Origin of the sequence: Flavobacterium amylolyticum, from assembly GCF_048284335.1 — a bacterium.
Classification (GTDB): Bacteria; Bacteroidota; Bacteroidia; order Flavobacteriales; family Flavobacteriaceae; genus Flavobacterium.
This window is the reverse complement of record NZ_JBLVPG010000003.1, coordinates 1-115,343: the sequence shown is the minus strand read 5'-3', so window position 1 is coordinate 115,343 and position 115,343 is coordinate 1. Positions and strand designations below refer to the sequence as shown.

At 33.8% G+C, this 115,343-nt stretch carries 108 protein-coding genes, 4 tRNA genes, 1 pseudogene and 1 riboswitch (1 of these 114 running past the window's edge); of the genes and pseudogenes, 57 read left to right on the top strand and 56 right to left on the bottom strand.

The window, feature by feature from the left end; all coding sequences use genetic code 11:
• Both ACNQF9_RS11390 and ACNQF9_RS11385 read right to left on the bottom strand, forming a co-directional pair.
• Positions 1-115: the 5' portion of a LamG-like jellyroll fold domain-containing protein gene (locus ACNQF9_RS11390; RefSeq protein WP_417990250.1), read on the bottom strand. 4,955 nt of this gene lie to the left of the window's left edge; the window shows 115 of its 5,070 coding nt (coding positions 1-115); its start codon is at positions 113-115; the stop codon falls past the left edge of the window.
• A 968-nt stretch (positions 116-1,083) separates the two neighbouring features.
• Positions 1,084-1,160: transfer RNA gene (locus tag ACNQF9_RS11385), tRNA-Met, on the bottom strand.
• 155 nt (positions 1,161-1,315) lie between these two features.
• Between ACNQF9_RS11385 and ACNQF9_RS11380 the strand changes: the two genes are divergently transcribed.
• Both ACNQF9_RS11380 and ACNQF9_RS11375 read left to right on the top strand, forming a co-directional pair.
• A complete protein-coding gene (locus ACNQF9_RS11380) occupies positions 1,316-1,708 on the top strand; it encodes an START-like domain-containing protein (RefSeq protein ID WP_417960645.1) in 393 nt (130 codons plus the stop codon).
• A gap of 53 nt (positions 1,709-1,761) precedes the next feature.
• Positions 1,762-2,601: an aminotransferase class IV gene (locus ACNQF9_RS11375; RefSeq protein ID WP_417990249.1), complete on the top strand. Its 840-nt coding sequence runs from the start codon at positions 1,762-1,764 to the stop codon at positions 2,599-2,601.
• Here the strand turns inward: ACNQF9_RS11375 and ACNQF9_RS11370 are convergent.
• The 5 genes from ACNQF9_RS11370 to ACNQF9_RS11350 form a co-directional block, all read right to left on the bottom strand.
• A complete protein-coding gene (locus tag ACNQF9_RS11370; protein ID WP_417960642.1) occupies positions 2,598-3,158 on the bottom strand; it encodes a YqgE/AlgH family protein in 561 nt (186 codons plus the stop codon). The genes ACNQF9_RS11375 and ACNQF9_RS11370 overlap by 4 nt on opposite strands.
• A 118-nt stretch (positions 3,159-3,276) precedes the next feature.
• Complete coding sequence (locus ACNQF9_RS11365) at positions 3,277-3,549, bottom strand: HU family DNA-binding protein (RefSeq protein WP_073017033.1); 273 nt, start codon at positions 3,547-3,549, stop codon at positions 3,277-3,279.
• A gap of 178 nt (positions 3,550-3,727) precedes the next feature.
• Positions 3,728-4,675, bottom strand: coding sequence for a methionyl-tRNA formyltransferase (gene fmt, locus ACNQF9_RS11360; RefSeq protein WP_417990248.1), 948 nt, complete (start codon positions 4,673-4,675; stop codon positions 3,728-3,730).
• Entirely contained in the window at positions 4,675-6,570 is a 1,896-nt protein-coding gene (locus tag ACNQF9_RS11355) for a RecQ family ATP-dependent DNA helicase (RefSeq protein ID WP_417990247.1), read from the bottom strand. Before ACNQF9_RS11355 ends, fmt begins: the two co-directional genes overlap by 1 nt.
• A 58-nt stretch (positions 6,571-6,628) precedes the next feature.
• Positions 6,629-7,168, bottom strand: coding sequence for an AAA family ATPase (locus ACNQF9_RS11350; protein ID WP_417990246.1), 540 nt, complete (start codon positions 7,166-7,168; stop codon positions 6,629-6,631).
• 147 nt (positions 7,169-7,315) lie between these two features.
• On the opposite strand from ACNQF9_RS11350, the gene ACNQF9_RS11345 reads away from it, so the two are divergent.
• The 4 genes from ACNQF9_RS11345 to ACNQF9_RS11330 all read left to right on the top strand — a co-directional run bounded on the left by ACNQF9_RS11345 (position 7,316) and on the right by ACNQF9_RS11330 (position 10,805).
• Positions 7,316-7,600, top strand: a complete 285-nt coding sequence (locus ACNQF9_RS11345; protein WP_417960634.1) for a DUF493 family protein — start codon at positions 7,316-7,318, stop codon at positions 7,598-7,600.
• Positions 7,601-7,685: 85 nt separating this feature from the next.
• Positions 7,686-8,411: a DUF4290 domain-containing protein gene (locus ACNQF9_RS11340; RefSeq protein ID WP_417990245.1), complete on the top strand. Its 726-nt coding sequence runs from the start codon at positions 7,686-7,688 to the stop codon at positions 8,409-8,411.
• 100 nt (positions 8,412-8,511) lie between these two features.
• Positions 8,512-9,822 (top strand): UDP-N-acetylglucosamine 1-carboxyvinyltransferase, encoded by a 1,311-nt coding sequence (murA, locus tag ACNQF9_RS11335; RefSeq protein WP_417960630.1) that lies wholly within the window; start codon positions 8,512-8,514, stop codon positions 9,820-9,822.
• A 113-nt stretch (positions 9,823-9,935) separates the two neighbouring features.
• Positions 9,936-10,805, top strand: coding sequence for a cation diffusion facilitator family transporter (locus ACNQF9_RS11330; RefSeq protein WP_417960628.1), 870 nt, complete (start codon positions 9,936-9,938; stop codon positions 10,803-10,805).
• An 87-nt stretch (positions 10,806-10,892) separates the two neighbouring features.
• Here the strand turns inward: ACNQF9_RS11330 and ACNQF9_RS11325 are convergent, their stop codons facing one another.
• From ACNQF9_RS11325 to ACNQF9_RS11315, 3 genes are all read right to left on the bottom strand, one after another.
• A complete protein-coding gene (locus tag ACNQF9_RS11325) occupies positions 10,893-13,379 on the bottom strand; it encodes a DUF5686 and carboxypeptidase regulatory-like domain-containing protein (protein ID WP_417990244.1) in 2,487 nt (828 codons plus the stop codon).
• A 94-nt stretch (positions 13,380-13,473) separates the two neighbouring features.
• Complete coding sequence (locus ACNQF9_RS11320) at positions 13,474-13,887, bottom strand: type II 3-dehydroquinate dehydratase (protein ID WP_417960624.1); 414 nt, start codon at positions 13,885-13,887, stop codon at positions 13,474-13,476.
• 76 nt (positions 13,888-13,963) lie between these two features.
• Positions 13,964-14,527 (bottom strand): porin family protein, encoded by a 564-nt coding sequence (locus ACNQF9_RS11315; protein ID WP_417960622.1) that lies wholly within the window; start codon positions 14,525-14,527, stop codon positions 13,964-13,966.
• A gap of 467 nt (positions 14,528-14,994) precedes the next feature.
• On the opposite strand from ACNQF9_RS11315, the gene ACNQF9_RS11310 reads away from it, so the two are divergent.
• Both ACNQF9_RS11310 and xerD read left to right on the top strand, forming a co-directional pair.
• Positions 14,995-15,594 (top strand): hypothetical protein, encoded by a 600-nt coding sequence (locus ACNQF9_RS11310; protein ID WP_417960620.1) that lies wholly within the window; start codon positions 14,995-14,997, stop codon positions 15,592-15,594.
• 76 nt (positions 15,595-15,670) lie between these two features.
• A complete protein-coding gene (xerD, locus tag ACNQF9_RS11305) occupies positions 15,671-16,579 on the top strand; it encodes a site-specific tyrosine recombinase XerD (RefSeq protein WP_417960618.1) in 909 nt (302 codons plus the stop codon).
• Between the two features lie 84 nt (positions 16,580-16,663).
• On the opposite strand, the gene rny is transcribed toward xerD, so the two are convergent.
• The 3 genes from rny to ACNQF9_RS11290 all read right to left on the bottom strand — a co-directional run bounded on the left by rny (position 16,664) and on the right by ACNQF9_RS11290 (position 19,029).
• Positions 16,664-18,229, bottom strand: coding sequence for a ribonuclease Y (gene rny, locus ACNQF9_RS11300; RefSeq protein WP_417960616.1), 1,566 nt, complete (start codon positions 18,227-18,229; stop codon positions 16,664-16,666).
• A 208-nt stretch (positions 18,230-18,437) separates the two neighbouring features.
• Entirely contained in the window at positions 18,438-18,731 is a 294-nt protein-coding gene (locus tag ACNQF9_RS11295; protein WP_417960614.1) for a cell division protein ZapA, read from the bottom strand.
• A 7-nt stretch (positions 18,732-18,738) separates the two neighbouring features.
• Positions 18,739-19,029, bottom strand: a complete 291-nt coding sequence (locus tag ACNQF9_RS11290; protein ID WP_417960612.1) for a hypothetical protein — start codon at positions 19,027-19,029, stop codon at positions 18,739-18,741.
• 174 nt (positions 19,030-19,203) lie between these two features.
• Here ACNQF9_RS11290 and ACNQF9_RS11285 point away from each other — a divergent pair, with 174 nt between their 5' ends.
• The 3 genes from ACNQF9_RS11285 to ACNQF9_RS11275 all read left to right on the top strand — a co-directional run bounded on the left by ACNQF9_RS11285 (position 19,204) and on the right by ACNQF9_RS11275 (position 24,220).
• The gene (locus ACNQF9_RS11285; protein WP_417990243.1) at positions 19,204-20,901 is read left to right on the top strand and encodes a M23 family metallopeptidase; all 1,698 of its coding nucleotides are present in this window, start codon (positions 19,204-19,206) and stop codon (positions 20,899-20,901) included.
• A 6-nt stretch (positions 20,902-20,907) separates the two neighbouring features.
• Positions 20,908-23,376 carry a TonB-dependent receptor gene (locus ACNQF9_RS11280; RefSeq protein WP_417990242.1) on the top strand — a complete coding sequence of 823 codons (2,469 nt, stop codon included), beginning with the start codon at positions 20,908-20,910 and terminating at the stop codon, positions 23,374-23,376.
• A 121-nt stretch (positions 23,377-23,497) separates the two neighbouring features.
• Positions 23,498-24,220, top strand: coding sequence for a hypothetical protein (locus ACNQF9_RS11275; RefSeq protein ID WP_417960606.1), 723 nt, complete (start codon positions 23,498-23,500; stop codon positions 24,218-24,220).
• Positions 24,221-24,231: 11 nt separating this feature from the next.
• Here the strand turns inward: ACNQF9_RS11275 and ACNQF9_RS11270 are convergent, their stop codons facing one another.
• The 5 genes from ACNQF9_RS11270 to ACNQF9_RS11250 all read right to left on the bottom strand — a co-directional run bounded on the left by ACNQF9_RS11270 (position 24,232) and on the right by ACNQF9_RS11250 (position 30,255).
• Positions 24,232-24,933 (bottom strand): hypothetical protein, encoded by a 702-nt coding sequence (locus ACNQF9_RS11270; protein ID WP_417990241.1) that lies wholly within the window; start codon positions 24,931-24,933, stop codon positions 24,232-24,234.
• A 76-nt stretch (positions 24,934-25,009) separates the two neighbouring features.
• Entirely contained in the window at positions 25,010-26,839 is a 1,830-nt protein-coding gene (locus tag ACNQF9_RS11265; RefSeq protein WP_417960603.1) for an ABC transporter ATP-binding protein, read from the bottom strand.
• Positions 26,839-28,566: a phospho-sugar mutase gene (locus ACNQF9_RS11260; protein ID WP_417960601.1), complete on the bottom strand. Its 1,728-nt coding sequence runs from the start codon at positions 28,564-28,566 to the stop codon at positions 26,839-26,841. Before ACNQF9_RS11260 ends, ACNQF9_RS11265 begins: the two co-directional genes overlap by 1 nt.
• Before the next feature lie 192 nt (positions 28,567-28,758).
• Complete coding sequence (locus ACNQF9_RS11255; protein ID WP_417960599.1) at positions 28,759-29,718, bottom strand: glycosyltransferase family 2 protein; 960 nt, start codon at positions 29,716-29,718, stop codon at positions 28,759-28,761.
• 6 nt (positions 29,719-29,724) lie between these two features.
• Positions 29,725-30,255 (bottom strand): DUF4199 domain-containing protein, encoded by a 531-nt coding sequence (locus ACNQF9_RS11250; RefSeq protein WP_417960597.1) that lies wholly within the window; start codon positions 30,253-30,255, stop codon positions 29,725-29,727.
• Positions 30,256-30,496: 241 nt separating this feature from the next.
• On the opposite strand from ACNQF9_RS11250, the gene ACNQF9_RS11245 reads away from it, so the two are divergent.
• Complete coding sequence (locus ACNQF9_RS11245) at positions 30,497-30,748, top strand: type B 50S ribosomal protein L31 (protein WP_066077760.1); 252 nt, start codon at positions 30,497-30,499, stop codon at positions 30,746-30,748.
• A gap of 155 nt (positions 30,749-30,903) precedes the next feature.
• Positions 30,904-32,079, top strand: a complete 1,176-nt coding sequence (locus tag ACNQF9_RS11240; RefSeq protein WP_417960595.1) for a GlmU family protein — start codon at positions 30,904-30,906, stop codon at positions 32,077-32,079.
• A gap of 73 nt (positions 32,080-32,152) precedes the next feature.
• On the opposite strand, the gene ACNQF9_RS11235 is transcribed toward ACNQF9_RS11240, so the two are convergent.
• Positions 32,153-32,686 (bottom strand): murein L,D-transpeptidase catalytic domain family protein, encoded by a 534-nt coding sequence (locus tag ACNQF9_RS11235; protein WP_417960593.1) that lies wholly within the window; start codon positions 32,684-32,686, stop codon positions 32,153-32,155.
• 383 nt (positions 32,687-33,069) lie between these two features.
• Between ACNQF9_RS11235 and ACNQF9_RS11230 the strand changes: the two genes are divergently transcribed.
• Positions 33,070-34,704 (top strand): ABC-F family ATP-binding cassette domain-containing protein, encoded by a 1,635-nt coding sequence (locus tag ACNQF9_RS11230; RefSeq protein ID WP_417960591.1) that lies wholly within the window; start codon positions 33,070-33,072, stop codon positions 34,702-34,704.
• 62 nt (positions 34,705-34,766) lie between these two features.
• Here the strand turns inward: ACNQF9_RS11230 and ACNQF9_RS11225 are convergent, their stop codons facing one another.
• Positions 34,767-35,051 carry a GNAT family N-acetyltransferase gene (locus ACNQF9_RS11225; protein ID WP_417961233.1) on the bottom strand — a complete coding sequence of 95 codons (285 nt, stop codon included), beginning with the start codon at positions 35,049-35,051 and terminating at the stop codon, positions 34,767-34,769.
• Between the two features lie 841 nt (positions 35,052-35,892).
• On the opposite strand from ACNQF9_RS11225, the gene ACNQF9_RS11220 reads away from it, so the two are divergent.
• Together ACNQF9_RS11220 and ACNQF9_RS11215 are read left to right on the top strand one after the other, a co-directional pair.
• The gene (locus ACNQF9_RS11220) at positions 35,893-36,576 is read left to right on the top strand and encodes an alpha/beta fold hydrolase (RefSeq protein WP_417960589.1); all 684 of its coding nucleotides are present in this window, start codon (positions 35,893-35,895) and stop codon (positions 36,574-36,576) included.
• 22 nt (positions 36,577-36,598) lie between these two features.
• The gene (locus ACNQF9_RS11215; protein ID WP_417960587.1) at positions 36,599-37,492 is read left to right on the top strand and encodes a lytic transglycosylase domain-containing protein; all 894 of its coding nucleotides are present in this window, start codon (positions 36,599-36,601) and stop codon (positions 37,490-37,492) included.
• Positions 37,493-37,690: 198 nt separating this feature from the next.
• Here the strand turns inward: ACNQF9_RS11215 and ACNQF9_RS11210 are convergent, their stop codons facing one another.
• Positions 37,691-38,206 (bottom strand): DUF2892 domain-containing protein, encoded by a 516-nt coding sequence (locus tag ACNQF9_RS11210; protein WP_417960585.1) that lies wholly within the window; start codon positions 38,204-38,206, stop codon positions 37,691-37,693.
• Positions 38,207-38,370: 164 nt separating this feature from the next.
• On the opposite strand from ACNQF9_RS11210, the gene rpmH reads away from it, so the two are divergent.
• On the top strand, positions 38,371-38,532 hold the full coding sequence (gene rpmH, locus ACNQF9_RS11205; RefSeq protein ID WP_007136275.1) for a 50S ribosomal protein L34: 162 nt from the start codon (positions 38,371-38,373) through the stop codon (positions 38,530-38,532).
• A gap of 153 nt (positions 38,533-38,685) precedes the next feature.
• The gene (carB, locus tag ACNQF9_RS11200) at positions 38,686-41,538 is read left to right on the top strand and encodes a carbamoyl-phosphate synthase large subunit (RefSeq protein WP_417960583.1); all 2,853 of its coding nucleotides are present in this window, start codon (positions 38,686-38,688) and stop codon (positions 41,536-41,538) included.
• A 467-nt stretch (positions 41,539-42,005) separates the two neighbouring features.
• On the opposite strand, the gene ACNQF9_RS11195 is transcribed toward carB, so the two are convergent.
• Both ACNQF9_RS11195 and ACNQF9_RS11190 read right to left on the bottom strand, forming a co-directional pair.
• Positions 42,006-43,172 (bottom strand): ATP-grasp domain-containing protein, encoded by a 1,167-nt coding sequence (locus ACNQF9_RS11195; RefSeq protein ID WP_417960581.1) that lies wholly within the window; start codon positions 43,170-43,172, stop codon positions 42,006-42,008.
• A gap of 15 nt (positions 43,173-43,187) precedes the next feature.
• Complete coding sequence (locus tag ACNQF9_RS11190) at positions 43,188-44,645, bottom strand: M28 family peptidase (protein WP_417960579.1); 1,458 nt, start codon at positions 44,643-44,645, stop codon at positions 43,188-43,190.
• A 418-nt stretch (positions 44,646-45,063) separates the two neighbouring features.
• On the opposite strand from ACNQF9_RS11190, the pseudogene ACNQF9_RS11185 reads away from it, so the two are divergent.
• The 5 genes and pseudogenes from ACNQF9_RS11185 to ACNQF9_RS11165 all read left to right on the top strand — a co-directional run.
• A pseudogene (locus tag ACNQF9_RS11185) lies at positions 45,064-45,639 on the top strand (ATP-binding protein); the annotation flags it as partial.
• Between the two features lie 299 nt (positions 45,640-45,938).
• On the top strand, positions 45,939-47,309 hold the full coding sequence (locus tag ACNQF9_RS11180) for a DNA recombination protein RmuC (protein ID WP_417960577.1): 1,371 nt from the start codon (positions 45,939-45,941) through the stop codon (positions 47,307-47,309).
• Between the two features lie 7 nt (positions 47,310-47,316).
• Positions 47,317-47,682: a 6-phosphogluconate dehydrogenase gene (locus ACNQF9_RS11175; protein WP_417960575.1), complete on the top strand. Its 366-nt coding sequence runs from the start codon at positions 47,317-47,319 to the stop codon at positions 47,680-47,682.
• Complete coding sequence (locus ACNQF9_RS11170; RefSeq protein ID WP_417960573.1) at positions 47,683-48,228, top strand: acyl-CoA thioesterase; 546 nt, start codon at positions 47,683-47,685, stop codon at positions 48,226-48,228.
• A gap of 188 nt (positions 48,229-48,416) precedes the next feature.
• Positions 48,417-48,956 carry a YceI family protein gene (locus ACNQF9_RS11165; RefSeq protein WP_417990240.1) on the top strand — a complete coding sequence of 180 codons (540 nt, stop codon included), beginning with the start codon at positions 48,417-48,419 and terminating at the stop codon, positions 48,954-48,956.
• 2 nt (positions 48,957-48,958) lie between these two features.
• On the opposite strand, the gene ACNQF9_RS11160 is transcribed toward ACNQF9_RS11165, so the two are convergent.
• On the bottom strand, positions 48,959-49,873 hold the full coding sequence (locus tag ACNQF9_RS11160; protein ID WP_417990239.1) for a TIGR01777 family oxidoreductase: 915 nt from the start codon (positions 49,871-49,873) through the stop codon (positions 48,959-48,961).
• Positions 49,874-49,990: 117 nt separating this feature from the next.
• On the opposite strand from ACNQF9_RS11160, the gene ACNQF9_RS11155 reads away from it, so the two are divergent.
• The 9 genes from ACNQF9_RS11155 (at position 49,991) to ACNQF9_RS11115 (ending at position 58,122) form a co-directional block, all read left to right on the top strand.
• Positions 49,991-50,650, top strand: a complete 660-nt coding sequence (locus ACNQF9_RS11155) for a TetR family transcriptional regulator C-terminal domain-containing protein (RefSeq protein WP_417960567.1) — start codon at positions 49,991-49,993, stop codon at positions 50,648-50,650.
• Positions 50,650-51,957 carry an ABC1 kinase family protein gene (locus ACNQF9_RS11150; protein ID WP_417960565.1) on the top strand — a complete coding sequence of 436 codons (1,308 nt, stop codon included), beginning with the start codon at positions 50,650-50,652 and terminating at the stop codon, positions 51,955-51,957. Before ACNQF9_RS11155 ends, ACNQF9_RS11150 begins: the two co-directional genes overlap by 1 nt.
• Positions 51,957-52,091, top strand: a complete 135-nt coding sequence (locus ACNQF9_RS11145; RefSeq protein ID WP_417960563.1) for a DUF2256 domain-containing protein — start codon at positions 51,957-51,959, stop codon at positions 52,089-52,091. The genes ACNQF9_RS11150 and ACNQF9_RS11145 overlap by 1 nt, the downstream gene beginning before the upstream one ends.
• On the top strand, positions 52,067-53,371 hold the full coding sequence (locus ACNQF9_RS11140; protein ID WP_417960561.1) for a DASH family cryptochrome: 1,305 nt from the start codon (positions 52,067-52,069) through the stop codon (positions 53,369-53,371). Before ACNQF9_RS11145 ends, ACNQF9_RS11140 begins: the two co-directional genes overlap by 25 nt.
• A 7-nt stretch (positions 53,372-53,378) precedes the next feature.
• A complete protein-coding gene (locus ACNQF9_RS11135) occupies positions 53,379-54,863 on the top strand; it encodes a cryptochrome/deoxyribodipyrimidine photo-lyase family protein (RefSeq protein ID WP_417960559.1) in 1,485 nt (494 codons plus the stop codon).
• Between the two features lie 53 nt (positions 54,864-54,916).
• Positions 54,917-55,201 (top strand): TIGR03643 family protein, encoded by a 285-nt coding sequence (locus ACNQF9_RS11130; protein WP_417960557.1) that lies wholly within the window; start codon positions 54,917-54,919, stop codon positions 55,199-55,201.
• A 44-nt stretch (positions 55,202-55,245) separates the two neighbouring features.
• Entirely contained in the window at positions 55,246-55,929 is a 684-nt protein-coding gene (locus ACNQF9_RS11125; RefSeq protein ID WP_417990238.1) for an SDR family NAD(P)-dependent oxidoreductase, read from the top strand.
• 33 nt (positions 55,930-55,962) lie between these two features.
• Positions 55,963-56,574 carry a GTP cyclohydrolase I FolE gene (gene folE, locus ACNQF9_RS11120; RefSeq protein WP_417960553.1) on the top strand — a complete coding sequence of 204 codons (612 nt, stop codon included), beginning with the start codon at positions 55,963-55,965 and terminating at the stop codon, positions 56,572-56,574.
• Positions 56,575-56,703: 129 nt separating this feature from the next.
• Positions 56,704-58,122 carry an SDR family oxidoreductase gene (locus tag ACNQF9_RS11115; protein ID WP_417960551.1) on the top strand — a complete coding sequence of 473 codons (1,419 nt, stop codon included), beginning with the start codon at positions 56,704-56,706 and terminating at the stop codon, positions 58,120-58,122.
• Between the two features lie 266 nt (positions 58,123-58,388).
• On the opposite strand, the gene ACNQF9_RS11110 is transcribed toward ACNQF9_RS11115, so the two are convergent.
• The 7 genes from ACNQF9_RS11110 to ACNQF9_RS11080 form a co-directional block, all read right to left on the bottom strand.
• Positions 58,389-59,684: a cryptochrome/photolyase family protein gene (locus ACNQF9_RS11110; protein ID WP_417990237.1), complete on the bottom strand. Its 1,296-nt coding sequence runs from the start codon at positions 59,682-59,684 to the stop codon at positions 58,389-58,391.
• Entirely contained in the window at positions 59,684-60,145 is a 462-nt protein-coding gene (locus ACNQF9_RS11105; protein WP_417960547.1) for an SRPBCC family protein, read from the bottom strand. The genes ACNQF9_RS11110 and ACNQF9_RS11105 overlap by 1 nt, the downstream gene beginning before the upstream one ends.
• A gap of 152 nt (positions 60,146-60,297) precedes the next feature.
• Positions 60,298-60,738: a sterol desaturase family protein gene (locus ACNQF9_RS11100; RefSeq protein ID WP_417960545.1), complete on the bottom strand. Its 441-nt coding sequence runs from the start codon at positions 60,736-60,738 to the stop codon at positions 60,298-60,300.
• 44 nt (positions 60,739-60,782) lie between these two features.
• Positions 60,783-61,622 (bottom strand): phytoene/squalene synthase family protein, encoded by an 840-nt coding sequence (locus tag ACNQF9_RS11095; RefSeq protein ID WP_417960543.1) that lies wholly within the window; start codon positions 61,620-61,622, stop codon positions 60,783-60,785.
• Between the two features lie 2 nt (positions 61,623-61,624).
• Positions 61,625-63,100, bottom strand: coding sequence for a phytoene desaturase family protein (locus ACNQF9_RS11090; protein ID WP_417960541.1), 1,476 nt, complete (start codon positions 63,098-63,100; stop codon positions 61,625-61,627).
• Between the two features lie 38 nt (positions 63,101-63,138).
• Entirely contained in the window at positions 63,139-64,038 is a 900-nt protein-coding gene (locus ACNQF9_RS11085) for a MerR family transcriptional regulator (RefSeq protein ID WP_417960539.1), read from the bottom strand.
• A gap of 83 nt (positions 64,039-64,121) precedes the next feature.
• Positions 64,122-65,075, bottom strand: a complete 954-nt coding sequence (locus tag ACNQF9_RS11080) for an ion channel (RefSeq protein WP_417960537.1) — start codon at positions 65,073-65,075, stop codon at positions 64,122-64,124.
• 218 nt (positions 65,076-65,293) lie between these two features.
• Between ACNQF9_RS11080 and ACNQF9_RS11075 the strand changes: the two genes are divergently transcribed.
• Positions 65,294-65,929 carry a phosphoribosyltransferase gene (locus tag ACNQF9_RS11075; protein ID WP_417960535.1) on the top strand — a complete coding sequence of 212 codons (636 nt, stop codon included), beginning with the start codon at positions 65,294-65,296 and terminating at the stop codon, positions 65,927-65,929.
• Between the two features lie 358 nt (positions 65,930-66,287).
• Positions 66,288-67,181, top strand: coding sequence for a dienelactone hydrolase family protein (locus ACNQF9_RS11070; protein ID WP_417960533.1), 894 nt, complete (start codon positions 66,288-66,290; stop codon positions 67,179-67,181).
• A gap of 234 nt (positions 67,182-67,415) precedes the next feature.
• Here the strand turns inward: ACNQF9_RS11070 and ACNQF9_RS11065 are convergent, their stop codons facing one another.
• Positions 67,416-67,781, bottom strand: coding sequence for a hypothetical protein (locus ACNQF9_RS11065; protein WP_417990236.1), 366 nt, complete (start codon positions 67,779-67,781; stop codon positions 67,416-67,418).
• Positions 67,782-67,950: 169 nt separating this feature from the next.
• Here ACNQF9_RS11065 and ACNQF9_RS11060 point away from each other — a divergent pair, with 169 nt between their 5' ends.
• From ACNQF9_RS11060 to ACNQF9_RS11050, 3 genes are all read left to right on the top strand, one after another.
• Positions 67,951-68,526: a pseudouridine synthase gene (locus tag ACNQF9_RS11060; RefSeq protein ID WP_417960529.1), complete on the top strand. Its 576-nt coding sequence runs from the start codon at positions 67,951-67,953 to the stop codon at positions 68,524-68,526.
• A gap of 57 nt (positions 68,527-68,583) precedes the next feature.
• Positions 68,584-69,039, top strand: coding sequence for a tRNA (cytidine(34)-2'-O)-methyltransferase (locus ACNQF9_RS11055; protein ID WP_417960527.1), 456 nt, complete (start codon positions 68,584-68,586; stop codon positions 69,037-69,039).
• Between the two features lie 110 nt (positions 69,040-69,149).
• Entirely contained in the window at positions 69,150-70,757 is a 1,608-nt protein-coding gene (locus ACNQF9_RS11050; protein ID WP_417960525.1) for a class I SAM-dependent methyltransferase, read from the top strand.
• Positions 70,758-70,766: 9 nt separating this feature from the next.
• Here ACNQF9_RS11050 and ACNQF9_RS11045 read toward each other — a convergent pair whose 3' ends face one another.
• From ACNQF9_RS11045 to ACNQF9_RS11035, 3 genes are read right to left on the bottom strand one after another with little or no spacing between them, the layout of a single operon-like run.
• A complete protein-coding gene (locus tag ACNQF9_RS11045) occupies positions 70,767-71,549 on the bottom strand; it encodes an ABC transporter ATP-binding protein (protein ID WP_417960523.1) in 783 nt (260 codons plus the stop codon).
• Positions 71,549-72,580, bottom strand: coding sequence for a FecCD family ABC transporter permease (locus ACNQF9_RS11040; protein WP_417960521.1), 1,032 nt, complete (start codon positions 72,578-72,580; stop codon positions 71,549-71,551). The genes ACNQF9_RS11045 and ACNQF9_RS11040 overlap by 1 nt, the downstream gene beginning before the upstream one ends.
• A 1-nt stretch (position 72,581) precedes the next feature.
• Positions 72,582-73,724 carry an ABC transporter substrate-binding protein gene (locus ACNQF9_RS11035; protein ID WP_417990235.1) on the bottom strand — a complete coding sequence of 381 codons (1,143 nt, stop codon included), beginning with the start codon at positions 73,722-73,724 and terminating at the stop codon, positions 72,582-72,584.
• An 82-nt stretch (positions 73,725-73,806) separates the two neighbouring features.
• A riboswitch (cobalamin riboswitch) is annotated at positions 73,807-74,074 on the top strand.
• 101 nt (positions 74,075-74,175) lie between these two features.
• Between ACNQF9_RS11035 and ACNQF9_RS11030 the strand changes: the two genes are divergently transcribed.
• Positions 74,176-76,131 (top strand): TonB-dependent receptor plug domain-containing protein, encoded by a 1,956-nt coding sequence (locus ACNQF9_RS11030; protein ID WP_417960516.1) that lies wholly within the window; start codon positions 74,176-74,178, stop codon positions 76,129-76,131.
• A 73-nt stretch (positions 76,132-76,204) separates the two neighbouring features.
• On the opposite strand, the gene ACNQF9_RS11025 is transcribed toward ACNQF9_RS11030, so the two are convergent.
• Positions 76,205-77,656 (bottom strand): S41 family peptidase, encoded by a 1,452-nt coding sequence (locus tag ACNQF9_RS11025; RefSeq protein ID WP_417990234.1) that lies wholly within the window; start codon positions 77,654-77,656, stop codon positions 76,205-76,207.
• A 120-nt stretch (positions 77,657-77,776) separates the two neighbouring features.
• Here ACNQF9_RS11025 and ACNQF9_RS11020 point away from each other — a divergent pair, with 120 nt between their 5' ends.
• From ACNQF9_RS11020 to ACNQF9_RS11005, 4 genes are all read left to right on the top strand, one after another.
• Positions 77,777-78,286, top strand: a complete 510-nt coding sequence (locus ACNQF9_RS11020; protein WP_417990233.1) for an RNA polymerase sigma factor — start codon at positions 77,777-77,779, stop codon at positions 78,284-78,286.
• Positions 78,273-78,773 carry a hypothetical protein gene (locus tag ACNQF9_RS11015; protein ID WP_417990232.1) on the top strand — a complete coding sequence of 167 codons (501 nt, stop codon included), beginning with the start codon at positions 78,273-78,275 and terminating at the stop codon, positions 78,771-78,773. Before ACNQF9_RS11020 ends, ACNQF9_RS11015 begins: the two co-directional genes overlap by 14 nt.
• Before the next feature lie 70 nt (positions 78,774-78,843).
• Positions 78,844-79,446: a DUF4252 domain-containing protein gene (locus tag ACNQF9_RS11010; protein WP_417960509.1), complete on the top strand. Its 603-nt coding sequence runs from the start codon at positions 78,844-78,846 to the stop codon at positions 79,444-79,446.
• A 1-nt stretch (position 79,447) separates the two neighbouring features.
• Entirely contained in the window at positions 79,448-79,981 is a 534-nt protein-coding gene (locus ACNQF9_RS11005) for a DUF4252 domain-containing protein (RefSeq protein ID WP_417960507.1), read from the top strand.
• 88 nt (positions 79,982-80,069) lie between these two features.
• Here ACNQF9_RS11005 and ACNQF9_RS11000 read toward each other — a convergent pair whose 3' ends face one another.
• The gene (locus ACNQF9_RS11000) at positions 80,070-80,579 is read right to left on the bottom strand and encodes a tetratricopeptide repeat protein (RefSeq protein ID WP_417960505.1); all 510 of its coding nucleotides are present in this window, start codon (positions 80,577-80,579) and stop codon (positions 80,070-80,072) included.
• A gap of 857 nt (positions 80,580-81,436) precedes the next feature.
• Between ACNQF9_RS11000 and ACNQF9_RS10995 the strand changes: the two genes are divergently transcribed.
• The 4 genes from ACNQF9_RS10995 to ACNQF9_RS10980 all read left to right on the top strand — a co-directional run bounded on the left by ACNQF9_RS10995 (position 81,437) and on the right by ACNQF9_RS10980 (position 87,725).
• Positions 81,437-81,832, top strand: coding sequence for a hypothetical protein (locus ACNQF9_RS10995; RefSeq protein WP_417960503.1), 396 nt, complete (start codon positions 81,437-81,439; stop codon positions 81,830-81,832).
• A gap of 171 nt (positions 81,833-82,003) precedes the next feature.
• A complete protein-coding gene (locus tag ACNQF9_RS10990; RefSeq protein ID WP_417960501.1) occupies positions 82,004-83,086 on the top strand; it encodes an efflux RND transporter periplasmic adaptor subunit in 1,083 nt (360 codons plus the stop codon).
• A gap of 42 nt (positions 83,087-83,128) precedes the next feature.
• Entirely contained in the window at positions 83,129-86,299 is a 3,171-nt protein-coding gene (locus tag ACNQF9_RS10985; protein WP_417960499.1) for an efflux RND transporter permease subunit, read from the top strand.
• Complete coding sequence (locus tag ACNQF9_RS10980; protein WP_417990231.1) at positions 86,292-87,725, top strand: TolC family protein; 1,434 nt, start codon at positions 86,292-86,294, stop codon at positions 87,723-87,725. The genes ACNQF9_RS10985 and ACNQF9_RS10980 overlap by 8 nt, the downstream gene beginning before the upstream one ends.
• 221 nt (positions 87,726-87,946) lie before the next feature.
• Here the strand turns inward: ACNQF9_RS10980 and ACNQF9_RS10975 are convergent.
• From ACNQF9_RS10975 to ACNQF9_RS10965, 3 genes are all read right to left on the bottom strand, one after another.
• Positions 87,947-88,029, bottom strand: a tRNA-Leu gene (locus ACNQF9_RS10975).
• Positions 88,030-88,071: 42 nt separating this feature from the next.
• Positions 88,072-88,144: transfer RNA gene (locus ACNQF9_RS10970), tRNA-Lys, on the bottom strand.
• A gap of 37 nt (positions 88,145-88,181) precedes the next feature.
• A tRNA-Lys gene (locus tag ACNQF9_RS10965) sits at positions 88,182-88,254 on the bottom strand.
• Between the two features lie 127 nt (positions 88,255-88,381).
• Between ACNQF9_RS10965 and ACNQF9_RS10960 the strand changes: the two genes are divergently transcribed.
• Positions 88,382-88,900, top strand: a complete 519-nt coding sequence (locus ACNQF9_RS10960; protein WP_417960495.1) for a shikimate kinase — start codon at positions 88,382-88,384, stop codon at positions 88,898-88,900.
• Here the strand turns inward: ACNQF9_RS10960 and ACNQF9_RS10955 are convergent.
• The gene (locus ACNQF9_RS10955) at positions 88,892-89,392 is read right to left on the bottom strand and encodes a phosphoribosyltransferase domain-containing protein (protein WP_417990230.1); all 501 of its coding nucleotides are present in this window, start codon (positions 89,390-89,392) and stop codon (positions 88,892-88,894) included. The two genes, ACNQF9_RS10960 and ACNQF9_RS10955, sit on opposite strands and share 9 nt — an antisense overlap.
• Before the next feature lie 56 nt (positions 89,393-89,448).
• Entirely contained in the window at positions 89,449-89,838 is a 390-nt protein-coding gene (locus ACNQF9_RS10950; protein ID WP_417960491.1) for an RNA-binding S4 domain-containing protein, read from the bottom strand.
• 79 nt (positions 89,839-89,917) lie between these two features.
• Between ACNQF9_RS10950 and ACNQF9_RS10945 the strand changes: the two genes are divergently transcribed.
• Positions 89,918-90,898: an FKBP-type peptidyl-prolyl cis-trans isomerase gene (locus ACNQF9_RS10945; protein WP_417960489.1), complete on the top strand. Its 981-nt coding sequence runs from the start codon at positions 89,918-89,920 to the stop codon at positions 90,896-90,898.
• Between the two features lie 67 nt (positions 90,899-90,965).
• Here ACNQF9_RS10945 and ACNQF9_RS10940 read toward each other — a convergent pair whose 3' ends face one another.
• Both ACNQF9_RS10940 and ACNQF9_RS10935 read right to left on the bottom strand, forming a co-directional pair.
• The gene (locus ACNQF9_RS10940; RefSeq protein ID WP_417960487.1) at positions 90,966-91,919 is read right to left on the bottom strand and encodes a transketolase family protein; all 954 of its coding nucleotides are present in this window, start codon (positions 91,917-91,919) and stop codon (positions 90,966-90,968) included.
• 89 nt (positions 91,920-92,008) lie between these two features.
• On the bottom strand, positions 92,009-92,860 hold the full coding sequence (locus ACNQF9_RS10935) for a transketolase (protein ID WP_417960485.1): 852 nt from the start codon (positions 92,858-92,860) through the stop codon (positions 92,009-92,011).
• Positions 92,861-93,008: 148 nt separating this feature from the next.
• Here ACNQF9_RS10935 and ACNQF9_RS10930 point away from each other — a divergent pair, with 148 nt between their 5' ends.
• The 3 genes from ACNQF9_RS10930 to ACNQF9_RS10920 all read left to right on the top strand — a co-directional run bounded on the left by ACNQF9_RS10930 (position 93,009) and on the right by ACNQF9_RS10920 (position 95,310).
• A complete protein-coding gene (locus tag ACNQF9_RS10930) occupies positions 93,009-93,590 on the top strand; it encodes a Crp/Fnr family transcriptional regulator (RefSeq protein ID WP_417960483.1) in 582 nt (193 codons plus the stop codon).
• 92 nt (positions 93,591-93,682) lie between these two features.
• A complete protein-coding gene (locus ACNQF9_RS10925) occupies positions 93,683-94,186 on the top strand; it encodes a hypothetical protein (protein ID WP_417960481.1) in 504 nt (167 codons plus the stop codon).
• A gap of 29 nt (positions 94,187-94,215) precedes the next feature.
• Positions 94,216-95,310 (top strand): alkene reductase, encoded by a 1,095-nt coding sequence (locus tag ACNQF9_RS10920; protein WP_417960479.1) that lies wholly within the window; start codon positions 94,216-94,218, stop codon positions 95,308-95,310.
• 135 nt (positions 95,311-95,445) lie between these two features.
• Here ACNQF9_RS10920 and ACNQF9_RS10915 read toward each other — a convergent pair whose 3' ends face one another.
• From ACNQF9_RS10915 to ACNQF9_RS10900, 4 genes are all read right to left on the bottom strand, one after another.
• The gene (locus ACNQF9_RS10915; RefSeq protein WP_417990229.1) at positions 95,446-96,021 is read right to left on the bottom strand and encodes a YciE/YciF ferroxidase family protein; all 576 of its coding nucleotides are present in this window, start codon (positions 96,019-96,021) and stop codon (positions 95,446-95,448) included.
• A gap of 461 nt (positions 96,022-96,482) precedes the next feature.
• Positions 96,483-96,995 carry a MepB family protein gene (locus tag ACNQF9_RS10910; protein WP_417960475.1) on the bottom strand — a complete coding sequence of 171 codons (513 nt, stop codon included), beginning with the start codon at positions 96,993-96,995 and terminating at the stop codon, positions 96,483-96,485.
• Positions 96,996-97,533: 538 nt separating this feature from the next.
• Positions 97,534-98,298, bottom strand: a complete 765-nt coding sequence (locus tag ACNQF9_RS10905; protein ID WP_417960473.1) for a TIGR02757 family protein — start codon at positions 98,296-98,298, stop codon at positions 97,534-97,536.
• Positions 98,299-98,363: 65 nt separating this feature from the next.
• Positions 98,364-99,047 (bottom strand): ABC transporter ATP-binding protein, encoded by a 684-nt coding sequence (locus ACNQF9_RS10900; protein ID WP_417960471.1) that lies wholly within the window; start codon positions 99,045-99,047, stop codon positions 98,364-98,366.
• 244 nt (positions 99,048-99,291) lie between these two features.
• Between ACNQF9_RS10900 and msrA the strand changes: the two genes are divergently transcribed.
• Together msrA and ACNQF9_RS10890 are read left to right on the top strand one after the other, a co-directional pair.
• The gene (gene msrA / locus ACNQF9_RS10895; RefSeq protein WP_417961231.1) at positions 99,292-99,840 is read left to right on the top strand and encodes a peptide-methionine (S)-S-oxide reductase MsrA; all 549 of its coding nucleotides are present in this window, start codon (positions 99,292-99,294) and stop codon (positions 99,838-99,840) included.
• 41 nt (positions 99,841-99,881) lie between these two features.
• Positions 99,882-100,181: a hypothetical protein gene (locus tag ACNQF9_RS10890; RefSeq protein WP_417960469.1), complete on the top strand. Its 300-nt coding sequence runs from the start codon at positions 99,882-99,884 to the stop codon at positions 100,179-100,181.
• 533 nt (positions 100,182-100,714) lie between these two features.
• On the opposite strand, the gene ACNQF9_RS10885 is transcribed toward ACNQF9_RS10890, so the two are convergent.
• The 5 genes from ACNQF9_RS10885 to ACNQF9_RS10865 all read right to left on the bottom strand — a co-directional run bounded on the left by ACNQF9_RS10885 (position 100,715) and on the right by ACNQF9_RS10865 (position 106,986).
• Positions 100,715-102,439 (bottom strand): sodium:solute symporter family protein, encoded by a 1,725-nt coding sequence (locus ACNQF9_RS10885; protein WP_417960467.1) that lies wholly within the window; start codon positions 102,437-102,439, stop codon positions 100,715-100,717.
• A gap of 122 nt (positions 102,440-102,561) precedes the next feature.
• Positions 102,562-105,093, bottom strand: coding sequence for a PIG-L family deacetylase (locus ACNQF9_RS10880; protein ID WP_417990228.1), 2,532 nt, complete (start codon positions 105,091-105,093; stop codon positions 102,562-102,564).
• Positions 105,094-105,255: 162 nt separating this feature from the next.
• Entirely contained in the window at positions 105,256-105,810 is a 555-nt protein-coding gene (locus ACNQF9_RS10875; protein WP_417960463.1) for a hypothetical protein, read from the bottom strand.
• A 181-nt stretch (positions 105,811-105,991) separates the two neighbouring features.
• The gene (locus ACNQF9_RS10870; RefSeq protein WP_417960461.1) at positions 105,992-106,498 is read right to left on the bottom strand and encodes a hypothetical protein; all 507 of its coding nucleotides are present in this window, start codon (positions 106,496-106,498) and stop codon (positions 105,992-105,994) included.
• A 170-nt stretch (positions 106,499-106,668) separates the two neighbouring features.
• Positions 106,669-106,986 carry a hypothetical protein gene (locus ACNQF9_RS10865; protein WP_417960459.1) on the bottom strand — a complete coding sequence of 106 codons (318 nt, stop codon included), beginning with the start codon at positions 106,984-106,986 and terminating at the stop codon, positions 106,669-106,671.
• 310 nt (positions 106,987-107,296) lie between these two features.
• Between ACNQF9_RS10865 and ACNQF9_RS10860 the strand changes: the two genes are divergently transcribed.
• The 3 genes from ACNQF9_RS10860 (at position 107,297) to ACNQF9_RS10850 (ending at position 111,579) form a co-directional block, all read left to right on the top strand.
• Positions 107,297-108,112, top strand: coding sequence for a Cof-type HAD-IIB family hydrolase (locus ACNQF9_RS10860; protein WP_417960457.1), 816 nt, complete (start codon positions 107,297-107,299; stop codon positions 108,110-108,112).
• Positions 108,113-108,174: 62 nt separating this feature from the next.
• On the top strand, positions 108,175-110,523 hold the full coding sequence (locus tag ACNQF9_RS10855) for a S9 family peptidase (RefSeq protein ID WP_417990227.1): 2,349 nt from the start codon (positions 108,175-108,177) through the stop codon (positions 110,521-110,523).
• A 102-nt stretch (positions 110,524-110,625) separates the two neighbouring features.
• On the top strand, positions 110,626-111,579 hold the full coding sequence (locus ACNQF9_RS10850) for a phosphoribosylaminoimidazolesuccinocarboxamide synthase (protein WP_417990226.1): 954 nt from the start codon (positions 110,626-110,628) through the stop codon (positions 111,577-111,579).
• Between the two features lie 75 nt (positions 111,580-111,654).
• On the opposite strand, the gene ACNQF9_RS10845 is transcribed toward ACNQF9_RS10850, so the two are convergent.
• The 3 genes from ACNQF9_RS10845 to ACNQF9_RS10835 all read right to left on the bottom strand — a co-directional run bounded on the left by ACNQF9_RS10845 (position 111,655) and on the right by ACNQF9_RS10835 (position 113,959).
• Positions 111,655-112,194, bottom strand: coding sequence for an SRPBCC family protein (locus tag ACNQF9_RS10845; RefSeq protein WP_417990225.1), 540 nt, complete (start codon positions 112,192-112,194; stop codon positions 111,655-111,657).
• Between the two features lie 27 nt (positions 112,195-112,221).
• Positions 112,222-112,680 (bottom strand): DUF1801 domain-containing protein, encoded by a 459-nt coding sequence (locus tag ACNQF9_RS10840; RefSeq protein ID WP_417990224.1) that lies wholly within the window; start codon positions 112,678-112,680, stop codon positions 112,222-112,224.
• Positions 112,681-112,870: 190 nt separating this feature from the next.
• The gene (locus tag ACNQF9_RS10835; protein ID WP_417960447.1) at positions 112,871-113,959 is read right to left on the bottom strand and encodes a M42 family metallopeptidase; all 1,089 of its coding nucleotides are present in this window, start codon (positions 113,957-113,959) and stop codon (positions 112,871-112,873) included.
• A gap of 82 nt (positions 113,960-114,041) precedes the next feature.
• On the opposite strand from ACNQF9_RS10835, the gene ACNQF9_RS10830 reads away from it, so the two are divergent.
• Positions 114,042-114,719 carry a DUF4294 domain-containing protein gene (locus tag ACNQF9_RS10830; RefSeq protein WP_417990223.1) on the top strand — a complete coding sequence of 226 codons (678 nt, stop codon included), beginning with the start codon at positions 114,042-114,044 and terminating at the stop codon, positions 114,717-114,719.
• The last annotated feature ends 624 nt before the right edge of the window (positions 114,720-115,343 follow it).

Sequence of the window (115,343 nt, the reverse complement as noted above, 5' to 3'; positions counted from 1 at the left end):
AAGTTTCTACTTGTAAGGTTGTTATTCCTGCAGGAACAGTAAAAGTTGTTGTTCCAGGTGTTGTAAATGTTTGTGATTGTGAAAATCCTAAAAAAGGGATGAATATGAAAAACAATGTGCTACATAGCTTTTTAATTAGGAGAGTAGTTTTCTTCATAATTTATTCACTGTATATAATTATGGTTGGGATTTGTCTTTTAAAGTACGAAAGCATGTCAAAAAAATATTTTTCGTAGTTTAAATATATGTTTATTATTTTGATTTATCAGCTTAAGTGCATATAAAATAGATAAAATACATATATTTTTAAATAATGTAAGTTTTATTTTAATTTTTTTAAATAATTATTTATAGGAATCAGTTGTGCTAAATTAAATTATGATGAATATGTATTAATAGTTATTGCTATAATTGGATGGATTAAATACGTTAGATTTAAATTATTTTATACCATTGTAAAAGTGGTTTTTTGTATTTTTAATAAGTGGAACTATTTACTAGTAATACAGATAACTTTTTTTGGGATTAATATAGGAGATGTAATGGTCAGTCATATATACCTGTTTTTTATTAAAAAGAATATGTATTTAGTGCTTTTTTCTTATAAAAGGTGTAATCTTTACAAGAGATAGTCCTAAAAAATTAGTTCGAAAGGATTCTTTGGTTGAATTTTAAATTCAACACTTTTTTTGCTAAAAACTAAAAAAGCCTGAAATTGGATAGTGGGGAATTTTAATAAATATTCTGATAAAATGTATTTTTTTAATTTAGGTAAGACGAGGATAATGTTTGCGTTATAATAGATTTGATTTTTAATTTTTTGATTAAAAACTAAAGGAATGAAAATGCGATTTTCTCCTTGTTTAATAATGAAAACAGCATGTTTTTGTTATAAATGCATAACTGCGATCACTAGTATCTATTAGTTGTATTATATCAAATTTAGAAAGAGGCACTAAAAATTTCAATCTTTGGAACTTAATAAGGCATTCCTTTTGGTCACTACTAGGGTTGAAGTCTGAATAATTGGTCGAATTTTAAACATAAAAAAACCCTAACATATTGATGTTAGGGTTTTTGCTTTGGTAGCGAGACCGAGATTTGAACTCGGGACCTCAGGGTTATGAATCCTGCGCTCTAACCGACTGAGCTATCTCGCCATAAATAGGAATCTTTAACTATCCCTGAATGCGGGTGCAAATATAAAAATAATATTACAGCTTACAAGTATATTTTTAATAAAAAAAAATATTTTTAAAAACGCTTTTTTTTTGTAGTTATATTCTATATATTTCCGAAAAATTAAATGTAGCTCATGGATCAAAAAGTACGTTACGAAATCGAATTCCCTATCAATTCATCGCCTCAATTGTTGTATCAATATATATCGACTCCATCAGGTTTATCTGAGTGGTTTGCTGACAATGTAAATTCAAGAGGTGAATTTTTTACTTTTATTTGGAATGACTCCGAAGAAAAAGCTAGATTAGCTTCTAAGAAAACAGGAGAAAAAGTAAAATTTAAATGGGTAGATGGAAATAATAAAGATACGGAGTACTTTTTTGAATTGCATATTTTAGTCGATGAGCTTACCAAAGATGTCTCTTTAATGGTAGTCGATTTTGCAGATAAAGACGAGGTGGATGAAGCCACACTATTGTGGGAAAATCAAATTTCGGATCTGAAACATCTTATAGGTTCTGTGTAGAAAATCATATTTTATAACTTATATTTGCCCTGAATAAAATTTAGGGCTTTTTTATGATTAATTTTAATGGGACTATTGTGTCTGAGGATGGCAATATATTGTCACAAAACCGTGCTTTTTTGTTTGGTGATGGAGTTTTTGAAACAGTTAAAATAATAAACGATAAAATTCTTTTTCTGGAAGATCATTATTTTAGATTAATGTCTTCCATGCGCGTGGTAAGAATGGAAATACCCATGAATTTCACAATGGAATACCTGGAGGAACAAATACTTTCTTTAGTAACAAAAAAGGGAATATCTAATTCCTCTCGAGCCAGAATTACAGTGTATAGGAATGATGGAGGTTATTATTTACCACAAAAAAATACGGTATCTTTTTTGATTCATGCTGTAGCGCTTGAAAACTCCTTTTATTCCATCGAAAAAAAGGAGTATGAAGTAGATTTATATAAAGATTTTTATATTACTAAACAATTGCTTTCCTCCATCAAAACGACTAATAAAATCATTAATATAACAGGAAGTATTTTTGCAAGTGAAAACAGCTTAGACAATTGTTTATTGTTAAATGACAGTAAGAATGTGGTTGAAGCATTGCAAGGAAATATCTTTCTGGTTTTGGGAAATAAATTGATTACACCGCCAGTTTCTGAAGGATGTCTTAATGGGGTTATGAGGAAACAGATTTTAAATCTTGCTAAAAACATAGAAAATTTAGAAGTTGCTGAGGAAGTAATCTCTCCTTTTGAACTTCAAAAAGCAGATGAATTATTTGTAACAAATGTTATTAAAGGAATTCAGCCAATCACTCAATATCGCAAAAAAACATTCGCAACGAACATATCCTTACAACTGTTAGAGAAGCTCAATGAAATGATAAAGATTGCTTAGTTCAAGTATGGATTTTCTGGTGCATTTGACCAAATCAAGTATTCGCCACCTAATTCCATAATTTGTTCTTTCCAAAAATGAGTTGCTGATTTTCCTATTATTTTATTCTCATAGCTATTTGCAGTAATAATCCAAGAGTGGCTTTTCATTTCGCTTTCTAGTTGATTTTCATGCCAGCCAGTGTATCCCAAAAAGAATCGAATGTTGTCTTTGCTTATCTCTCCTTTATTAATGAGTTCTTTAGTAGATTCAAAATCACCACCCCAATAAATTCCATTCGATATCTCAATACTATTGGGAATCAGTTCTGGAATATTGTGAATAAAATATAGATTGTCTTGTTCTACTGGCCCTCCATTATAGATTTTAAACCGCGCATCAATATCAGGTATCAAATCGTGAATGGTATATTTCAAAGGTTTATTAATTATAAAACCAACGGATCCCTCTTCGGTATAGTCAGCTAGTAAAATTACCGATCTATTGAATGATAAATCCCCAATTATCGTAGGCTCTGCAATAAGCAAATATCCTTTTTTTAATTTATCTGTTATCATCGGATTAGAATTTTTAATAAATTTAAGTTTTTTATTATAATAGTCCCAAATAAAATCGTTGAAACACATAAAAAAACCTTCCAGTTGGAAGGTTTTGATTATATAAGGGGGACTAAAATTAGTTTACCGCTCCTTCTAATTCTGCACCTGCTTTAAATTTTACTACATTCTTAGCAGCGATTTGTATAGTCTTCCCAGTTTGAGGATTTCTACCGTCTCTAGCTGCTCTAGCAGAAACAGACCATGATCCGAAACCTACTAAAGATACTCTTCCACCTTTTTTCAAAGTACCTCCTACGTTTCCTAAAAATGACTCTAAAGCTAATTTTGCAGCAGCTTTTGTAATTCCTGCATCAGCAGCGATAGCATCGATTAATTCTGATTTGTTCATAATAAATAGTTATTAATTGTGGTTAAAATAAATTGTTAATACACAAATTTAGTAGGAAATACGTTCCTTGCAAGCGTTTTATGTTAATTTAGCTTGATTTGTTAATAACTTATTTTTTTTGTTGATAAATCAATAGTAATATCTGATTAAAGTTTATAAATACCCGTTTTTGTTGGTGTTAATAGGCTTTTGCCTCATTTGAAAAAGTAATTCCATTCAGTAATTCAGGCGTGCTCATTTTCTTTTTGCCGGGAAACTGTAATTGGAGTATTTGAATAAATCCATTTTTTACAGCAATCTTCATTTCTTTTTTGGTACAAATCAAACTGCCGATTGTGTAATTATGCTCTTCAGAAAGGGTCTTGGATTCATATATTTTCACATTCCATTCTTCGTTTTTGTCTGCAAAAAAGCACCAAGCAGCAGGGTAAGGACTTAAGCCTCGTATCAAATTGTTTATTGTCAAAGCTGATTTTGTCCAATCTATTTTGCAATTCTCTTTATTTAGCTTGTAGGCCGTTTTAATATCAGCATCATCTTCTTGAATAGTTGTTGTTACGTTTCCTTTTTCGATCTTCTCCAAAGTGTCAATAACGGTCTTACTTCCCAATTCCATTAAGCGATCGTGCAAGTGTCCTGCATTTTCGGTTTTATCAATTGGAATTTCGGAACTTAAAATCATGGCGCCGGTGTCAATTTTATCATCTAAAAAAAAAGTAGTTACTCCTGTTTTTGTTTCACCGTTTATGATGGCCCAATTTATAGGTGCCGCACCACGATAGTTTGGCAGTAAAGATGCATGAAGATTAAAAGTGCCTAAGGATGGCATTTCCCAAACTACTTTTGGTAGCATTCTAAAAGCAACAACAATTTGTAAAGTAGCATTCAAAGATTTTAATTCTGATAAAAAAGTCTCGTCTTTTAAATTTAAAGGCTGTAATAAAGTAAGATTATTAGTTAGTGCATATTCTTTTACTGCTGAGTATTTTAATTTTTGTCCACGACCTGCAGGTTTGTCTGCAGCGGTAATAACGCCTACAACTTCATAGTTGTTCTGGATTATAGTATTTAAAATTCCTACAGCAAATTCTGGAGTTCCCATAAAAACAATTCGTAATTTTTCCATTATGATTTTAAAGTATATTTATTATTTGGTTGTACCAAAATTGTATTGTTTTCTAATAAATCTTGAAGTACAAAGATAACATTGTCCTGACTATTTTTAGTTTTGGTTTGAATGTCTCTTGAGCTTAAATCTTCGGTTTGCAATAAAGCAATTATTTCTTCCGCAAGTAGGGCGATGTCTTTATTCTTAATTTTATTGGTAATGCAAAACGAACAAATACAACAGTCAACAGTCGTTTTTTCTCCAAAATAATTTAAAATCAATTTATTTTTGCAAACCTTTTTAGAATTGATGTAATGAATAACGGATTGTAATTGCGCTATTTTTAATTGATTTTGATTTTCTAAATGTTTTGAAACCCGATTAATGGTTCTTTCATCTTCTCGTACTTCATTGAATAATAAAGTGGCGTCATTATTTTTAGAATGGTATTCTATAATTTTTTTTTCTTTTAATTTATGTAAAACAGTCTGTATTTCGGTTTCCTTGTGATTTGATTTTTTAGCAATCAATTGTACGTTGAAAGCAGTTTGCATTTCATAAATTCCCGGATACGTGCGTAATATGGCTAAAATAATTTCCTCATCATTCGGATTTAAACTCATATACCGGAGTACTTCTTTGGAAGGTATAAGAAATTGTAAGGTGATTTTTTCTGAAAATTCTTGGGAAAGATTAATAATTCCTTGCCGATCCAAAAACTGCATGGCATTGTAGGTTTTTAAAGTGGGGAATTCATATTTTGAACAAAAACGGTGCAAATTGAATGTAAACTCTTCGTTGATACCTTCTCCGTAGGCAATTTGAAAATAATTGCATAACTTGATATACATTACATTTAGAAATTTTTTGTCAGGAAGGATATTTATAAATTGGTTTTCTACCTGAATCCTGTCGGAAGGGCTTGTAAGTACTATTGCAAAGGCTCTTTCTCCATTTCTTCCGGCACGTCCGGCTTCTTGATAATAGTTCTCCATGTTTTCGGGGAGTTGAATATGGATTACCGTTTTTACATTGGCTTTGTCAATTCCCATTCCAAAAGCATTAGTTGCCACAATAACTTGTACGTTCTCCTTCATCCAGGATTCCATGTTTTTATCTTTTTCTTTTGATGAAAGTCCGCCGTGATAATAGGTTGCTTTGTATCCCAACGAATTCAGTTGGGAAGATATATCTACACACGATTTTCTGTTGCGTACATAAATTATGGAGGGTTGCGGGTTTTTCTTCAAAATCTGTTCTATTCGGAAAAGTTTATCCTCGACTTCAAAAACCATGTACGCAATATTTTCTCTTGCAAATGATTTTTCGAAAACCTGTGGTTTATGCAATCCTAATTCACTGATAATATCCTTTCTGACTCTTGGAGTTGCCGTAGCTGTTAACGCTAAGAAAGGTACTTTTGGAAAATGTTTCTTTAATTCTGAAATTTTCAAATAAGCGGGACGAAAATCATGCCCCCATTGGGACACACAATGCGCTTCATCAATTGTGATTAAATTAATAGGGAGATTTTTTATTCGCTCTAAAATCCAATCGGATTGGAGTCGTTCTGGTGATAAATAAAGGAATTTATAATTTCCGAACTGGCAATTGTCCAGTAAATCAATCATTTCTTCGGATCTGATACCTCCCGTTAAGGCAATGGCTTTGATATTTCGCTTTTGCAAATTAGCGACTTGGTCTTTCATTAACGCTACCAAAGGGGAGATAACGAGGCAAATCCCTTCTTTCATCATGGCCGGAATCTGGAAACATACTGATTTTCCTCCACCCGTTGGCATTAACACAAAGGTATCTTGGTCACTTAAAACGGAGTTGATAATTTCGTTTTGTAGCGATCTGAATTTATCGTGTTGCCAATATTTTTGAAGAATAGCTACCGCTTCTTGCATAGATTTTAGATTTCATTTTGTAGATAACATCCCAAATCGTAAATCCTAAAGTTGCAATTTATTTAGAAATTTCATCTAAGATAAAAAGAATTCGGTTATCTAGTGTATCTTTAGGCACTTCGATGAGTTCGTAACCATAATTTTGATAGGTTTCGGTAAGGTGGTTGTAAATAAGTTTAGCTTGTTCAAAGTTTTCATAGCGTTCTTGATCACTTATGTATATTTCCTCCCATGGCGGAAGCAAGAAGATTTTTGAATATAAATGTTCGCGACAGGCTACATCAAAAGTGGCAGGATAACTATCACCAATGTAATGCATATAAGCCAAAACATCGGGAATTCCTCTGTCGATAAATACGACATCATGAGGTTCTTTTGAAGCGTTTTGAAATTGTTTTTTCCTCCCTTCCAGAAGTAATTCACTGAATAATAAGGGTTTTTCTAAAAACAATTGTTCTATTCCTTGTTTCTTTGCCTCTAATGTGACTTCCCGAGAAATTTCAGGATAGCAACAATATCCGCTAGCGATCAATCCGTCGATGATTGTTGTTTTACCTGTTCCTGGACCGCCAATGATAACTATAATTTCTTTCTGCACCTTTAAAAAATAAGGGGCAAATTTACTTAAACTTATTGGGATTTGAAAAAATGATTGCACTTAAAATAAGAATAGACAAAAAATCATAATTCAAAATTCATAATTTACGTTTGAAACCGTATATTTGCCCTTATTTTTAGATAGAAAATGGATAAGAAGACAGAAGAATTTTATGATAGATTAAAAGTTGAGTTGGATATGAGTAATACATGGCCAGCGGAATACTTATTTAAATTTATTGTACCATCAGAAAGTGATAATGTAGAACGTGTTGAGTTGGCTTTTGATTGCATGGGTGCGGTTATAAAAACTACTAAATCTAAGACAGGGAAGTTTACTAGTATATCTGTTGATGTAACCGTAAAAGATGCCCAAGAAATAGTAGATAAATACCTAGAAGTTTCTACCATAAAAGGGATTATTTCCCTTTAGATATAAAATAAAATTTTGAGGCAATAGGTTCGAATGGTTCAAATGTTCGAAAAAAGCCATAAAAATCAAAAAGATACATTCGAATATGAATTCAAAATATATTAAAGAAAACTCAAACGATGTGGTGCATCACTTGGAATATAATGCTGAGCGATCGCATTTAATAATTCCAGAATACGGGCGCCATTTGCAAAAATTAATAGATCAGGCAACTAAAATCGAAGATGATGTAGAACGCAATAAAGCTGCAAAATACATTATTCAGGTAATGGGGAGTTTGAATCCTCATTTGCGCGATGTTCCTGATTTTCAACATAAATTGTGGGATCAGCTTTTTATTATGTCTGATTTTAAATTAGTTGCTGATTCACCGTATCCTATTCCATCACGTGAAGTGCTGCAATTAAAACCGGATGTTTTAAAATACCCCCAAAACTTTCCGAAATACAGGTATTATGGCAATAACATAAAATACATGATTGATGTAGCCAATAAATGGGAAGATGGTGAGATGAAAAGTGCTTTGGTAAAAGTAATTGCCAATCACATGAAAAAATCCTATTTGAGTTGGAATAAAGATACTGTTAAGGATGATGTTATATTCGAACATTTATTTGAACTATCTGAAGGTAAATTAAACTTGATTCAAAGTACGGAAGAGTTATTAAATACCACTGATTTATTAAGAACCAATAAACGTGTTTCTAATAAAATTTTGCCGGTTGGTCAACCAAAAATTCTTAGCAATAAGAGTGCAAAAACTGGAAAACCAAACCCAATTCACAAAAACCAAAATAGAAAACCTTTGTAAGTAAGTTATAAAATAGGCATTTTAAGTTGTGGATTTTTCAATAGTAACTTTTAGCGCGTAACTTTTTAACTCAAAATTAAATAATTTATAACTGTAAAAAATGGGAATTTTCAAAATAGAAGGAGGCATTAGTCTAAAGGGAGAGATCACGCCACAAGGGGCTAAAAATGAAGCATTACAGATCTTATGTGCCGTTTTGTTAACTCCTGAAAAAGTGATTATCAATAATATTCCTGATATTATTGATATCAATAAACTAATTACGCTTTTAGGAAATTTAGGGGTGAAAATCCAAAAAACTGGATCAGGCTCTTATACTTTTCAAGCAGATGAAGTAAACATACAGTATCTGGAAACAGAAGCATTCAAGAAAGAAGGCGGTTCCCTGCGAGGTTCTATTATGATTGTTGGACCACTTTTGGCTCGATTTGGTAAAGGTTATATCCCAAAACCAGGGGGTGATAAGATAGGTCGCAGAAGATTAGATACCCATTTTGAGGGTTTTATAAATTTGGGAGCTAAGTTCCGTTACAACAGAGAAGATCATTTTTATGGTGTAGAAGCGCCTAAAGGATTAAAAGGAGCTGATATGTTACTGGATGAAGCATCCGTAACTGGAACGGCTAATATTGTTATGGCAGCGGTTTTAGCTAAAGGTAAAACAACAGTTTATAATGCTGCTTGCGAGCCTTACTTGCAACAATTGTGTAAGATGTTAAACTCGATGGGAGCAAAAATTACAGGGGTAGGATCTAATTTATTGACTATTGAAGGGGTTGAAAGTTTAGGCGGTTGTGAACATAAAATTCTTCCTGACATGATTGAAATTGGAAGTTGGATTGGTCTGGCTGCAATGACAAAATCAGAAATTACTATAAAAGATGTTAGCTGGGATAATCTGGGTGTTATTCCTAACACGTTTAGAAAATTAGGAATCACTTTAGAACGACGTGGTGATGATATCTACATTCCCGCTCATGTTGATGGGTATGAAGTAAAAACGGATATCGACGGTTCTATTTTAACGATTGCCGATGCGCCTTGGCCTGGATTCACTCCGGATTTATTGAGCATTGTTCTAGTGGTTGCTACACAAGCAAGAGGTGATGTTTTGATTCATCAAAAGATGTTTGAAAGTAGATTATTTTTTGTCGATAAATTGATTGACATGGGGGCTAAAATCATGCTTTGTGATCCACACCGAGCCGTTGTTATGGGACACGATTTCAAATCGCAACTCAAAGCAACAACAATGTCATCGCCAGATATTCGTGCAGGAATCTCTTTATTGATTGCGGCACTTTCTGCAAAAGGAACCAGTACCATTCAAAATATAGAACAAATTGATAGAGGATACGAGCGTATTGACGAACGATTGAGAGCTATTGGTGCCAATATTGTGCGCGCATAATTAACATAAATCATTAAAAATTTCGTTTAAGTAAGCCAGAAAGGATTTGAATCTAATATTCAATTCGGTTTACTTAAACGATTTTACTTTTATTTCACCTTTAAACAAAGCGCATGTCTAGCGAACAAACGGCAATCAAAGCAACTTATTTTAGTATTATTGGAAATACTTGTCTGGCAATTATCAAAGGTTTGGCAGGTTTTTTTGGAAATTCGTATGCCTTAATAGCAGATGCCATTGAATCTACTACAGATATTTTTGCTTCTTTTTTAGTGTTGTTTGGAATTAAATATTCCAACAGGCCAGCAGATAAAAATCACCCTTACGGACATGGTAGGGCGGAACCATTGATTACTTTTTTGGTTGTAGGCTTTTTAATTACTTCGGCTACGATCATTGCCTATGAAAGTGTTATTAATATTGGAACACCACATCAATTGCCAAAACCGTGGACTTTAATCGTTCTGGGTGCCATAATTATTTGGAAGGAATATTCTTTTCGATTGGTGATGAAAAGAAGTATTCAAACCAATAGTTCATCACTAAAAGCAGATGCTTGGCACCACCGTAGTGATGCAATAACCTCTGTTGCGGCATTTCTTGGGATTTCAATCGCTTTAGTTTTAGGAAATGGATATGAGTCGGCAGATGATTGGGCGGCACTTTTTGCGTCAGGTTTTATTCTGTACAATAGCTATCAAATATTCAGACCGGCGTTAGGGGAGATAATGGATGAACATTTATACGATGATTTGATAGACCAAATTAGATTGATCTCCCTTCAAGTTGACGGAATAATCGATACGGAAAAATGTTTCATCCGAAAAGCTGGTATGCAATATCACGTGGATTTACACGCTAGGGTGGATTCAAATATTACGGTAAAAGAAGGACACGATCTGGCACATAAATTGAAAGATACTTTGCGGGAGGAAATCCCCGAATTAGGACACGTGTTGATTCATGTAGAACCAAATGATTAATCAGGACTGTTCCATAAAAATTGAGAAAGGCACCGGAAATGTTTCCTGTGCCTTTTTTAATTTGGTTTTAAAATTTCAGTCGAAAATTTACTCTAATATATTTAAAAACTTTAGTCCAAAAATGACCCCGTCACCTTGAAACCCATTTTGGTAGGAACGAACATAATCAACACGGAGCATTTTAAATTTGCCAAAACCTAAATTGTCTAAACCCAAGGTAATTTCAGTATAGGGTTTGTTATTGGGTGTTGATAGTGCATGAGCACCTAAAATTAATGTTGATTTTAGTTTGTTCAACAAAGGGATCTTATTCATGATATACCCTTTGTCGTTATATTCGGTATGAGCCTCGAGATAACGGTCATTTGTACTGTTAGAATAGTACGGCAATAAGTTAAATACGTTCAAATAACGCGCTGTTTGTCCAATGTGCGTTTGATTGCCATTGAAATGTTTGTAATCCATAAATGCAATATTATCTGCATTGAGAAATTTTCCTGCTTTTAGGTTCAAACCTAAAACCCCTTTGTTTGCTAATGTTAGGTCATACGTTAATCGGGTGTTGAAATGGTCAAACTCATATTTCTGTTCATTGGCTGCAAATGCTTTCTCGTAGCCTAAATAAAGCGTGGGGTATTTTTCATTTCGGATGTTAAATTTTCCGTCAGGGCGGGAGGAATACTTGTTTCCAAAATTGATTTTTACATACAAATTAGCTTTCGTTAGATGGTGTTTTTCAAAAGCAGGTGTACTATAATCATCTGCTGCCAAAGGATTATTGGAGGTGTATACATCATTTTTGTTAAACAAAGAGAAATTAGTGTTGTTGAACAATGGTTTGCGTTGTTGGTATTCTATTTTTCCACCCAGATTTACTCCATTTGCAATATCTTGACTGTAGCCTATGGCTAACGATTCTAGATTATACAACTTCATAAAATTGTTCTTGAATGCCAGTGAACTTATTGTGTTTATAATTTTGCTTATGGGTTCGCTCGGATTAAATTGCTTGACGGAACTTCCGCCTGTAATATTTAAAGTGGCATAATCCTGATTGTTGAACCGATGGATAAATTGTCCGGAAACACGCAAACGGTCTTCAGCAAAACCATAATTTAGTTTGGCACTTAAGGAAGTGTATATTCCTTTGTTTTCCTGATTTTTCCAATTTGTAAATCTAAAACCAGAATCAAAATTATATCCTTGCACTGTATTAAAACTTAACGAACCAAGGTTTAGTAAACCTTCATAGCTGAGGCTGTATTTTTCTTTACTATTCTTGTAGGTGTAACCAGTTAATACTTTTAATGGTTTGAATTTGTTTCCTTTTGCATCTACTGAGTCCAAGTATTTTTCGGAATTTCGTACCTTGAAAATACTGTCTTTTCTAATGTAATCCGTGCTTTCTTCTATTGTTAACGGAATGGGCCTGTTGTTGTTCCAAAAAAGACTGTCTTTTTTATTGGCATTAATTTCGATACGCGTAATTTCATTGGTAAAAGTCTTGGGAGCAAAAGCATTTATAAATTCATAGTTGCTGTATACGTAATTGTATTTACCGGTAAATTGTATTCCAAAAGCACCTGCAGTGATTTCAAGACTCTGAGTATTCTTGGCCCAAATTTTATTACTGTTGTTATAGCTAAAGTTTTGTTGTAAGGTCATTACATCAACAAATTCCTCTTTCATTCGATACCCTTTTATATCCAAATTAACGGCATAAATGGCCCATGAATCTTCTACAATATAAATATACCCTTCAAAAACGGGTTCGCTATCGCGTTTTGGGATCACTTTTATTTTGTTAATCATATTTTTATTCTCGTCAAAAAATGTACTTTCTAAGGAGTAGTTGTAGTAATTGAAAGCGTTGTTTGCTACTGGGGAAATCATTGCTACACCAAAATCGATAGAGTTGTCATAGAAATCATAGAATGAAGATCTGGCCGTATTGTAGCTATAGCCATTATCCCTGCCACTTACTTTAGAGGCGGTAACTACCTCTTTTAAATTGTTGGGTTTTTCAAATGCTATTTTCGAAAAGGTTTCTGATAAAGAAATAATACCGGTTCCTGTAGAATCTAAAGAGCCATTGAGATCCCCAATTTTTTGGCCTAATATTTTTTTTGGTGCATTTTTTAGTTTAAAAATACCTCTTGAATAAAAATCAGCGTTGAATCGATTTGTTTTTTCGGTATTTTTTTTCCTGCTAGTAATAGCATTTTTTATAATTGCTACCGCTGGATTTATTTTTTTATTGATGATTACTTCATTCAATGAGTAACTTTCTTCAATCATTTTTATATTTAACAAATAGGGAAGTTTGTCAGTTTGTATTACTATTTTTTGGGTTTTAAACCCTAAAAACTGAAAGACAACCGTCGGTTTTTCTTTTTTCTTTAAAGTGAATTCATAATTTCCTTGTTCGTTTGAAGTGGTGCCATTATAAGAATCTTCTTGGAAGATAGTTACAAAGGGCAAGGCATTCCCTTTTTCGTCCGAAATGGTTCCTTTTAATTGTGCAGTACTGACAAGCGAGACCAATAAAAATAATAGTAAAAAGTGTTTTTCCATGAAAGTTTTTTCTTTCACAAAAATAAAAGAAGTTTAAAAAGACCGTATTAAATATTTGTTAAACATTTATAGGGATGAATATTATAGCTAAAAACTATAGAAAAGACTGTATTGCTAACTCGTAACTTTTTAATCCAAAGCCCAAAATAACACCTCTGGCATTTCCTGAAATATAAGATTGATGTCTAAAACTTTCACGAGAAAACGTATTCGAAATATGGACTTCAACCACTGGAGTGGTAACAGCTTTCACTGCATCTCCAATACCTATAGAAGTGTGTGTATATGCGCCAGCATTTATGATAATGCCATCGGATGAAAAACCAACTTCTTGAATTTTATCTATCAATTCACCCTCAATATTACTTTGAAAATAAGAAAATTTCACAAATGGGAATTTTAATTGTAAAGTACTATAATATTCTTCAAAAGTTTCGCTTCCATAAACCGCAGGTTCCCGTTTGCCTATAAGATTAAGGTTTGGGCCATTAATAATACTGATTTTCATAATTACTGTTTTTGTAAAAATAAAAAAACCGTTCCAATTTATAGAACGGTTTTGATAAATTTAATTTTTATTATTCTTAGAATGTGAATCCTGCTGAAATTTGTAGTACTGAATTTTTAACTTCGGCTTCTTTTGAAGCTTCAGTAAGTCCTAATACATAGCGACCTTGTAGAAAAATGTTTTTAGTGACATTTAGAGTTAATCCACCTGCTACTCCAAATTCAAACGTTTCTGCATTTTTAACATCAAATTCGTTTCTCTCACTCAATAAGAAAGATGCTTGTGGTCCAAGATCTAAACTAACGGTTTTGTTAAAATGTATTTTTGCTAAAACCGGAATGGATAAATATCCCAATTCATTTTTGAATTCTTCAAAAGCATTTTTATACGTTGCTCCTTGTGTCGAATATAATAATTCGGGTTGTATAGAAAAACCATCTGTTAATTTAAGTTCAGCCACTAAACCAGCATGATAACTGGTAATTGCATCCGTGTTATAATTGTCACTGTTCACGGTAATATTGCTTCCTGATTGATTTGCGTAATTTAAACCACCTTTAAAGCCAAACTTGACTAATTGTGCTTGCATATCTACTGATACGGCAAGTAGTACTACTGCTAATAGAATTATTCTTTTCATAATTTGTTTTTTTAATGTTAATTAGTATTAATTGAAATGGGACTTTTACTTAAAACTATTTTGTTAGATAATTATTGTTAAGCGTTTTCTTATTTTACATTTACCAAAAATTGGTCCAAAACAGTGCTAAATTAATATTTATTGTTCTTTTTTACAACATTTTAAGGTTTTAAGTATTTTTTCTAGGTGTAAGATAATGATGTACAGCAAGTTGATGTTTGTTGAATGCCGGGGCAGTTTATTGTTTTTTATAATAATATTAGAGTCTTTTATTTAAAAAATTATTTTTTAAATAAATAAACAACTTATTATTTTTCATATCAGTCAATTATCTTAATAAAAATAATTTAATTTTAATATTAGATCTTTCGGGATCGTTTAAAATGTTAATAACTTGTATCGGTAGGAATGGAATTATTTTAAAATTAGTATACTTTTATGAAGATATTAATTTGGAATCATAAAAAATGAAAAAACGTATTTTCTTAGTATTAATTGCTTTTGCTTGTTTTAGTAGCTATGCCCAAAAGGAGGGTGGTTTTAGAGTAGGTCTAGATTTAGGTGTGGTTCCTTCAAATGGCGGAGGAGGCTTACTCTTATCTTTAGAACCTAAATATAACATTAAAGACAATATGAATATAGGTTTAAGAATGGGTCTTGCAGCAATTGTGCGTGATGTCAAACAAAGCAATGGCCAGGTTGACAGTGCAAAACTTTCGGCAAACAGTTCTTTTGTTGGAACCTATGATTATTATTTCAGTACTTCAGGCAAGTCTTTTGTTCCTTATATCGGCGGGGGTGCTGGTTACTATGCGATTGGTAATGTTGAATTTGATGAATCTGATGTTAATTCCGGTACTCAATTGCAGCCAGAAACTAATGGTGTTTTTGGAGGTTTAGTTCGGGCAGGTTTTGAATGGGGGAAATTCCGAATGGGTTTAGAATATAATTTAATGCCTGATACCAGCTTACAAGATACTAATGGAGTTGATCAAGGAACTGTGGCGAATTCTTATTTAGGAATTCATTTAGGCTTTTATTTAGGTGGTGGAAAATGGAGAAAATAATTATTTTATAAAATAATAGTTTAAGACCACTCATTATAGTGGTTTTTTTATGCTTAAAAAGTGTTACTTTGTGGTTATGGATTGGATCTCATATATTAAAAAGTATCAATCGTATTTAAAAATAGAACGCGGTTTGTCTAAGAATACTATTGAAAATTACTCGTATGATATAGAACGGTTGTGTCTTTTTTTGGCAACAAATGGTATTGAAGTTTCGCCTATAGAAATTCAAGAAGAGACGTTGCAACAATTTATATACAGTGTTTCAAAAGAAGTAAATCCTCGCTCACAAGCCAGAATTATTTCAGGACTTAAAAGTTTTTTCACCTATTTGATATTTGAAGATTATCGAACGGACAATCCATTGGAGCTTATTGAAACTCCTAAAACTGGTCGAAAACTTCCCGATACTTTATCGGTTAAGGAGATTGACAATCTTATTGATGCGATTGACTTAACCACAAGTGAAGGGGAACGCAATCGGGCAATGCTCGAAACACTATATGGTTGTGGGCTTCGGGTTTCCGAATTAGTAACTTTAAAAATTTCTGATTTATTTTTTGAGGAGGGATTTATTAAAATTACAGGAAAAGGAAACAAACAACGTTTTGTACCCATAAGTGAATTTACTCAAAAATACATCCTGATTTATCGCAATACCATACGAACTCATCTGAGCATTCAAAAAGGTTATGAAGATACCTTGTTTTTAAACAGAAGGGGAAAAGAGTTGACTCGGGCAATGATTTTTACTATTATTAAAAACTTAGCGGTGAAAATTGAATTGAATAAAAATATCAGCCCACATACGTTGCGGCATTCATTCGCTACACATCTTCTTGAAAATGGGGCTGATTTACGTTCCATACAATTGATGCTAGGGCATGAATCAATTACTACAACAGAAATATATGTTCACCTGGATCGCAAATTTTTGACTCAGGTGATCAACACTTTTCATCCCAGAAAAAGTTTAGATGTTTAATAGTAAGATCTAATAAGAATAAAAAAAAGACGTATCGATTATTACATCAAGACGTCTTTTTTATTTTTTAGAAATTACGAAGTTTTATTTAGCAATATTTACAGCTCTTGTTTCACGAATTACAGTTACTTTAACTTGTCCTGGATAAGTCATCTCTGTTTGAATTTTTTGTGAAATATCAAAAGATAAGTTAGCTGCATTTTCATCTGAAACTTTCTCACTCTCCACAATTACACGAAGTTCTCTACCAGCTTGAATGGCATAGGCGTTTTTCACACCTGTGAATCCATATGCTACTTCTTCAAGATCTTTCAAACGTTGAATATATGAATCCAATACTTGTCTTCTTGCTCCTGGTCTTGCTCCTGAAATGGCATCACAAACTTGAATAATAGGGGATAATAATGATTTCATTTCAATCTCATCGTGATGCGCTCCAATAGCATTACACACTTCTTCTTTTTCACCGTATTTCTCGGCCCATTGCATTCCTAATAATGCGTGGGGCAAATCACTTTCGGCGTCTGGGACTTTACCAATATCGTGTAATAAACCAGCTCTTTTAGCTAGTTTTACGTTTAAGCCAAGTTCAGCAGCCATGATTCCACAAAGTTTGGAAACTTCACGGGAGTGTTGCAGCAAATTTTGTCCATATGAGGAACGGTATTTCATGCGTCCTACTACTTTAATCAATTCAGGATGTAACCCGTGAATTCCTAAATCGATAACAGTACGTTTACCCACTTCTATAATTTCATCATCAATTTGCTTAGCAGTTTTTGCCACTACTTCTTCAATACGAGCCGGGTGAATTCTTCCGTCAGTAACTAATTTATGTAATGCTAATCGTGCAATTTCTCTTCGGACAGGATCAAAACAAGAAAGAATAATAGCTTCCGGCGTATCATCTACAATGATTTCTACTCCAGTGGCTGCCTCTAATGCACGGATATTTCTACCTTCACGACCAATGATTCTACCTTTAACGTCATCTGATTCAATGTTAAACACCGAAACGCAATTTTCTACTGCTTCTTCAGTTCCAACTCTCTGAATAGTATTGATTATGATTTTTTTAGCCTCTTGTTGCGCTGTTAATTTAGCTTCTTCGATGGTGTCTTGTATGTGGGACATTGCTTTGCTTTTGGCTTCCGCTTTTAAACCTTCTACCAACTGATTTTTAGCTTCTTCTGCTGATAAACCAGAGATTACCTCTAATTGTTGCAATTGACTTTTGTGAAGCTTGTCAACTTCAGCTTGTTTTTTATCTAAATTCTCAATTTTAGTAGTAAATTCTACTGTTTTAGTTTCAAAATCATCATTTACTTTTTTAGCTTTTGATAATTCGTTTGAAATTTGAGATTCTTTATCACGTACTCTTTTTTCTATTTCAGCAACTTTTTTGTCACGAGATAAAATAACCTGTTCATGTTCTGATTTTAATTCAATAAATTTCTCTTTTGCTTGAAGAATTTTATCTTTCTTTATATTCTCGGCTTCCAAATTAGCATCTTTCAAAATCGACGCGGCCTCTTTTTTTGCATTTTTAATTAAATTGGAAATATTGCTTTTTTCTATCAGTTTTGCGATACCAAAACCCGCTACAATACCTATAATTCCTGAAATAATAATCGTTAATATGTTGTCCATGTTTGTTAAAATTTATATATAAAAAAGCCTACATTAGAGTGATTGAATAAACTCGAAAAGACAAGTTTTGAGCTAACTCACTGTTCAAGTTTCCTCGCCGAAGCGTGGCATGCTTTAGTAGTGATGATTTGCTCATTCTAAATTGTTAGTGTTGAGTTTACCAAATATGAACTAATGTAGGCAGTATCTTAGTTTTTGTAAAGAACGTTTATTTGTCGAGATATTGATCTAAAACCGCATTGATTTTTTTAATTCTTTCGATGGTTGCTTCTCCATCTATAGCATTATCAATTTGTTTTTGTTCTGTTTGTGAGGCAAATTGTAAGGCACACATTGCCAGTACGTCTTGTTTGTCACGAACTGCATAATTTTCCTCAAATTGCTTTATCATCGTATCAATTTTTTTTGAGGCGCTTCTTAACCCTTCTTCCTGAGAGAGATCAACCGTTAATGGATACACCCTGTCTGCTATTGATATTTTAATTTTAAGCTTTTCGTCCATATCTTTATTAATCTGATAGCTGAGCTATGCAATAATCGATTTCGCGAATTAATGAATTTATTTTAAGCTTTGTATCTCTTTTATTGTCGTCACTGCCTAGTAATGTATTTGCAATTTTGAGTGTATCATACTGCGTTTTCAGCGCTTCAATCTGTTGTGACTGAGTTTGTATAATTGACGCAGTTTTTGTTAATTCATCTTTTAAATCTTGATTATTTTTCTCTAAACTTTTCATTTTAATAAAAAGTTTTTCGACTTTATTTTCAAGAGTATCAATAATTTCTGCTATAACACTCATTATATATACAATTCATTACATAATCATACAAAGTTAGTATTCCTTTTTAATTTTGCAATATTTTATTATTTTTTTTGCATTAAATTAATTAAATAGCAGTTGTACAAATGGTTAAGAACGGCTTTCTATAGTGCTGTTTTGAATACTTTTTTTATCTTAGCAAAAATGTAAACAATGAAATCCTACCTATATTTATTATTTTTTTGCACCTCAGTTTTGGCCCAAGTTGAGTATCCAAAAGATTATTTTAGATCTCCGTTAGATATTCCAATACAATTGTCCGGGAATTTTGGAGAATTGCGGCCCAATCATTTCCACGCTGGTTTTGATTTGAGGACCCAACAAAAAGAGGGATTAAAAGTATTCGCTGTCGCAGATGGGTATGTTTCAAGAATAAAGATTTCTACTTTTGGTAACGGAAAAACAATCTACATCAATCATCCTAATGGATTTACTTCGGTATACGGTCATTTAAAATTAGCGAATGATGTTATAGAAAAATACATTAAGGCGATCCATTATAAAGAGCAATCATTTGAAATTGAAATGTTTTTAAAGCCAGATGAAATGGTCGTGAAAAAAGGGGAAGTAATTGCATTTTCTGGCAATACAGGCTCTTCCGAAGGGCCACACTTGCACTTTGAATTTAGGGATACTCAAACTGAGTTCGTGATCAACCCGATGCTTTTTGGATATAATAAATTTTTAAAAGACACAAAAAAACCAATTATTTCCAGTGTTTATGTATATCCCTTAGATTCAAAAACTACGGTCAACCATTCGAAACGACCTTTGGTATTGAATGTTTCCTTACAAAAAGACGGAACTTATCTTTCAGAGAAAGTAGTAGCCAATGGTGTAATAGGTTTTGGGATTTCGGCTTATGACATGGATGATGTTTCGTTTAATAATAACGGGATCTATAAAGTACAAACCTTTTATAATGGAAAGCCAAATTTCGGATACGAATTCAATACCTATTCATTTGACGACATGCGCTACATCAATGCGCTGATTGATTATTCGAGATATAAAAAAATGCAACAACGGGTTCAGAAACTTTTCATGAAAAACCCTTACAATTTGAGCTTTATTAAAGCTGATGAAAACAAAGGAGTTTTACCTGTATCTCCAAATGTAGCATTGTTGTATCGCATTGAGGTTTCAGATTTTTTTGGAAATAAAAAAATGATAACCATTCCTATTCAATATGATTTGTTACCCACAATTATAAGCCAGGAACCTGTTAAGTCAAATTATTTTGTTAATGCTAATAAAGACAGCAATTTTGCTTTAGCGAATATGTCAGTTTTCTTTCCTGCAGGAACTTTTTACGAAGATTTTGATTTGAATTTTGATGTAAAAAATGACACGCTCTTTCTACATGATGATACAGTTCCAGCACATACTAATTTCATTATCTCAATTGAAGATAGTACAGCTACGGAAGCTCAAAGAGAAAAAATGTTTATCGGTAGAATTGAAGGAAAAAAAATAAATTACAACTCAACGTATAGAAAAGACAATGTATTCAGTACGAAGGTTAAAATTTTAGGAAAATACGCTCTGATTTCAGACACTGTAGCTCCTAGAATAAGTATGGTGGTACCTGTTGAAGGAAAATGGTTAAGTGGGCAAAAGACAATTCAGCTTTCTGTATACGATGACTTGTCAGGAATCAAATCATACAACGGTTATTTGAATGGAAAATGGATTCTATTAGAATATGATAATAAAACCAGAAAACTAACTCATTATTTTAGTGATGGTATGGCAGCTGAAGGGCGCAATGATTTAAAAGTGGTTGTGATTGATAACGTAGGAAATTCAACTACCTTTAATACTCATTTTTTTAGAAATCAAAAAAAATAAAATCAGTTGAGTACTAATAAAATATTTTTTATTTTCTTTTTTTTCTTGGTGAACCTAAATTTATGGTCCCAAACCGCTAGAATAAGAGGAGTTGTTTTGGACAGGAATAATCAGCCAGTAGAAAACGTGAATGTTTCTTACCCAGGTTTTGGTACTCGCACCAATCAAAATGGTTTTTACGATATAAAAGTTCCTGTGAACCAAAAGGTAATACTCGTTTTTACACATGTAGCGTTGAAAAAAATAACGATAACTTTTACTTTGGGTTCTGATGAGCAAAAAGAGTTTAATCCTGTGATGAGTGATCAGGACGAACAGATGGGTGAAGTGATTGTGACCTCTAATAACAAAAAGCGTATTCAAGGTATAACTACAATTGAGCCGGAAGTTCTTCGAAAAATTCCCGGTGCAAATGCTGGTGTCGAAAATATTTTAAAAACCTTACCTGGAGTAAATTCGAATAATGAATTGAGTACACAATACGCAGTTCGAGGTGGGAATTATGATGAAAATTTGGTTTATGTGAATGAAATCGAAGTCTATCGTCCGTTTCTGATTCGGTCAGGACAACAAGAAGGATTGAGTTTTACCAATACGGATTTGGTTCAAAATGTAGATTTCTCGGCGGGAGGTTTTCAAGCTAAATTTGGTGATAAATTGTCATCGGTTTTAGATATTACCTATCGTAAGCCGATTAAATTTGGAGCTAGTATGGAAGCGAGTTTTCTTGGCGGAAGCCTCTCGCTTGATGTGGTTTCCAAGAATAAAAAATGGTCTGCTGTTACGGGAGTTCGATACCGAAACAACAGCCTTTTGGTAAAAAGCCAAGAGACACAAACGAATTTCACTCCATCCTTTGCCGATATTCAAACCAATATAAATTATCAGGCTTCAGCGAAATGGCAATGGAGTTTTTTGGGGAATATTTCTCAAAATAAATACCAATATCAGCCGTTATCACGGCAAACTAATTTTGGAACCATAGATAATCCTATGGCACTTACTGTTTTTTATGAAGGTCAGGAAAAGGATAAATACGATACGTATTTTGGCGCCTTAAAAACAACATTCAACGTTTCTGATACTTTTACTTTAAAATTTATCGGTTCAGTTTTTCATACTTTAGAGCAAGAGTATTTTGATATTTTCGCGCAATATCGTTTAGGCGAAGTCGATTCCAGTATTGGATCAGCAACTTTTGGGGAAGTGGCTTTCACAAGGGGTATTGGTTCTCAGCTCAATCATGCCAGAAATGATTTGGATGCCTTAATTGTAAATACGGAGATAAAAGGATTCCACGATTGGAAAGAAAATCAATTTGAATGGGGAATAAAATATACACGAGAATCCATCCGCGACAGAATAATAGAGTGGGAGGTAATTGATTCGGCTGGTTTTTCATTGAATCCACCAATTATTGATTTGCCTGAAAAGGATCAGCCGTATTTGCCTTATACTGGACCACTTGTTCCGTATCAAAATATCCGGGCGACTAATTTTAACTCCATAAATAGATTTTCAGGATACGGTCAATGGAGTTTGAAATCGAATATTGGTTCGAGTGAAGTTTGGTATAATGCCGGCGTGCGCTTGCACAATTGGGAAGTTATAGGGGCTACAATATCCGGAAAATCCCAAATTACTGTTAGTCCCAGAGCACAATTTGCCATAAAACCAAATTGGGAGAAAGATATGGTGTTTAGACTTTCGGGAGGATTGTACCATCAACCGCCATTTTATAGAGAATTGAGAGCTGCTGATGGAATGGTGCAACCCAATACCAAAGCGCAACAGTCTGTACATTTAGTTTTTGGGAATGATTATAGTTTTAAGATGTGGAAGCGTCCTTTTAAACTCGTATCAGAACTATATTATAAATCATTGACAGATGTAAATACGTATACCATTGACAATGTCCGCATACGTTACGCAGCTAACAATAATGCAACTGCGTATGCGCAAGGATTAGATGTTCGATTGAATGGGGAGTTTGTTCCGGGAACAGAATCGTGGTTTAGTTTTGGTTATTTGAAAACAGAGGAGAATAGTAATGATAAAGGGTATATTGCCAGACCTACGGATCAAAGATTAAAATTTGGGCTTTTGTTTCAAGATTACATGCCTACTATTCCTAGTATAAAATTGTATTTAAATTTAGTGTACAATACTGGATTGCCAGGAGGTTCGCCATCCTATGCAGATCCTTATTTTTACCAAAACCGCTTGAATGATTACCGCCGTGTAGATGTTGGTTTCTCCAAAGTTTTTATTGATAACACTGCAGTAAAAAAGAATATGGGTTGGTTCAAAGATTTTAAAGAGTTGGCCATAGGTTTGGAGATTTTTAATCTTTTTGACAATCAAAATGCCATCACCAATACCTGGGTTCGCGATGTATATTCGAAAAACCAATATGCGATTCCTAATTATATGACCACCAGAGTTTTTAATATAAAATTGACTGCGAAGTTGTAAATATTAAGAATCACTTAGGTTTAGCGTAAAGTTTAACCCAATTTTAATTCGTTAAATCAAGTATCGAATGCCGTTACCATTTTTAAAAATGATTACATTTGAATTTTAATAGTACAACAACATGAAAAAACTACATATCACAATAGTAGGAATCGCAGTTTTATTTTTAGCCAGTTGCAAAGAGGAAATCGAAAAACCAAAAGTGACTTATAATGGGGCTAATAGAGGTAAAGCAATTGCCATAACCGATTCTACCCAAATACAAATTGCCGATTTGCCACTTCAAATGGAAGGAACGGATTATTTGATTCATCCTGTTGCTGATTTAAGTATTCGTGAGAAAGGGATAAAATCGAGATATGGTTCTTCCAGCGTTAACGATTTGAGTTTTACAATATCGAATTATGGCGAATTTGAAATCACCGGTTTTTTGCAGAATTTGAAATTTCAAAAAGTTGATTCGGATTCCATCAGAAAATTGACAGACAAACCTGTTTTGATTCAAACTGCTACGTATTTGAAGTCAGTTGCTGATAGAACCAATAACCAAATTATGGTGTATACGATGGTTGATATGGATACTAATAAGGATGGAAAATTAGATACGAGTGATATAAAAGCGTTGTATTTAAGTGAAATTAGTGGCAAGAAGTTTACAAAGATGTCGTCAGATTTTCAGGAATTGATCGATTGGAAATTGATAGGTTCCAGAAATCGTTTGTACTTCAGAACCGTTGAGGACACTAATAAAAACGGTGAATTTGATAAAAAGGATGTGGTGAATTATTACTATATTGATTTGTCTAATAAAGAATGGAAAATAATTGGTTACGAGCCGGTTTAGAAGCAATTTTTCTAAATTAATATATCACTTTCTAAGTCGGATTTTTCAATCGTAAAATCAAAACCCAGTTGTTTCACTAATTGGATAACGAGATTTTTATACCAATTTTCGGATTTGGGATGAATGTATATTTTTTCAATCAATTGATTGATGTTTACATTAATTTTCAATCCTTCATTAATTTTGATGTCGCTTTCACCAATGTCTGATATGATGCGGACTTCACCTTCGTATTGAAAGCTTTTCCGTTTGAATAAAAAAGGAAAAAATAGATCATCAAACGGAATGTGTTCTTTTTTGTAATCGATGTAATTTACTTCTCCAATATATTGATTGAAACTGGTTTCAGGAATAAGCGATTCTTGCAAACGTCCAATAGTGGACTGAATAGCTAAACCCTCACTGTTTTGCGTAAAAATTTGCCACATTGCGAAGGATTCGTATTCATTGATATGCCAACTGCTGATGGCTACTTTTTCGCGATGTGTTTTATAGTAGTTTAAAAAGTCAGGATTGTCAATGGAGAGTTTTTTTATCTCTTCAAAAGTAGGTTCACTAAAGGTACCTTCATATTGATCTTCAAACTTATCAGATCGGGACATGAATAGCTTTTCTGACATCAACAAGTCCAGAAACTTAGACAAATCAAGATACTTCCAAACAACCGTGTTTGGGTCTTTTGGAAGTTTTATGTTGGGATTGTTGATGTACATTTATTTTAAGAATAAAATTATTTTAAGATTTTTGTTCCTCAAGAAAATATTCATTTAAAACTGCTATCGCAGGGTATCATTCAAAGGATTGCATGGTAACCAATTTATTGTAAGTGCCATTTAATGCAATTAGTTCGTCGTGCTTTCCTTGCTCCACTATCTTTCCTTTTTGCATCACCACAATCAAATCTGCTTTTTGAATTGTAGAAAGGCGGTGCGCAATGACAATTGAGGTTCTGTTTTGCATCATGTTTTCCAGCGCTACTTGCACGAACTTTTCGCTTTCGGTGTCCAATGCTGATGTAGCTTCATCAAGAATCATAATTGGAGGGTTTTTTAAAACGGCTCTTGCAATAGACAATCGTTGTTTTTGCCCACCAGAAAGTTTGTTTCCGCTGTCACCAATGTTCGTGTGAATTCCTAAGGGTAAATCTTTGACAAACTCATAGGCATTGGCAATTTTTAACGCTTCGATAATTTCTTCATCTGTAGCCTCTAATTTTCCCAATGCAACATTGGCTTTGATCGTGTCATTAAATAATATACTGTCTTGTGTAACTAGACCCATCAAGCCTCGAAGCGATTTCAAACTGAAATCTTTGATGTTCACTCCGTCAATGGTGATTTCGCCTTCGCTAGTGTCATAAAAACGGGTCAGCAAATTGGCGATGGTGCTTTTTCCGCTCCCGGATTGTCCAACAAGAGCCACCGTTTGTCCTTTTTTGACCACAAGCGTAAAGTCTTTCAAAACATTTTCTTTTTCGTATTTAAAGTTAATGTTTTTGAGGGTTATGTTCGAATCAAAAGTATTTTTTTCGAGCGCATTTTCTTTTGAAGTAATTTCATTTTCAACTTCTAAAACTTCAAAAACCCGTTCTGCGGCAGCTAAACCATTTTTCACGGCATAAGATGCTTTAGAAATGGCTTTGGCAGGAGTTAAAATATTGAATGCCAAGGTAAGAAAAACAATAAAAGCCGCGCCTTCAAGGGTTTTGTCAATTAATACTAAGTTTCCACCATACCATAATAACGCAGCTATTGTTGTGATTCCTAAAAACTCACTCAATGGTGTTGCCAAATTATTTTTATCGCCTATAGTATTTGATAAATGCAACAATCGGGTTACCGAATCGTTGAATCTGTTTTTAAAATTAGGTTCTGCATTATAGCTTTTAATCACTTTCAAACCGCCCAAACTTTCATCTACTATTGAAATCAGAAATCCACTTTCTTTTTGTGCCTGTAAGGATTGTGCTCTCAAGTTTTTAGCGATTTTTGAAATGATAAATCCCGAAATTGGAATAAAAACTAAAACAAAAAACGTTAGTTCTACGCTTATAAAAAACATGGTGACTATTGCAAATACGATCGTTAATGGTTCTTTTACGATCAGTTCCAGTATCGAAAAAAAGGAATTTTGAACTTCGTTGACATCACCAAGCATTCGCGCCATTATGTCCCCTTTTCTTTTCTCTGAATAGTAGGATATAGGTAATTCAATGATTTTATCATACATTGATTTTCGTAAATCGCGTAATACGCCATTTTTGAGGTGCATGATGTGATGGGAAGCAAGGTAATTGAATAAATTTTTGAATAAAAAAGTGATGATTACCAAAGAAACGACAAGTAAGAGGGCAAACTGAGGACTATTATCTTTTGTTAATTCGGTTATTTTAAAATACAAAAGATCAGTTCCATAATCTTTTATATTTCCAATTCCGGTATATATTGGCTCTTTTTCAATTGTTTTGACTTTACCAAAAAGTACTTGAAGTACCGGGAGCAGTGTCAACATAGAAATTGTGCTGAACAACGCATATAGAACGTTGTACACCACATTCCAGATGATATGAGTTTTGTACGGTTTAGTAAAAGGAATTAATTTTATTAAATTTCTGTCCATTAGTTCAATTGCATTGCAATAATAATATTTTTAATTTTTTCGTTTAACACGGTTTCCACTTCCTGAAAATCTTCTACAGCATTCAATTCAGTATTTACACTTATGTAAAATTTTATTTTTGGTTCCGTTCCGCTAGGTCTGGCACATATTTTTGATCCGTCTTCCGTATAATAAATCAATACGTTCGATTTTGGAATATTCATTTTAGTTTCCTCATCCGTAAGCAAATTTTTCGCTATCGATGATTGGTAATCTTCTAACATAATCACTCGTTGTCCGTTGATTTCTTTCATTGGATCCTCTCTCATGTCAATCATCATCTGATTGATTTCCTGTAAACCATCCATTCCTTTTTTAGTCAACGAAACTAAGTGTTCTTTGTAAAAACCGTTGTCAACATACAGTTGTAGTAATTCTTTGTAAACCGTACTTCCTTTGGCTTTGGCTTGTGCTGCAAGTTCGCAAATCAATAAAGTAGCAGCAACAGCATCTTTATCCCTTACGGCATCGCCTACCATATAACCAAAACTTTCTTCACCACCACCAATGAATTCCAACTCAGGAAAATCTTTAATCATTTTAGCAATCCATTTGAAACCAGTCAAACCCACTTTACATTCTACATCGTAGTTTGTCGCTAATTCCATCATCATAGGAGTAGAAACGATTGTAGAACCTACAAATTGTTTTCCGTTGATTTTTCCTGCTTTTTTCCATTGTTCCAATAAAAAGGCAGTCATCAAAATCATGGTTTGATTTCCGTTAAGCAACGTCATTTTGCCTTCGTTATCTCTAACAGCAACTCCCAAACGGTCACAGTCAGGATCAGTCCCAATAACAATATCCGAATTCATTTTGTCTGCCAAAGCCAAAGCCATTGTCAGTGCTTCGGGCTCCTCCGGATTTGGAGATTTAACGGTTGGGAAATCACCATTTGGCACTCTTTGTTCTTCAACAATATTCACGTTAGGATAGCCCGCTTGCGATAAGGTATCAGGAACTAAGGTTATGGAAGTCCCATGTAAAGAGGTGAAAACAATATTCAGATTTTTTTTGGCTTCTGCCGAAGTTCCAAAGCTCGCATTTTCGATAGTCGATTTGATAAAAGCTTCATCCACTTCGGTATCAATATAATGTATCAAGTCTTCATTGGCAGTAAACTTGATTTGATTGTAATTTAAATTCTCGATAACAGAGATAATTCCCTCATCTTCCGGTGGCACAATTTGTCCTCCATCTTGCCAGTACACTTTGTATCCGTTATATTCCGGTGGATTGTGAGAGGCAGTCAAAACTATTCCGCATTGACAACCTAAATGTTTCACCGCAAATGACAATTCTGGTGTAGGTCTCAATTCCGAAAATAAATACACTTCAATTCCGTTAGCCGAGAAAACATCCGCAACTAATTTGGCCAGCGTATTGCTATTATGACGACAATCGTAAGCAATAACCGCTTTCAAAGGCTGGTTAGGAAAAGCAGTATGCAAGTAATCCGAAAGTCCCTGTGTGCTTTTTCCAAGCGTATATTTATTGATGCGGTTGTTTCCTACTCCCATAACACCGCGCATTCCGCCGGTTCCAAATTCAAGATTTTTATAAAAGCTTTCTTCCAGTTCTTTAGGCGATGTAGTCATCAATTCTTTAATCGCTTCCTGCGTATCGGTGTCAAATGTTGGCGTAAGCCACTCATTTACTGCATCCAAAATATTTTGTTTGATGTCCATTCTACTTTTTTTTAGTTTCTAAATTCGTAATTAAAATTTAAACACAGTTTTTTATTTTTAGGAGCTATATCCTGCTATTCGCTGTATCTTTTTCTTTTTTTAAAGAAAAAAAAGAAAAAGGATGCCGCTGTTATCAGGGCTAGTAATTAGTTACACGAGAAAAATTGTCTTTTCATTTAGTTTTAGTTAAAACTATAAAAAATTAACCTCACTTGACACTTTATAGCGCTCTTCATTGTTTTTTGTTCGTAAAATTATTTCGCCAAGAAACCCTGCTAAAAATAATTGTGTTCCCAAAATCATTGTGGTAAGAGCAATGTAAAACCAAGGATTACTCGTAACCAGATTATAGCGCATGTCATTGTACATGTGGTATAGTTTAGAAATTCCAATGTATCCGGCAAGCATAAATCCGATGATAAACATCAACGATCCCATAGCACCAAATAAATGCATCGGTCTTTTTCCAAAACGGGAAAGAAACCAAATGGTAATTAAATCCAGAAAACCATTAATGAAACGTTCCATACCAAATTTGGTTTCACCATATTTTCGCGCTTGGTGCTGCACTACTTTTTCGCCGATTTTTCCAAAACCGGCATTTTTTGCCAAAACCGGAATGTATCGGTGCATTTCACCTGAAACTTCAATGTTTTTTACCACAATATTTTTGTAGGCTTTCAGTCCACAATTGAAATCATTCAATTCCACTCCCGAAGTTTTTCTGGCAGCCCAATTGAATAATTTAGACGGCAAGTTTTTTGCCACCACGGAATCGTAGCGTTTCTTTTTCCATCCGGAAACCAAATCATAGTTGCCAGTGGTAATCATGTCGTACAGTCCCGGGATTTCCTCTGGGCTGTCTTGCAAGTCGGCATCCATAGTGATAATAACATCGCCTTTCGCTTTTGCAAAACCAGCATGCAACGCTTGTGATTTTCCGAAATTTTTCATGAAACGAACGCCTTTTACATGGGTATTTTCATTAGCAAATCCTTCGATAATAGTCCAGGAATTATCGGTACTACCATCATCCAGAAAAATGATTTCGTACGTATAATTATGAGATTGCATCACTTTGAAGATCCAGTTGTATAGTTCATTAAGCGATTCCTCTTCATTAAGAAGCGGTATGAGTATTGATAAATTCATTACTATTTATTCTTGTGTAGATTTGCTTTTAAAGAATGCTGCTAAAATTAATCCGAAAATAGAACTGAAAACAATACTAAAGACAGAACCTTTAAGTAATTCTAGAGTAGAATAAGGATTGTTTTCTTTTAATTTGGCTATAGCTTCATTAATTGCTGATGCTGGTGTACCAAATTTTTGAAGCATGTTGACCGTATATTTAATCATTAATTCATTTAAAGTTTCTTTAGCAGAAGGGTCAATAAAGTTGAATAAAAGAACATTAAAAAAAGTAGAAATTAAAATACCGATAAGAGTAGCGATAAAATAGGTAGTAAAAGCATCTTTAAAAGTAAAAACATTTTGAAGGTCTTTTTTTGTTTTTGTCAGTAATACTATTCCTATTACCAAGTAAGTAACAATGCTCAAAGCTCCAATCCACCATGAAGTAAAGAGGTTTAAATCAATAGCATATATAGTTGCTGTAATTAATGCAGAAACAATTCCAATTATTACTCCAAAAGTAATTCCGTTTCTTTTAATGATTTCATTTACCATTGTTATAGTTTTTAGGATTAGACCACAAATATAACAATTCCCAATATATTCGTAGCTAAAAATTGCTTTTTACGATTATATAAAAAAAGTGTTGCAAAGATTTGATTATTGGAAAAAAATTGTAAATTTGCAAACTCAAAATAATATTGTAAAACAAAAAGTTATAATGCGTTTATACCTTTTCTGTTAGAAGAAAAGCTTCAAGACAAGTTATAATTAACAAATAAAAAAGATTAACAAGATGAAAAAAGGAATTCACCCAGAAAATTACAGATTAGTTGCATTTAAAGACATGTCAAATGACGAAGTTTTTATTACTAAATCTACTGCAGATACAAGAGAAACATTAACAGTTGACGGTGTTGAATACCCAGTTGTAAAAATGGAGATCTCTAGAACTTCTCACCCTTTTTACACAGGTAAATCTAAACTTATCGATACTGCAGGACGTATTGATAAATTCAAAACTAAGTACGCTAAACACGCTAAATAATAAAAGCTTGTTTTTAAATACAATTAAGCCTTCCTTTTGGGAGGCTTTTTTATTTTTATCTATTTGAAAACGTTGTAACTTTGGGGTTAAGAATATTAAATGGGAATTGTCATAATTAATTTTCGATGAACTAAATAACTAAATAAACAGTTTTTATGAATTACATACTTTTTGACGGACCTGCTAGAAATGCCTTATTGCCTTTTACTTTCACACGTCCAGTTGCAGATATTCTTATTGGTATCATGACGATTCGTCAAAAGTGGGAAATGCGTCTGGGCTCTACTACAACTACGTTGACAGAGGATTATTTATCAGAGAAATTTCCAATGGTAGAATTAGAGCAAAATGTAATGATAAACGCTTCCTTTCTTCCTAATGATTTATTAGTAGAGATGGTTGGCAATCTGGAACCCAATCAGGCTATTTTTAAAGGGGAGGAAGTGATTGCTTTCTATACTAATGAAGAGCAGGAAGAAGTAGATTTTGATACCTATGAAATTATTGAATATACTACTGATTGCTTAACAGTTCAAAACACTTGGGATATTTTTTCTAAAAATGATGCCGCTATTCGGGAAGATTTTGAATTCTTGACCGAAGACAGAACCTCACAACCAATTCCAAAAAGTGTTAATGTCATCGCACCCGAAAATATATTTATTGAAGAAGGTGCAAAGTTGGAGTTTGTTACTTTAAATGCTTCAATGGGGCCAATATATATAGGCAAGGATTCAGAAATTATGGAAGGTTCAGTCATTAGAGGTCCTTTTGCTTTGTGTGAAAATGCATCGGTAAAGATGGCATCAAAAATATATGGCGCCACAACAGTAGGGCCGCATTCTAGAGTTGGAGGCGAAGTTAATAACTCTGTATTATTTGGGTATTCTAATAAAGGGCATGATGGGTTTTTAGGAAATTCGGTACTTGGCGAATGGTGTAATATTGGAGCCGACAGTAATAATTCGAATCTAAAAAATAATTACGAAGAAGTAAAATTGTGGAGCTATGAAACCGAGGGATTTGCTAAAACCGGACTTCAGTTTTGCGGTTTAATGATGGGAGATCACAGCAAGTGCGGTATTAACACCATGTTCAATACGGGAACAGTAGTAGGAGTGAGTGCTAATATTTTTGGCAGCGGATTTCCCCGCAATTTTGTGCCTAGTTTTTCTTGGGGTGGTGCTTCTGGCTTTACTACCTACATCACCAAGAAAGCTTTTGAAACGGCAAGATTAGTAATGAGCCGTCGAAGCGTAGATTTCGATGAAAGAGAGGCTGCAATTCTTGAACACATTTTTGAGGAATCTAAAAAGTGGAGAAAAGAATAACACATCAATTTTCACATGATATAAAAGCCTCTTGTGGGGCTTTTTTGTTTTAAATACATTATTTTTTGGCTGTTTATTGATAAGCGTACACTAACGAGCCGTCTTTTATCAAATCAATTAGGGTGGTGGCATTGATATCTGGAACAGAAAAACAGCCCAAGCTAAATTTACTGTACATTCTTTTTGACGAATGGACTACGATGTTTCTTTTCAAAGCATTTGAGTTTTTATCGCTTTCCAACCCGTTTAGTTTTAAAGAATAACCCCAAGCGCCTTTGTAAGTTTGTAAAGTAACATAACAGCCTAGTGAGGTTGCGTTGCTTCCCACCGTATTGCTAAATGATTTAGGTGTTAGTCCGGTTCCTGATCCTGAGCCATGGTCGACATTGCTAATGAGCAAGACCTTGCTATTTTTTAAGTCGATGACATAAAGCCTTGCTTCCTCTATTGACTTAGAAAAATCAATTAGTGTAATAATATTTTTATTCTTGGCTTTAAAACCCCATTTAGTTTGTATTTCGGTTGCCTTTTTTACAATTTCGGCGTTGTCTTGAGCTGCTATGCAATTGAAAATGCATAGAAAAAGTAGCGTAATAATTTTTTTCATGAACTGATTTTTAAAATTTCCTTTAGGCCCAAACTTTAAGTTTATAGTTTTAATAGTGTTGTTTTACAATATGAATTTCCTGTTTTCATGGGGCTTAAACGCGGATTGATATCGGGTTCACGATTCAGGGGTTTGTTGTTTTTCTAAGATTTTTTTTATAAAGAAATAGATTTTTAAAATCACGTAAGTAACTGTTAATCAGATTACAAAACTATAAAAAATATTGACATTTTTCTAATAAATTTTTATTTTTTTAATTAAAATTGTTATATACTATTTCAATTGTTCAACTACTGAATTAAACTATATTTGCACTTTCAAAAAAAATGTTCGATTGCGAAATATAAAGTACAACTTTTGAACATTAACTTTAAACTAAAATAATGATTACAGTTAACGATATTTCTGTACAGTTTGGTGGTACGACACTTTTTAGCGATGTTTCTTTTGCTATAAACGAAAATGATAAAATTGCCTTGATGGGTAAAAATGGAGCAGGAAAATCGACACTGCTAAAAATTATAGCAGGGCAAAGCAAGCCTTCAACAGGTAATATTTCGGCACCAAAAGATGCTGTTGTAGCTTATTTGCCTCAGCATTTATTGACTACAGATGGCGCAACGGTGATGGAAGAAACCTCTAAAGCTTTTGGTGAAGTTTTTGGAATGAAAGCTGAAATCGATGAAATCAATGAGCAATTGACGATTCGTACTGATTATGAAAGCGATGCTTACATGAAACTAATTGAAAGAGTTTCTGACTTAAGTGAGAAATTCTATGCGATAGAAGAAGTAAATTATGAAGCCGAAGTCGAGAAAATCCTGATTGGTTTGGGATTTGTTCGCGAAGATTTTAGTCGTCAAACTTCAGAATTTTCGGGAGGCTGGAGAATGCGGATAGAATTAGCCAAAATTCTTTTGCAAAAACCAGACTTAATTTTACTGGATGAACCTACCAACCACATGGATATTGAAAGTATTCAGTGGCTAGAAGATTTCTTGATTAATTCTGCCAAAGCGGTTGTGGTGATTTCTCATGATAAAGCTTTCGTAGATAATATTACCAATCGTACGATAGAGGTAACAATGGGAAGAATTTATGACTACAAAGCCAAATATTCTCATTATCTGGAACTTAGGAAAGACAGAAGAATTCATCAGCAAAAAGCCTATGATGAGCAACAACGAATGATTGCCGATAACCGGACTTTTATCGATCGTTTTAAAGGAACATTTTCTAAAACGGATGCTGTTCAGTCTCGTGTTAAGATGTTAGAAAAGCTTGTTATTGTTCAGGTTGATGAGGTTGATACCTCGGCATTGAAGCTAAAATTTCCACCTGCCGCACGTTCGGGACAGTATCCGGTTATTGTTAAGGATTTATCAAAGTCGTATGGCGATCATGTGGTTTTTTCGAATGCGAATATGGTTATTGAAAGAGGTGAAAAAGTAGCTTTCGTGGGCAAAAATGGGGAAGGCAAATCGACAATGATTAAAGCCATTATGAAAGAAATTGAAATTAATGGTGGAAGTTTAGAAATTGGTCATAACGCACAAATTGGTTATTTTGCTCAAAATCAAGCTTCATTGTTGAACGAAAATGCTACAATTTTTGAAACTATTGATGATATTGCTGTAGGTGATGTTCGAACTAAAATTAAAGACATTTTAGGCGCTTTTATGTTTCAAGGTGATGACGTTACTAAAAAAGTAAAAGTGCTTTCAGGAGGTGAGAAAACGCGGTTGGCAATGATAAAATTATTGTTAGAACCAGTGAATTTATTGATTCTGGATGAGCCTTCAAATCACTTGGATATGAAAACCAAAGACATTATCAAAGATGCACTACGAGATTTTGATGGAACTTTAATCTTGGTTTCACACGATAGAGATTTCTTAGACGGATTAGCGACTAAGGTTTTTGAATTTGGGAACAAAAGAGTAGTAGAACACTTTGAAGATATTGCCGGTTTCTTAGCTCACAAAAAAATGGACAGTATGAAAGAAATAGAAAAATAATTCTTGGATTGTTTATAAAAACCAAAAAAGAGGCTGTATTTTAGAATACAGCCTCTTTTTAATTACAGTCTGATTCCCGGAGGAAGCAATTCTTTGTAAACAGGATTTTTTTTGAAAAACAGAACTATTTTAGGTAGAATTGGCACAACCTTAAATTTTCGTTCTATCGCAATTTCCATAATGTTTTTCAGAAAATTTGAAACGAATTCTTCATCTTCGAATGATTCAGGGACATTTATTTTTGTTAAAAATATTTTCTTCTCCTGAAACGAATATTCAACAGTAACTAATCCTTGATTGACAGTAGTCTCAAATTGTCTTGCAAAAGTATTGTCTTTGATTTCCATGGTCATCGCTGTATCCATAATAATTAATTCTTTTTGATTGGTATTTCTACCAAAAATATTTTTGATTTGGGAATAACATAAATTTTAAATGCATATAAAATATATTATTTCCATGGCATCTCTTGCCTTCAAAATGGAATAGTTACCCTCTATTTTCGCCGTTTATCAAAACGTTGAAACGCCGTTCTAGGAATTTTAATCTTCTATATCAAATGGATATTAGTATCGAATATTCCTAAATGAAAAAAGGGTTTCTGGTAGACCTAAACTAGGTTACTATCATTTTTATCATTTGACTAAGTAGTGTTTACAAAGGTATTGATTTGATTTTCAATATCAAACGATTTGTAGTCGTATCTTGGTGTTGTGTTTTGGGACTAAAGATGCAATCCTGCTTAAACTAGTTTTTGTTTTCCAAATAGGCATTCGCTTAGGAATGTTCCTCTCTAGGATTCTGTAAAGATTATTAGGACTTATTAAAATTAATTACGCTATCATTTTTCATACTTTTATAGTGCTTTAGATCTGTGCTTCATAAAGAATTTTTTGTATTAGTTTGTCTTTCAAAACCGGTTACCTCAGTTGTATTGTTGTCATTTTTAGTGTTTAGTATTCCAAATTTTAAACCGTCCGAATTCAAATACTTGCCGAAAGAAAAAGGGAAATTAGTTTAGGTCAATTAAATTTAGTAGAGCTCCTTTTGTATGATTCCAATAGTTGTGCAGTCATAAATTATTGGTAATATAAAGTGAGTAATTGAATGGTTTTCAATAAAAAAAATTATTTTTATAAAAAATTAGCCCTAAAGAGTGAAGTTTTGATGTAATTTTTTTAAATAGTTATGAGTAGAATTCCGGTTTATCTAATGCCAGGTTTGGCTTCAAGTAGTGCTATTTTTGAGCGGATTGTGCTCCCTGAAGCGGTGTTTCAAATTCATTTATTAGAATGGGAGATTCCACTGGATGATGAATCCTTGATGAATTATGCAGAGAGAATTTCATCCAAAATAAAGCATGAAAATCCAGTTTTGATTGGGGTTTCTTTTGGGGGAATCTTAGTCCAGGAAATGGCTAAATATGTGAAAGCACGAAAGGTCATTATTATTTCGAGTGTAAAATGCAATGCTGAATTTCCGCGAAGATTAAAAATTGCTAAAACCACCAAAGCGTATAAATTAATTCCCATGAGTTTGTTTGCAAATATTGAAAGCTTGGCTAAATTTTCTTTTGGAGAAAAAGTGAATCAGCGACTCAAGCTGTATGAAAAATTTCTTTCAGTAAGAGATATTCGCTATTTGAATTGGGCGGTTGAACAAGTCATTTTATGGGATAGAAATGTTATTGATGAAGAAGTAATTCACATTCATGGAGATGCAGACGATGTTTTTCCGATTAAATATATCAAGAATTCTATAGTTGTAAAAGGCGGGACGCACATTATGATTCTGAACAAATATAAATGGTTGAATGAAAACTTACCATCTCTAATATTAGGAGTAAAAAAAGAAGCCAAAGTGTTTTTGTAACTACGAAAAAAAATAAGAAAAGATGAAGCCTATTTATAAAGTTATTCTGATCCTTACTGTAATTTTTGCGAGTGGGATATTCATTTTTGCAACAACCAACGATGCGAAAGTAAAAGAAGCCAAAGAAGCAATTGTTTATAGTTTTCCTGTAAAATTGGATTTTGCAGGAGAAGCAACACCCTTAACGATATCAGATGTTAAAGAACGATTTGATCGGGAATTGCTGGTGAATGTGAATTTACACGCTTCCACTATTTTGGCTATAAAAAGAGCCAATCGTGCTTTTCCTGTCATTGAACCAATTTTGAAAAAGAATGGTATTCCGGATGATTTTAAATATCTGGCAGTTATAGAAAGTGGATTAGTCAATGTAGTTTCGCCAGCTGGAGCAAGAGGGATTTGGCAATTTATGCCAGAGACAGCAAAAGAACGCGGTATGGAAGTCGGTGAAAATGTGGATCAGCGCTATGATTTGGAGAAATCAACTCAAGCAGCTTGTAGTTATTTTTTGAGTGCTAAAGGGAAGTTTGGTAATTGGACTTTGGCAGCAGCCTCCTATAATGGAGGAATGACGGGTATAAACAAGCAAATTGGGATTCAAAAAGTATCTGATTATTATGATTTACTGCTTACTGAAGAAACGTCCCGTTATGTTTTTAGAATTTTGGCGTTGAAAGAAATTATGGAAAATCCTATAAAATATGGGTTTACAATACTTCCAGAAGATCGGTATGAAATTTTGCCTACTAGAAAAATCGAAATTGACAGTTCTATTACGGACTTGGCAGCATTTGCAAAAGGTCAGGGAATTAACTACAAGATTTTGAAAATACACAATCCTTGGCTCAGGGAAACAAAATTGCTGAATGATACTGGTAAAAAATACCAAATCGAAATTCCGTTAAAAGGATATTAACTGTTTTTTTTTGAACAATATAAGGGGTTTAAGAAAACATAAGTGACATAAAAACTAAAATCTGTAAGTGCTTAAATAAACTTATATTTTATACGGTTGTTAAAACAAAGGGGAGTCTGTTTGCACTTATAATAATTCATATTAAATAAAAAAGGGTCAAATGTGTATCATTTGACCCTTTTTTAATAGTAGAATAAATTATATTTTTTTCATTTGATCTTTCATCATCGTAATCTGATCTTTCAACATATTCTGTTTGTCTAATTTTTTGGCTTCATTCAATAGGGATGTAGCTTCTAATTTTCGGCGGCGAGTCATGGCAACTCCGGCTAAATTTAATTTTGCTACCGCTAAATCCATGTCCATTGATAATCCTAACTCAATTGCTTTTTTGAAATATTTTTCTGCTTGATTGATATTCGTTTGCGAAAGCATGATTCCGTGCAGGTAATTAAAATAGCCTTGTTGTTTTTGTATCAAAGCCGTTTCAGGGTTTTTAATATAAGCTAGCCATTTTTTAGCTCCTTCAAAATCTTGTTTTCGTAGTTTTAAGAAGGCCAATAAGATGAATTCGTTTTTGAAGTAAAGGAAAATAGGAATTGCACTTAATATAAGAAGGAAAATTCCGTTACCAATGTTGCTTTCTGTAAATTGCCAAATGCCAGTAACGATAATAAGTCCGGCGATAATAAGTTTAATATTTCTGTGAAACATAGTGTGTTTATTTTAAGATCACAAATATAGTAAAATGAATTGAAAATATTTTTACAAAACTACTTGTGAGAAAAAAAAGTCTTTGTATATTTGCACTCGGTTTTAGAATAACAGTTATTCAAAAATAGGAAGACATATAAATAAGATTTTAAAGATACAAAGCAATGAGCAAAAGAACGTTTCAACCATCGAAAAGAAAAAGAAGAAATAAGCACGGATTTATGGACAGAATGGCTTCTGCAAATGGAAGAAAAGTTCTTGCGCGTAGAAGAGCTAAAGGAAGACATAAATTGACTGTTTCTTGCGAACCAAGACACAAAAAATAATGTTTCTATAAACATAAATAAGGCGTTACTTTTTTTAGTATCGCCTTTTTTTATACCTATTCGTTAAAAAAAGAATAAGATTAAAGGTGAAGGGTTTAAAGTAGAATAACTTTGATCTTTGTAAAAAATAACTACACAACACAAATACATCCAATGCCAAAAGATACTTCCATAAAATCAGTTTTAATAATAGGTTCAGGTCCTATTGTTATTGGTCAGGCTTGCGAATTTGATTATGCAGGGTCACAATCTGCTCGATCTATTCGTGAAGAAGGAATTGAAGTGATTCTAATCAACTCGAATCCGGCAACGATTATGACCGACCCTACTATGGCCGATCATGTTTACTTGAAGCCACTGACTACAAAATCAATAATTGAAATCCTTAAAGCACATCCTCAAATTGATGCCGTTTTGCCTACAATGGGCGGGCAAACCGCTTTGAACTTGTGTTTGGAAGCTGATGAAAAAGGGATTTGGGCAGATTTTGGAGTTAAATTAATCGGTGTTGATGTAAACGCAATTAATATTACCGAAGACCGTGAGCAGTTCAAACAATTGCTTAAAAAAATTGGTGTACCATCTGCTCCTGCAGAAATATGTACTTCTTATCTTAGAGGAAAAGAAATTGCTCAGGAATTTGGTTTTCCTTTAGTAATCCGTCCCTCTTTTACTTTAGGTGGAACCGGAGCTGCTATCGTTTATAAAAAAGAAGATTTTGATGAACTTTTAACTAGAGGTTTAGAAGCATCACCCATTCACGAAGTCTTAATTGATAAAGCTTTGATGGGTTGGAAAGAATACGAATTGGAGCTTTTGAGAGATAAAAACGACAATGTGGTGATTATCTGTTCTATTGAAAATATGGATCCAATGGGAATACATACCGGAGATTCCATCACTGTTGCGCCTGCCATGACTTTGTCTGACACGACTTTTCAAAGAATGCGTGATTATGCCATCTTGATGATGCGTAGCATCGGAAATTTTGCTGGAGGTTGTAACGTGCAGTTTGCCGTTTCTCCTGACGATAGGGAAGACATTGTAGCGATTGAAATCAATCCTCGTGTGTCTCGTTCTTCGGCTTTAGCATCTAAAGCAACGGGGTATCCTATTGCAAAAATTGCTTCCAAACTGGCTTTGGGTTACAATTTAGATGAATTGCAAAACCAAATTACCAAATCGACTTCGGCTTTATTCGAACCAACTTTGGATTATGTAATTGTAAAAATTCCACGATGGAACTTTGATAAATTTGAAGGTGCAGACAGAACTTTGGGACTTCAAATGAAATCCGTTGGGGAAGTAATGGGAATTGGTCGTTCGTTCCAAGAAGCATTGCACAAAGCGACTCAATCATTAGAAATCAAAAGAAATGGTTTGGGTGCTGACGGAAAAGGATACACGAATTACGAACAAATTATCGAGAAACTGACTTTTGCGAGTTGGGATCGTGTTTTTGTGATTTATGATGCTATCGCGATGGGGATTCCGTTGAGCCGCATTCATGAAATCACTAAAATTGATATGTGGTTCTTGAAACAATACGAAGAACTGTATACGTTAGAAAAAGAAATCTCAAACTATAAAGTAGATTCTTTGCCAAGAGAGTTGTTGTTGGAAGCAAAGCAAAAAGGGTTCGCCGACAGACAAATTGCGCACATGGTAGGTTGCCTGGAAAGCCAGGTGCACACCTTGCGTACTACAATGAACATCAATCGTGTGTTTAAATTAGTAGATACTTGTGCGGCCGAATTCAAGGCGAAAACGCCTTACTATTACTCAACTTTTGAAGCCGAAATTGAAAAAGCAGATGGAACTCGTTACGTTGATAACGAAAGTGTTGTTACAGATAAAAAGAAAATAATCGTTCTTGGGTCAGGCCCAAATAGAATTGGACAAGGAATCGAATTTGATTATTCTTGTGTTCACGGTGTGCTTGCCGCCAAAGAATGTGGTTACGAAACGATTATGATCAACTGTAATCCAGAAACAGTTTCGACTGATTTTGATACAGCTGATAAATTGTATTTCGAACCGGTTTTTTGGGAACATATTTACGATATTATTCAACATGAGAAACCGGAAGGCGTTATCGTACAATTAGGTGGGCAAACGGCCTTGAAATTGGCCGAAAAACTGTCTAAATACGGTATTAAAATTATAGGAACTAGTTTTGATGCTTTGGATTTAGCCGAAGACAGAGGCCGTTTCTCTGAACTTTTAACCGATTTAAAAATTCCTTTCCCACAATTTGGTATTGCAGAAACGGCTGACGAAGCTTCGGCTTTAGCAGATGTTTTGGACTTCCCATTATTGATTCGTCCTTCGTACGTGTTGGGTGGTCAGGGAATGAAAATTGTAATCAACAAACAAGAATTAGAAGAACACGTGATCAATTTATTGAAAACGATTCCAGGAAATAAATTGCTTTTAGACCATTATTTGGATGGTGCGATAGAAGCGGAAGCCGATGCAATTTGTGACGGTGAAAATGTGTACATCATAGGAATTATGGAGCATATTGAGCCTTGCGGAGTGCATTCAGGAGATAGTAACGCTACTTTGCCACCATTTAATTTGGGTGAATTTGTGATGCAACAAATAAAAGACCATACCAAAAATATTGCGTTGGCTTTGAGAACGGTTGGTTTAATCAACATTCAGTTTGCGATCAAAGATGATATTGTGTACATCATTGAAGCGAATCCTAGGGCATCCAGAACAGTACCTTTTATTGCGAAAGCGTACGGAGAACCTTATGTGAACTATGCGACCAAAGTAATGTTAGGCCACAATAAAGTAACCGACTTTACTTTCAACCCACAGTTGAAAGGATACGCAATCAAACAACCGGTTTTCTCTTTCAGCAAATTCCATAATGTGAACAAAGCATTAGGACCAGAAATGAAATCAACAGGAGAGAGCATCTTGTTTATTGATGACTTGAAAGACGATCAATTCTACGAATTGTACTCTAGAAGAAAAATGTATTTGAGTAAATAGAAACTTGAATTTGTTATAGTGAAAAAGCCCCGATTGGGGCTTTTTTTGTGGAGTAATGTTTGATAATTAGTAATTTAGGATTACATGTGCACAGCGTTCCCGATGAACATATCGGAGAGCGGGGGCTTTTTTTGTGGGTAGATTCACTAATAAACACCTGTTTACTCAATAGCGCAGATTTGCAATCCGTCCCTGTAAATAATATCAAAATAATTTTAATAAAACCACCTCTAATTCACTCTCTAAACAAGCATAATTTCTCTATGAATCATTCTCTTTGTGGGAACGGATTGCAAATCCGCTATCGTTGTCCGAAAAATTAGATATCCGCGCGGTCAGGTTCGTGCGCTACCGGGGGAAAATATCTTATATATTATTTTCATGATGATTTTTTATAAAGTCAAATAAGGACATAGAGTTAATAAATGATGTAGCTAAAAAAAGTTATTTGAGCTTTAAAATTTTCCTTATTTTGATACTATATATTTTCTTAAATCAGAGGTTAGAATATCATTTAATTCCTTTTTATTACTGGCTGCACTTTCAATAAAAGCAAATCCAAATACAGGATATTTATTTATATCTAATTCTCTAATTACTATCGGTTTTTCAAAATCTTTAGCAAGATCTGAATAGTTAAATCCTAAAATATCCGAAGGGATTATTCCCGAATTATTATCCAAAACAATGACACTAAATGTTTTATTCTCTTTTCCTTTAAATATAGTATCCCAGTCTGGTTTTTTGTTTTCACAAAAGCATTTGTATTCATTAAATCCTAAAGTTACTCCTAGAAGGTCGGCCGTGGTGCAAAATCCACCAAAGCGTAAAGGGTTTACTTCGATGGGGATTATTTTCCCATTTTCATCTATGCGGACTTCTGCATGAGCCGGGAAATTTTTTAAATGTAACTCTTTACCAATTTTACTTAAAAAACATTCAAGATCAATTTTATACTTTTCAATGATTGCTTTGGATGTTGAATAAACCCGATCACTTGTATCTGTTCCGGATGAAAAGAGGTGGTGTAAAACGTTTAACACAACAGCATCTCCGTTATTGTCGTAATAATAATCGATTGCATATTCTTCTCCACGAATAAATTCTTCAATAATAAAATTACTTGTGTTTAATACATTTTCAGGAAATATACTTTTAAGTTTATCCGGTTGTAACTCACTTTTAGCTTTTATCCAGTCTTTCTCATTTTCTATTATATGAACTCCTATGCTAAAGAAACCAACAGCAGGTTTAATTACAAAAGGGAACCGAATTTCATCATCGGACAATCGTTGGATTTCTTCAATACTTATTTGCTTGAAATAAAAGTCGGGAAACAGCTCTTTTATAAGTTCTCTAAACTTTACTTTATTTTTTAAAACTTGTAATTGACTTGATAATTCACTTTCTCCATAGAATTGATCGATCCAAGCTAATGCGTTCTCTGAATTGCTGTAAAGAGAAATTTCTGGATTATTTTTTAGTAAAGCGATTGCTTCCTCTTCGGCTATCCATGCCAAAGAATCATCTTTTACCAATTCTTTTGCTACTTTGGTTGCAATTATTTTATAATTATTATCTTTTATTGTTTTGATAAGAAAATCGGAAACAAATGGCTTGTCTATTAAGAACATAATAGTTAGTTTTTTTTACTTTTTTATTTCAATAGTTAAAGCAGGACGTTTGGCACTTTCAGCAACTCTCCATCCGGTTTCATAGATCCACTTTGTCATCTTAGTCAGTTTTAGATAGTCAATTTTATCTGGGCTATCGAAGGGGGTATGGTAGTCAGGGTGTAATAAGGTGGTGAAAAATATTGCAGGAACATTAGCTTGAGCATAGGGAAGATGATCGCTTCGGAAGTACCAATTCTCTGGGTGATCTGCAGCATCCCAAGAAGTATCTACTTTGAAGTTAGCAATACTTTTATTAGCTGCTAAAGTGATAGCTACAAGGTCAGAAGAATTAAGATGAGGTTCTGTTACGCCCAATAGCGCCGCAGAATCAGATGCATTGCGTCCTATCATATCGCCATTTAAAACAGCAACTATGGAGGGCAGTTTAACGGTGGGATGGCTAACAAAATAGCGAGAACCCAATAAACCTCTTTCCTCGGATCCGTGCCACACAAATAAAGCCGATCGCTTAGCGGGTTGTGCACTCCATGCATTCCCTATTGCAAGCATCGCTACCGTTACTGATGCATTATCATCAGCACCGTTCCAGATAGGATCACCGTTAACAGCAGGTCCTACTCCGTCATGGTCCTGGTGACCGCTGAATAAAACATATTCCTCTTTCAGTTTAGGATCAGTTCCATCAACCTTTGCAACAATATTAACAGAAGGATAGTCAAAATTTTCTACCTTCAAATTAGTTTTTAAATAAGCGCCTTGTTTAGAAAATATATTCTGTAATTGTTTACTTGCCAATATAATTGGTACCGTAGCTGCAGTAGAGGATTCGCCACCTTCGATTTTATAACTTCCTTCTTGATAATGAAATCCCGTAAACGAAATAAGTGATTCTACCGTATCATCAGCAATAAAAATGATAGCTGTAACACCGCGGCTGAGGAGTTCTTTTCCCTGCTGGTTCATGGCAGAAGCGGTATAACGATATTGCCAGAGGCTCACCCAGTCTTGAATAATGGGGGTTGGAGGCATAATATTCATAGCTACAATTTTGCCTTTCAGATCGACAGTATTATCCGGTATTTTGTCCAACCAAACTACGGATCCTTCTAGGGTAGTGTCAACCAAATTAGTTGGCCAAATCTCTTTCCAAAGATCAAGTACTTTACCATTTACACTAACAGCACTACTATTGGCCACACGGCTGCGTTTCAGATTAAAGAATTGGAAGTAGGTTCCATCTTCACCTGCAGGTTTAAGGCCAGCTTCACGGGCCTTTTGAGCCACCCAAACAGAAGCTCGCATTTCGCCAAGTTCTCCTCCTCTTCGTCCCCGAAAGGCGTCACCCGCCAGTTCATATAAATCATCTTTTAGATCTTGCTGCTTAATTTTATCTAATTGTGGTGCTGTGCTTTGCGCAAAAAGCGAAGTGGAAATAAATAATATTAAAAGAAGAATTTGTTTGGATTTCATAAGGTTTATTTTTAAAAATTGAAAAGTTAAAAATCGTAAAGGATCTATAAGTATTTGCAGCCCGTCTGTAATCGCTATTGAATATCCCAATCTTTCCAAATATATAGATAATCTTTTATTACAAATCATCAAAATGACTTTTTATTTGCTGAATGCTTTTGGTACTTCATTGACTATGAGTTTTTCTACTATTGGGCTCTAATAATTTCCGAATATAACCTAAATCCGTTTCGTTTACTAAGAAATGTGTCGCATAGCGATTCTATTTGGGACTTTATTTTGTACCCTAGTTTCTTAACCGTTTATTAGGAGCATTAAGGTCATCGCTCATACCTAAACCTTCTTTTGTTAGTAATAAATATAGATTCCGATTTTTTTTTGCAATTACTGCCAACGTCAGTTCTCCCGAAGGATCGGGATTTTAGACCATTATTTAAATGGAGCAATTGAAGCCGAAGCGGATGCAATTTGCGACGGAGAAAATGTGTACATCATAGGGATTATGGAGCACATGGAACCATGAGGAGTACACTCTGGAGACAGTAACGCCACTTTGCCACCGTTTAACTTAGGCGAATTTGTAATGCAACGAATAAAAGACCTTACGAAAAATATTGCGTTGGCTTTGAGAACCGTTGGTTTAATCAACATTCAGTTTGCGATAAAAGACGATATCGTTTACATCATCGAAGCGAATCCCAGAGCATCCCGTAGGGTTCCATTTATTGCAAAAGCATATGGAGAACCTTATGTGAAATATGCGACCAAAGTAATGCTAGGTCACAATAAAGTAACCGACTTTACCTTCAACCCACAGCTAAAAGGATACGCTATTAAACAACCGGTTTTCTCTTTTAGTAAATTCCATAACGTGAATAAAGCATTAGGGCCAGAGATGAAATCAACCGGAGAAAGCATCTTGGTTATTGACGACTTAAAAGACGATCAATTCTACGAGTTGTACTCCAGAAGAAAAATGTATTTGAGTAAATAATGTCTTGACTTTATCATACAAAAAGCCCCAATCGGGGCTTTTTGTATGATAAAGTGTTTCGTTTTATTCAAAGTTATTTTTAGCCTCCAGTTTTACAGGCGTTGGGTATATTTTACGTTATTATTCGATGCTAGGTATAAAAATTGGATAGTGGCAATGAAAGAACATAATTATTTGAGTTCATTTATATTTTTAAATCTAGTGCTGATAAAGACTGTAGTTAGTGATACTATTTTTTGTTTCACAGGAGAAACTAGGAATCTTTTGTTTATTTTTACCAACTTACAAAAAGAAATTCTATGACAAATATACTTCCGTTTTTACTGATTTTCATTGTTGCGTTGGCTATTGGAATTTTCCTTGGTAAACTTATTTTCTCTGCTAGATTCCAGTCAGAAAAAATAAGTTTAGAAGAGAAATTGATTGCTTTCTCAAATCAATTTGATCAGCTAAAAGAGCAAATTAGTGTGGACAAAAGTATCGTTGAAAAACAAATACTCGTTTCTAATATGGAGAAAGAAACCATCCGTAACGAAAAAGACAGTCTAGCCATCCAGCTTTCTAAAAAAGAAGTCGATTTTGAGAATCTTTGGGAACGCAATAAAGAGCAAAAAGAGGAGGTAGAAAAATTACAAGAAAAATTCACAAAAGAATTCGAGAATCTCGCAAATAAAATTTTAGAAGAAAAGTCGAATAAATTTACGGAACAAAATAAGGAAAATATGAAGAACATTCTGTCGCCTTTGCAGGATAAAATTCAATTATTTGAAAAGAAAGTAGAAGATACCCATAAAGAAAGTATTGATTATCATGCTGCTTTACGGCAACAAATAGTAGGCCTACGGGAGATGAATATTCAAATGAGTAAAGAAACGATTAACCTGACGAAAGCTTTGAAAGGGGATAGTAAGATGCAGGGGAATTGGGGAGAATTAGTTTTGGAACGTGTTCTCGAAAAATCAGGATTAGAGAAAGGACGTGAATACGATGTGCAGCAGGCCTTTACTACTGAAGACGGAAATCGTGTTTTTCCTGATGTGGTTATTAATTTGCCTGATGGTAAAAAAATGATTGTCGATTCTAAAGTTTCTTTAACAGCTTATGAAAAGTACATCAATGAGGAAGACGATAGTTTAAAAAGCAGTTATTTGAAAGAACACGTAAGTTCTATTAAACGTCACGTAGAGCAATTAGGCAATAAAAATTATCATGATTTATATCAAATAGAAAGTCCGGATTTTGTGTTGCTTTTTATCCCAATAGAACCCGCATTTGCGATGGCGCTTAATGAAGATACCAGCCTTTATAACAAAGCATTCGAAAAGAATATTGTAATTGTTACTCCCGCTACACTATTGGCTACTTTACGCACAATAGATAGTATGTGGACGAATCAAAAACAGCAGGAAAATGCGTTAGAAATTGCAAGACAGGCAGGGGCTTTGTATGATAAATTTGAAGGATTTGTTGCCGATTTGATCAAAATTGGTAAGAAAATAGATGAAAGTAAAGTAGAGTATAGTGGCGCTATGAACAAGCTTGTAGAAGGAAAAGGAAATCTGATTGTAAGTGTCGAAAAATTGAAAAAAATGGGAGCAAAAGCCAAGAAAGCTCTTCCGGAAAGTATCTTGAATCGAGCAGAAAAAGATGAAAACCAGTTTTTAAATTAAATAAAAAATGAGAAAATTTTTAATAGGTGTTACGGTAATAATAGTATTGTCAGTTGTAGGTTATTTTACTTTTTTATACAATGCGACTTACAGTGAAGGAGTACGTTCAGGCGAATTGATAAAAGTGAGTAACAAAGGAGTTGCTTTCAAAACATGGGAAGGAGAAATTAGTCAGGGAATTTCTGGCGCACAAATTTTTGCTTTTTCAGTATTGGATAGCGAGGAGAAAGTTATCGCTGATCTTAAAGAAATGGAAGGACAGTATGTTCAGGTGAGTTATGTGGAACGTTATAGAACATTTCCATGGTGGGGCGATACACGCTATTTTATTACTAGTGTAAAAAAAGTAAATTCTCCTTTTAAAATAAAATAAATGAATAGAATCTTCAAAACAGTCGCTTCGTCAGATATCAGTATTTCAGAATTGATGTTGCCGTCTCATACAAATTTCAGTGGGAAGATTCACGGAGGTTATATTTTGTCTTTACTCGATCAGATAGCATTTGCCTGTGCCTCTAAATTTTCAGGGAATTATTGTGTAACCGCCTCTGTGGATACCGTAAACTTCCTGAAACCTATTGAAGTTGGTGAACTGGTAATAATGAAAGCAAGTGTCAATTATGTTGGTAAAAGCTCTATGATTATCGGGATTCGGGTTGAAGCGGAGAATATCCAAACGGGTAAAATAAAACATTGTAATTCTTCTTACTTTACCATGGTTGCTAAAGACGGTGCAGGAAAAAGTATGTTGGTTCCTGGATTGATTTTATCGAATAGTAATGATGTTCGTCGTTTTTGTAATTGCATCAAACAAATTGCCTTAAAAAAGGAAAAAGACCTCCATGAAGAAGAGTTCGATTATACTTCAAAAGAATCCTTAGAAAGTTTAAAAAAATACAATATCAAGTTGCAACTATAATGAGGATTAAGTAGTAGTAATGTACTTTCTCAAAAGCATCATCTAAGAAAATTCAGCAATGAATTTTTTTCGTTTTTTATGATAAAATAAAGATGAAAAATAACTAATTTCCTTATTTTTCAGGGGGATAATGCTTTTATTTCTTCACTTTTTTTTGTAACTTTAAGTAATTTAATTCATAAATCGTTATGAAAAAAATTGCTCAAATACTGCTTCTCATTATTGCAAATGCACTGTCAGCACAAGAAAAAATGGTATCTTATGTAGGAATTACAAATTTTGAGGCTTCCATACCTTTATTTGAAGAAGTGAAAGCAATAAATGAAAAAACAACCTGTATTTTGATAACTAAAACGGGTGAAATTGCTTGTTGGATAACCATCAAAGATTTTAAGTTTAAAAGAGATTTGATGCAAGATCATTTTAATAAAAACTATATGGAAAGCAATCGTTTCCCTAGAGCCATGTTTAAAGGTAAAATTGAAAAATTTGATTTAAAAAACCTTAATTTAGACGGAACCCAGTATCAAATTAATGGAAAAATAACCATACGGGGACGAACTAAAAAAATAGTGATCAATGGGAATCTTAAAAAAGTGAACACAGGAATTGAACTCTATTCCGCATTTCTTTTAAATACGGATGATTTTAATATTGAAATTCCTTTTATAGTACGTAGCAAAATATCAAAAGAAGTAAGCACTCAAATTATTTGTGTCTTACAATAATTCTATTTTGTTAAACAATCTTTCAGTGCGTCTTCTAGGTTTTTAAATTTAAATTTGAAACCGGCTTGTTCAATTTTATCAGAAGAAATTCTCCGACCTGTCAATACTATTTTTGCCATTTCCCCCATTGCGAACTGCAAGACAAATGTAGGGACATTAGGCAACCAAATTGAGTATCCGAAAAGACGCGCTAATGTTTTAGAAAAAATAGTATTTGTTGTACTGTCATTTACTGCTGCATTATAAGGGCCTACCATTTCAGCAGAAACAATGGCTTGAAGGTATATATTGCATAGATCTTCTACATGAATCCAAGGCATGTATTGCTTACCAGAGCCCAGTGCAGCGCCTAATCTATACTTAAACAAAGGAATCAGTTTCTTTAGAAAACCGTCATTTTTTCCTAGAACTAATCCTGTTCGGATTTTAACGGTGCGAATGTTTAAGTTTTCGATAAGATCCAAAGAGTTTTCCCACTTCTGACAGGTATATCCAAGGAAATCATTTGCAGGAGCCATATCCTCAGTACAAATTTCTGGACCATTGACAGCACCATATATACCTACAGCTGAGGCAGAAATAAAAGCATCAAGCTTTTTATGATGTTTTTTTAATATGGTGTATATAAGGTATGATGATTTTTCCCGACTGTCGATAATAGCTGCTTTTCGTTTAGCAGTCCATCTTTTTTCCGCAATATTCTCTCCTGCAAGATGAATTATATAATCTGCATTTAAAACGGCATCTTCCTCTATAGTCTGATTAGGCACATCCCACTTATAATAGAAAACGTCTTCTTTATTCTCTTTTTCACTTCTGCTCAAGATAGAAACTGAGTATCCTTTTGCAATCAATAAACGCATTAAATGTTTACCGATAAATCCAGATCCGCCGCTTATTAAAATATTTTTTTTCATAATAGTGTAAAGCTAATGATTTATGCTGACATAAAATTATATTAAATTTTGTTTAACTATATTAAAATATAGTTAAACATTCACTATCTTTATACCCTAATTTGAAACACATCAAAAATGGCTACTAAAAAAACAACAATAACAAAAGACAAAATAGTTTCGATGTATATGGATTATGTACTTGATCATAGTGAAAAACCAAAATCAGTATATCATTTTACCAAAATCAATAATTTTACAGAAACGGAATTTTATGCTTTTTTTGGAACAATTGAAAGCATTGAAAAAGAAATTTTTAAAATGTTTATTGAGAAAACCGTAGACTTATTAAATAAAAACAAAGAGTACGAGATGTATGATATGAAAAGTAAGATGTTAAGTTTTTACTTTACTTTCTTTGAAATATTGACTGCTAATAGGAGTTATGTGGTGCTTATCTTGAAAGAACATAACAATCAGTTGAAAAAATTAATGCAACTTTCTGGTCTGAGAAATAGTTTTAAAAATTTCTTGACAGAAATTATTTCAGATGATTTTAGAACGCAGCAAGAGAAGCTTCAAAATTTTCAAGAAAAAACCTTTCAAGAAGCGTCATGGATACAACTTTTATTGACCTTGAAATTCTGGTTGGATGATTCATCTCCTGCATTTGAGAAAACAGATATTTACATTGAAAAATCAGTAAAAGTAACTTTCGAATTAATGAATATCGCCCCAATTGACAGCTTAATCGACTTTGGAAAATTCATTTTCAAAGAAAAAATATACAACAAGTAATGAAAACCATAGACTACATTCCTACATCAAAAATTGAAAGAGCCACAAAACTAGTACAAACTGGGGCTAAAGTTGGCGTAAATTATCTCAAATATTATGGCGAAAAGATGGTTAATTATGATTTAACACGTGATAAATTGAATGAAGACAATGCTGAGGATATTTATGATGGATTGAAAAGTTTGAAAGGCAGTGCTTTAAAAGTAGCGCAGATGCTAAGTATGGATAAAAGCTTTTTGCCACAGGCGTATGTAGAAAAATTCTCATTGTCTCAGTTTTCTGTTCCACCACTTTCCGCACCATTAGTGTTAAAAACATTTAAAACAAATTTTGGGAAAACACCGTATGAGATTTTTGACGAATTCAATGCAACCTCGTTAAATGCGGCTAGCATTGGGCAAGTGCATGTTGCGATGAAAGATGGGAAAAAATTAGCAGTGAAAATTCAATATCCTGGAGTGGCAAATAGCATCTCATCTGATTTAGCCATGGTTAAACCTATTGCCATTAGAATGTTTAACCTGAAAGGAAAAGATTCTGATAAATATTTTAAAGAGGTAGAAGACAAGTTAATCGAGGAAACTAATTATTTATTGGAATTGAAACAAAGTCAAGAGGTAGTAGAATCATGCAAAAAAATTGAAAATCTACTTTTCCCCATTTACTATCCTAAATATTCTTCAGAGAAAATTATTACTATGGACTGGATGACGGGAATTCATCTCTCAGAGTTCACTAAGAAAAATAGAGATCAGGACGTTGCCAATAGTGTTGGTCAGGCTTTATGGGATTTCTATATGTATCAAATACATATTTTGAAAAAAGTACATGCTGATCCTCATCCCGGTAATTTCTTGGTTAACGATAAAAATCAGTTAGTAGCATTGGATTTTGGTTGTATGAAACAAATTCCTAATGATTTTTACACACCATATTTTGAATTAATTGATAAAAAAGTTATTAATGATCCCAAAATGTTTAATGCTAAACTATTTGAATTGGAAATTCTGAGAAATGACGATTCTAATGAAGAAATACTATATTTCACTGAGATGTTCCATGATTTGTTGTCCTTATTTACAAAACCTTTTCAAGAGGAAACCTTTGATTTTTCAGATGAAACTTTTTTTGAAAGTATTGCACAGTTAGGGGAACGTTTTTCAAAAGATACTAATCTCAGAAAAATGAATGGGAATCGAGGTTCTAAACATTTTATTTATATGAACAGAACTTTTTTTGGATTATATAATTTGATGTTCGATTTAAAAGCAAGTATACTCGTTAATCAATATGAGAAATACAACTAATGAAAAAACAAAACCTGCCCTCAAAAATGTGTTTGGTTTGCAACCGGCCATTTAGTTGGCGGAAAAAATGGGAAAAAGTTTGGGATGAAGTTAAATATTGTAGTGAAAAATGCAGAAGAAACAAAAAGGATTAGTTTGGTTTAGGAATGATTTGAGGGTCCATGATAACGCCTCATTAGCCAATGCTGTGTTTGAAAATGACAGCGTAATCGCTGTATATTGTTTTGATCCAAGACATTTTGAGCAAACCAATTTCGGTTTTAAAAAAACAGAAAAATTTCGGGCCAAATTTCTTATTGAATCAGTTACAGCTTTAAAAGAAAATCTAGAAAAATTGAATATTCCGTTTTTCGTTTATTACGGTAAACCAGAAGATTGTATTCCGGAAATAATTACTTCAAATGCTATTAATTCTGTGTACCTGCAAGAAGAATGGACCAGTGAAGAGCTAAAAGTATTTGAACGCACACAAGCAAAAGTTTCTCCTTTAATAGCTTTCAAGGCGAGTTACAACCAGTTCTTATTTCATCCTGAAGATATTCCATTTGCAATTGAATCAATTCCAAATGTTTTTACACAATTCAGGAATCAGTGTGAAAAATTGACGAAAGTCAGACCTGAATTTAAAGTTGAAGCGTTGTCTAAAGAAAATTGGTCACTAAATGGAACTGCAATTCCTACGATACAAACATTGGGATTTGTTGATTTTGAAATGGATTCGAGAACGGCTTTCCCTTTTCATGGCGGTGAAGATACCGCAATGCAAAGACTGTCACATTATTTTTGGGAAACCAAAAAATTGAGTGTCTATAAATTGACCCGTAACGGATTGATTGGAGCGGATTTTAGTTCGAAATTTTCTCCTTGGCTGGCAAACGGTTGTATATCGGCTAAAACAATTTATTGGGAAATTATTAAATATGAACAAGAAGTCGATAAAAATGATTCGACGTATTGGTTGGTTTTTGAATTAATTTGGAGGGATTATTTTAAATACGTTTCAATTAAAAATGGAAATTCTATTTTTAAGATAGGAGGAATTTTAGACAAGAAATACGATTGGAAAACTAACCAGTCAGCTATAAATAATTGGATAAAAGGGACTACAGAAGAACCTTTTGTTAATGCTAATATGGTAGAGCTGTTAGAAACGGGGTGGATGAGCAACAGGGGAAGACAAAATGTAGCCTCTTATTTTGCTAAAAATTTATTGTTAGACTGGCGCATAGGAGCAGCGTATTTTGAAGCGATGCTAGTTGATTATGATGTGCACAGTAATTATGGTAATTGGATGTATGTTTCGGGAGTTGGAAACGATCCAAGAGATCGAAAATTCAATATTAAGACACAAGCTGCTAATTACGATGGACATTCAAAGTTCCAGAAATTATGGTTGCAACAACAATTATTTTAAAAATTTGATGAATACAAATAAAAAACATATCAATATTGTTTGGTTTAAAAGAGACCTTCGTTTGCAAGATAACGAAGCAATTTTTAATGCCACAAAAACTGGCACACCTACACTATTGCTTTATGTATTCGAAAAATCGTTAGAGAACGATTCGCATTACAACAAAAGGCATTGGAACTTTATCAAGCAATCCCTTGTAGACATAAATAAACGATTAGAATACTCAAACACCCATGTTTTAAGTGTGTCGTCTGAAGTATTACAGGTATTCAATACGATTCAAGAAACCTATAAAATAGATTCTGTTTTTTCACATCAGGAAACTGGTTTAAAAATCACATACGAAAGAGATAAAACATTTAAAAGATTTTGCAAGAATAATCAAATTAATTGGGTTGAAAATATTAATAATGGTATTTTTAGAGCTCTAAGAAATAGAACAAGTTGGGTTTCTAATTGGGAAAAATACATGAATGAGCCACCATTTATTTTTGATTCCAAGCCAGAAAATTTTCTTGATATTCAAGCAATAACCGAACTCGAAAAAGTATTAGAAAAAACAAGTCTAGTAACTTTTCCTGATGCTGTTTTTCAAAAAGGCGGTATTACAATGGCGGGGAAGTATTTAGAATCCTTCTTTGAAGAGCGCTATCATAATTACAGTTCACATATTTCAAAACCATTATTGGCAAGAAGAAGTTGCAGTAGATTATCACCTTATATTGCTTGGGGAAATTTATCCTCCAGACAAGTTTTGCAAAAAGCGGCAACCTTTAGACTGACGTGTACCAATAAAAAACAAATAGATTCTTTTGTTTCCAGACTGACTTGGCAAGCTCACTTCATCCAAAAATTTGAAATGGAAGAAATTATGGAATTTGAAAGTGTGAATAAAGGGTTTCATTCTTTAAAAAAGAAAGTCAATGAAAATTATATCGAAGCATGGAAAACCGGACAAACGGGTTTTCCATTAATTGACGCTTCGATGCGTTGCTTGAACGAAACGGGCTATTTGAACTTTAGAATGCGGGCAATGTTAGTCTCGTTTTTTACACATAATTTATGGCAGCCATGGCAGGAAGCCACGCAACATTTATCACAAATGTTTTTGGATTTTGAACCTGGAATTCATTTTCCGCAATTGCAAATGCAGGCTGGTGAAACTGGAATTAATATGTTGCGTATTTATAATCCAATAAAAAACAGCTACGAACACGATCCGGAGGGTGAATTTATAAAAAAATGGGTGCCGGAATTGAGTGAATTACCAAGGGCATTTGTTCATGAACCATATAAAATGACGTATTTAGACCAGAAGTTTAATGATTTTGAAGTTGGAGTTAATTATCCAAAACCAATTATAAACATGGAACGAACACGAAAATTTGCAAGTGATTTTTTATGGAACATGAAAAAAAATCCGTTAGTAAAAGAGGAAAGTTCCCGCATCCTAAAGTTGCATACAATGGCTGATATTGGCGATAGCGAATAATGCTTCAATAATAATTTAAGAATCAATAGTAATTTCAATTAAAAATAAATTCCATGACTATAAAAACAGCGCTTACCGATATAGACAAAGATCGTATCATTGAAATGGCATGGGAGGACCGAACCACTTTTGATGCCATCTTATTGCAATTTGGATTAAAAGAACAAGAGGTGATTGACTTAATGCGCACCGAAATGAAACCCTCTAGTTTTAGAATGTGGCGTGAAAGAGTTCAGGGTCGAAAAACAAAGCATGAAAAATTAAGAGATTTTCGTGAAGGACGTTTTAAATGCACGATGCAAAGACAGATTAATAATAATAAGATTTCTAAGCGTTAAAAGCAGTACTGAGTGTATAGTCAACAGTTAAATAACATAATAAAATGAAAAACATAGTAATCATTGGTGGTAGCAAAGGAATTGGGAATGCCATTTTGGTGCAACAATTAGAAACAAATTTGGTGTACAACATTAGCAGAAATGCACCGGATAGTACACATCCCAATTTGAAACATTTTCCTATAGATGTTTTACAGGATACGCTCCCAGATATAGAGAATATAGATACGATAATTTACTGCCCCGGTTCCATCAATTTGAAACCAATTGGTAGCCTTAGCATTGATGATTTTAGAAATGATTTTGAAATTAATGTTATTGGCGCTGTAAAAGTTATCCAAAAGTATTTACCTGTTCTCAAGAAAGGCACAGATCCTTCAATAATTTTGTTTAGTACAGTGGCCGCAAAATTAGGCATGCCATTTCATGCAAGTATCGCTACAGCAAAAGCGGGTGTAGAAGGTCTTGTGAAATCTCTTGGGGCAGAATTAGCAGCTGTAATAAGAATAAATGCAATTGCCCCTACCATTACAGAAACAACCTTATCAGCCGGTATTTTGAGAAACGATAGAATGAAAGAAAATATGGTAGAGCGCCATCCAATGAAAGGGTATTTAAAGCCCGAAGAAGTGGCAAATATGACAAATTTCCTAATCTCAGAAAATGCCAAATCTATTTCAGGTCAGGTGTTCGAAATGGATTACGGAATAGTGACCTTTAAAATCTAATAAATAATATTTAAAACTGAAAGACAGCATATAATGATAAAAGAAATGAAAAGTTACGAGAAAATTGAACAATACGACACAGAAATAACAGCCTCTTTAGCGGATAATTATAAATCTATAATATACAATTTAGGTGAAGATGTAACCCGAGAAGGTCTGGAAAAAACACCGGAACGTGTAGCTAAGGCGATGCAATATTTGACCCATGGTTATGGATTAGATCCTTTGGAGATCCTTAAATCGGCAATGTTTACTGAGGATCACCAACAAATGATTGTTGTTAAAGATATTGAAGTGTACTCCATGTGTGAGCATCATATGTTGCCTTTTTTTGGAAAAGCGCATGTAGCTTACATTCCAAATGGCAAAATTGTAGGTTTAAGTAAAATTCCCAGGGTGGTGGATGCTTTTGCAAGAAGAATGCAAGTACAAGAACGGTTGACAGACCAAATTAAGAATTGCATTCAAGAAGCTCTTAACCCACTTGGTGTTGCTGTAGTAATTGAAGCACAGCATATGTGCATGCAAATGCGAGGCATTCAAAAACAAAATTCAGTTACTACGACATCCTCTTTTACGGGTGCTTTTGAGAAAGATAAAACAAGAAAAGAATTTATAAGTTTAGTGTCTAATAAATTGAGTTAATTTTAAACAATAATTAACTAAGAAAACATATTAAAAATGGCATAAGGGCGCAAAGACACAAAAAAATACTTTAGAAATTAAAGTTATAAATTCAGTGCCTTTGCGCTTTTAAACAAAAAAAAATAAACGATGAAAATTCTCTTAACAGGTGCAACAGGTTATATCGGAAAGCGACTTTTACCCATGCTGGTACAACAAGGACACGATGTGATTTGCTGCGTGAGAGATAAAAACAGGTTTTATTGTCCTGTAGAATTTCAAAAAAATGTGACTGTCATAGAAGTTGATTTTCTGAAACAAGAAACAGTAACAGTTATTCCAAATGAAATTGATGCGGCTTATTACTTAATGCATTCCATGTCAGGATCTTCAGATAATTTTGATGAGTTAGAAAGCCTCTCTGCACGTAATTTCGTACAGCGATTAAATGAAACGAAAGCGAAACAAGTCATTTATTTAAGTGGAATTGTAAATGATAAATCCTTATCGAAGCATTTATCTTCCAGAAAAAAAGTAGAAGAAATTTTAAACACAGGGACTTTTGCCACAACCACCCTCAGAGCAGGAATTATTGTTGGATCCGGGAGTGCTTCATTTGAAATCATTCGGGATTTAGTCAATAAACTTCCGATTATGATTGCTCCTAAATGGCTCAATACTAAGTGCCAACCAATTGCGATTCCAGATGTACTCGATTTTCTATCCAAATCATTATTAAATCCGGTTACTTACAATCAGAGTTTTGATATTGGTGGTCCTGATATTTTAACGTACAAGGAAATGCTTTTGGGTTATGCAGCAGCTAAGAATTTAAAAAGATGGATTTTTACGGTTCCCATAATGACTCCAAAATTATCGTCGTATTGGCTGTATTTTGTCACTTCAACATCATATAAACTCGCCTCAGCATTGGTTAGTAGCATGAAAGTTGAAGTAGTTTGCAAAAATCATAAAATCAATGAATTATTGCAACTGCAACCCATGACTTATAAGCAAGCGCTTTCCAGAGCTCTGATAAAAGTAGACGAAGACAAAGTAGCTTCTAGCTGGAAAGATTCCTTAATCAGTGGGCGTTTTAATAGCAATATGTCAGAGTATTTAAAAGTTCCTAAAAAAGATTGTTACATCGATAGACGAAAAATGGAAATCATAGACCGTGATTTTACAATTAGTAGAATTTGGTCCATTGGTGGAGATACGGGTTGGTATTATGGGGATTGGTTATGGGATTTACGCGGTTTTATCGACAAATTATACGGTGGTGTAGGTTCTAGAAGAGGAAGAACTAACCGACACGATATTCATTCTGGAGATGCGTTGGATTTTTGGCGTGTTTTGCATGCCAATAAAGAAGAGGGGAAACTAATTTTATTTGCCGAAATGAAGCTGCCAGGGGAGGCATGGTTAGAATTTAAAATTATCAACAATACTCTTTATCAATCTGCGACATTCAGACCTAGAGGTTTTTTAGGTAAATTATATTGGTATTCTGTTTTACCTTTTCATGGTTTTATTTTTGAGGGAATGCTGAAGAAATTGATTAAATAATTGTTGTTATTTTTAAATTGTTTTAATCAATTTAATTTGGTTGTAGTTTTGATTACTAAATTTTTACAGAATAAAATTTTTACTCATTTGAAATAAAAAACAGATGCGTTTTAAATTAGATTGGTACATTTAATTTAAATTTTTTGGGTTTATTTACTTTAAAATCTCAGAAGTTGCTTCTAAATTAAGGCCTGTTTTTAGGATAATATGAATTAAATTCCCCACTTAAATGAGCTTACATTTCTTAGATGTTGATTTTTTTAAGATTATTTCAAAATCCCCGCTTTGTATGTAGCAATTGCCCTATCTCGAGCCATAGCATGTTCCACCATAGGTTTTCCATATCCTAGATCAAATTCTTTGATCCATTTGCGGATATAAAGTGCTTTTTCGTCGAATTTTTTTTGTTGAATCTCCGGATTGAAAACGCGAAAATAAGGAGCTGCATCGCAACCGGTTCCTGCTGCCCATTGCCAATTCCCTACATTAGCAGACAATTCATAATCCAATAATTTTTCTGCAAAATAGGCTTCACCCCACTGCCATTGAATCAATAAATGTTTGCATAAAAAGCTCGCCACTACCATTCGGACCCTGTTGTGCATGTATCCAGTTTCGTTCAATTGTCGCATTCCGGCGTCAACCATGGGATAACCGGTAGTTCCAGAGCACCATCGTTTAAAATCATCTTCATTATTGCGCCACTCAATTCCGTCATACGCCGATTTGAAGTTTTGGGTAACGACTTTTGGGAAACTAAATAAAATTTGCATGAAGAATTCTCTCCAAATTAATTCACTCAAAAAGACATCGTTTTTATGAAATGCCCAATTCACCAGTTTTCGAATACTAACGGTTCCAAAACGCAAATGTGGTGAAAGATAGGAGGTTTTGTCCAAAGCCGGAAAATCTCTTATCTCTTGGTAATTTGGAATAAATTTTAAATTATGAGATTTTACTTTTATACTGCTTTGCTCGAAACCGATTTCTTTCAAAGATGGAAAAACAAAGTCACTTTTATAAAAATTAGAAAAGAAATTAGTAGCATCGTATTCTTGAACGGGTTGTAATGACTTATATTTTTCTAACCATTTGTTTTTAAACGGTGTATATACGGTGTAAGACAATCCATCCACTTTTGTAATTTCTTTTTCTTCAAAAATAACTTGGTCTTTGAAAGAATAGGAAATAGTGGTATTAGCTTCTAAAAGCTCACAAATAACAGTGTCACGTGCGATAGCATAGGGCTCGTAATCTTTGTTGAAGAAGGCTTCCTTGATGTCAAACTCTTGTATCAGCGCGGTCCAAACATCCACGGTTTTTCCTTTTTTGACTAAGACGGAACTACCAATTTCCTGTAATTGTGTATTTATTTTTGATAAGGATTCGTGGATAAATCCAACCCGAGCATCATTTTTGACTAAATTGTCTAAAATCGAGTCATCAAAAATGAACAATGGAATCACCGGATATTTAGATTGTAAAGCATGAAATAATCCAATATTATCTTCTAAACGCAAATCACGCCTGAACCAAAAAAAAGATACTTGTTGTTTATTCATTATTTTGCATTAAACATTTCGTCAACTTTAACGACACGGTAGGAAAAAATGGATTTTAATTTATTTTTAACCACTAGTGTATTCATGATTCGCCCTAAAAAACCAAGTGGTAATCCATAATGAACAATATCAGTCATTTTTGTGCCATCTTCTGTAGCCTCAAAAAAATGTTTATGGTGCCAAAAACTATAGGGTCCAAAACGCTGCTCGTCTATAAAATAACTATTTTCTTTAACAAACGTGATTTCAGTCATCCAAGATAAATTTAAACCAAAAAGAGGTGTCACTTTATATTGAATTATTTGTCCGGCATACATTGATTTATTATCAAAATCGGTGATTTGAAAACCCATCCCTTCGGGTGTGATTTTTTGAAGGTTTTTTGGATTCGAAAAGAAAGCCCAGCATTGTTCTACAGTTGCATTGACATGTTGGATGGTTTCTTGTTTGTAAATTTTCATAGTAGTGTATTGAGAGAATATTCTTGTAGAGTAATTTAGCTTACTGGATAAATAATACTGGAACTCTTTTTAAATCTTGCTTTTTGGCTAGGTATAAAAACCTAATATATAGCCCGACCCACTATTTGTGTGAGTCACACCTAAATTAAACGTTATATTTTATAATACTTGAAAGGAACAAATAACATCCCAAAACATTCTCCGTGTTCTTTTCCTAAATGTTTATGGTGTACTTTGTGTGCTTTACGAAGTCCTATTAAATATTTGTTTTGGGTATTTTTGAACCATTTGAAACGTTGGTGTATTAAAACATCGTGAATCATAAAATAACACATGCCGTAAAACATAATTCCAAGTCCTAAGAAAAATTTATAATTTAAACCTCCTTGAACTCCAAAGTAAAATAAAGCAATACTTGGAATAGCGAAAATCACGAAAAATATATCATTCCGTTCAAAAACATTCGCATATTTTGGTTGGTGGTGATCCGCATGAAAATACCACATTGAACCGTGCATGACGAATTTATGGGTACACCAAGTCACACATTCCATTATTAAAAAAGTACCTAAAAAAATCAAAAAAAATATCATTTTATTCTATATTTAATTAAAAAATCCTTCAAAACTAGCTATAATTAAACCAACTTTAATTTATACGACACAAAAGATTTTGCCAATAATCCGGCTTTTGTATAGTTAGAGACTCGAATTCGGGCGTTCCCAATTTCAGCACAAGGAGTATTTTCTAACTTTTTTAGTAATTTCTTATAATACACAAAAGCAGTATATACTCCAAATTTTGCTTCAATAGGTAACTTTATAATTCCTTGATAGGCTATTCTAAAATCTTCTTCAATTTCATTAATTATTGCCGTCTTTGCATTTTCATCGAAGGAATTCAAATCTACTCCAGGGAAATAGTTACGATTTAATACTAAATTGTCGTCTTTGAGATCGCGAAGAAAATTTACTTTTTGAAAAGCTGATCCCAACCGCATGGCTTCCTCTTTGAGCTGGTCGTATCTTTTAATATCACCATTTACAAAAACCTTTAGACACATTAATCCCACTACATCTGCTGAACCATAAATGTAAGCGTCATAGTCCTCTTTACTATCATAATCAGATTTGATTAAATCTAATTTCATACTCCTTAAAAAAGCCTGAATCAGTTCATCAGAGATATTATATTTCTTCACCGTTTGCTGGAAAGAGTTTAAGATAGGGTTTAAACTTATGCCTCTTTCAATCGCCTTGTAATATTCCTCTTCAAATTCGATTATTAAATCTTCCTTATCGAACCCATGGAAGGTGTCTACGATTTCATCCGCAAAACGAACAAATCCATAAATACTGTAGATGGCATTTCTTATACTGGGCGATAGCATGTATACAGCCATAGAAAAAGAAGTACTGTAGTTTTTAGTAACTAATTTGCTACATTTAAAAGATACATCGTCAAATAATTGCTTCATAATTATTGTTCTGAAAATTGTTTATTAATTAACTCCGATACTAATTTTCCAGAAATTAATGCTGGTGGAACTCCAGGTCCCGGAACAGTCAATTGTCCTGTAAAATACAAGTTCTTGACTTTCTTACTCTTCAACTTTGGTCTCAAGAAAGCGGTTTGTAATATGGTATTAGCCATACCATAAGCATTTCCTTTGTACGAATTATATTCTGAGACAAAATCATTTTTACAAAATGATTGTTTAAATATAATATTATTTTTAATGCTTTGGTTTGTTAATTTCTCAAAACGATTCATTATTTTTTCAAAATATTCTTCTCTTAGGGCATCAGTATCAGTAATTCCAGGAGCCAATGGCACTAAGAAAAAACCAGATTCCATTCCTTCAGGAGCTGCAGTTTTATCAGTAATCGAGGGGAAATTTGCATAAAACAAAGGCTCGTTGGGCCACTTAGGCTCATCGTAAATATCTTTTGCATGTTGATTAAAATCTACATCGAAAAAAAGCGCATGATGTGAAATATTATCAATTTTCTTATTAAAGCCAACATAAAATAATAATGAGGATGGAGCAAAAACTCTGCTTTCCCAATATTTTTCAGAATAGGCTCGATGTTCTTGATCTAATAATGTTTCTGTGTGATGGTAATCTGCACCACTCAGAATCAAGTCCGAAATAACAACCTCACCATTTACCTCAATCCCTCTAGCCGTATTATTTTCAACTATAATTTTATTAATGTTTGAATTTGTATGAAATTTAACTCCCAGTTCTTTGGCTAAATTTTCCATTGCTCGTACCACATCGAACATTCCTGTTTTTGGGTGCCAAGTTCCAAGTCCAAAATCGGCGTAATTCATAAAACTATAAAACGAAGGTGTATCGGATGGTTTAGCTCCAAGAAATAAAACTGGAAATTCCAGAATTTGGATTAACCTCTCATTTTTAAATTTCTTACGAACATCTTTACTAATGTTGCTAAAAAATTGACCTATTTTCAAAGTAGTTTCAACTGTGATAAGTTCCAAAGGAGAAACGCCAGGTCGGTACACTAAATCTTTAATGGCTATATCATAATTACTTTTAGCTTCAGCCATAAATTCATTCAGGATTTGTCCACTTCCCTTTTCAATAGCCTCAAAAGCAAGTGTAATATCCGTTAAATTATCGGCTATAGTAATAAAATCATCTATTCCATAATACACTCTGTAAGCAGGAGATAGTTTTATCAATTCATAATAATCGGTTGTTTTTTTACCAAAATCAGCAAAAAAACGATCGAATACATCTGGCATCCAATACCAACTTGGACCCATATCAAAAGTAAAGCCGTCTCTTTTTAATTGTCTTGCTCTTCCACCGATTGTTGCATTTTTTTCATAGACGGTCACGTCATGTCCGCTTTGTGCTAAATAGCAAGATGCTGCTAAGGCGGAAAATCCAGAGCCTATGATGGTGACTTTTTTATTTTTTTTCATTTGTTTAGCAAATATACAAAATGTTTAAACAGATTACGCTAAATTTCATCTACTAATTCAGAAATGGAATTGAAAATTGATATTTTGTCAGAAAGTCCTTCTTTGTTAATAAACTCAACCATTCGTCCAATATACCATAACTTTGTAGTTTCATCGATCAATTCATCACTCATTTTTTGGATGTAACCATCTAGAATGTCTCTTTCTGGTTGCACAGTTAGATAGGATACAAAAATAATAGAATCGAAATGCTTTTTTAAATCCTTAAGGTTATCAATTGGCATACTTTCGCCTAAATAAATGGTTTTGTAGCCATGTAATAAAATCTCATAATTTAAATACATCAATCCTAATTCATGAATCTCATTCATAGGAAGAGAGAGTACGAAAACTTTATCTACTTTAGTTTGCTTTAAAACTTGTAGTTTTTCGGTATTTATCAATAATTTTTGCTTTATTAAATAACTAATAAAGTGCTCGTGGGCTGGAGTAATTGTGTCCGATTGCCATAACAAGCCCAATTCATTCATCAATGGGATAAAAACTTGATGGAATATTTCTTTAAAAGATTTCTCAGCTATTAACCAATTATAAGTATTAAAAAATAGCTCTTGATCAAAATTCATCATTGCCATTTTAAGCTCACTTATTGCGTGACTTTTAGCTGTTTTGCTTGAAATTATTTCTCGGACTAAAGACGGAATTTTTTCTTGTGGATAAGTTGCTATTTTTGAAATTTTATAGCCGTAATCATGTAACAATGTTATATTTAACAGCTTTTGAAGACTTACTAAATCATACAATCTAATATTAGTATCAGTACGCATGGGTTCTAGAATGTTGTATCTTTTCTCCCAAATCCGTATGGTATGCGCTTTTATTCCTGAAAGATTTTCAAGATCTTTTATGCTGAACACGTTTTTAATATTGTTTATCATTTATTAAAATTTAATAAACAAATGTAAAATAAATTTAATTAAAAAACCCTTTAAAAGTTTCAAATAGTTTACAAATCATTTTTTTAGTCTAAAGTGACATTGTTAAAGGTATTTAATTTATCCAAATTGAGTATCGTTTTTGAATTATCAGTACTTCTAGCGTACATGGGTTCAAATTTTGCACCATAAATTACCTCATCAAAAGTATACGAAGTACGAATTGCAACTGTATTACTAAACATATCATCAAAAGTTTTTACAAAGACTAAGATTTCACCATGAATCGTTTCAAAATCTTTTTTGGTTAAGTTATAAAGAGGGCTAACTTCTGTTATGGGATGTACTAAAGTCCAACTTAGGGTAAGAGCATTTATTCGCGCTAATTCTAATTCTAACGAATAAAACTTATTAGTTTTTGTACCGTTTTCTTCCACACTCATTCCTAAAGTCATTATGGCTTCAGCATCCGTAAAATTAGTGTTCTTAAATGGCGTAATTCGAATCATTAAACCCGTGATTTCTCCATAAGGTGAAATCAATGCATTGTGAGAAAACTTTAAGAAGGCCGTTGGTTTACTAAATCTACCAAAAAACAAACCTGTTGCAATTGCAAAACTCAATAATCCAAATAAGGCTTCAGCAGCAGAAACCATGCTGGCTAGAAACCCTGAAGGGCTTATGTGTCCATAGCCTACAGTAGTAAATGTTTGAGCACTAAAAAAATAAGCCTGACCAAACTTTACTAAATTAGATCCAGAAGGATGTATACCATCTAAATGCTCAATTCCTATACTGTAATAAATGGAAGCAAAAACAAAATTAATTCCAATATAAAAGGATAAAATAATAAGCATAAATTTCCAAGCAGGCATATCAATCATTGTATGATACCAACTAATCCTATGCAAAACATGCATTCCTTTTTTCTCTACATTTGCCGTTCCATTTTTATTCACAAAACGACCACCATAACTATTCGGGTTTGTTCCAAAACCAGTATTAGTATCTGTCTTTGCTCTCGAATTTATATTTTTCATTCCGGTTATTGCTATCAATTAATTATCTAGTAAAAATAACAAAAACCTTTAATAAAAAAGAAGTGATTTTACTGTTCATTTTTTTTAAAAATTAGACAAAACTAATTGCATACGTTTATGCTTTATTCGTAAATTTTTTGTTTAAAATCCATCTATACATAAATTTTAAAGTGCTATAAATCAGTATATTTGCAAAATATTATATGCAAAAGATGAGTATGCATCACGAAATATTTAAAGATAGAATAGAGGCAGGTTTATTACTATCCGAAAAATTAAAAAAATATCAGGGTACAAATAGCGTTATTCTCGCGGTTCCTCGTGGTGGTGTTCCTTTGGGATATATAATTGCAAATACCTTACGACTTCCTCTGGATATTGTACTTGCCAAAAAAATAGGACATCCTAATAACAAAGAATTTGCTATCGGAGCTATCTCCGTAGATTCTATGATTATTGACGAGTATCCTGATGTTCCTAAAGAGTACGTAAATAATGAAATCATTAGAATAAGAAAATTACTCCAAGAGCAATACGAACGGTATAGGGGGAACCGAAAACGAATTGCTATTGAGAATAAATGTATAATTCTAGTTGATGATGGTATTGCTACCGGTAATACCTTGCTCGCTAGTATAATAATGCTAAGAAAAAAAAATCCCGCAAAAATAATCGTTGCTGTACCGGTTTTGCCTTATGATGTGGTATCTGTGATTGAGAAAAATGCTGATGAATGTATCTATTTGATAGCGTCTAAATATTTTAAAGGGGTTGGTAGTTTTTATAAAGAATTCAATCAGGTGAGTGACGATGAAGTAATTCAGATGCTGAGCCTTTCTAATGGAATTGAATAATATTGGAGTATAATTTTGGCCTAATAAAAATTAAATTTTACAAAATCGCGATAGGGATTCTTTGATTATTATCCCAAAAGATAATACGACAGAGCAATTTTTTCGAGAGAAGGGTTAAACTAACGGATGAATTTGGAGTAAATTGTATTTTAATTCCAATGTCATTGAAGAAAAAAAATCAATACACCTCGAAGTCTTATTATTGATACTTTTTTAAGGGGTTATAAAGAGCTGTTTTTTTAAGATAGCAATTATATTATATTTTGTTTGGTGAAGCCTAAGTGTTGCGAAAATTGGATTACTGTTAATGCAAAAACAATAGTTTTTTTGCATAAATTAGTTGAATCAAATAAACGCTATGAAAAAAATAACCAAAGAAGACATCAGTCAGGAAGTGTTTGACTTGTATGATGATTATGCCCATAACAAAATTGAAAGAAGACAATTCGTCGAGAAACTATCGTTGTTTGCGGTAGGAGCGCTTACGCTTCCTTCGTTGCTCAGCTTTATGACACCAAACTATATAGATTCTATTTTAATAAAATTGGATGATCCAAGGTTGAGATCAGAGTTTATTACCTACAATTCTCCTAAAGGTGGTGGAATAATTAAAGGACTGTTATCCCTACCTACTAGTACCAAAAAAAAATTACCCGGAATTATTGTTGTGCATGAAAATCGCGGGCTGAATCCTTATATTGAAGATGTAGGACGAAGAGCGGCTGTAGAGGGATTCATCACTCTGGCTCCAGATGCGCTATCTCCTCTGGGTGGTTATCCAGGGAATGATGATGCTGGTAGAGAATTACAAAAAAAGCGTACTCGTGAAGAAATGCTAGAAGATTTTATTGCAGCCTATAAATTCCTTAAATCCCATAAAAATTGTAATGGACATATTGGTGTTGTAGGATTTTGTTTCGGTGGTTGGATTGCTAATTTGATGGCAGTCAGAATTCCAGATTTATGCGCAGCAGTTCCTTATTACGGGGGACAACCTACTGCTGCTGAAGCTGAAAAAATAAAGACTCCCATTCTGGCGCATTATGCTGGTTTAGATACGCGAGTTAATGAAGGATGGCCAGCTTTTGAAGCTGTGCTTAAGAAAAACAAAGTTGAACATACCGCTTATTTCTATCAGGGAGTTAATCATGGTTTTCACAATAATACAACTCCCAGATACGATGAAAAAGCCGCTACATTATCATGGTCTAGGACGATTGATTTTTTCAAAGAGAACTTAAAAAAGAAATAGTTTAAATTCTAATAGTAAAAAAGTCTACTTAAAGATTTTTTAGAAATCAAATATTAATTGTCCTAAAGAAAATATTTTATAATTAAAAAAGTTTACAGAACTATTTATTATTTTTTAAATTAGTTTTTTACTGATAAATTCAAAATATCAGTTATTAAAATTTAGAGATGAGGAATGTTAATCTTCCAATAAGACTTTTTTTCTTATTGGAAGATTGAAAATTAAAATTGATACTTAGTCATCTAGTGTTATATTCCCTCTGTTTTTTTTGTTGTCTGGGTGTTCATTAGGGTAACGGTTGGGAATTATATCCGAGTTGTGGTCTTTATTTTCAATCATTTTTTTTGCTTGCTCTTCGGGGATCTTCGCAGTTTCAGAACTTAATTTTTCAGCAATACTACCTTCGTTTTGTTCTAAAGTTCCGTCAATATTTCGTGCCCTTTTGACAATTTTTTGATTTCCATCGCTATCAGTTTCTATTTCTGATTTTAAATGCGGTACTTCGGGATTTGCATTTTTAGCTAGGTTTTCGCCGCTAAATCCCTCGTTTATATTTTGCTTATTGTTTGTCTTTTTTGAACCTAAATTGTTGCTTTCCATATCCTTAAATTTTAATTGAAAAATGGTAATTTATTTAAAATTACATCATTTTAGCAAATTATCAGAAGTATTTAACATAGCTTTTGGATTATGCCGATAAATGTTAGAGACAACTATTTTAAATGCAGCTAAAACAAAGGTATCTTTGCTTAAACTATAATATTATTCAATGTCTCATTCACACTTTATCATTCATAAGCCTTACGGGTATCTGAGTCAGTTTATTTATGAATTGAAAAGAAAAAAGAAACTGCTGGGGGAATTGTATAATTTTCCTAAAGGAACAATGGCAATAGGCCGTCTTGACGAGGATTCTGAAGGGTTATTGTTCTTAACCACAGACGGAATGATGAGCGAAATTATTAGAAGTAAGAAAATAGATAAGGAATACTATGTTCAAGTTGATGGGATGATTAATCAGAAAGCAATTGAAGAATTGCAAGAAGGGGTTGAAATAGGTTTTAACGGGACTAAATACAGAACAAAGCCCTGTAAAGCTTCATTGCTTGATGAAATTCCTGCTTTTGGAATTAGAGGAAAAAAAATAAGGGATGAACGGCACGGACCAACTTCTTGGGCATCAATAACGGTTAATGAAGGGAAGTTTCGCCAAGTAAGGAAAATGACGGCAGCTGTTGGTTTTCCTACTCTACGCTTGGTTCGTGTTCGTATAGGGAATATAAATCTGAATGATTTGCAAGCTGGAGAGGTCAAAAAAGTAGAAAATTTTCACATAGAAGTTTAAATGGTTGGAGGTGATTTTTCAATCTTTTAATTTTTCAATCATTTAATAAAATATAAAATGTTGAACATTGTTTTAGTAGAACCTGAGATTCCAAATAATACCGGAAATATAGGTCGATTGTGCGTAGGTACGGAGAGTAGGCTGCATTTAATCCATCCCTTTGGGTTTGTTATTAATGATAAAAATCTAAAACGTTCTGGTTTGGACTATTGGGTGCATCTTGATGTGACAGAATATCAAAATATAGCTGAATGGAAAGCACAAATTCCAGATTTATCCCGGGTTTTCTTGATGAGTTCCAATGCTGAAAAATCATATTTGGAGAATGATTTTCAAGATGGTGACTGGTTGGTTTTTGGAAAAGAGAGTAAAGGTTTGAGTCAAGCTGTTTTAAAGGAATTTCCCAATCATCTGACAATTCCAATGTCATCGCTAATTAGAAGTTATAATATTGCAAATTCGGTGGCTTTTGTCATTGGCGAAGCAAAGAGGCAAATAACAAGTAAAAGGTAAATTGTGAATTTTATATTCTTAAACGCAACCTTTTTTATGGTTGAAATTTCATATATTTGAGAAGGTAATTCCAGATTTAATTGAATTTTTCCTTTTTTAAAACGTATTCTATGATTGATAAAGTTCTCCTTAGAAGTACCATTTTCAAACATTTAGATGGTTTAGTTACAGCACCTGTAGCGCATGAATTGTATAAAAAGGGAATACTGTCTTATATTCTTGACCGGAAGGAGGCGACACTTGCCGAACTTAGCTCATATTTCGAAGCGAATGAAGGGTATCTCAACGTGGGTTTACGTGTTTTGTGTTCCCAAGGATTCATGGATTATGATATTAATAGCAGTACTGATCAAATAAAATTTAGCATCAACAATAAAAGTGCTGCTGCTTTCTCACTGTTTCATTTGTATACAGATGTGGTTGATTTATTGCATTTTTCGATGCAATTTCACCCTCGCTTGTTCGAGGATGCTCCTTTTGAACGCTTGCGAATTATTTTTGAAAAATACAAGGAAAATTACGAAATTTCTTTTTCTGATGATCCGTTGGTGAATTCTATTCAGCATCAGATTTTAACGCATATTGAAGGATGTTTGGTAGGTCCTACCTTAGTTCGTCTTGGTATGAGTGGCATGTTTCATAAATACTTTATGGAGATTTCCTTCCGTCCAGAAGAATTTCATAAGTCCCCTGAAAAATTCAAAATAATTCTAGATTTCTTTGTTCATTTAGGATGGTTTACTCAAAAAAAAGGAAATTATCAGTTTACTGAAATTGGTTTATTTTTTGCCAAAAGGGCTACAGCTTATGGCGTGACAGTTTCTTATTTGCCTACTTTTAGTAAAATGGAAGAGCTGCTTTTTGGCAATCCAAACATACTTAGAATCGTAGCGGAGGGAGAAGATGAAATTCATGTAGACCGGGAAATGAATGTTTGGGGCAGCGGAGGCGCACATGACACGTATTTTAAAATTGTGGATGAGATTATTATTAAATTATTTAATTTACCCATAGAAGATCAGCCCAAAGGAATCTTAGATATGGGTTGTGGCAATGGAGCATTTATTGAACATATTTATAATGTAATTGAGAGACAAACTTTGCGAGGAAAAATGCTGGATGACCATCCTTTATTCCTTGTTGGTGCCGATTATAATCAAGCGGCGTTAAAAGTAACCCGGGCTAATTTAATCAAAGCAGATATTTGGGCCAAAGTAATTTGGGGCGATATAGGTCAGCCGGATTTGTTGGCAGATGATTTACTGGAAAATTATAATATTAATTTGAAAGATTTACTCAATGTAAGAACCTTTCTAGACCACAACCGCATTTGGGAAATGCCTAAACAGGTAACCAAAACGAGAGTCAGTCATTCTACAGGAGCATTTTCACACAGGGGAGAGCGAATCAATAATAATTTGGTTGAGGATAATTTATTAGAACATTTTAAAAAATGGTCTCCGTATGTTCGTAAATTTGGGTTGTTAATAATTGAATTGCACACCATTGCTCCAAGCCTGACTGCCGCTAATCTAGGTAGAACTGCCGCAACAGCTTATGATGCCACACATGGTTTTTCAGATCAATATATAGTAGAAATTTCTGTTTTGCATAAAGTAGCTGCAGAAGCAGGGCTGTACGCTGATGCTAATTTTTTTAGAAGATTTCCGGATGCTGCTTTTGCAACAGTTAGTATTAATTTGTTGAAGGGCGTTTAAAAACAGTATTTAAATAATTGTAAACTTTCCTTTTTCTGCATCGAAAACAATATGCTCGTCTTTGAATAAGGTATTGAAACTTCCCTTTGAAATGAAATGACATGGTTGATCTTGTTGAACAGTATCGGGTGTCATTATAATCATTTCGTCACTCAATTGTATGGCCATATCAATATCATGGGTAGAAAATAAAATGCATTTTCCTGTTTCGTGTGTCAGTTTTTTTAGTAATTTAAAAAGGGATACTTTGTGCAGTAGGTCAAGATGGGTAGTGGGTTCATCTAATATAATTAAAGGCGTATCTTGTGCTAAAGCACGGGCTACAAGAACTTTTTGCAATTGTCCGTCACTGATTTCATAATGTTTTTTAGCGGCTAAGTGACTAATTTGAGTGAGTTGCATTGCTTCATTTATTTTTACAATATCTATATCTGTAAGTTTTCCGATCCAATTGGTATAAGGTTGTCTGCCCAGCGCGATGAGTTCAAAAACAGTCAGATTGCTGGGCGGTAATTTTTCGGTTAAAACAACACTTAAGTTTTGTGCTAATGTCAAAGCGTTTAATTCGTGAATGTTTTTTCCATTCAGAAAAACAGTTCCAGAGATTGTTTTTTGGATACCAGTTATTGTCCGGAGAAGTGTTGATTTTCCAATTCCATTTGCACCTATAACCGCTATCAATTTTCCTCTTTCTAAAGATAAATCAATTCCCGAAGAAACAATAGTGCTTCCTTTTTTATCAGTATAACCGATGCTGATTTGTGTAGCCTGTAAGATGATCTTATTTTCCATTATCCCATCATTTTACGTTTCCTAATTAATAGCCAAATGACAATAGGCGCGCCAAAAATGGAGGTCACCGCATTTATCGGTAATGTGATATCACTCCCAGGAACTTGTGAAATGCTATCGCATACCAACATTATTATAGCACCAAAAAGGATGGTACTCCAAAACAAAATACTGTGATTACTAGTTTGAAAAACCAATTTTGCGATATGTGGTACAGCTAATCCTACAAAAGCAATGGGACCAGCAAATGCAGTGATACTACCTGCTAAAATACTAGTGGCAAAAATGATGATCAGTCTCGTTTTTTTATAATCTAGCCCCAGGCTTTTGGCATAATTTTCTCCTAGAAGCAACGAATTTAATGGCTTAATACTGAACAGGCTTAACAATAAACCAATCGTTACGCAAAGGGATAAAAGGGTAAGGGAAGTCCATGATAAATCACCAAGATTTCCCAAGGACCAAAAAGTGAATTTCTGCAATTGTTCAGCGGTACTAAAATACGTAAGCGTTCCAACAATGGCACTCGTTAAGCTACCAAACATTAGTCCAACAATTAAAATAGCCATAGTGTCACGCAAGCGATGAGAAACGGCCAGAACGGCTAGTAAAACTAAAAAACTACCCAAGCTTGATGCCAAAATAATTCCATAAGAAGAAAGTAAAATGGTCGCAATAAACGGAGGTAGAAAAGCAGCGCCTAAAATAACCATTGCTACTCCTAAGCTCGCACCTGAACTTAATCCCAGAACATAAGGCCCTGCCAATGGATTTCGAAATAAGGTTTGCATTAATAATCCGCTGATTGACAGGCCTATTCCAACAAGTATCGCAGCAATAGCTTTGGGTAAGCGGTAATTGATAATGATATATTGCCAGGTTTCTTTGCTGGCATTTCCTCCTAAAAGGCTATTGAAAACATCTTTTAAAGGAATAGAAACCGATCCCAAACTGATGTTAACTAAAAACAAGAAAACAACTCCGATGGTTAGGAATATAAAAAGAACAGTATTTCGGTTGGTATCAGTCAATTTATTCTAATTTCTGAAAGAAAAAAAGTTTGTGATTGGGTAATAATTCGGGATGGAAAATTTTAATTAAATCTTTCAATACCCAGTCGGGGCGGGTGGGAGACCATTCAAAATATAAAATACCCCCTTTAGCACCTTTATTTATTCCGTACGAATATACTTTTTTATTTTTAAACGAAGTAAATTCACTGTAATGGGGATTGCTGTCGCTCATTTGTTTTAATGAAGAAAAATCGCCAGGAGCAATCCAATAGTCAGCATTTTGTGCTTTTTCTAAAATGGTTTCAAAGGGTAATGGTAAACTACCCGTTCCTTTAGTTTGCGCCCATAAATAATTTGATTGTGCATCCTTTAGAAATAGAGAAGCCCAACTCTCGCCTTGTGGTACGTACCATTGATCCTGAAACATAGCACCGCTAAGTACAGTAGGTTTTGAAACTGCCTTTTTAACTAAGACCAATGTGTTTTTATATTCTGTTTCTATTTTGGAAAAAACGGAATTTGCTTTAGTATTTAAACCATACAAAACGCCAAAAAATTTAATCCATTCCGCTTTTCCTAACGGTGATTGTTCGGTCCAATCCCCATTTATCATAACCTTTAAACCACTTTTTTGGAGGTTGTCTAAAGTGGGATTGCTGTTGTTTAAACCAAAACTAACAATTAAATCTGGAGCCATGTCTACAAGGACTTCGGTGTTTAATGTCTCGTTAGTGCCTACTTCTCTTACTTTTTCTATGTCAATTCGTTTGCGTGTTTTCTCTGAAGAAATATAATCAGTATTAGGAAATCCAACCAGCGTATTTTCTACGCCTAGCATTTCTAGTGCTGGAATATGGGTGGTTGAGGTTACAACTATTGATTTTAAAGGAATTGGAATTACTGTAAATCGTTTTAAACTGTCCGGAATAATACCATTTTTTTCTTGTAAAATATAAGTGAAATTTTCTTTGGCTTCAGGCCAAGGGTTAGTGATTTTCACGATTGCATAGCCCTTGTATCTGTAAATTTCTAATCCTTTAGCATATTGAATTTCATTCCTAATAGTTACGATTGCAGTATTAGAAGCATTGTTGTTTTGTTTACATCCGCTAAAGGAAATGACAAATAGAAAAAGCGTGAAATTTAAAAAAAATGATTTCATAAAAGTATTTTCAAGAGCTACAAAGGTATATTTAATCCTTTTTAAAAATCAAATTTTATTTTTTATTCCAATCATAAAGTTATATTTGCACCCGTATTGAGGTTGCTGTTTTGTTTTTTCAGAATAGCATTAAAAGGGAATCAGGTGAAAGATTATAGATTTGACGATTAAAGTTTTAGGAGTTGAATCCTAAAGCATGAATTTTAAATCATGAATTAAAATCCTGTGCTGTACCCGCAACTGTAAGCTATAAAGCTTGTTGTTATCTACAAACCACTGTTCGCTTTAAAGAATGGGAAGGTAAACAACAAGACGCAAGCCAGGAGACCTGCCTAGTACATCGAGTATCAAACTTTCGGGAAAAAAGGTTTGGGTATGGGTAATTCTATGCTTTTCTCCCACTTTTTAGTCATGTAACAGTAAAAAATACCTGTTGCGAAATGTTAATTAAATGAACAAAAAAATCGTTCGTATTAGTGCGTTGTGCGTACTAATGTCAACCTGTGCTTTTGCGCAACAAAATGAAGTTATCTCCACGCAAGATGAGTTGAGCGAAGTGGTAGTTTCAGACTCGAAATTTGCTTTAGCGAAAGAAAAATCTGGAAAAGTAATCACTAAAATTACAGCTGAAGATTTAAAAAACAAAGCAGGGCAAAGCATTGCAACCATCCTGAGTACCGTTGCAGGTCTAGAAATTAATGGGAACCAGAGTGCAGCCGGTAAAAATTTAGGATACTACATTCGTGGAGGGAAAAACAATCAAGTTCTTATTCTTATCGATGGAATTCCAGTGAATGATGCTTCAGGAATTAGTTTTGAGTATGATTTGCGTTTGCTTCCAGTGGAGCAGGTAGAAAGTATTGAGATTATGAAAGGAGCTGCCAGTACTCTTTATGGGTCTGGAGCGGCTACAGGTGTCATAAATATTACTTTGAAAAAATCGGGTAAGAAAGCAATTGAGGGAAATGCGTATGTAAATATCGGGACTAATAATACTGCGACGACCAACAAAACTACCGCTCAAAATTTTAATCAAGGTTTTTCAGTAAACGGAAATGCAAATAAAGTGAATTATTTTGCGTCTTTAAACAGTACCGAAGTTAGCGGAATTTCTCAGATTGCCCCTGTCAATCCAAAAGATAATTATGAAGAAGATCGTTTTTCTAGGATCAATTATTTGGCTAAACTAGGGTACAAAGCAACGGATAAATTGACCTTGGATTTCTTTGGGAATTATGATAAAATCAGTTTAGATTATGATGCTTCTTTTGATAATACCGGTACAAATGATACCAATTTAAATTCTACAGACTCAGAGCAATTTCGTTTTGGTTTTCTGCCAAAATATAAATATAATAAGGGAGAATTTGTTATGAATGCCAGTTTTAACAAAATTGTCCGTACCTATAATGATTTTGATTTTTACGCTAACAAAGCTGGATTTTCTCAGTACGAGTCCCGAAGTGTCAACGTGGATGCCTTCAATAAATACGAAGTTGCAGATTCTTTTTTCTTTGTTGCTGGGGCACAATACCAGTTCCATGACATGAATAGCGAAACGCCTTACGGAGGAATTATGAAGGAAGCTACTAAATTTAATATGATTGATCCTTATGTGACGGGAGTTTTTACCTCCGATTTTGGGTTGAATTTGAATGCTGGGGCACGTTTGAATATTCACAGTCAATATGGTAACCAATTGGTTTATAATGTAAATCCATCGTATGATTTCCAATCGATTCCATTGAAAATTTTAGCTTCTTATAGTACAGCGTTTGTTACGCCAAGTTTGTATCAATTGTATTCAGAATATGGAAATGGGGATTTGACACCGGAGAAAAATAGTACGATAGAAGCCGGTTTTGAAACACAGTTATTTGATAAAAGAATTAAACTGAATGCAGTAGGCTTTTATCGGGAACAAACCAATTTTATAGGATTCTATTTTGATCCAATAACTTTTGATTCTAATTATATCAATATAGATGGTATGAATAAGGCAAAAGGAGTAGAAACAGAAGTCTCTTTTGCCTTGAGCAAAAATATTAATTGGAATTCAAATTATACTTTTACACAAGTAGATCAAGCACTGGATCGATTGATTCCAAAACATAAAGTGAATTCAGCTGTTGATTTTCAAATCAATGACAGGTTGTTTTTTAATGTAAATTATCAATATGTGCATAGTAGAAACGATGCTTTTTTTGATGGAAATACGTTCACTACAAAGAAGATCGTTTTAGGTTCTTATCAACTTGTAAACTCATCTGTTCGTTACGAATTGATAAAAAACAGACTGTCTCTTTTTGGGGCGGTAAGTAATATTTTGAACGCTGATTTTGTTGAAAATGTTGGGTACAGTACTTTGGGGAGAAATTTTAAATTAGGAATGAATATTAAATTATAACGAGTCTCATTACATAAAGCAAAAAAAGGAAGCCTCACTAAGAGACTTCCTTTTTTTTTACACTACAATTGTTTTATTCTAAAGCTTTCAAAAGCCCTTCTGGAGCTTTTTCAAGATACATTTGATTTTGGATTCCTTTGATTGATTTTGCATCTTTAAAAAATTCAAAATCTTTTCCTTGACTTTGTTTCAACACTCTGGAGGTTCCGGTTATTTTTCCAATTGCAGTACTCAATAAAGGTTCAGTAGTATCGCCAAGAATTCCAAGGGTACTCAACGTTTCTTTTAACAAAAAGTCAGGTTGTAATCCACCGAAATAATCACCAAAACCAACTGAGTTGACAATTTTTAATACAATAGGTTGCATGGCATATCTGTGATTTGGGTTTCTGTTCTCAGATCCAAAACTAGGAGAGTCATAAAGGGTAACAGAACCTACATTTTTCCCCACGGTTACATCACCAATTTGTACCACGTTAATGTGTGGTTCTAATCCATTAATTACCAGTTCGCTTGCCGATGCGGAGCTTGCGGTAGTCAAAATGTAAACTTTGCTCATATTCAAACTATTAATAGATGTAGTTCCAATTTTGTCAGTGAAATAATTAAATAAAGCGGCAGGATTCTCAGCTTCGAAATACGCATTAATCTTAGCATTCCATTGTTGTTTTGCAAAAACTTTCCCTTTAAATTGTCCGGTTATCATACTCGCCAGTCGTGTAGCAGTTTGCACTGATCCTCCACCATTGTACCTTAAATCTAAAACTAAGTCGGTCACTCCTTGTGACTTTAAAGAAGCAAAAGCTTCGTTTAATTCGTTATCGTAATTTGCATAAAAACCATTATACATTAAATAGCCAATTTTATGAGAACCAGACGTAATAACTTTGTTGATTAGTATAGGATTTTCAGACAGTACGGTTTTGGTTAGCAAAACTGTTTTTCCATTCTGCACAATTGTGGTTCCGTTATATTCGGCAAGATTTAGCGTATAACTTTCGTTAGTGCCAAAAAGTAACGACTCATAGTTACTAATGGTGAGTTGTGTGCCATTTACAGCAGTAAAAAAATCACCGCGTTTTATGTTTTTAGTTGAAGCATCTGAATTTGCTATAATATAACGTACATAACCAAATACTTCTGTAGTACTCCCCGGTTTATAACTTAAACCAAAATCGACACCATTATTTTTAGTAGTTCCTTGAAGTGTACCTTCGAGCTCTAAATAATCACTTACAATCCAACTGAACCGATCAATGGAGCGATTAACTCTCAAAGCATTAAAAAGATCCTCTGGAACAGGGTATCCTTTTAAAAAAGTGTTTAACGCAGTTTGGTCCGCAAAACGATCATCTGCTAAGTTAGGGACTTCAGCTTGCCATAAATAATATTGGTTCATACCTTTCCATATAAAATCTTGGATGTCTAAACTAGCAGGAGGCGCAATATCATCATTATCTTGACAGCCTTGAAAAGATAAAGTTGCAATAAATAATAAAAGTGTAAATTTGAATGTGGTTCTCATAGTGTTGTTTTAATACTTAATTAACGTAAAAATACTAACTTTAGTTTTATTTTATAATTTATGTTGCAAAAATAAATTTGAATCGTCTTGATTGTATAACCAGTTTAATACTTAACTTTTATGACCCAAAATGAGTTTGTGCTGCTTGTGGCTCCTTTTAAAGACAAAGTCTTCAGATTAGCGAAACGATTGTTGGTAAGTACAGAGGAAGCTGAAGATGCTACTCAAGAGGTTTTTGTAAAATTATGGAGTAAAAATGGTAGTTTGACTGGATTCACGAGTGTTGAAGCATTTGCGATGACGATGACTAAAAATTATTGTTTGGATCAATTAAAATCCAAAAGGGCTGGAAATCTTAAAATAGTGCATACTAATTATGCGGATTCCGAACCTGCATTAGATAAAAAATTAGAAGATAACGATAGTTTAAATTGGGTGGAAAGAAGTATCAGTCTATTACCAGAGCAGCAGCGTATCATTATTCAACTTCGCGATATAGAGGAATACGAGTTTGAGGAAATGGCAAAAATGTTAGATATGAAGGAGAGTGCCATTAGGGTGGCGCTTTCAAGAGCACGAAAAACTATACGGGAATACATGATAAATACACACAATTATGGAATTATATAAAGTAGAACAGTTGTTAGAGAAATATTTTGATGGAGAAACAACTATTCAGGAGGAGAGAGATTTACAAGATTATTTTTTATCGGAAGATGTTGCTCCTCATTTAGCAGCATATAAGTTATTATTTGAACATTTTGCAGCTACCAGAGCGCAGCAGTTTGAACAAGAAATGCTTCCATTTGAAGGACAGCGTATTCCACATAGAGATAGAAAACAAAATGTAGTATGGCTTTCTATTGCGGCTTCGGTAGCTATATTGTTAGGAGTAGGAAGCTATGTGTTTTATAATTCGGAATCTGTAGTAAGTCAAAGTAAAGATTTAGGAACGTATGATGATCCGAAAGTAGCTTTAAAAGCAACTCAAAAGGCATTGTCTTTATTATCTAATAAAGTAAATGTTGGCATAGAAACGGTTCAGTATATAGAGGAATATGAAATCACTAAAAATAAAGTGTTCATAAACACGGAACGTAAATCAGGAGGTATTTAACTGCTTTTTGAAAATAATTGAAAAATAAAACCACTAGAATTAATTTTAAACAATGCTAAATAAATTAAAAATGAAATCAATCAATCCCAATTCAAGTTTGTGCACAGCAATAGAGCAGCACAATAACGACACAACCTTAATCTCAGGTAAAAAGATTTTACTCACTTTGCTTTTTGTCTTAATTTCCAGTCCGTTTTTTGCGCAAGCAGCTTTCGATAAATTCGACGGTCAAGATGATGTAACTTCGATTATTGTCAATAAAAAAATGTTCGACTTAATGAGTAAAGTGAAAGTAGATGCTTCGGATAAAGAAATGCAGCAATATTTAAGCCTAATAAAAAAACTTGATAATCTAAAAGTGTTTACCACAAAAAGTACTCGAGTGGAAGGCGAAATGAAATTAGTTGCAGACAAGTACATCAAATCAGCAGGTTTAGAAGAGTTGATGCGTGTGAATGAGAATGGAAGAAACATAAAAATTTTGGTTAAATCAGGTGCTTCAGATTCCCAAATTAGAGAGTTGCTGATGTTTATTGAGGGAGCTAAAAATGATGATACAGTTCTCATGTCATTGACGGGTAATTTCGATTTGAATGAAATTTCAGTTCTAACTGATAAAATGAGAATTCCTGGAGGCGATGACTTGAAGAAAGCAACTAAAGGAAAAAAGTAACATGAAAATAATTTATGGAATTACGCTGCTGTTTAGTTTATTCCTGATCAGTTGCAGCTCAGAGCCAACTTTGCAAAAGTATTTTGTAGAAAATACCGAAAACAAAAATTTTGTAGCCCTTGATGTTTCTCCTAGTATTTTGAATGTTGATAAGACAAAATTATCAGTAGCCCAAACTGATGCTTTGAAATCGTTTGATAAAATGAATATCCTTGCTTTTAAAGTGAATAATAATAACAAGGCAGAATTTGAAATGGAACGCGCCAAAGTTAATTTGATTTTGAAAGATAAAAAGTATCAGCAATTGATGAAATTTGGTTCTGGAAAGGAAGGTGCTTCGGTAAGTTTTGTAGGCACGGATGAACACATTGAGGAATTTATATTGTATGCCAATAAAAAAGAAAACGGTTTTGCTGTTGTCCGGATTTTGGGTAAAAACATGAATCCAACTACTATTATGACCCTGATGAGTATGTTGCAGCAGTCAAACATCGATTTAGAACAATTGAAACCGTTACAGCAATTAATGAAATAAACGGTTTTGTAAATATTAAAAAAGCGTCTTGATAATTTTAAGACGCTTTTTTATTTAACCTAAATTTTAGAAAATTATCGTTAAAAAATTATTTACAAAACATTTTTTTATTTTTAATAGCGCTCTGACTGCCTAATTGGATTGCTTTTGTAAAATCGGCACAAGCATTTTTCTTGTTTTGTGCATGAAAATTAGAAAGACCTCTCAAATTATAGGCAATGTAATCCTTTGCATTTAAACCAATGGATATAGTGCAATCTTCAATAGTACTCTTGTAATCCTTGGCTTTATAGTTTATATCTGCTCTTGTAGTGTATGCATCGCCTTTTTTGGGATCTATTTTAATCGTTGTGTTTGCATCGGCTAGAGCACCTTTAATATCGCCTAATTTTTGTTTCAAAAGTGCTCTGTTTAAGTATGCTTCCGCAAATATAGGATCCACTTTAATTGCTTTGGTGTAATCATCAATGGCTCCTTTAATATTTCCGGCTTCAGCTTTCTTTAATGCTTTGTCAAATAGATCATATGCGATTGGGTTTTGGCTCCATCCAGCTAGGGAACTTAATAATAATAATAAGAGAAGAATTAATTTTTTCATAAAAATTTAAGGTTTGAAATGGGGGAGTTTATTTAATGATTAAAGGTATTTACCAGATAAAGGTACAATACTTTTTTAATTATTTAAATAACGAACAGGAATGGAATTTATTTTAAAGAAGGTTTTTAAATACTTAAATGAGTTGTTTCTCTTCTGGATTTAAAAGTTAGATTTTTAAAAAAAAGATTTAATAACGTTAGATTAAAGGTCTATTATTCTTGTAGGACAAATGTTTTTTATAAAGGGATTCAGTCTAAAAAAATCACTAAAAGTTGGTATTGTCAAATCTTTTTAATAGCTATAAATTTGTCTTAACGAAGATTTTTATTTTATTACGATTATCTAACGATTACTTTTCTGGAGATGAAAAAGACAGGGCAACACAAACAAAACAATAAACTGGTTAGGGCAAAAAAATATATAGTGTTTTTCTATATAGGTTCTTTCCTGGTATTAACAGCAAGCTTGGCTGTTTGTACTTTGTTAGGAATGTTTTTAAAAAACACTTTAAAAAGTGTTTTTTAAAAATTGAAACAGGATGTTTATTTATCACTAATTATATGTTGTAAGCTAACCGTTTTTTATAATTGTTTAAAATAATTTTAGTGCTATTTTATACAAGATTTGGAGAAATTAACTTATTTAAAATAAGTAGTAGCAATATATTTTATGATTCAAGAAAAAGAACTTAATGAATTGTCGTTTTTAAAATGTTAAAATTTCACAAAATGTTTAAACATATTTATTTTTAATAAATAACAAAGGCGAATAATAAAAAACGTTTTCGTCCTTTTTTTTTGTTAAACATAATTGATTTCTTTTATTTCAATCGTTACTTTTATTACTTTTGATGCCCAATGAAAGTAGTTGTATTTTTCTTATACTTGTGTTTCCATCTGCTAGGTGGAGGGAATTATGTTCATGCAGCAACGCATGATAGCAGTATAAGCAGCGCTTTAACTTCAAGCAGTGTAAAAAATGGAGAAGTAAGATTTGACAACACCAATCATAGTAGTAGTATAATTATCTCAGCTGATTTTGAATTAGAAGAGGAGTGCTTCAGCGGTGAGAATCTTAAAGATAAGGTTTCAGATAATTTTTTTACTAATAAAATAGACTTGTCCAGAAACTGGTATTTGATGTTCTCCTGTCAGCCAGTTTTAAATTATTATACCAAGAATTTTAAAATCTCTTCCCCGTTTTGTGGTCAATCAAATCCTATTTATATTACTCAGAGCGTTTTAAGGATTTGATAATTGCGCTACGTCAATTTCCAAAGTTGTAATCCCTACTTACCTCGTGAAAATATAGTGCCTTATTTTTGGGTACCGGAATACAAATACTTTTCAGGAAATTGATGACTTTTTACGTCTAAAGGAATTCTTAATTCCAAGCATCAATTCGCTTAATTTCTATTTTATATCATGAAAAGAATACTCGTTATCACGGGCTTAATTGCCTTGTTGTACCTCACAGGCTGTACAACTAAAAAAGAAGAAAAAGAAGAAGCTGAAAAATTTACAGTTACAAATCCAATAAAAATAGATACTTCATATACCAAGGAATATGTTTCGCAGATCAAATCTGTTCGAAATATTGAAATTCGAGCACAAGAAAAAGGGTATCTGCAAAACATTTATGTGGATGAAGGGCAGTTTGTGAAGGCAGGTCAACTATTGTTTAGAATCATGCCAAGAATTTATGAAGCTGAATTGCAAAAAGCAAAAGCAGAAGAAAAAGCGGCACAGATCGAATTACTGAATGCCAAAACCTTGGCGGATAAAAATGTAGTTTCAAAAAATGAGCAAGCGATGGCGCAAGCTAAACTTGAACAAGCAAAAGCAGAAGTGTCGCTAGCAAAAATCCATTTGTCATTTACCGAAATTAGAGCGCCTTTTGACGGTACCATTGACCGTATTCCGTTGAAATTAGGAAGTCTTATTGATGAAGGCGAATTGCTGACAAGCCTTTCTGACAATAGTCAGATGTTTGCTTACTTTAATGTTTCGGAACCAGAATATATCGATTATCAAACCAATTTAAAAAACCGTGCCGAAACAAATGTAACGCTAATTCTAGCAAACAATCAACCCTTTAAATACAGAGGAAAAGTTGAAATTATTGAAAGTGAATTCAATAATGAAACCGGGAATATAGCTTTCCGAGCAAAATTCCCTAATGGAGATAAACTGTTAAGAAATGGTGAAACGGGGGAGGTTCAGATGTTGGTTCCGCTTCGAAATGCTATTGTAATTCCGCAGAAAGCAACGTATGAAATTCAAGATAAGAAATATGTTTTTGTGGTCGATAAAAATAATAAAGTGCGATCCAGGGAAATAACTATAAATAGTGAAATGCCCGACTTGTATGTCGTAAGCAGTGGTATTTCTGAGAATGATAAAATCGTGTTAGAAGGGGTTCAGAAAGTAAAAGAAGAGGACAAAATCAAGTATGAATATCTAGCACCTAATATGGTTCTGGCTCATTTGCGATTAAAAGCGGAATAACTTCGTAATTCCAATTTGGTTTAATCATTAAAAAATAAATAGATGTTTAATAAATTCATTGAAAGACCAGTTCTATCGATTGTAATATCGCTAATAATAGTCTTTTTGGGTGTCTTGGCTCTAACAAATTTGCCAGTGACTCAATTCCCTTCAATTTCTCCACCAAAAGTCAATATAACAGCCGATTTTCCTGGCGCTAACGGTGAACTGATGATCAAATCAGTAATTATTCCGTTAGAAAGAGCCTTGAATGGTGTTCCAGGAATGAAATATATGACTTCTGATGCGGGTAATGATGGAGAGGCTAGCATACAAGTAATATTTAATTTAGGTACAGACCCAAATCAAGCAGCAATAAATGTTCAAAATCGGGTTGCTTCGGTGGTTAATAAATTACCGCCATTAGTGGTAAGAGAAGGTTTAAAGATTACACGTGAAGAATCGAGTATGTTAATGTATGTAAACCTTTATAGTAAGGATAACAATACCGATCAAAAATTTCTTTACAACTTTGCCGAAATTAATATCCTTTCCGAATTAAAAAGGGTAAATGGAGTAGGTTTTGCTGATGTTTTGGGTACGCGTGAGTATGCCATGAGAATTTGGTTGAAACCAGATAGAATGTTGGCTTATAAAATCTCTACAGATGAGGTTATGGAAGCATTGGCCAATCAAAGTTTGGAAGCATCGCCAGGTAAAACTGGTGAGAGTTCCGGTAAACGATCTCAGGCATTTGAATATGTATTGAAATATTCTGGACGATTTACAACAAAAGAGCAATACGGAAATGTTGTCTTACGAGCTAGCGCTGACGGTGAAATTTTACGATTAAAAGACGTTGCTAATATTGAGTTTGGAAGTTCTATGTACGATATTTACTCGAACCTAAACGGTAAGCCTTCTGCTGCAATTGTATTGAAGCAATCGTATGGTAGTAATGCCAGCCAGGTTATTAAAGAGGTAAAGGCAAAATTAGCAGAAATCAAGAAAAATTCTTTCCCAAAAGGAATGGATTACGAAATTAGTTATGACGTTTCTAAATTTCTGGATGCTTCTATCGAAAAAGTAATTCACACTTTGGTTGAAGCTTTTATTCTGGTGGGATTGGTTGTGTTTTTGTTTTTAGGAGATTGGAGATCAACTATTATACCGGCAATTGCAGTGCCCGTATCACTTATTGGAACTTTTGTTTTCATGCAATTCTTTGGAATTTCGCTCAACCTTATTACTTTATTTGCACTGGTATTAGCGATCGGTGTCGTGGTTGATGATGCTATTGTGGTGATCGAAGCCGTGCATGCCAAGATGGAAGAAGAGCATCTGTCAGCCATAAAAGCGACTAAAAAAGCGATGCATGAAATTGCGGGTGCTATTATTGCCATTACCTTTTTGATGGCTGCGGTATTCATTCCAGTTGCGTTTATGTCAGGTCCTGTTGGGATATTCTATCGTCAGTTCTCCATCACTATGGCAACTGCAATTATTCTATCTGGTATTGTGGCATTAACGCTAACACCGGCGCTTTGTGCTATGATGTTGAAAAACAATCACGGTAAGCCTAAAAAGAAAACTCCGGTAAACAGATTTATAGATGGTTTTAATACTACGTTTAATACTACGGCTGGAAAGTACCAAAATGCGTTGAGTCATATTGTAAATAGAAGAACCATCACTTTTATCGTGCTCATAGGTTTCTGTGTAGGTACATGGGTAATAAGTAGCAATGTGCCTTCTGGTTTTATTCCAAATGAAGATCAAGGGATGTTTTATGCTATTATTCAAACTCCTCCAGGTTCATCATTAGAAAGAACCAATAGTGTTGCCGAAAAACTGCAGAAAATTGCTGAAACTGTCGAAGGTGTCCAATCAGTTTCGGCTTTGGCAGGTTATGAAATTCTGACAGAAGGTACTGGTTCAAGCACCGGAACTTGTTTGATAAACCTCAAAGATTGGAACGATAGGAAAAATGCAGTACAAGAGGTTATGGCAGAATTAGAAGAAAAAGCTAAAAACATTCCCGGTGCAAACATTGAATTTTTCCAGCCCCCTGCTGTCCCGGGGTATGGAGCTGCAGGTGGGTTTGAACTTCGTTTGCTTGATAAAGCGGGTTCAGGGGATTATAAAAAAATGGAAACAGTAAATACTGAATTCGTTAACGAGTTAAATAAACGTCCTGAGCTAGCTTCAGTATTTAGCTTTTACAGTGCCAGTTTTCCGCAGTTTATGATGAAAGTTGATAATGATTTGGCACAGCAAAAAGGCGTATCCATTGATAATGCTATGAATACTTTATCTACACTGGTGGGGAGTAATTATGAAATTAGCTTTATTAAGTACGGATTTAATTATAAAGTAATTGTGCAGGCAGCTCCAGAATATAGAGCTTTGCCTGAAGATATTTTAAAATTGTATGTAAAGAATAACCGAGATGAAATGGTTCCTTTTTCGGCTTTCATGAAGTTGGAAAAAGTATATGGATTGTCGGAAATTACACGGCACAATATGTATACTTCTGCTGAAATAAGTGGAGCCGCAGCTGAGGGGTACAGTAGTGGTGAAGCCATTAAAGCGATTCAGGAAGTGGCAGAAAAAAAACTGCCTAGAGGGTATGGGATTGACTGGGCGGGAATTTCTGCCGATGAAGTAGCACAAGGGAATCAAGCCATTTGGATCTTCTTGATTTGTTTAGGTTTTGTGTACTTAGTTTTAGCAGCACAATATGAAAGTTTTATTTTGCCATTATCGGTCATTCTCTCTTTGCCAGCCGGTATTTTTGGTGCGTTCCTTCTATTAAAGCTAACAGGCTTAGAAAATAATATATATGCTCAGGTAGCTATGGTTATGCTTATTGGTCTGTTGGGTAAAAATGCCGTTTTGATTGTCGAGTTTGCTATTCAAAGACATGCAGCAGGAAAATCAGTGCTCGAAGCAGCCATGGAAGGTTCTAAAGCGAGATTCCGCCCTATTTTGATGACTTCATTTGCCTTTATTGCCGGTTTAATTCCTTTGGTGTTTGCCTCTGGACCAGGTAAAATTGGTAACAGAACTATTGGTACTGCTGCGGTGGGAGGGATGCTAATCGGAACAATTTGTGGTGTATTTATTATTCCTGGATTGTATTACGTTTTTGGTAGAATCGCAGAAAAATACAAGTTAGTAAAAAAGGAAGAAGAAAATCCATTAACGGAAGAAATTGATAATAATCATGTATAAAATCAAGCTACATAAATATTTTATCTCGTTAGGTATTTGCCTGGCGGTGGTAAGCTGTAAAGCTCCAGTAATCGCTACATCGGATGTAAATAGCCCTATTCCGGAATCTTTCGGAAGTAATCGGGATTCCACTAATACGGCTGCAATTCAATGGGGGAATTTCTTTAAGGACAAAAACCTGATAGCTTTGATTGATACAGCGCTTCAAAATAATCAGGAGCTGATGATCACTTTGCAGGAAATTGAAATTGCAAAGAATGAAATCCGAATCAAAAAAGGGGCGTTGTTTCCAACAGTTGGTTTAAGGGCTGGCTCCGGAGTTGAAAAGGTAGGGCGGTACACCAGTCAAGGCGCTGGTGATGCAGCTACAGAAATTGTTCCTGGCATTGAAGTTCCGGATGCGCTAAAGGATTATACCGTGGCTGCTTATGCAAAATGGGAGATAGATATCTGGAAGAAATTGCGTAATGCTAAGAAAGCGGCTGTAAGCAGGTATTTATCTACCGTAGAAGGGAAAAATTTTGTGATTACAAACCTTATCGCTGAGGTTGCAGCTTCGTATTACGAATTACTCGCTCTCGACAGTCAGTTGGGAATTGTAAAACAGAATATCAACTTGCAAAGTAATGCCTTGGAAATCGTCAAAATCCAAAAACAAGCTGCTAGGACTACTGAATTAGCTGTTCAAAAGTTTAGAGCGGAGGTGTTAATTTCCAAAAGTATGGAATTTGATATTTTTCAAAAGATAAAGGAAACGGAGAATAAGATTAACTTTTTGCTGGGGCGCTATCCGCAAGAAATAGCGAGGGATAAAAGTGATTTTTTAAGTTTGCTACCTTCAGGAATTAATTCGGGAATTCCATCACAATTATTAGCCAACCGTCCGGATATTAAACAGGCGGAATTAGAATTGGCTGCGGCAAAGCTAGATGTGAAAGTGGCTCGTGCAGAATTTTATCCTTCGCTTGATATTACGGCAGCATTAGGAATACAGGCATTTAAACCTTCTTATTTCTTTAAGTTCCCTGAATCAGTACTTTATTCTCTAGCGGGTGATATCGCTGGACCACTAATCAATCGGAACGCGATTAAAGCCGAGTTTTACAACGCCAATTCAAGGCAACTTCAAGCGATGTATAATTATCAGCGTACGCTTTTAAATGCGTATCTGGAAGTATCTAATCAACTTTCTAGAATTCGTAATTTGGAGAAGAGTTATGATTTAAAATCACAACAAGTAGATGCTCTTAACATGTCTATAGAAATAGCAGGTGATTTATTTAAATCTGCCAGAGCTGATTATTTTGAAGTTTTGATGACGCAACGCGACGCGCTGGAATCTAAACTCGAGCTTATAGAAACCAAAAAAGCGCAGCTGAATGCCGTAGTGCACGTCTACAGGGATTTAGGCGGTGGCTGGAAATAAAAAAAACTAAAGGTAAGAGCCAGTCCATTTTGACTGGCTTTTTTATTGATGCTACAGTAGTAGCGTTACTCGATGTATGTTTTAATTAGAAAATAAAAGAATTTTAGGAGTAATTTTAGGACGAGTTTTATATTAACGAAGGTTTTAATCTACACTTTTCAATTTGGTTGACTAAATGTTGACTAAAACCTTTGTTAAATCCTGTAAACAGGCTTTTAAAGTGACCACGGTGGGATTTGAACCCACACGCCCTTGCGAGCACCAGCCCCTCAAGCTGGCAAGTCTACCGTTTCTCCACGTGGCCATAAAAAAGAAAAGGCCAAGTAATAAATTACTCGACCTTTAGTGACCCGACTGGGGCTCGAACCCAGGACCCCATCATTAAAAGTGATGTGCTCTACCAACTGAGCTATCGAGTCAATGCTTCAAGAAAAGTATGTGTTGATCACAAATTTGTGACCCGACTGGGGCTCGAACCCAGGACCCCATCATTAAAAGTGATGTGCTCTACCAACTGAGCTATCGAGTCATTTTCTTTCCTTGAATGCGGGTGCAAATATAAGGACTTTTTTTGGAGTTTTCCAAGCAATTTTATTATAAATTTGTCTTTTTTAAACAAAATTACTCAACACCTTAATTTGTAAGGTTTTATTCAGATGAAAAAAATAGTTTTATTAGGTTATATGGGTTGTGGTAAGTCTACAATTGCAAATAAATTGTCACAAAATATCGGAATCCCATTTGTTGATTTGGATAAAAAGATCGAAGAGAAAGTAGGTTTATCTGTAAACACCATTTTTGAAACTCATGGAGAAATTTATTTTAGAAAGTTAGAACATGAAGTTTTTATAGAATTATTAAATTCACCCGACAACTTAATTATAGGTTTAGGAGGAGGAACGCCATGTTATGCGAACAATCATGAATTGTTAAAAGCGTCGCATGTCATTTCTATTTATCTAAAGGCTTCAATAGATACGTTATTCAGTAGATTGGCTTTTAATAAAAGCAAGCGCCCTCTTATTGCGGATAAAAGCGAAGAGGAAATGAAAGAGTTTATAGCAAAACATCTTTTTGATAGAAGTTTCTATTACAACCAAGCACAATACAAAATTACAGTTGATGATAAAACGGTCGATCAGACTATTCAGGATATTAGTGCGCTCTTAGCTTAAATAAGCATAATTATCCTCATTTTCGTCAAAAACTACTTGCACGTGTTCTAGTAAAGAGGTGGATAACGATATTCCTTTAAAATCAGCTTTTACTGGGTACTTCTTATGATTTCTGTCGATTAAAACTGCGGTCTTAAATTTTTTCAAAGGGACGTCTATAAAGTGTCTTACCGCATAGATTAGTGTTGTGCCCGAGTTTAGAACATCATCCACTAACACTAAGCCTTTATTGGCGTATTGTTCTTTTGACAGTGAGGTATGAATAGGTAATTGGGGATTTTGCTTATTGATTTGTACTTCACATAGTGAGACTTTTAAAGTAGCAATAGTTTCCAGAGCCGAGGCTATTTTTTTTGCAAATATAAAACCGTTTGCTGCAATTCCAGCAATGACAATTTCTTCTTCATCTACGAATGTTTCATAGATTTGGTACGCAATTCTTTTTATTTTATGCTCTATTTCCTGATTCGTTAAGATGATATTTTTGCTCATTATTTTAGTTTATTGTTTAGGTTTAATTATTAAACGGAAAAGATTAAATCCTGTTTTTATTCGGTATCGTCGTCAGTAATTATCTCATTGCCAAATTCGTCAATGTCTCTTCGGTCTTTTTTAGTGGGCCTTCCGGTTCCATTTTTACGATAATGTTCTTTGGACAATTTTAAGAGTTCTAAATGTTGATACGCTTCTGCCGGAGTATCGTTTCGTCTGTAAATATCCACTAATTTAGCTCCAACTCTGCTTTCAGGAATGTCTAAAACCGTGATAATTTGGGTAATTTGATCTTTTCGAAAAGTGATTTTATCCGTGGGAAAAACTTCCTTTGAAGGTTTAGCGACAAGGCCGTTTACCGTCACGTGATTCTTTTTACAAGCTTCGGTAACCATGTTTCTGGTTTTGTAGTACCGCATGCACCATAAATATTTATCTATTCTCATAAATTTTCTAAAATCAGAGTTAAATAGTTTACAAAAATCAATCAATATTGTATCTTGCGCACTTAAAAAATTAGCTATAATGAACAAATTTAAGTATTATTTTATTCTATTAATTACAACTGTCTCTTTATTTTCATGCTCAAAAGATGATGTGGCTGAAATTGAACCACCTAGAGGCTATGCAGTGCAATATGCCACTGATTTAACTGATATTGAAGAATATTTAAAAAATTATTATATTACTATTGTTGATCATGCTGGTTTTCAAGACGATCAAGATGTTGCTTTTACTAAGATTCCGTCAGGTGGTACGCAACCTTCTATTTGGTCGTATAAAGATAAAACTACCTTTCCTAAACTTTTAAGCAGAGAAGTTGTTCTTCATACTATAACCTATAAATTATATTATTTAGTTCTAAGAGAAGGAATAGGAGTTTCACCATCAAATGTTGATGGTGTATTAACTGCATACAAAGGAGATTATTTATCTCGTCAGAAAGTTGCCGAGGTCGAAACATTAACTACCACATTCTTTGAAGAATCAAAGAATCCACAACAATTTTTTAATTTAACGACTACTATTACTGGATGGGGTGAAATTTTCCCGCAATTTAAAACGGGAACCTATTCCTCTAATACCGATGGTACCGTTTCGTATAAGGATTTTGGAGCAGGTGTAATGTTTGTGCCTTCAGGGCTGGGGTATTATAACTCAGGAAGTGCCAGTATTCCTGCGTATGCTCCGTTAATATTTAGTTTTAAATTGTATGAAGTCAACAGATTAGACTCTGACGGAGATGGGATTATGAATTTTCAAGAAGATATAAATGGAGATGGTTATATGCGCGTTTTGGCTACAGGAATTGTAAATCCAGATGATACTGATGGAGATGGTATTCCTAATTTTTTAGATACTGATGATGACGGAGACGGTGTTAGTACAAGAAAAGAGATCACAGATGCTAATGGTGTTTTAATTCCTTTTGCAGCTATTCCTAGTTGTAATGGGAATACAACTGATCCAGCTAGAATTAAAAGACATTTGGTAAAATGCAATTAAAAAATAGCATACTAAAAAAAATCCAGTTCAATTGAACTGGATTTTTTTTTGGTATACTAGAAAGAAATTATTTTCTTTTCATTACTCTTTCTACCGCTTCAACAATTGCTTGATTGTTCAATTTGTATTTCTCCATTAATTGTTCTGGTGTTCCGGATTCCCCAAAGCTGTCGTTTACCGCAACAAACTCTTGTGGGGCAGGGCTATTCAATGCTAATACTCTAGAAATACTTTCGCCAAGACCACCAAGAATATTGTGTTCTTCAGCGGTAACAATACATTTTGTTTTTGCCAATGATTTCAAAATAGCTTCTTCATCCAATGGTTTAATAGTATGAATGTTGATTACCTCAGCTGAAATTCCTTTTATTTCCAATGCTTCAGCTGCAATTAACGCTTCCCAAACTAAATGTCCGGTAGCAACAATAGTTACATCAGAGCCTTCGCTTAAAACAATTGCTTTTCCGATTTCGAAAGGTTCGTCAGCTGGCGTAAAGTTAGGTACAACCGGACGACCAAAACGCAAATATACAGGGCCATGATGATCTGCAATGGCCAATGTAGCGGCTTTAGTCTGATTGTAATCGCAGGTGTTGATTACTGTCATTCCAGGTAACATTTTCATCAATCCTATATCTTCAAGGATTTGGTGTGTTGCACCGTCTTCGCCTAATGTTAATCCAGCATGTGAGGCACAAATTTTCACATTTTTCTCTGAATACGCAACGGATTGACGGATTTGATCGTACACTCTTCCTGTAGAAAAGTTGGCAAAAGTCCCTGTGAAAGGAATTTTCCCACCAATAGTTAAACCGGCCGCAATTCCAATCATGTTAGCTTCAGCAATTCCGATTTGGAAAAAACGTTCCGGATGATTTTTCTTAAAATCGTCAAACTTCAAGGAACCAATTAAATCTGCACATAGTGCTACCACATTTTCATTCTTTTGACCTAGTTCAGTCATTCCCGCTCCAAAACCCGAACGTGTATCTTTACTTCCTGTATTTGTATATTTTTTCATTTTCTAATTTGAAGATTAAAATGATTTAAGAATTTAAAAAAATTAAAGTTTTGAGACTTCTAATTTGTAATTTAAAACTCTTAATTGTTTTAGTAGTCGCTTTCTGCTGCTGTGTAGTTTTGTCCTAAAGCAATTTCAAGTTGCGTATCATTAGGTGCTTTACCGTGCCAAGCATGGCTATACATCATAAAATCTACACCATTACCCATTTCAGTATGCAACAATACACAAACTGGTTTTCCTTTTCCAGTTCTTGATTTTGCATCATTCATACCAGCAATAATAGCTTCGATATCGTTTCCTTTTTCAATTTCTAAAACATCCCAATCAAAAGCTTCAAACTTAGCACGGATACTTCCCATGGCTAAAACTTCGTCAGTTGTTCCGTCAATTTGTTTTCCGTTTAAATCGATTGTAGCAATAAGGTTGTCCACTTTTTTTGCTGATGCATACATGATTGCTTCCCAGTTTTGACCTTCCTGCAATTCACCATCACCGTGGAGCGTATAAATAATATGGTTGTCACCATTCAATTTTTTTGCTTGAGCAGCACCAATTCCTACTGATAATCCTTGTCCAAGAGAACCTGAGGCAATTCGTATTCCTGGTAAGTCGTCATGTGTAGTGGGGTGGCCTTGTAGTCTTGAATTAATCAGACGGAAAGTCGCCAGTTCTGAAACCGGGAAATAACCGCTTCTTGCTAAAACGCTATAGAATACAGGTGAAATATGTCCGTTAGAAAGAAAGAAAAGATCTTCTCCTATACCATCCATATCAAAGCCTTCTTTGCGTTCCATTATATTTTGGTACAAGGTTACAAGAAATTCAGTACAGCCTAGAGAACCGCCGGGGTGACCTGAGTTGACTGCGTGTACCATTCGAAGAATATCTCTTCTGACTTGGATTGTTAAATCGTTTAATTGTTGTGTGTTCGGTTTCATTTGTGTATTAAAATTAGACTGTGCAAAGATAATCAGATATTTTGATTTATGCAGAATTCCATTTTTAGATTTTTCAATAGTTATTAAGGATTATTTTTTAGTTTCATAATATTTTTATTGATTCTCGAGTATTTAGTACCTTGCAACCATGTTTCAACAATTATTTAAAAGCATTCAGGAAAAAGTACTTCTTACCCACGAAGAAATGGAGCTGTGTAAAACATTTTTTATCCCTAAAAAGTTGCGTAAAAAACAAACATTGTTGCAAGAAGGAGACATTTGTATCTACAATGCATTTATTGAAAAAGGAATTTTACGTTCTTTTACAATAGACGAAAAAGGAAATGAGCACATCGTACAATTTGCAATTGAAGGTTGGTGGATTACGGATTTGTCCAGTTTCCTAACTAACAGCGCTTCAATTTACACGATTGAAGCACTGGAAGATTCTGAATTACTTTTGTTAACAACATCGGCTAGAGAAGCGCTGATGGATAAAATTCCAATGTTTGAAAGGTACCAACGCTTGTTGTTGCAAAATGCATATATCGCCAATCAAGCCAGAATAAATTCAGCTTTGACAGAGACAGCCGAAGAAAAATACATCAATTTAGGAAACGCATACCCCGGAATTGTCAAACGTGTACCCCAACACATGATTGCTTCCTATTTAGGACTTAAACCAGAAACATTGAGTCGCGTTCGAAAGCAAATTAACATTCGTAAATAATTTTAATTGATTTAGATCAATAGAATTTCTTGTTTTACATCAACAGAAACTTTTGTTAAACGGCCCTAAATTTGCCAAGTAAATAAAAGTCAATGTCAAATAAAAAAACATTTGCAGTCATTGGAGTTTCAGAAGCCAAAAGTCTCTTTTTAGCAAAGCAAATTGCCAAAGGGAATCAAGTTTTGTTATTTGATCAAAATGCAGCAACACTTTTGACGGTTCATACCCAAATACTTTTAGAGAATCCAGCGGCAAACGTGGAAATGATGATTTGTCCAACTAATGCAAGTTGGGAGGCCGATGTTATCGTACTTTCAAATTATTCTGCAACAGATTCTACTCTCGCTGAAAAAATCAGAAAAGTGGCTACAGGTAAAATTGTACTTGTTTTGGTAAACGAAAAAAATCCTATTATTTTCGAAAACTCTAGTGACAAGCTTCAAAATTTATATCCGTTTTCTAAGGTCATTCGGAGTATTGAATCACCAAACGATTTAATAGACTCTTTTTTTTTAAGAGGGAACGATGCGGATGCCGTGAAAACTATTTTGACTCTTTTTACACATATTGGTCTTAAAACCAGTATTCTAATTTAAAAAAAAAATTAATTTAAAACTTTTACTAAATGAGCGAATCTATTTTATTACAATCGTACAAACTAGGAAATAATACCTTAAGCAACCGAATGGTTATGGCACCAATGACACGAAGTCGTTCTAATAACGAAGGAAATGTTGCCACAGCACTTACTGCAAAATATTATGCACAAAGAGCCACAGCTGGTTTGATCATCTCCGAGGGTACTTTTGTAAGTACAAAAGCAGTTGGTTTTATAAATGTACCTGGGATTTACAGTGAAGCACAAACGGAGGGCTGGAAACTAGTTACAAAAGCAGTACACGAAAAAGGAGGAACAATATTTGCGCAATTGTGGCATACTGGACGGTTATCACATCCTGATTTGCATAATGGGGATTTACCGCATGCTCCATCCGCACTGAATCCTTTTGCTAAGGCCTATACAAATGATGGTTTTGTAGATACAGTGATCCCAAAAGAAATGACGTTTGTGGATATCAAACAAACGGTTTTGGATTTTAAAAAAGGAGCTAAAAATGCTGTTGCAGCTGGCTTTGATGGGATCGAATTGCATGCTGCTAATGGGTACTTATTGCAACAGTTTTTTAATGGTTATTCTAATCAACGTACAGATGAGTATGGTGGTACAATAGAGAATAAATCCCGAATTTTATTTGATATTTTAGATGCTTTAGAAGGGGTTATTGATTATTCTAAAGTAGGCGTTCGATTGAACCCAACTTTGCATAATACTCAGGGTATGATGTTGGATGAAGAGACAATTCCTACTTACGAATATATAATAAACCGTTTGAATGACTATGGTTTAGCGTACATACATTTAACGGAGCCTTTCACGCCAGTTGATGACGTGCCCTTCGCTGTTACAGAAGTGGCTAAACATTTCAGACCCTTTTACAAAGGAACATTGATCATTAATAAAAGTTTTACAAAAGAAACAGGTATAGAAATTATTGAAAATGGGTATGCAGATCTTGTTGCTTACGGAGTTCCATTTATTGCTAATCCAGATTTAGTGGCTCGTTTTGAAGCGGATGCACCATTAAACACACCAGATCAAAGTACGTTTTACACCGACACCGAAAAAGGGTATATTGATTATCCGGAAATGATTGCATAATTGAAAGCTGACAATACTATAAACAATCTATAAATTGTGTGTTGAGGTTGATTGTATAATTCACTAAAAAGCCTGCATTTTGCAGGCTTTTTAATTATTGAAAAACAGGTATTAATTTGGTATTCACTCCTACAGCTAAGCTTTAATATTTGTGATGGCATCTGCTCTGCAAGCTTGTTTATTAATGTTTGCCATTGCTATACCAGTTAATGTTTCATCTGTTTTTTTCTTATCGTCAAGTGTCATTGCTAATAGATTTGCTGCTTTGTTTTCTCCTAACGTTTTGGCAAATGCGTGCAAAGTACCATAAGTGGCAATTTCATAATGTTTCACTTTTTGTTCTGCAGCAATAATACCCGCATCTCGTACCACCCCATGATCCGTTTCTTTTATTATACCATCCGCTTCTTTTAAAATGCCTTGCATGGCATCACATTTTTTTGAGGTTGGTTTCATACCAGTCACTTCAAATATTTTCTCTAAACGGGATACATGTTCTTTGGATTCATTTAATTGACTTTTTAAGGAGTCGACCAACTCCGGCGAGGAAGCATTTTTGACCATATTAGGTAATGTTTTAGTCAAAACTTTCTCTGCCCAGTAAATGTCTTTTAGTCCACCTTCAAATAAATCTCTTAATCCGTGTGCCATGTTGTTTTTTGCTTGCATAGCACCTTTAACATCTTCATTTTTACTAATTGAGGTTCTCATAACAGTAGTTTTTAAGATTAATTTTCTTTAAGAAATAGTACATATCATTTATTTGTTATATCGATTACTAATTCTCTTAGATTTAATAAAATTAAACAAATTACACCGCAATCAGCTGTTAATTAACTAATTGTAAATACGAATTATATGATTTTTTAAAGTAAGACTTTGTTGAATTTGTTTATTTTGTGTATCCAGTATATTTTAACCCCAATATATGCCTTTTATGAAATAAATTATTGGTTTACAATCCAAGAATTATTATGTATTTGGTTTTAAGATTCAGATGAGTAATTTAATAGCCATACTTAGCTAAAAATACTGCGCTAATAATGAATTAATTATTCTTTCAAATTGCCTATCTTCATTTTGAAAAGTCAAAATGGATTGATTTTTATGGTTGATTGTTGTTATCAGTGCTTTCCTTTTAAAGAATTCATCTATAAAAGGAAAGTATCGGTCTAAGTACTGCTATCTATAACAAAGAGTGATTTTGCCCTCTCGATGTTAAGAGATTGCTCTGAAGGAATTTCTAGAAAATAATTAAGTTGCCATTTTTGAGTTTTCTGTGCCAGTTTACTTATTGTTTTGTCCCAAGGTGGGTACACTCGAATTGCTCTTTTTCCTTCTTTTAATGGGGTGGTAATAATACCTTGTTGAATAAGAACTGATTTTGAGAAAATAAATAGACCAAATTTAGCGCCACTCATAGTGTTGATGATAAAAAAATCAATGGGATCATTAGAATCATAAGGTTGAATAGGTCCTTTTTCAAATCTTTTCCATAAAGTGACAAATTGACCAATCTTTGTAGGGGTGATTTTAGCTGTTCGAAAAAGAATTTTGAAGGTGTTAAGGTCAAATTTACTTGCACAATAATCAACACTTTCTTTTTCAATAATTAAATTTTCGATTTCAAAATCACATTTGTCAAATACTAGTTGTTTACTTTGATTTAGGTACTTTGGAATCATCTGAATTATTATAAATTGGAGTTAGAGGTTGAATAAACGAATGTCAAATTTAGATTAAATTTCAAGTAAATATAATATTTAACTTTTGATCCATTATTAAAAGAATTACTAATCTCTTTGTTTTTTTTTAAACAAGCACATTTCTTCCCACAACTATCATTAATTATTAAAATCTAGTTTTTTAATAATCTTTATTTTTAATGTCTGTTTTGATTATTAAAATTAAATAAATTAGATCAATTATATTTATTGTTACCAGAATCGGTAATAATAATTTAGTTTTTTAAACTTAGGTATAAAAGTAACCTATGCTAAGATATTTATAAAATAAATAGCACTGTATAAAATTTTTTTGAAATTCTTTAGAAGTAAACTCGTCATCACTTGTCCTCTTAGACTACTTTATAAACGTGAAAATATTTTTTTTAAAATAAAGAAAATACTAATTCTAGATTAAAATGGGGGAATAGATTCTAAAAACACAAATAGTTTGCTTGGTAAGTTATCTAATTTAACAGAAAAACTATTTCTTAATTCTTTAAAAACCTTCAAATATACCTAATCCAAAAAGGGCAAAATCATATTTAACCGGATCAATACAATCGAATGTACGAAGTTTTAAGTCTAGTTCAGATAGAGCTTTTCCGTCATTTTGTTTTCTTGATAGAATTCCTAATTTTCGAGCAACATTTCCGGAATGTACATCTAAGGGACACGATAATGCAGCTGGCGAAATACTTTTCCAGATGCCTAAATCGACTCCTTTATTGTCCTGCCGTACCATCCAGCGTAAGAACATGTTAATTCGTTTGGCTGCAGAATTGTTGTTTGGATCTGAAATGTGCTTCTCAGTTCTATGTGGATGCGGAATTTCGAAAAATATTTTTTTGAATTCATGAATGCTTTTCTGCATCGAATGCATTTCCTGATGTTTGCTGAATGCGGCTTCTAAGCCACCGTGGTTGGAGTATATGTGTTGTAAGCTTTTAATAAAACTGGCAAAATCAATTGCATTGAACGTGCGGTGTACAAATGATTCCAGTCGTTCCAAATCATTTTCGGTATGCGACATTACAAAATCATAAGGTGCATTCCCCATCAAATCAATGATTTTATGGGAATTCTTGATTATCATTTTACGATTTCCCCATGCTATTGTTGCGCTTAGAAATCCTGCGATCTCAATGTCTTCTTTCTGTGAAAATAAATGCGGTATTTGTACTGGATCACTATCTATGAAATCGAGGGTGTTGTATTGTGTAACCTTTTCGTCTAGAAAAGATTTAAGTTCAGAGGGATTCATTTATGTTTAGTGTTTAAAAGGTTTGCCGTTTTAAATGAACTGTAAGCCTAAAATTTCAAACATTTTTAATTACTAATCAAACCATCTACCATTACTAACTTTCGATCGGCCATATTTGCTAATTCCTCATTATGCGTCACAATTACAAAAGTCTGACCCAGTTCGTCTCGTAGTTTAAAGAATAATTTATGCAGGTTTTCAGCGGATGCCGTATCAAGATTACCCGAAGGCTCATCTGCAAAAATGATTGCTGGTTTGTTAATTAATGCTCTGGCAACTGCCACACGTTGTTGCTCTCCACCGGAAAGTTCATTTGGCTTGTGGTTTATTCGATGCGAAAGACCAAGGTAGGCTAACAATTTTTTGGCTTCAATCTCAGTTTCATTTTTAGATTTATTGGCAATAAAAGCTGGAATACAGACATTTTCTAGTGCAGAAAACTCCGGCAATAATTGATGAAATTGAAAAATAAAACCTAAATTTAAATTTCTAAATTTAGAGAGATTTTTGTCGTTCATCGTTAGAATATCTTGATCATTGATTCGCAATTCAATTTCTATATTAACTTTTCCTTCTTGTTTCTTTGAACTGGGTTTGTCTAAAGTGCCAAGAATTTGTAAAAGCGTTGTTTTTCCAGCACCTGAAGCACCAACGATAGAGACAATTTCTCCTTTTTGAATGTGTACATCAACTCCTTTTAGTACTTGTAGTTGATCGTAATATTTATATAAATTTTTAGCGTGAATCATTTTAAAACTATTTTTACAAAGAAACAAAGATTTTAAGGATTATGAATTGGATCGGGGTATATTTTCGTTTGACAAAGTATAAACTTTAGTTAAGATTAAAAATTCATGGCGTATTAATGAATAAATTTGATAAAAATTCATAAATATGAATAAAGTAATTGGAGTTTTTTTGGCATTATTGCCGTTTTCATTTTGTGCAAAAGAAAAGAATATTACTTTGCCTAAAAGCCTAGAAACAAAAAATATGGAAATACAAAACGGAATTGAGATAGCCACCTTTGCTGGAGGTTGTTTTTGGTGTACAGAAGCAGTTTTTTTAGAATTGGATGGAGTCACTAAAGTAGTATCGGGATACATAGGAGGAAATACTGTGAATCCTACTTACAGGGAAATCAGTAATGGGGATACCGGTCATGCTGAGGCCATCGAAATTACTTTTGATCCTAGTAGAATAAGTTTTGGTGAACTTCTTGAAATATTCTTTGCTACGCATGATCCTACTACATTAAACCGTCAGGGTAATGATATAGGGACACAATATCGAAGTGAAATTTTTTACCACAATCCATTCCAGAAACAACTAGCAGAAGATTATATTGCTTTGATGACTAGTGAGAATACTTTTGGACAACCAATTGTAACTAAAATTTCTCAAGCTACCCAATTCTACATAGCTGAGGACTACCATCAAAACTATTACAATCAAAATAAAACACAAGGATATTGCAGCTATGTTATTACTCCTAAAATTGAAAAATTGAAAAAAATATACCAAGATAAACTTAAGAAATAATTGGCATTAGATTTGAGTATATTTTAGAAAACTCAAATGAGATGGAAAAACTAGTTCAGGAAAAGGGAATCAACAATAAATCCAGAGATTTTGTATTGGGAATTTTATTTGATGCCATAGGAATGCTATCCTTTTCTGTTCCTTTTATAGGTGAATTTTCGGATGTCATTTGGGCACCTTTAGCTGGGTTTTTAATGACGTGGATGTATAAAGGAACAATAGGGCGAGTGGGAGGAATAGTTACCTTTCTGGAAGAAATATTACCTTTTTCGGATTTTATTCCAACATTTACCTTAACATGGTTATATAATTATGTACTTAAAAACAAAAATGCTTCGTAAACGACACTTCTCAATAAATTTTAGATAAACATAATACAAGAATTATCTTCCTATTAAATGAAGCTATTTCTTTTTAAATTTAGTTTTTTTTATTCTGGTAAAAGCAATCTTAATATTATTTAGTTTTTAACTGTAAATTATTAATGGTTTTAAATTTCATCAAATAAAAAAGCACTGATTCTAATATACTAATGAAATTTTCTACTATTACATTGTTAGAGTTCTTTATTTTTAATAACATACGATGAGTAATTGTTTTAAAATATTACAGCCATTATTAGTAGATTTTTTAAATTTTGTTATGCAATGAAGTTTAAATTTAATTCTACTTGGTTTTTTTTTGATTACCTTCAAATTGTGGCAGAATTCTTGGATTAGTGTAGATCGACATGTTTTTTTGAAATTATTGATTGGTATAATTTATTAATGTTTGAGTATAATTGGTTTTATAATGAAAAGTTTACTAGGTTTATAAATTTTATAACTAAAAAATAACTCTTTAGTTCTAAAATAAAAAGCAATCCTAAATATAGCTAGACTACAATTGCTTTTTGTTTCCTAAAAATAGTCCACTGCAATAGTAAGGAAATAACAATCGTTAACATTGCTCCTATGAAATTTAGCCATAAATAGCCCAGTTTTTCTTCTCCACTCGGGAAAATATAAATGGCATAATAATAAATGATAAAAATAGTGATCTGACTAACTACGGCGCTGTAAAAAATAGCTTTGGATTGCACCTTGTGGATGTAAAAACCAACTAGAAAAATTCCCAGTACAGTACCGTAAAATATAGATCCTATAATATTTACCAATTGGATTAAATTTTCAAACAACGTTCCAATACAAGCAAAAAGGATAGCAATAACTCCCCAAAGTAAGGTGAAGAATTTTGTAGCATAGAGGTAATGTCTTTCTGATTTTTCTTCTTTCAAATTACGTTTGTAAATATCAATTGCAGTTGTAGAGGCCAATGCATTCAGTCCCGAAGCGGTGGAGGACATGGCGGCTGAAATGATAACGGCTAGTAATAAACCAATAAGTCCTTTGGGTAAATAATTAAGAATAAAGTGAAAAAACACATAATCTTTGTCGTTGGTTTCACTGTTGCTATCGGCTTTCAGGATTATTTCTTTGGCTCGATCTCTTAAATCTTTTTCTTTATTGGACAAAGCCACTAATTCTTTTCGAAGGATAGGATTGTCATAATCTTGATTGAGCTGATCGATGTACAACAGATTAATTACTTTTTTATCTTCGGATAAATCGTCTAATTTTTTCTCCAAAGCATTGTATTCGCCTTTGTAAGCCGATTTTTCAATCATGGCTTTGTTGTTTGGATTAAAATTTAACGGAACAGGATTGAATTGAAAAAAAACAAAAACCATAACTCCGGTCAGTAAAATGAAGAACTGCATAGGCACTTTTAAAAGGCCGTTCATGATTAATCCCATTTGGCTTTCTCGAACAGATTTTCCTGATAAATAACGTCCTACCTGCGATTGATCCGTTCCAAAATAAGCCAATGCCAAGAAAAAACCTCCTGTAATACCACTCCAAAAAGTATATTTTTCTTCTGGATCAAAGGAAAAATTAACAATATTCATTTTATCATTTGCGCCGGCAATATGCAGCGCACTGGTAAATGTCATGTCATTGGGTAGGTAATGCAATATCAGAAAAAAAGTAATTAGCATTCCGGACATAATTACAAACATTTGCTGTTTTTGAGTTACATTCACTGCTTTTGTCCCGCCCGAAAAAGTATAAATGATAACCAATACACCAATAATAATATTCATATAGGTAAGATTCCAACCCAATATTGCCGACAAAATAATCGCTGGCGCATAAATGGTTAATCCAGTTCCTAAACCTCTTTGGAACAAGAAAAGTATTGCTGCTAAAGAACGCGTTTTTAAATCAAATCTTTTTTCTAAGTATTCGTAAGCAGTATATACTTTGTATTTATGGTATAAAGGGATAAAAGTTACGCAAATTACCACCATGGCAATTGGCAATCCAAAATAAAATTGCACAAAACCCATTCCGTCATGATAGGCTTGTCCTGGTGTAGAAAGAAACGTAATTGCACTGGCTTGTGTCGCCATAACCGAGAGTCCTACTACATGCCAGGGCGTTTCATTATTACCCAGAATAAAGTCCTCCACATTTTTACTCCCTTTGGTTTTCCAAGCTCCGTAAATGACTATGAAGAGTAAAGTAACTATGAGTATAACCCAATCAAATAATTGCATAATTTAAGCGTATAATTTCATGATGAGACAAAAGATCAAGATATAAATAGCATTGGCTACAAGCACCCAAGTATAGTTCTTCTTCCAAGTTTTTATTTTTTTTATTTCCATTTTAAATAAGTTTAGTTCTTGATTTTTTGAACAGGGATATTTTCAGATGATTGTAACGAAATAATGTTGGAAATTAATTTATATGCACCCGTAACACCTTCGGGTAATTCTCTAAAAAAGCTTAGACCGGTATAAATATAGTGTCCTTTTCCATAAGGAGCAATTAGTAAAGCGCCATTTTTAGGACTTTCGCCTTTATCATTTGAAGATAAAATAGGAGTAAAGGCTTTATCGTATTCACTTGGGTAATACAATCCTTGCTCTTGTTTCCAATCATGAAAATCTTTAGTGGTGATTTTGTTGGGGAAATTCAAAACGGGATGGTTTGGTACTAAAAACCGAACTTCGGCATCTTCTTCCGTTACTCGGTCACGGGATAGTTTCAAGGGATAAGGCGCGATATTTTCTGTTACAAGATCACCGGCAGTATTGTACTGAACGAGCATTGTTTTTCCGCCTTTTACAAAATCAAAAAGAATGTTTTGCTTGTTCGCTAATGCTGCAACGGTATTGTACGCGCGTACCCCAGTTATAACTACATCAAAATGCTCTAATTTTTCCGATGATATTTCTTCGGGTTTAAGGAGTGTAACTGAGTATCCTAATTGAATCAAGCTGCTAGGGACTTCATCTCCAGCACCCATAATATATGCAATTTTTTCACCATTTGTTTTTAAATCCGTTTTGATGCATTTGGCTTCAGCCAATTTTAAAACTTGCTGTTTAGTGATATGGTCATAACTAATAATGATTTGTTCCTTGTCAAATCGTTTATTATCAATTATAGCAACGCTTTTGGCTACTACTTCTTCGGATCTATTTGGTGGAGTGACCTCAAAATAAACAATTTGTTCCGTTCCCTTTTTTTGAATGTTAAAAGGGATTGATTTTGGAGAAACATTCCAATTTTGAGGCAGTTCAAGTTGTAAGTTTCCTTTCACATCATCCTTACCTGCTTTAATTCTAACGCCTACGTGTTTAATTTTGGTGTCTTTAAAAAGTAATACTTTGTCCATAATTGAAGTGGTAACTTCAGGAACAATATCGAGATAATTGTATACTTCACCTTTTACATCATCATTAAATTTATAAATTACGGTGCGCTCAAATGGAATTTCGATTCCGTTGATTTGAATGTTAAAAAGCACTTTAGTTTCCCGAATAATATCTGGAATTCCAATGTTTTGTTGCTGATTTACGGCATACATTCCAACAGTTCCATTTTCTTTTAACCAATACGGTTGTGTGTAGTTAATTGACTCAGGTAATTTTAAATCTAAGTTTATGCCGTTTAAAATATTATTTTTTAATTCGCGGTTTTGAGGTGTGCTTATTTGTTCGGGTAAAGTAGTCACGCTCATTAATTGTATGGGTGCGGAGCTTCTGTTGATGGCCTCGAGTTTTAATTTTATTGTACTTCCGGGAGTTGCTTCCTGATTTTGGGCAACGGCTTCGAGATACAAACCGGAACAGGCTGCTATAATTTCTTTTATGGCTTCAGATTTAAGTGGTACCCAATGATTTTCATCCAAAGCTTTTATCATCGTATAGGCTTTCGCCAAACTTGGAATACTTGCCGAAGGATTATTATAATCGAATTCAGCTGCAATGGTTGTCAATAATTCACCAATTGCTTTTCCTCCTTTTAATCGGTTCCAAGAGGTGTCAATTCCTTCAAAAAGCGATTTTTTTTCTTTTAAAGCATTTCCATTTATAAACTCTAAATACTCTGTTTCTTCACCTCGTGCACCAGTACTGCCAAATCCTTGTGATTGATGGCGGCTCCGACTTAATGCCGCTATTTCCTGATTCGATTTTCCTAATCCGGTATAATAAACCCCTGTTTGTAATGCTATTAAATTAGTTTTATCTGCAGCATTAAATTTCTCGATAGTTCCATAAAACCACCAAGAGGTATTAAAAAATTGGCGTTTTGCTTGCCAAGGTTTTACAAATTGCAATTGTTCTGGAAAAATAGTTGGATTGTTAGCCAGTTCAAAACTTTCTACACTTAACATTGCCGATGCGGTGTGATGACCGTGTGTAGTTCCTGGAGAGCGATGATCAAACCGGTTAATAATTACATCGGGTTGAAACTTTCTGATGGCCCAAACAACATCCGCCAATACTTTTTCTTTGTCCCATATTTCTAGTGTTTCGGTTGGGTTTTTGGAAAATCCAAAATCATTGGCACGAGAAAAAAACTGTTCTCCACCGTCAATTTTTCTAGCTTCAATAAGTTCTTGAGTTCGTATCACTCCTAATAATTCTCGCAATTGTGTACCTATTAAGTTTTGACCACCATCACCGCGTGTCAAAGACAAATATCCAGTTCTGGCTTCTTGCTCATTGGATAAATAAGAAATTAATCGGGTATTCTCATCGTCGGGATGTGCTGCTATATAAAGTACTGAACCAAGAAAATTAAGCTTGTGAATCTGGTTATAAATTTCAACAGCATTTAATTTTTGTGGTTGTTGAGCATTTGTAATTTGAAAACAAAAAAGGAATACTATTATAACTTGAATGTGTTTTTTTTGCATTTTTTTAAATTTAATTTGCAATAGCTTCAAATGTAGGAATTAAAAGTTTTTTTCTGAAATCTTTTTAGTTATCTTTAAAATAAAATTTCAGTTAAACTACAAAGAGAGAGAACTAATTTTAGTTCTCTCTCTTTGTAGTTTATAATAATTTATGCATTTAATTTAGTCTCTGTCGTCGTCTCCACGGTCACGACCTTTTCCATGGCCATAATTTTTGTACTGTTTTTTATATTCTTTTCTATCGTCATCATCTCTATCGTCATCATATTTTCTATGATTATCATATTGTCTGCGGTTGTCATCTTCTCTGTGGTTAACATAGACTCTACGGTTATTGTTGTATCCAATGTTTCGTTGTTCTCTCCCATGATATCCTCTATAATATCTAGTTTTATGGTTTCTAAAGTTGTTATAAGGTCTTGAACCATGATAATCATTCAATACCACTTTGTAGCCACCGTATAAGTCGTAGTTTCTATATTGATTTGGAAGGTTTCTAGAACGGATCCATCTTCCGCTACCAAAATAGATAAATTGTGTTGCTCTTACATCATAATAAGCTTCCACGTCAGGTAAATAGTAATACTCAGCTTCAGCATAACCTACGGGACCCCAAGAAGGTGCCCTACCAATGTTTAAACTTACAGAAACTTGTGCATGTATTGTACTTGATGCAAAAAGGATAATTCCTACGGCGATTAATTTTAGTGTTCTCATTTTCTTTAAATTTAATTGGACTTATTTTTAGGACTATAAATTATAGCTCCATCTCTAGTTTTCCAACAATTGTGCCAACGTAAAAAAAATAACATTTTTTTAAGATTTAATTAAGATGGTTTTTTACTCAAAAAAAAAGAACCCCGCGTGAGGTTCTCATTTTTAATAGTTTATCTACATATTAATGTTTATCGTTACCACGTCCTTTATTTCCTTTTTCATGGCCATTATTTCCTTTTCCTTTTTTGTAATTAGTATTCCCATTGTTACCGTGATTATATGAATCTTTATGAATCACAACTTTTCGGGTTCCTATTGTTCTTTGTGGACTTCCTTTGTATCCCTTGTGATATTTTACTTTATGACTTTTAAAGTTGCTATAAGGTCTAGAACCATGATAATCATTCAATACTACTTTATAACCATTGTATAAATCATAGTTTCTGTATTGAGAAGGTAAATTTCTGGAACGAACCCATTTTCCTCCACCAAAATAAATAAATTGTGTCGCTCTTACATCATAATAGGCTTGTACATCTGGTAAATAATAGTATTCTACTGCAGAGTATCCAGCAGGACCCCAAGCAGGAGGACTTCCTATATTTACATTTACTGAAACTTGAGCTTGTATCGTATGCGTAGATACTAAAAGTATTACTCCTGCCGCAATTAATTTTAATGTCTTCATTTTTTTAAATTTTAATTAATACTTATTTATAGTAATTCTTTGATTCAATATTTCCTATACTAAAGCCAACAACTATGCCATTATTAAATAATATTATTTTCTTCTGTTTGGATTGCATAAAAAAAGGAAACGATTAATCGTTTCCTTTTTTTATTTTCATTTTTATTAGATTACAACAAAAGAATCAACAAAAGAATAACGATAATAATTGCACCTACAGATAAATAAACACCATTTCCTGTAGATTTTAATTCAGCCTTGATAGCGCGAACTTCTTTACGCAACTCTTTTTTCTCTGCGGAATTCAATGATGATTTGTCCATTGCTTTTATTTCATCAAGACGATTAAGCAACACTTTTACTTCTGCCGGAACTTCTTTAGGTGTGTTTGAAACTGAAGTTGTAGTTTTTTCACTCGCTAACATTTGTGTAGGAACAATACTTAATGATAATACCATCATCATTAAATAAAAGGTAACTTTTTTCATTTCTTTTGGTTTTAGTTATAAATTTATATATGATAAAAGTAAACATTAATCCCATACAAAATCTTATACTATTTTGCTATTTAATTATATAATTTACTCTTATTTGATATAAAAATGGAGATACTAATTTATACTGATAGGTGTAGTTTAGGCCTTTCTATTCGTAACTATAACTTTGAAATTAATAAATAATCGGTAGAGTAGTTTATATTATTTAATGATACTTATGGGTTAAACTTTTCTTTAATCATTGCATATCTCTTAAAAATGGAATAAATTTGAAATTATTAAAAATGACAGTGAAAAACAAATGATTTTAAAAGAAAAAATTAAAGTAGTTATTAGTGATTTAGATGGAACTTTACTCAATTCACACCATAAAATATCCCAATACACCAAAACTGTTTTTCAAGAACTTCACAATCAAAACTATTTAATAATTGTAGCAACTGGTCGGCATCACTTGGATGCAATGCCCATAGTTGCAGGTTTAAATATTCCTCTTTATTTAGTTACTTCAAATGGGGCACGTATACATTCCCCTGAAAAAGAACTTCTTTTTTCTTTTAATATGGAAAGCGATGCGGTTAAATCCGTCTTGTCATTAGATATTGATCCTGAAATCACAACAGTATTGTTTAGAGAAAATGTTTGGCAAACAAACAAGCATAATGAAAAACTAAATGCATTTCAACCAGAAGTAAATTATCATCCTGAACTGGTAGATTTTGATAGTTTGGAAGACTTAAGTGCTATAAAAGTATTCTTCACACACCATAAACATTCGAAATTAATTGAATTAAGGGATCGGATTTTAGAGGACCATACAGGCCTTTTTAGTCATGCTTTTAGTCTTCCGCTGTGTTTGGAATTCATGGACAAATCAGTAGATAAAAGTGTTGCGATTGCAAAAATTTTAGAAAAAGAGAATTTTGCTTTTAATGAAGCTATATCTTTTGGTGACGGATATAATGATGAAAATATGCTTAATTCTTCGGGGAAAGGTTTAGTAATGGGAAATGCACCCGATAGTTTAAAGAATAAACTTTCTCATTTAGAAGTAATACTAACTAATGATAATGAAGGAGTAGCTAAATATATAGCAAAACAACTTTTAAATAGTTAAAAATTTTAAATGAATACTTTTAAAAATAATTTTAGAATCCATTTTTTAATAAAAACAGTAAAATGAATAAAAAACTAACCCTTGTTATCTGTATTTTGTTTTCCATAACAATACAAAGTCAAGCCCTTAAACTGGAAGAAATCATGAAAGGCAACACCTTCATTGGTGCGCAACCAGAAAATGAAAGATGGTCTTTAGATGGACAAAAAGTTTATTTTGATTGGAATCCTAATAATGAATTGGGTACAAGTACTTATTTTTGGAAAAACGGATTGTCAAAACCTGAAGTAGCATCGCCAAATGAAGCTGCTTTTTCAAAATTAGATTTCAAAAAAACAGCCAATTCGGATTTGTATTATTACATCGATAAAGGAAGATTATTTTCATATTCCTTAAGAAGTAAAACATCTAAAAAACTATACCAACAAAGCAGTCCGATTGCTAACTTGCAAATGGGTTCTGTCGCCGGACTGCTTTATTTTAGACAAAATGAAAACCTCTTTCAGTTCAATACCAATGAAGGTTCTATTATTCAACTCACTAATTTCAGGCGAGGAAAAGGAGAAGATGCCACAACGGAAAAAGAATCTTTTTTAAAAAGCCAACAGGAGGAATTGTTTCAATTTGTTAGAGATCAGGAAGCGCTTAAAAAATGGAATTTAGCAAAATCAAAAACTACAAAATCGGATTTTCCAAAGCCTTATTATTATGGAAAAAACGCCTTTGGGAGCTTAAAAGTGGATCCAAAAGGAAACTATGCCACCTTCAGATTAATAGAAGATTCAGAACGTAAGAATGAAAAAATGGAACTTTTCATAACTGCTGATGGCTACAACCAAATAGAAGATACGAAGGAAAAAGTTTCTGTAGAAAATTTGTTACCTACTAAATTCGGAGTGTATAACATGGCCAAAGATTCTGTTTATTTCATGAATTTTTCATCATTGAGCCACATTCAGGATGTTCCTAAATATTTTGAGTTGTATGAAAAATCAAAAACTGCAGAAAAAAAGAACAAACTAATTGTGGTTCAGGAACCTGTTTACAATGAAAATGGTTCTTACGCAATTGTCGAAATAAGAAGTCAAGACAACAAAGACCGATGGATTGTCAGTTTAAATTTAGAGAAAGGAACTTTTCAAGAATTAGATTATCAACATGACGAAGCTTGGATTGGCGGACCTGGAATTCCTTCTAATTCTTATGGAAGAGGGACACTTGGATTTTTAGGAGACAATGAAACCGCATATTTCCAATCAGAAGAAACGGGTTATTCTCATTTGTATAGCTATAATTTAAAGTCAAAAAAGAAAACCCAACTGACCAAAGGAAATTGGGAAGTGCGCAACGTGACTTTGGCAAAAGGTAAAAAGTCTTTTTATTTGATCACAACGACTACGCATCCGGGAAACAGAAATTGCTATAAATTGGAAGTTTCAAATCCGGTTTTACAACCTATTTTAACTAAAGATGGCGCTCATGAAGTGAGTTTGTCTCCAGATGAAAGTACTTTATTGGTGCGTTATTCGTATAAAAACAAACCTTGGGAATTGTATATAGCACCTAATAAAAAGAATACAAACTTAAATCAGATAACGTCCTCAACGACGGAAAGTTTTAAAGGATATTCTTGGCGTGAACCAGAAGTAATTACTTTCAAAGCGCAGGATGGAACTCCCGTAAATGCTAGATTGTACAAGCCACAAACGGCTAATGCAAATAAAGCCGCTATCTTGTTTGTTCATGGTGCTGGTTATTTGCAAAATGCACATAACTATTGGAGTACGTACCACAGAGAATACATGTTTCATAATTTATTGGTAGACTTGGGGTATACCGTTTTGGATATTGATTATAGAGGCAGCGATGGATATGGACGTGATTTTAGAACAGGAATTTACCGTTTTATGGGCGGTAAGGATTTAACAGATCAAATAGACGGCAAGAAATACTTAGTTGAAAACCATGGAATTGATGCCTCAAGAGTAGGGATTTATGGCGGTTCTTATGGAGGTTTCATCACGTTGATGGGAATGTTGACTACTCCCAAAGAGTTTGCTTCGGGTGCGGCATTGCGTTCTGTAACAGATTGGGCGCATTACAATCATGGCTACACAGGAAATATTCTTAATTTTCCAGAAACGGATCCTGATGCTTATAAAAAAAGTTCACCAATCTATTTTGCAGATAATTTACAAGGTAATTTATTGATGCTACATGGAATGGTAGATGACAATGTAGAGTACAAAGATATTGTTCGTTTGTCTCAACGTTTTATCGAATTAGGGAAGAAAAACTGGAGTCTTTCTTCGTTTCCTGTAGAAGCTCATGGTTTTAAAGAAACCTATTCATGGGTTGATGAATACAGCCGAATCTTAAATTTATTCAACGATACGCTGCTTAAAAAATAACTTTAGAGATAAAAATGAAATTTAAGAGTTCTGTTCTTTGTGAAACTCTATGAAATAGTTTTAAATTTGCAGGAACAAAAATAAACACACACAACTAGAATAATGAGCAATACCATCACAACTACGGATTTTAATTTTCCAAACCAAAAATCTGTTTACCGCGGTAAAGTAAGAGAAGTGTATAACATCAATGATGACCTTTTGGTTATGGTTGCTACAGACAGACTTTCGGCTTTTGATGTAGTTTTACCAAAAGGAATTCCATATAAAGGTCAAATTCTAAATCAGATTGCTACAAAATTCATGGAATTGACTGAGGATATTGTTCCTAACTGGTTGATTGCAACTCCTGATCCTAATGTGGCTGTAGGCCATTTATGTGATCCTTTTAAGGTAGAAATGGTCATTCGAGGCTATCTTTCAGGTCATGCTGCTAGAGAATATGCTCTTGGCAAAAGAGAAATTTGTGGTGTGAAAATGCCAGAATATTTGAAAGAAAATGATAAATTCCCGGAACCTATTATTACGCCGACAACCAAAGCGGATAACGGAGAACATGATGCTGATATTTCTCGTGAGGATATTTTATCGAAAGGAATTGTCTCTGAAGAAGACTATCTGGTTTTAGAGAAATTTACAAGAGATTTGTTTCAGAGGGGAACTGAAATTGCAGCCAGTCGTGGTTTGATTTTGGTTGACACCAAATATGAATTCGGTAAAACCAAAGAAGGTGTAATTGTCTTGATTGACGAAATTCATACACCGGATTCTTCTCGTTATTTTTACGCTGAAGGATACCAGGAACGTCAAAACAAAGGGGAAGAACAAAAACAATTATCGAAAGAGTTTGTTCGTCGTTGGTTAATCGAAAATGGTTTTCAAGGACTAGAAGGACAACAAATTCCAGATATGACGGATGAATACATTCAAACAGTTTCTGAAAGATATATCGAATTATACGAAAATATCTTAGGAGAGAAATTTGTAAAAGCGGATATCACTAGTATAGATGAAAGAATCGAAAAAAATGTTTTGGGATATTTAGCCAACAAATAATTCATTCATAAATGGTAACGAAAAAACCGCAATTCATAATTTTGAATTGCGGTTTTGCTTTTATTGAAAATACGACTATTCTTCTAGAACTGCTTTTAAGTTATTCAATCCATCTTGCAAATCCTTTCCAAGCATTTCTTCCATATTCATAAAAGGCAACATAAGATTCATGGGATAAGGCATGTTTCCATAAAATCCCCATTTTACTTTGGTTTGATTTGGTGTGATGGTTCGTGTTGTCATAAAAGCATAGTCTGTAGATTCTATCGGTACTTTGAAACGAAGTTCAAAATCAATTCGTTCGCCCTCAACGATTTTTTTGATTTCTTGCTCACCAACGCCTACATTTTTATCGGTACTATCCCAACCCACAATAGCACCAACGGTTCCGTCAGTTCCAGTAAATGTTTTCTTCATCGCAGGGTCCTTAGTAGACCAAACGCTAAAATTGTCTTGGTTTTTCAAATATTTTACATAATTGAACACACTGTCTTTTGGTTGGTTGATTGTAATTTCTCTTTCAACAGCAAAGTCTTTGGTCAAGAATAGAGCAATAATTAGGGCCAAAACCACGAGGGCTATTATGGTTGCTAGAATCTTTTTGATGATATTCATATCTATTTAAAAATTTAAGGTTTCGTTTTACTTTGGTTTAATTTGTGATTCATAAGTATCAATCCAGTCCTGTACTGATATTTTCTGCACAAGTGCTCTAATTAGATCGAATGGAATTTGGTCAACCTTTTTAAACCGGATGCAACTTTTTCCGATGTCTAATTTTTGGGTGCTGTGTTTTGGGTATTCAGTAATAAACCAATTTAGTATTTCTGGGTTAGCATAAATTCCCATGTGGTATAGCGCGATAAAATTTTTCTGGGATCCAATACCTATAAAAGGTAACGGTAGCTTTGGTTCGCAATGGTAGCCGCTAGGATAGATGGAATGTGGAACCACATATCCAATCATGCCGTATGACATTCGTTCAACAAATCCTTTTGGAATATTCTCTAGAATAGTTTCTCTCAGTTTTTTAAAAGCATCTTTTCTTTCCTCGGGAATTTCTTCTAAATAGGCTTCGATTGACGTGGCGGTTGACTGCATTTTAAGAATTGTTTAAGTAAAGTTAACAAAAAAACCGCAATTCATAATTTGAATTGCGGTTTTTTTAGTCCTGATAGTAGTGGAAATCCTTTCCCTTTTTGCTGCCAAAAAGGGAAAGATTACTTCACTATATTTTTATTTGAGTTCAGTGAATTTCATTTGCAACGGATAGCGGGATTAGCTCCTAAAACTATTTGAAGTAAGAGAATGTTTCTTCGTTTTCTAACTTCAATAAGGTTTCATAAATTAATTTAATTACGTTTTCAACGTCGTCACGATGCACCATTTCAACCGTGGTATGCATGTAACGCAACGGCAATGATATCAATGCTGAGGCTACGCCACCATTACTGTATGCAAATGCATCGGTATCGGTACCCGTAACACGAGAAGAAGCTAATCTTTGGAATGGAATTTCTTTAGCCATGGCAGTTTCTAAAATCAATTCTCTCAAATTATTCTGAACAGCCGGCGCATACGTTACAACAGGACCCTTACCAATTTTTGTTTCTCCTTCAATTTTCTTATCAATCATTGGAGTAGTAGAGTCATGACAAACATCGGTTACTATAGCTACATTGGGTTTGATGGTTTTGGTAATCATTTCGGCACCGCGCAGCCCTACTTCTTCCTGAACCGAATTGGTAATGTACAATCCGAAAGGAAGTTTTATTTTGTTTTCGTGTAGCAAACGAGCTACTTCGGCAATCATAAACCCACCCATACGGTTATCAATGGCACGACAAACAAATTTATTTTCGTTTAAAATCATGAATTCATCAGGATACGTAATCACGCAACCTACATGAACACCCATTTTATCAACTTGTTCTTTAGTTTCACAACCAATGTCAATGAAGAGATTATCGACTTTAGCCACTTCTTCTTTACTTCTATTTCTCGTATGAATCGCAGGCCAACCAAAAACTCCTTTTACGATACCGTTTTTAGTATGTATATTGACCCGTTTTGAAGGGGCAATTTGATGATCTGAACCACCATTTCGGATTACATAGATTAATCCGTCATCAGTAATATAATTGACGTACCAGGAAATTTCATCCGCATGGCCTTCAATTACTACTTTATAGGGAGCATCAGGGTTTATAATTCCTACCGCTGTACCGTAGGTATCCGTTATAAAAGTATCAACATAAGGTTTTAAATAATCCATCCATAATTTTTGGCCACTACTTTCATAACCGGTAGGGGAGGCATTATTAAGATAGTTTTCTAAAAAGTCAAGTGACGACTTGTTTAATATTGATTTAGTGCTCATAAAATTATTTTTTTGCTAAATTATAAATTTGGCATTACAGTTGTATATATAATGTATAATTTTGGCAATTAAATTTCCCTACATGAAGCTAATTAAATTTTTGTTGCTTGTTCTTTTTACCACGATGACTGTTAATGCACAGGTAATACCTCAGGATACCACAAAGATGGGCTATGAGTTAGAAAATGACGAATCCATTCTTAACGATACGATTCAATTACCGGAAGTATTAATATATAAGGAGAAAATGGATCCCGATGCAAGAAAGCAATTTTTATTACTTCAAAGTCGTGTTTTTAAAACGTATCCTTATGCAAAATTAGCTTCGGAGCGATTGACGATTTTGAATAAAGGAATGGCAAACCTCAAAACAAATAAAGAGAAAAAAAGGTACTTTAAGATAGTTGAAAGTTATTTGAGTGAAGAGTTCGAAGCTAAACTTAAAAAACTCTCCCGTAAACAAGGTCAAATTCTGGTAAAGTTAATTCATCGCCAAACTGGCACCACAACTTATGAGTTGGTAAAAAACCTAAAAAGTGGTTGGAAAGCATTTTGGTCGAATACCGCAGCCATCATGTTTGACATTAATTTAAAAACAAAGTATGCACCTTTCGATGTTAATGAAGACTATCTGATAGAAACGATATTAGTTCGAGCATTTGATTCAGGAAGATTACAAAACCAAAATCCTGCAAAATCAGTTGATTATAGCAATCTAACCGATTCCTGGGAGTCCAAAGCTGAGAAGCTGAAACAGTAATTTTTATTTAGAGCGTTTCGCCATATATAAAGAGAGTCAATTAATCTAGGGATTAGTTGACTCTCTTTATATATGGCGTCGGGCTATTCGCTACAAGTCCTCGTCCCGCCAAAGAAGGCGGGACTGTGGGCTTTTTGCTTCTATCCCTAACGCGAGCTAGTGTAAGGCGGAGCTTGTTGATTATTCGAATAATTCAGAATGACATCTAGAGGACATATTATGATACCTTATATATAGGAGAGAACTTAAAAGGGATGTTTGTTATTATATAAGGTATAGGATAAAACCATTTTATTGATCCAGACCAGTTTGTTTTGGTCGATTACTGGTAATGGAAGCTATTTTGAATGTTCAGATCGTATTGAAGGGCATTAAAAGCTGTAATAATGGTTGAATTCATAAGACATTATTAAAATTCGAAAGGTAGTTGAAAACGGTCCATCCTTATAGAAATAGGGTATTTTGCGAAGAAAGGGTGTTTGTGGGTTGTTGGATTGATGTTTTATTAAAAAAGATTTGGTTTCAAAAAACTTGATATCAGCTAGTTAAAGATTAGGTTAAGAAAAGGTCAAAAAAAAGCGATTAAAAAGCTTGTAAAAGCGAATAAAGGGTGTATTTTTGCAC

Excerpts from the sequence above, each read along its gene's own strand:
- ACNQF9_RS11210 (WP_417960585.1), bottom strand. The coding sequence starts at position 38,206 with ATGTTTCACAGAAATATTAAACTTATTATCGCCGGACTTATTATCGTT.
- ACNQF9_RS10980 (WP_417990231.1), top strand. The coding sequence starts at position 86,292 with ATGTATAAAATCAAGCTACATAAATATTTTATCTCGTTAGGTATTTGC.
- ACNQF9_RS11225 (WP_417961233.1), bottom strand. The coding sequence starts at position 35,051 with ATGGAAATCAAAGACAATACTTTTGCAAGACAATTTGAGACTACTGTC.
- ACNQF9_RS11295 (WP_417960614.1), bottom strand. The coding sequence starts at position 18,731 with ATGGACGAAAAGCTTAAAATTAAAATATCAATAGCAGACAGGGTGTAT.
- ACNQF9_RS11195 (WP_417960581.1), bottom strand. The coding sequence starts at position 43,172 with ATGTTCTTAATAGACAAGCCATTTGTTTCCGATTTTCTTATCAAAACA.
- ACNQF9_RS11060 (WP_417960529.1), top strand. The coding sequence starts at position 67,951 with ATGTCTCATTCACACTTTATCATTCATAAGCCTTACGGGTATCTGAGT.
- ACNQF9_RS10830 (WP_417990223.1), top strand. The coding sequence starts at position 114,042 with ATGAAGCTAATTAAATTTTTGTTGCTTGTTCTTTTTACCACGATGACT.
- carB (WP_417960583.1), top strand. The coding sequence starts at position 38,686 with ATGCCAAAAGATACTTCCATAAAATCAGTTTTAATAATAGGTTCAGGT.
- ACNQF9_RS10915 (WP_417990229.1), bottom strand. The coding sequence starts at position 96,021 with ATGAGAACCTCAATTAGTAAAAATGAAGATGTTAAAGGTGCTATGCAA.
- ACNQF9_RS10835 (WP_417960447.1), bottom strand. The coding sequence starts at position 113,959 with ATGAGCACTAAATCAATATTAAACAAGTCGTCACTTGACTTTTTAGAA.
- ACNQF9_RS11035 (WP_417990235.1), bottom strand. The coding sequence starts at position 73,724 with ATGAAATCATTTTTTTTAAATTTCACGCTTTTTCTATTTGTCATTTCC.
- xerD (WP_417960618.1), top strand. The coding sequence starts at position 15,671 with ATGGATTGGATCTCATATATTAAAAAGTATCAATCGTATTTAAAAATA.
- ACNQF9_RS11050 (WP_417960525.1), top strand. The coding sequence starts at position 69,150 with ATGATTGATAAAGTTCTCCTTAGAAGTACCATTTTCAAACATTTAGAT.
- ACNQF9_RS11320 (WP_417960624.1), bottom strand. The coding sequence starts at position 13,887 with ATGAAAATCAGTATTATTAATGGCCCAAACCTTAATCTTATAGGCAAA.
- ACNQF9_RS11070 (WP_417960533.1), top strand. The coding sequence starts at position 66,288 with ATGAAAAAAATAACCAAAGAAGACATCAGTCAGGAAGTGTTTGACTTG.
- ACNQF9_RS11160 (WP_417990239.1), bottom strand. The coding sequence starts at position 49,873 with ATGAAAAAAAATATTTTAATAAGCGGCGGATCTGGATTTATCGGTAAA.
- ACNQF9_RS11375 (WP_417990249.1), top strand. The coding sequence starts at position 1,762 with ATGATTAATTTTAATGGGACTATTGTGTCTGAGGATGGCAATATATTG.
- ACNQF9_RS10995 (WP_417960503.1), top strand. The coding sequence starts at position 81,437 with ATGAAAGTAGTTGTATTTTTCTTATACTTGTGTTTCCATCTGCTAGGT.
- ACNQF9_RS11150 (WP_417960565.1), top strand. The coding sequence starts at position 50,650 with ATGAAAACCATAGACTACATTCCTACATCAAAAATTGAAAGAGCCACA.
- ACNQF9_RS11110 (WP_417990237.1), bottom strand. The coding sequence starts at position 59,684 with ATGAATAAACAACAAGTATCTTTTTTTTGGTTCAGGCGTGATTTGCGT.
- ACNQF9_RS11310 (WP_417960620.1), top strand. The coding sequence starts at position 14,995 with ATGAAAAAACGTATTTTCTTAGTATTAATTGCTTTTGCTTGTTTTAGT.
- ACNQF9_RS11340 (WP_417990245.1), top strand. The coding sequence starts at position 7,686 with ATGAATTCAAAATATATTAAAGAAAACTCAAACGATGTGGTGCATCAC.
- ACNQF9_RS11015 (WP_417990232.1), top strand. The coding sequence starts at position 78,273 with ATGGAATTATATAAAGTAGAACAGTTGTTAGAGAAATATTTTGATGGA.
- ACNQF9_RS10905 (WP_417960473.1), bottom strand. The coding sequence starts at position 98,298 with ATGAATCCCTCTGAACTTAAATCTTTTCTAGACGAAAAGGTTACACAA.
- ACNQF9_RS10870 (WP_417960461.1), bottom strand. The coding sequence starts at position 106,498 with ATGAAGACATTAAAATTAATTGCGGCAGGAGTAATACTTTTAGTATCT.
- ACNQF9_RS11140 (WP_417960561.1), top strand. The coding sequence starts at position 52,067 with ATGCAGAAGAAACAAAAAGGATTAGTTTGGTTTAGGAATGATTTGAGG.
- ACNQF9_RS11245 (WP_066077760.1), top strand. The coding sequence starts at position 30,497 with ATGAAAAAAGGAATTCACCCAGAAAATTACAGATTAGTTGCATTTAAA.
- ACNQF9_RS11220 (WP_417960589.1), top strand. The coding sequence starts at position 35,893 with ATGAGTAGAATTCCGGTTTATCTAATGCCAGGTTTGGCTTCAAGTAGT.
- ACNQF9_RS11380 (WP_417960645.1), top strand. The coding sequence starts at position 1,316 with ATGGATCAAAAAGTACGTTACGAAATCGAATTCCCTATCAATTCATCG.
- ACNQF9_RS11030 (WP_417960516.1), top strand. The coding sequence starts at position 74,176 with ATGAACAAAAAAATCGTTCGTATTAGTGCGTTGTGCGTACTAATGTCA.
- ACNQF9_RS10840 (WP_417990224.1), bottom strand. The coding sequence starts at position 112,680 with ATGCAGTCAACCGCCACGTCAATCGAAGCCTATTTAGAAGAAATTCCC.
- ACNQF9_RS10985 (WP_417960499.1), top strand. The coding sequence starts at position 83,129 with ATGTTTAATAAATTCATTGAAAGACCAGTTCTATCGATTGTAATATCG.
- ACNQF9_RS11175 (WP_417960575.1), top strand. The coding sequence starts at position 47,317 with ATGAGAAAATTTTTAATAGGTGTTACGGTAATAATAGTATTGTCAGTT.
- ACNQF9_RS11115 (WP_417960551.1), top strand. The coding sequence starts at position 56,704 with ATGAAAATTCTCTTAACAGGTGCAACAGGTTATATCGGAAAGCGACTT.
- ACNQF9_RS11090 (WP_417960541.1), bottom strand. The coding sequence starts at position 63,100 with ATGAAAAAAAATAAAAAAGTCACCATCATAGGCTCTGGATTTTCCGCC.
- ACNQF9_RS11075 (WP_417960535.1), top strand. The coding sequence starts at position 65,294 with ATGCATCACGAAATATTTAAAGATAGAATAGAGGCAGGTTTATTACTA.
- ACNQF9_RS10850 (WP_417990226.1), top strand. The coding sequence starts at position 110,626 with ATGAGCAATACCATCACAACTACGGATTTTAATTTTCCAAACCAAAAA.
- ACNQF9_RS10885 (WP_417960467.1), bottom strand. The coding sequence starts at position 102,439 with ATGCAATTATTTGATTGGGTTATACTCATAGTTACTTTACTCTTCATA.
- ACNQF9_RS10925 (WP_417960481.1), top strand. The coding sequence starts at position 93,683 with ATGTCAAATAAAAAAACATTTGCAGTCATTGGAGTTTCAGAAGCCAAA.
- ACNQF9_RS10940 (WP_417960487.1), bottom strand. The coding sequence starts at position 91,919 with ATGAAAAAATATACAAATACAGGAAGTAAAGATACACGTTCGGGTTTT.
- ACNQF9_RS11145 (WP_417960563.1), top strand. The coding sequence starts at position 51,957 with ATGAAAAAACAAAACCTGCCCTCAAAAATGTGTTTGGTTTGCAACCGG.
- ACNQF9_RS10855 (WP_417990227.1), top strand. The coding sequence starts at position 108,175 with ATGAATAAAAAACTAACCCTTGTTATCTGTATTTTGTTTTCCATAACA.
- fmt (WP_417990248.1), bottom strand. The coding sequence starts at position 4,675 with ATGGAAAAATTACGAATTGTTTTTATGGGAACTCCAGAATTTGCTGTA.
- ACNQF9_RS11025 (WP_417990234.1), bottom strand. The coding sequence starts at position 77,656 with ATGAGAACCACATTCAAATTTACACTTTTATTATTTATTGCAACTTTA.
- ACNQF9_RS11045 (WP_417960523.1), bottom strand. The coding sequence starts at position 71,549 with ATGGAAAATAAGATCATCTTACAGGCTACACAAATCAGCATCGGTTAT.
- ACNQF9_RS11230 (WP_417960591.1), top strand. The coding sequence starts at position 33,070 with ATGATTACAGTTAACGATATTTCTGTACAGTTTGGTGGTACGACACTT.
- ACNQF9_RS11285 (WP_417990243.1), top strand. The coding sequence starts at position 19,204 with ATGAAATCCTACCTATATTTATTATTTTTTTGCACCTCAGTTTTGGCC.
- ACNQF9_RS10930 (WP_417960483.1), top strand. The coding sequence starts at position 93,009 with ATGTTTCAACAATTATTTAAAAGCATTCAGGAAAAAGTACTTCTTACC.
- ACNQF9_RS10865 (WP_417960459.1), bottom strand. The coding sequence starts at position 106,986 with ATGAAAAAAGTTACCTTTTATTTAATGATGATGGTATTATCATTAAGT.
- ACNQF9_RS10990 (WP_417960501.1), top strand. The coding sequence starts at position 82,004 with ATGAAAAGAATACTCGTTATCACGGGCTTAATTGCCTTGTTGTACCTC.
- ACNQF9_RS11100 (WP_417960545.1), bottom strand. The coding sequence starts at position 60,738 with ATGATATTTTTTTTGATTTTTTTAGGTACTTTTTTAATAATGGAATGT.
- ACNQF9_RS11105 (WP_417960547.1), bottom strand. The coding sequence starts at position 60,145 with ATGAAAATTTACAAACAAGAAACCATCCAACATGTCAATGCAACTGTA.
- ACNQF9_RS11290 (WP_417960612.1), bottom strand. The coding sequence starts at position 19,029 with ATGAGTGTTATAGCAGAAATTATTGATACTCTTGAAAATAAAGTCGAA.
- ACNQF9_RS11370 (WP_417960642.1), bottom strand. The coding sequence starts at position 3,158 with ATGATAACAGATAAATTAAAAAAAGGATATTTGCTTATTGCAGAGCCT.
- ACNQF9_RS11190 (WP_417960579.1), bottom strand. The coding sequence starts at position 44,645 with ATGAAATCCAAACAAATTCTTCTTTTAATATTATTTATTTCCACTTCG.
- ACNQF9_RS10945 (WP_417960489.1), top strand. The coding sequence starts at position 89,918 with ATGAACAAATTTAAGTATTATTTTATTCTATTAATTACAACTGTCTCT.
- ACNQF9_RS11215 (WP_417960587.1), top strand. The coding sequence starts at position 36,599 with ATGAAGCCTATTTATAAAGTTATTCTGATCCTTACTGTAATTTTTGCG.
- ACNQF9_RS11270 (WP_417990241.1), bottom strand. The coding sequence starts at position 24,933 with ATGTACATCAACAATCCCAACATAAAACTTCCAAAAGACCCAAACACG.
- ACNQF9_RS11345 (WP_417960634.1), top strand. The coding sequence starts at position 7,316 with ATGGATAAGAAGACAGAAGAATTTTATGATAGATTAAAAGTTGAGTTG.
- ACNQF9_RS11005 (WP_417960507.1), top strand. The coding sequence starts at position 79,448 with ATGAAAATAATTTATGGAATTACGCTGCTGTTTAGTTTATTCCTGATC.
- ACNQF9_RS11365 (WP_073017033.1), bottom strand. The coding sequence starts at position 3,549 with ATGAACAAATCAGAATTAATCGATGCTATCGCTGCTGATGCAGGAATT.
- ACNQF9_RS11165 (WP_417990240.1), top strand. The coding sequence starts at position 48,417 with ATGAAAAAAATTGCTCAAATACTGCTTCTCATTATTGCAAATGCACTG.
- ACNQF9_RS11055 (WP_417960527.1), top strand. The coding sequence starts at position 68,584 with ATGTTGAACATTGTTTTAGTAGAACCTGAGATTCCAAATAATACCGGA.
- ACNQF9_RS11000 (WP_417960505.1), bottom strand. The coding sequence starts at position 80,579 with ATGAAAAAATTAATTCTTCTCTTATTATTATTATTAAGTTCCCTAGCT.
- ACNQF9_RS11325 (WP_417990244.1), bottom strand. The coding sequence starts at position 13,379 with ATGGAAAAACACTTTTTACTATTATTTTTATTGGTCTCGCTTGTCAGT.
- ACNQF9_RS11235 (WP_417960593.1), bottom strand. The coding sequence starts at position 32,686 with ATGAAAAAAATTATTACGCTACTTTTTCTATGCATTTTCAATTGCATA.
- ACNQF9_RS11125 (WP_417990238.1), top strand. The coding sequence starts at position 55,246 with ATGAAAAACATAGTAATCATTGGTGGTAGCAAAGGAATTGGGAATGCC.
- ACNQF9_RS11330 (WP_417960628.1), top strand. The coding sequence starts at position 9,936 with ATGTCTAGCGAACAAACGGCAATCAAAGCAACTTATTTTAGTATTATT.
- ACNQF9_RS11275 (WP_417960606.1), top strand. The coding sequence starts at position 23,498 with ATGAAAAAACTACATATCACAATAGTAGGAATCGCAGTTTTATTTTTA.
- msrA (WP_417961231.1), top strand. The coding sequence starts at position 99,292 with ATGGAAATACAAAACGGAATTGAGATAGCCACCTTTGCTGGAGGTTGT.
- ACNQF9_RS10875 (WP_417960463.1), bottom strand. The coding sequence starts at position 105,810 with ATGAGAACACTAAAATTAATCGCCGTAGGAATTATCCTTTTTGCATCA.
- ACNQF9_RS11255 (WP_417960599.1), bottom strand. The coding sequence starts at position 29,718 with ATGAATTTATCAATACTCATACCGCTTCTTAATGAAGAGGAATCGCTT.
- ACNQF9_RS10845 (WP_417990225.1), bottom strand. The coding sequence starts at position 112,194 with ATGAATATCATCAAAAAGATTCTAGCAACCATAATAGCCCTCGTGGTT.
- ACNQF9_RS10890 (WP_417960469.1), top strand. The coding sequence starts at position 99,882 with ATGGAAAAACTAGTTCAGGAAAAGGGAATCAACAATAAATCCAGAGAT.
- ACNQF9_RS11065 (WP_417990236.1), bottom strand. The coding sequence starts at position 67,781 with ATGGAAAGCAACAATTTAGGTTCAAAAAAGACAAACAATAAGCAAAAT.
- ACNQF9_RS10880 (WP_417990228.1), bottom strand. The coding sequence starts at position 105,093 with ATGCAAAAAAAACACATTCAAGTTATAATAGTATTCCTTTTTTGTTTT.
- murA (WP_417960630.1), top strand. The coding sequence starts at position 8,512 with ATGGGAATTTTCAAAATAGAAGGAGGCATTAGTCTAAAGGGAGAGATC.
- ACNQF9_RS11265 (WP_417960603.1), bottom strand. The coding sequence starts at position 26,839 with ATGGACAGAAATTTAATAAAATTAATTCCTTTTACTAAACCGTACAAA.
- ACNQF9_RS10935 (WP_417960485.1), bottom strand. The coding sequence starts at position 92,860 with ATGAAACCGAACACACAACAATTAAACGATTTAACAATCCAAGTCAGA.
- ACNQF9_RS11240 (WP_417960595.1), top strand. The coding sequence starts at position 30,904 with ATGAATTACATACTTTTTGACGGACCTGCTAGAAATGCCTTATTGCCT.
- folE (WP_417960553.1), top strand. The coding sequence starts at position 55,963 with ATGATAAAAGAAATGAAAAGTTACGAGAAAATTGAACAATACGACACA.
- ACNQF9_RS10955 (WP_417990230.1), bottom strand. The coding sequence starts at position 89,392 with ATGAGCAAAAATATCATCTTAACGAATCAGGAAATAGAGCATAAAATA.
- rny (WP_417960616.1), bottom strand. The coding sequence starts at position 18,229 with ATGGACAACATATTAACGATTATTATTTCAGGAATTATAGGTATTGTA.
- ACNQF9_RS11180 (WP_417960577.1), top strand. The coding sequence starts at position 45,939 with ATGACAAATATACTTCCGTTTTTACTGATTTTCATTGTTGCGTTGGCT.
- ACNQF9_RS11095 (WP_417960543.1), bottom strand. The coding sequence starts at position 61,622 with ATGAAGCAATTATTTGACGATGTATCTTTTAAATGTAGCAAATTAGTT.
- ACNQF9_RS11020 (WP_417990233.1), top strand. The coding sequence starts at position 77,777 with ATGACCCAAAATGAGTTTGTGCTGCTTGTGGCTCCTTTTAAAGACAAA.
- ACNQF9_RS11085 (WP_417960539.1), bottom strand. The coding sequence starts at position 64,038 with ATGATAAACAATATTAAAAACGTGTTCAGCATAAAAGATCTTGAAAAT.
- ACNQF9_RS11170 (WP_417960573.1), top strand. The coding sequence starts at position 47,683 with ATGAATAGAATCTTCAAAACAGTCGCTTCGTCAGATATCAGTATTTCA.
- ACNQF9_RS11250 (WP_417960597.1), bottom strand. The coding sequence starts at position 30,255 with ATGGTAAATGAAATCATTAAAAGAAACGGAATTACTTTTGGAGTAATA.
- ACNQF9_RS10900 (WP_417960471.1), bottom strand. The coding sequence starts at position 99,047 with ATGATTCACGCTAAAAATTTATATAAATATTACGATCAACTACAAGTA.
- rpmH (WP_007136275.1), top strand. The coding sequence starts at position 38,371 with ATGAGCAAAAGAACGTTTCAACCATCGAAAAGAAAAAGAAGAAATAAG.
- ACNQF9_RS11130 (WP_417960557.1), top strand. The coding sequence starts at position 54,917 with ATGACTATAAAAACAGCGCTTACCGATATAGACAAAGATCGTATCATT.
- ACNQF9_RS11355 (WP_417990247.1), bottom strand. The coding sequence starts at position 6,570 with ATGCAAGAAGCGGTAGCTATTCTTCAAAAATATTGGCAACACGATAAA.
- ACNQF9_RS10950 (WP_417960491.1), bottom strand. The coding sequence starts at position 89,838 with ATGAGAATAGATAAATATTTATGGTGCATGCGGTACTACAAAACCAGA.
- ACNQF9_RS10920 (WP_417960479.1), top strand. The coding sequence starts at position 94,216 with ATGAGCGAATCTATTTTATTACAATCGTACAAACTAGGAAATAATACC.
- ACNQF9_RS11155 (WP_417960567.1), top strand. The coding sequence starts at position 49,991 with ATGGCTACTAAAAAAACAACAATAACAAAAGACAAAATAGTTTCGATG.
- ACNQF9_RS11260 (WP_417960601.1), bottom strand. The coding sequence starts at position 28,566 with ATGGACATCAAACAAAATATTTTGGATGCAGTAAATGAGTGGCTTACG.
- ACNQF9_RS11080 (WP_417960537.1), bottom strand. The coding sequence starts at position 65,075 with ATGAAAAATATAAATTCGAGAGCAAAGACAGATACTAATACTGGTTTT.
- ACNQF9_RS11315 (WP_417960622.1), bottom strand. The coding sequence starts at position 14,527 with ATGAAAAGAATAATTCTATTAGCAGTAGTACTACTTGCCGTATCAGTA.
- ACNQF9_RS11010 (WP_417960509.1), top strand. The coding sequence starts at position 78,844 with ATGAAATCAATCAATCCCAATTCAAGTTTGTGCACAGCAATAGAGCAG.
- ACNQF9_RS10860 (WP_417960457.1), top strand. The coding sequence starts at position 107,297 with ATGATTTTAAAAGAAAAAATTAAAGTAGTTATTAGTGATTTAGATGGA.
- ACNQF9_RS10910 (WP_417960475.1), bottom strand. The coding sequence starts at position 96,995 with ATGATTCCAAAGTACCTAAATCAAAGTAAACAACTAGTATTTGACAAA.
- ACNQF9_RS10960 (WP_417960495.1), top strand. The coding sequence starts at position 88,382 with ATGAAAAAAATAGTTTTATTAGGTTATATGGGTTGTGGTAAGTCTACA.
- ACNQF9_RS11135 (WP_417960559.1), top strand. The coding sequence starts at position 53,379 with ATGAATACAAATAAAAAACATATCAATATTGTTTGGTTTAAAAGAGAC.